The 97,667-nt window shown below is 67.3% G+C and carries 79 protein-coding genes, 2 rRNA genes, 1 pseudogene and 1 riboswitch; of the genes and pseudogenes, 43 read left to right on the forward strand and 39 right to left on the reverse strand.

Features of this window, described 5'->3' with window-relative positions; all coding sequences use genetic code 11:
• The 6 genes from BT264_RS30875 to BT264_RS30900 form a co-directional block, all read left to right on the forward strand.
• Positions 1–1,872, forward strand: a 1,872-nt coding sequence (locus tag BT264_RS30875) for a YadA family autotransporter adhesin (protein ID WP_177318998.1), incomplete at its 5' end; no start/stop codon positions are given.
• Positions 1,873–1,996: 124 nt separating this feature from the next.
• A complete protein-coding gene (locus tag BT264_RS30880; RefSeq protein ID WP_072443683.1) occupies positions 1,997–2,665 on the forward strand; it encodes an OmpA family protein in 669 nt (222 codons plus the stop codon).
• A 392-nt stretch (positions 2,666–3,057) separates the two neighbouring features.
• On the forward strand, positions 3,058–4,203 hold the full coding sequence (locus tag BT264_RS30885; protein WP_072443685.1) for a DUF2827 domain-containing protein: 1,146 nt from the start codon (positions 3,058–3,060) through the stop codon (positions 4,201–4,203).
• 14 nt (positions 4,204–4,217) lie between these two features.
• Positions 4,218–5,372: a DUF2827 domain-containing protein gene (locus BT264_RS30890; RefSeq protein WP_072443686.1), complete on the forward strand. Its 1,155-nt coding sequence runs from the start codon at positions 4,218–4,220 to the stop codon at positions 5,370–5,372.
• Between the two features lie 25 nt (positions 5,373–5,397).
• Positions 5,398–5,865, forward strand: a complete 468-nt coding sequence (locus BT264_RS30895; RefSeq protein WP_072443687.1) for a DUF4019 domain-containing protein — start codon at positions 5,398–5,400, stop codon at positions 5,863–5,865.
• A gap of 30 nt (positions 5,866–5,895) precedes the next feature.
• Positions 5,896–7,032: a DUF2827 family protein gene (locus tag BT264_RS30900; protein ID WP_072443689.1), complete on the forward strand. Its 1,137-nt coding sequence runs from the start codon at positions 5,896–5,898 to the stop codon at positions 7,030–7,032.
• 172 nt (positions 7,033–7,204) lie between these two features.
• Here the strand turns inward: BT264_RS30900 and BT264_RS30905 are convergent, their stop codons facing one another.
• The 3 genes from BT264_RS30905 to BT264_RS30915 all read right to left on the reverse strand — a co-directional run bounded on the left by BT264_RS30905 (position 7,205) and on the right by BT264_RS30915 (position 10,446).
• On the reverse strand, positions 7,205–7,621 hold the full coding sequence (locus tag BT264_RS30905) for a hypothetical protein (RefSeq protein WP_072443691.1): 417 nt from the start codon (positions 7,619–7,621) through the stop codon (positions 7,205–7,207).
• Between the two features lie 93 nt (positions 7,622–7,714).
• Positions 7,715–8,518 (reverse strand): EAL domain-containing protein, encoded by an 804-nt coding sequence (locus tag BT264_RS30910; protein WP_034180853.1) that lies wholly within the window; start codon positions 8,516–8,518, stop codon positions 7,715–7,717.
• A 785-nt stretch (positions 8,519–9,303) separates the two neighbouring features.
• Positions 9,304–10,446: a DUF2827 domain-containing protein gene (locus BT264_RS30915; protein WP_072443693.1), complete on the reverse strand. Its 1,143-nt coding sequence runs from the start codon at positions 10,444–10,446 to the stop codon at positions 9,304–9,306.
• Positions 10,447–10,884: 438 nt separating this feature from the next.
• Between BT264_RS30915 and BT264_RS30920 the strand changes: the two genes are divergently transcribed.
• A complete protein-coding gene (locus BT264_RS30920) occupies positions 10,885–12,207 on the forward strand; it encodes a glycosyltransferase family protein (protein WP_072443805.1) in 1,323 nt (440 codons plus the stop codon).
• A gap of 78 nt (positions 12,208–12,285) precedes the next feature.
• Here BT264_RS30920 and BT264_RS30925 read toward each other — a convergent pair whose 3' ends face one another.
• The 6 genes from BT264_RS30925 to BT264_RS30950 form a co-directional block, all read right to left on the reverse strand.
• Positions 12,286–14,400: a phosphocholine-specific phospholipase C gene (locus BT264_RS30925; RefSeq protein ID WP_072443695.1), complete on the reverse strand. Its 2,115-nt coding sequence runs from the start codon at positions 14,398–14,400 to the stop codon at positions 12,286–12,288.
• A 42-nt stretch (positions 14,401–14,442) separates the two neighbouring features.
• Complete coding sequence (locus tag BT264_RS30930; protein WP_072443697.1) at positions 14,443–14,646, reverse strand: hypothetical protein; 204 nt, start codon at positions 14,644–14,646, stop codon at positions 14,443–14,445.
• A gap of 322 nt (positions 14,647–14,968) precedes the next feature.
• Positions 14,969–16,966 (reverse strand): acetyl-CoA carboxylase biotin carboxylase subunit, encoded by a 1,998-nt coding sequence (locus BT264_RS30935; RefSeq protein WP_072443699.1) that lies wholly within the window; start codon positions 16,964–16,966, stop codon positions 14,969–14,971.
• Between the two features lie 39 nt (positions 16,967–17,005).
• Complete coding sequence (locus BT264_RS30940; protein ID WP_072443700.1) at positions 17,006–17,791, reverse strand: enoyl-CoA hydratase/isomerase family protein; 786 nt, start codon at positions 17,789–17,791, stop codon at positions 17,006–17,008.
• Between the two features lie 15 nt (positions 17,792–17,806).
• Positions 17,807–19,414 (reverse strand): carboxyl transferase domain-containing protein, encoded by a 1,608-nt coding sequence (locus BT264_RS30945; RefSeq protein ID WP_072443701.1) that lies wholly within the window; start codon positions 19,412–19,414, stop codon positions 17,807–17,809.
• A 31-nt stretch (positions 19,415–19,445) separates the two neighbouring features.
• Positions 19,446–20,627, reverse strand: coding sequence for an isovaleryl-CoA dehydrogenase (locus BT264_RS30950; protein ID WP_034180867.1), 1,182 nt, complete (start codon positions 20,625–20,627; stop codon positions 19,446–19,448).
• Between the two features lie 170 nt (positions 20,628–20,797).
• On the opposite strand from BT264_RS30950, the gene BT264_RS30955 reads away from it, so the two are divergent.
• Positions 20,798–21,544 carry a TetR/AcrR family transcriptional regulator gene (locus tag BT264_RS30955; RefSeq protein WP_072443702.1) on the forward strand — a complete coding sequence of 249 codons (747 nt, stop codon included), beginning with the start codon at positions 20,798–20,800 and terminating at the stop codon, positions 21,542–21,544.
• A gap of 69 nt (positions 21,545–21,613) precedes the next feature.
• On the opposite strand, the gene BT264_RS30960 is transcribed toward BT264_RS30955, so the two are convergent.
• Entirely contained in the window at positions 21,614–22,102 is a 489-nt protein-coding gene (locus tag BT264_RS30960) for a MarR family winged helix-turn-helix transcriptional regulator (protein WP_072443703.1), read from the reverse strand.
• 198 nt (positions 22,103–22,300) lie between these two features.
• Between BT264_RS30960 and BT264_RS30965 the strand changes: the two genes are divergently transcribed.
• The 5 genes from BT264_RS30965 (at position 22,301) to BT264_RS30985 (ending at position 28,150) form a co-directional block, all read left to right on the forward strand.
• Positions 22,301–23,380: an aromatic ring-hydroxylating oxygenase subunit alpha gene (locus BT264_RS30965; RefSeq protein ID WP_072443807.1), complete on the forward strand. Its 1,080-nt coding sequence runs from the start codon at positions 22,301–22,303 to the stop codon at positions 23,378–23,380.
• Positions 23,377–24,342 carry a PDR/VanB family oxidoreductase gene (locus BT264_RS30970; RefSeq protein WP_072443704.1) on the forward strand — a complete coding sequence of 322 codons (966 nt, stop codon included), beginning with the start codon at positions 23,377–23,379 and terminating at the stop codon, positions 24,340–24,342. The genes BT264_RS30965 and BT264_RS30970 overlap by 4 nt, the downstream gene beginning before the upstream one ends.
• Positions 24,343–24,390: 48 nt before the next feature.
• Positions 24,391–25,452 carry an aromatic ring-hydroxylating oxygenase subunit alpha gene (locus BT264_RS30975; RefSeq protein ID WP_072443705.1) on the forward strand — a complete coding sequence of 354 codons (1,062 nt, stop codon included), beginning with the start codon at positions 24,391–24,393 and terminating at the stop codon, positions 25,450–25,452.
• Between the two features lie 157 nt (positions 25,453–25,609).
• Positions 25,610–26,953 carry an MFS transporter gene (locus BT264_RS30980; RefSeq protein WP_083534270.1) on the forward strand — a complete coding sequence of 448 codons (1,344 nt, stop codon included), beginning with the start codon at positions 25,610–25,612 and terminating at the stop codon, positions 26,951–26,953.
• Between the two features lie 102 nt (positions 26,954–27,055).
• On the forward strand, positions 27,056–28,150 hold the full coding sequence (locus BT264_RS30985; RefSeq protein WP_072443706.1) for a porin: 1,095 nt from the start codon (positions 27,056–27,058) through the stop codon (positions 28,148–28,150).
• 20 nt (positions 28,151–28,170) lie between these two features.
• Here the strand turns inward: BT264_RS30985 and BT264_RS30990 are convergent, their stop codons facing one another.
• Positions 28,171–28,617 carry a hypothetical protein gene (locus tag BT264_RS30990; protein ID WP_072443708.1) on the reverse strand — a complete coding sequence of 149 codons (447 nt, stop codon included), beginning with the start codon at positions 28,615–28,617 and terminating at the stop codon, positions 28,171–28,173.
• A 412-nt stretch (positions 28,618–29,029) separates the two neighbouring features.
• Between BT264_RS30990 and BT264_RS30995 the strand changes: the two genes are divergently transcribed.
• Positions 29,030–31,231, forward strand: coding sequence for a TonB-dependent siderophore receptor (locus BT264_RS30995; RefSeq protein ID WP_072443709.1), 2,202 nt, complete (start codon positions 29,030–29,032; stop codon positions 31,229–31,231).
• Between the two features lie 63 nt (positions 31,232–31,294).
• Here BT264_RS30995 and BT264_RS31000 read toward each other — a convergent pair whose 3' ends face one another.
• From BT264_RS31000 to BT264_RS31010, 3 genes are read right to left on the reverse strand one after another with little or no spacing between them, the layout of a single operon-like run.
• A complete protein-coding gene (locus BT264_RS31000; protein WP_072443811.1) occupies positions 31,295–32,326 on the reverse strand; it encodes a Zn-dependent oxidoreductase in 1,032 nt (343 codons plus the stop codon).
• A gap of 29 nt (positions 32,327–32,355) precedes the next feature.
• Entirely contained in the window at positions 32,356–33,564 is a 1,209-nt protein-coding gene (gene manD, locus BT264_RS31005; RefSeq protein ID WP_072443711.1) for a D-mannonate dehydratase ManD, read from the reverse strand.
• A 21-nt stretch (positions 33,565–33,585) separates the two neighbouring features.
• Positions 33,586–34,314: a GntR family transcriptional regulator gene (locus BT264_RS31010; RefSeq protein ID WP_072443713.1), complete on the reverse strand. Its 729-nt coding sequence runs from the start codon at positions 34,312–34,314 to the stop codon at positions 33,586–33,588.
• 158 nt (positions 34,315–34,472) lie between these two features.
• Here BT264_RS31010 and BT264_RS31015 point away from each other — a divergent pair, with 158 nt between their 5' ends.
• From BT264_RS31015 to BT264_RS31040, 6 genes are all read left to right on the forward strand, one after another.
• On the forward strand, positions 34,473–35,939 hold the full coding sequence (locus tag BT264_RS31015) for a mannitol dehydrogenase family protein (protein ID WP_072443813.1): 1,467 nt from the start codon (positions 34,473–34,475) through the stop codon (positions 35,937–35,939).
• Positions 35,940–36,065: 126 nt separating this feature from the next.
• Complete coding sequence (locus tag BT264_RS31020; RefSeq protein WP_072443715.1) at positions 36,066–37,340, forward strand: MFS transporter; 1,275 nt, start codon at positions 36,066–36,068, stop codon at positions 37,338–37,340.
• A 212-nt stretch (positions 37,341–37,552) separates the two neighbouring features.
• Positions 37,553–38,344: a thiosulfate dehydrogenase gene (locus BT264_RS31025; protein WP_072443716.1), complete on the forward strand. Its 792-nt coding sequence runs from the start codon at positions 37,553–37,555 to the stop codon at positions 38,342–38,344.
• Between the two features lie 8 nt (positions 38,345–38,352).
• Complete coding sequence (locus tag BT264_RS31030) at positions 38,353–39,396, forward strand: molybdate ABC transporter substrate-binding protein (RefSeq protein ID WP_072443718.1); 1,044 nt, start codon at positions 38,353–38,355, stop codon at positions 39,394–39,396.
• Between the two features lie 60 nt (positions 39,397–39,456).
• Complete coding sequence (locus BT264_RS31035) at positions 39,457–40,143, forward strand: c-type cytochrome (protein WP_072443719.1); 687 nt, start codon at positions 39,457–39,459, stop codon at positions 40,141–40,143.
• Complete coding sequence (locus tag BT264_RS31040; protein ID WP_072443721.1) at positions 40,140–41,087, forward strand: c-type cytochrome; 948 nt, start codon at positions 40,140–40,142, stop codon at positions 41,085–41,087. Before BT264_RS31035 ends, BT264_RS31040 begins: the two co-directional genes overlap by 4 nt.
• Positions 41,088–41,112: 25 nt before the next feature.
• Here the strand turns inward: BT264_RS31040 and BT264_RS31045 are convergent, their stop codons facing one another.
• From BT264_RS31045 to BT264_RS31055, 3 genes and pseudogenes are all read right to left on the reverse strand, one after another.
• Positions 41,113–43,038 (reverse strand): NHL repeat-containing protein, encoded by a 1,926-nt coding sequence (locus tag BT264_RS31045; protein ID WP_072443722.1) that lies wholly within the window; start codon positions 43,036–43,038, stop codon positions 41,113–41,115.
• Positions 43,039–43,497: 459 nt separating this feature from the next.
• Positions 43,498–43,716: pseudogene (locus BT264_RS31050) on the reverse strand (hypothetical protein); the annotation flags it as partial.
• Positions 43,717–43,730: 14 nt separating this feature from the next.
• A complete protein-coding gene (locus BT264_RS31055) occupies positions 43,731–44,924 on the reverse strand; it encodes a porin (RefSeq protein ID WP_072443723.1) in 1,194 nt (397 codons plus the stop codon).
• A gap of 303 nt (positions 44,925–45,227) precedes the next feature.
• Between BT264_RS31055 and BT264_RS31065 the strand changes: the two genes are divergently transcribed.
• The 4 genes from BT264_RS31065 to BT264_RS31080 all read left to right on the forward strand — a co-directional run bounded on the left by BT264_RS31065 (position 45,228) and on the right by BT264_RS31080 (position 47,918).
• Positions 45,228–45,860: a LysE family translocator gene (locus BT264_RS31065; RefSeq protein ID WP_072443725.1), complete on the forward strand. Its 633-nt coding sequence runs from the start codon at positions 45,228–45,230 to the stop codon at positions 45,858–45,860.
• A 12-nt stretch (positions 45,861–45,872) separates the two neighbouring features.
• The gene (locus tag BT264_RS31070) at positions 45,873–46,409 is read left to right on the forward strand and encodes a GNAT family N-acetyltransferase (RefSeq protein ID WP_072443727.1); all 537 of its coding nucleotides are present in this window, start codon (positions 45,873–45,875) and stop codon (positions 46,407–46,409) included.
• Positions 46,410–46,497: 88 nt separating this feature from the next.
• The gene (locus BT264_RS31075) at positions 46,498–47,232 is read left to right on the forward strand and encodes a metallophosphoesterase family protein (protein ID WP_072443729.1); all 735 of its coding nucleotides are present in this window, start codon (positions 46,498–46,500) and stop codon (positions 47,230–47,232) included.
• Between the two features lie 53 nt (positions 47,233–47,285).
• Positions 47,286–47,918, forward strand: coding sequence for an alpha/beta fold hydrolase (locus BT264_RS31080; RefSeq protein ID WP_072443731.1), 633 nt, complete (start codon positions 47,286–47,288; stop codon positions 47,916–47,918).
• Between the two features lie 45 nt (positions 47,919–47,963).
• Here BT264_RS31080 and BT264_RS31085 read toward each other — a convergent pair whose 3' ends face one another.
• Entirely contained in the window at positions 47,964–49,286 is a 1,323-nt protein-coding gene (locus BT264_RS31085) for an ATP-binding protein (protein ID WP_072443732.1), read from the reverse strand.
• Positions 49,283–50,023 (reverse strand): response regulator, encoded by a 741-nt coding sequence (locus BT264_RS31090; RefSeq protein WP_072443734.1) that lies wholly within the window; start codon positions 50,021–50,023, stop codon positions 49,283–49,285. Before BT264_RS31090 ends, BT264_RS31085 begins: the two co-directional genes overlap by 4 nt.
• A 233-nt stretch (positions 50,024–50,256) precedes the next feature.
• Here BT264_RS31090 and BT264_RS31095 point away from each other — a divergent pair, with 233 nt between their 5' ends.
• Complete coding sequence (locus BT264_RS31095; RefSeq protein WP_072443736.1) at positions 50,257–50,838, forward strand: thioredoxin family protein; 582 nt, start codon at positions 50,257–50,259, stop codon at positions 50,836–50,838.
• 48 nt (positions 50,839–50,886) lie between these two features.
• Here the strand turns inward: BT264_RS31095 and BT264_RS31100 are convergent, their stop codons facing one another.
• Positions 50,887–51,525 (reverse strand): FMN-binding negative transcriptional regulator, encoded by a 639-nt coding sequence (locus BT264_RS31100; protein WP_072443738.1) that lies wholly within the window; start codon positions 51,523–51,525, stop codon positions 50,887–50,889.
• Between the two features lie 123 nt (positions 51,526–51,648).
• On the opposite strand from BT264_RS31100, the gene BT264_RS31105 reads away from it, so the two are divergent.
• Complete coding sequence (locus BT264_RS31105; RefSeq protein ID WP_072443740.1) at positions 51,649–53,184, forward strand: MocR-like pyridoxine biosynthesis transcription factor PdxR; 1,536 nt, start codon at positions 51,649–51,651, stop codon at positions 53,182–53,184.
• 97 nt (positions 53,185–53,281) lie between these two features.
• Entirely contained in the window at positions 53,282–55,507 is a 2,226-nt protein-coding gene (locus BT264_RS31110; protein WP_072443742.1) for a penicillin-binding protein 1A, read from the forward strand.
• 36 nt (positions 55,508–55,543) lie between these two features.
• Here the strand turns inward: BT264_RS31110 and add are convergent, their stop codons facing one another.
• Together add and BT264_RS31120 are read right to left on the reverse strand one after the other, a co-directional pair.
• Positions 55,544–56,644, reverse strand: coding sequence for an adenosine deaminase (gene add / locus BT264_RS31115; RefSeq protein ID WP_072443744.1), 1,101 nt, complete (start codon positions 56,642–56,644; stop codon positions 55,544–55,546).
• A gap of 44 nt (positions 56,645–56,688) precedes the next feature.
• The gene (locus BT264_RS31120; protein WP_072443745.1) at positions 56,689–58,038 is read right to left on the reverse strand and encodes an NCS2 family permease; all 1,350 of its coding nucleotides are present in this window, start codon (positions 58,036–58,038) and stop codon (positions 56,689–56,691) included.
• Positions 58,039–58,132: 94 nt separating this feature from the next.
• Between BT264_RS31120 and BT264_RS31125 the strand changes: the two genes are divergently transcribed.
• The gene (locus tag BT264_RS31125) at positions 58,133–59,044 is read left to right on the forward strand and encodes a LysR family transcriptional regulator (RefSeq protein WP_072443746.1); all 912 of its coding nucleotides are present in this window, start codon (positions 58,133–58,135) and stop codon (positions 59,042–59,044) included.
• Positions 59,045–59,071: 27 nt separating this feature from the next.
• On the opposite strand, the gene BT264_RS31130 is transcribed toward BT264_RS31125, so the two are convergent.
• The 4 genes from BT264_RS31130 to BT264_RS31145 all read right to left on the reverse strand — a co-directional run bounded on the left by BT264_RS31130 (position 59,072) and on the right by BT264_RS31145 (position 64,517).
• The gene (locus BT264_RS31130) at positions 59,072–60,124 is read right to left on the reverse strand and encodes a nucleoside hydrolase (protein WP_072443747.1); all 1,053 of its coding nucleotides are present in this window, start codon (positions 60,122–60,124) and stop codon (positions 59,072–59,074) included.
• A gap of 8 nt (positions 60,125–60,132) precedes the next feature.
• Positions 60,133–61,245 carry a porin gene (locus BT264_RS31135; RefSeq protein WP_072443748.1) on the reverse strand — a complete coding sequence of 371 codons (1,113 nt, stop codon included), beginning with the start codon at positions 61,243–61,245 and terminating at the stop codon, positions 60,133–60,135.
• Positions 61,246–61,406: 161 nt separating this feature from the next.
• On the reverse strand, positions 61,407–62,708 hold the full coding sequence (locus BT264_RS31140; protein WP_083534272.1) for a hypothetical protein: 1,302 nt from the start codon (positions 62,706–62,708) through the stop codon (positions 61,407–61,409).
• A gap of 390 nt (positions 62,709–63,098) precedes the next feature.
• Positions 63,099–64,517 carry an MFS transporter gene (locus BT264_RS31145; protein WP_072443750.1) on the reverse strand — a complete coding sequence of 473 codons (1,419 nt, stop codon included), beginning with the start codon at positions 64,515–64,517 and terminating at the stop codon, positions 63,099–63,101.
• Between the two features lie 430 nt (positions 64,518–64,947).
• Between BT264_RS31145 and BT264_RS31150 the strand changes: the two genes are divergently transcribed.
• Entirely contained in the window at positions 64,948–67,392 is a 2,445-nt protein-coding gene (locus tag BT264_RS31150; protein ID WP_072443751.1) for a DUF3772 domain-containing protein, read from the forward strand.
• Between the two features lie 229 nt (positions 67,393–67,621).
• On the opposite strand, the gene BT264_RS31155 is transcribed toward BT264_RS31150, so the two are convergent.
• The gene (locus BT264_RS31155) at positions 67,622–69,133 is read right to left on the reverse strand and encodes an L-piperidine-6-carboxylate dehydrogenase (RefSeq protein WP_072443752.1); all 1,512 of its coding nucleotides are present in this window, start codon (positions 69,131–69,133) and stop codon (positions 67,622–67,624) included.
• 628 nt (positions 69,134–69,761) lie between these two features.
• Here BT264_RS31155 and BT264_RS31165 point away from each other — a divergent pair.
• The 3 genes from BT264_RS31165 (at position 69,762) to BT264_RS31175 (ending at position 73,536) form a co-directional block, all read left to right on the forward strand.
• Positions 69,762–71,342 (forward strand): amino acid permease, encoded by a 1,581-nt coding sequence (locus BT264_RS31165; RefSeq protein ID WP_072443754.1) that lies wholly within the window; start codon positions 69,762–69,764, stop codon positions 71,340–71,342.
• A gap of 135 nt (positions 71,343–71,477) precedes the next feature.
• Positions 71,478–72,746, forward strand: a complete 1,269-nt coding sequence (locus BT264_RS31170) for an NAD(P)/FAD-dependent oxidoreductase (protein WP_072443755.1) — start codon at positions 71,478–71,480, stop codon at positions 72,744–72,746.
• A 115-nt stretch (positions 72,747–72,861) separates the two neighbouring features.
• A complete protein-coding gene (locus tag BT264_RS31175) occupies positions 72,862–73,536 on the forward strand; it encodes a TetR/AcrR family transcriptional regulator (protein WP_072443757.1) in 675 nt (224 codons plus the stop codon).
• Between the two features lie 57 nt (positions 73,537–73,593).
• Here the strand turns inward: BT264_RS31175 and BT264_RS31180 are convergent, their stop codons facing one another.
• Both BT264_RS31180 and BT264_RS31185 read right to left on the reverse strand, forming a co-directional pair.
• Positions 73,594–75,387, reverse strand: a complete 1,794-nt coding sequence (locus BT264_RS31180) for a phospholipase D-like domain-containing protein (RefSeq protein ID WP_072443759.1) — start codon at positions 75,385–75,387, stop codon at positions 73,594–73,596.
• 105 nt (positions 75,388–75,492) lie between these two features.
• The gene (locus tag BT264_RS31185) at positions 75,493–76,251 is read right to left on the reverse strand and encodes a DeoR/GlpR family DNA-binding transcription regulator (RefSeq protein WP_072443761.1); all 759 of its coding nucleotides are present in this window, start codon (positions 76,249–76,251) and stop codon (positions 75,493–75,495) included.
• Positions 76,252–76,467: 216 nt separating this feature from the next.
• On the opposite strand from BT264_RS31185, the gene BT264_RS31190 reads away from it, so the two are divergent.
• The 3 genes from BT264_RS31190 (at position 76,468) to nadE (ending at position 78,912) form a co-directional block, all read left to right on the forward strand.
• The gene (locus BT264_RS31190) at positions 76,468–76,653 is read left to right on the forward strand and encodes a hypothetical protein (RefSeq protein ID WP_006480515.1); all 186 of its coding nucleotides are present in this window, start codon (positions 76,468–76,470) and stop codon (positions 76,651–76,653) included.
• A 236-nt stretch (positions 76,654–76,889) separates the two neighbouring features.
• Positions 76,890–77,759, forward strand: a complete 870-nt coding sequence (locus BT264_RS31195) for a DMT family transporter (protein ID WP_072443763.1) — start codon at positions 76,890–76,892, stop codon at positions 77,757–77,759.
• A 247-nt stretch (positions 77,760–78,006) separates the two neighbouring features.
• Positions 78,007–78,912, forward strand: coding sequence for an ammonia-dependent NAD(+) synthetase (gene nadE, locus BT264_RS31200; protein WP_072443765.1), 906 nt, complete (start codon positions 78,007–78,009; stop codon positions 78,910–78,912).
• 75 nt (positions 78,913–78,987) lie between these two features.
• Here nadE and BT264_RS31205 read toward each other — a convergent pair whose 3' ends face one another.
• The 3 genes from BT264_RS31205 to BT264_RS31215 all read right to left on the reverse strand — a co-directional run bounded on the left by BT264_RS31205 (position 78,988) and on the right by BT264_RS31215 (position 83,209).
• Positions 78,988–80,664 carry a S10 family peptidase gene (locus BT264_RS31205; protein WP_072443767.1) on the reverse strand — a complete coding sequence of 559 codons (1,677 nt, stop codon included), beginning with the start codon at positions 80,662–80,664 and terminating at the stop codon, positions 78,988–78,990.
• A gap of 72 nt (positions 80,665–80,736) precedes the next feature.
• Positions 80,737–82,329 (reverse strand): S53 family peptidase, encoded by a 1,593-nt coding sequence (locus tag BT264_RS31210; RefSeq protein ID WP_072443769.1) that lies wholly within the window; start codon positions 82,327–82,329, stop codon positions 80,737–80,739.
• A gap of 259 nt (positions 82,330–82,588) precedes the next feature.
• Positions 82,589–83,209 carry a LysE family translocator gene (locus tag BT264_RS31215; RefSeq protein ID WP_072443771.1) on the reverse strand — a complete coding sequence of 207 codons (621 nt, stop codon included), beginning with the start codon at positions 83,207–83,209 and terminating at the stop codon, positions 82,589–82,591.
• Between the two features lie 134 nt (positions 83,210–83,343).
• On the opposite strand from BT264_RS31215, the gene BT264_RS31220 reads away from it, so the two are divergent.
• Positions 83,344–83,808 (forward strand): Lrp/AsnC family transcriptional regulator, encoded by a 465-nt coding sequence (locus tag BT264_RS31220; RefSeq protein WP_072443817.1) that lies wholly within the window; start codon positions 83,344–83,346, stop codon positions 83,806–83,808.
• 57 nt (positions 83,809–83,865) lie between these two features.
• Here the strand turns inward: BT264_RS31220 and BT264_RS31225 are convergent, their stop codons facing one another.
• Entirely contained in the window at positions 83,866–84,777 is a 912-nt protein-coding gene (locus tag BT264_RS31225) for a LysR family transcriptional regulator (RefSeq protein WP_072443774.1), read from the reverse strand.
• A gap of 139 nt (positions 84,778–84,916) precedes the next feature.
• On the opposite strand from BT264_RS31225, the gene speB reads away from it, so the two are divergent.
• Positions 84,917–85,873, forward strand: coding sequence for an agmatinase (gene speB / locus BT264_RS31230; RefSeq protein WP_072443776.1), 957 nt, complete (start codon positions 84,917–84,919; stop codon positions 85,871–85,873).
• A gap of 54 nt (positions 85,874–85,927) precedes the next feature.
• Entirely contained in the window at positions 85,928–87,253 is a 1,326-nt protein-coding gene (locus tag BT264_RS31235; protein WP_072443778.1) for an MFS transporter, read from the forward strand.
• 195 nt (positions 87,254–87,448) lie between these two features.
• Here BT264_RS31235 and metE read toward each other — a convergent pair whose 3' ends face one another.
• A complete protein-coding gene (gene metE / locus BT264_RS31240) occupies positions 87,449–89,743 on the reverse strand; it encodes a 5-methyltetrahydropteroyltriglutamate--homocysteine S-methyltransferase (protein ID WP_072443779.1) in 2,295 nt (764 codons plus the stop codon).
• Positions 89,744–89,869: 126 nt separating this feature from the next.
• On the opposite strand from metE, the gene BT264_RS31245 reads away from it, so the two are divergent.
• Positions 89,870–90,778, forward strand: coding sequence for a LysR family transcriptional regulator (locus BT264_RS31245; protein WP_072443781.1), 909 nt, complete (start codon positions 89,870–89,872; stop codon positions 90,776–90,778).
• Between the two features lie 21 nt (positions 90,779–90,799).
• On the opposite strand, the gene BT264_RS31250 is transcribed toward BT264_RS31245, so the two are convergent.
• Positions 90,800–91,528, reverse strand: coding sequence for a CbtA family protein (locus BT264_RS31250; protein WP_072443793.1), 729 nt, complete (start codon positions 91,526–91,528; stop codon positions 90,800–90,802).
• 13 nt (positions 91,529–91,541) lie between these two features.
• Positions 91,542–91,751: a CbtB domain-containing protein gene (locus BT264_RS31255; RefSeq protein WP_072443795.1), complete on the reverse strand. Its 210-nt coding sequence runs from the start codon at positions 91,749–91,751 to the stop codon at positions 91,542–91,544.
• A gap of 32 nt (positions 91,752–91,783) precedes the next feature.
• Positions 91,784–91,926, reverse strand: a riboswitch (cobalamin riboswitch).
• Between the two features lie 50 nt (positions 91,927–91,976).
• On the opposite strand from BT264_RS31255, the gene BT264_RS31260 reads away from it, so the two are divergent.
• From BT264_RS31260 to BT264_RS31270, 3 genes are all read left to right on the forward strand, one after another.
• Positions 91,977–92,564 (forward strand): histidine phosphatase family protein, encoded by a 588-nt coding sequence (locus tag BT264_RS31260; protein WP_072443797.1) that lies wholly within the window; start codon positions 91,977–91,979, stop codon positions 92,562–92,564.
• Between the two features lie 180 nt (positions 92,565–92,744).
• A complete protein-coding gene (locus BT264_RS31265; RefSeq protein WP_072443799.1) occupies positions 92,745–94,337 on the forward strand; it encodes an inorganic phosphate transporter in 1,593 nt (530 codons plus the stop codon).
• Positions 94,338–94,622: 285 nt separating this feature from the next.
• Positions 94,623–95,366, forward strand: a complete 744-nt coding sequence (locus tag BT264_RS31270; protein ID WP_072443801.1) for a 2OG-Fe(II) oxygenase — start codon at positions 94,623–94,625, stop codon at positions 95,364–95,366.
• A gap of 243 nt (positions 95,367–95,609) precedes the next feature.
• Here the strand turns inward: BT264_RS31270 and BT264_RS31275 are convergent, their stop codons facing one another.
• Positions 95,610–97,034 carry a DHA2 family efflux MFS transporter permease subunit gene (locus BT264_RS31275; protein ID WP_072443803.1) on the reverse strand — a complete coding sequence of 475 codons (1,425 nt, stop codon included), beginning with the start codon at positions 97,032–97,034 and terminating at the stop codon, positions 95,610–95,612.
• Between the two features lie 16 nt (positions 97,035–97,050).
• Between BT264_RS31275 and BT264_RS38690 the strand changes: the two genes are divergently transcribed.
• A complete protein-coding gene (locus BT264_RS38690; protein ID WP_143155785.1) occupies positions 97,051–97,314 on the forward strand; it encodes a hypothetical protein in 264 nt (87 codons plus the stop codon).
• Between the two features lie 23 nt (positions 97,315–97,337).
• On the opposite strand, the gene rrf is transcribed toward BT264_RS38690, so the two are convergent.
• Positions 97,338–97,450: ribosomal RNA gene (gene rrf, locus BT264_RS31280) — 5S ribosomal RNA — on the reverse strand.
• Positions 97,451–97,563: 113 nt separating this feature from the next.
• A 23S ribosomal RNA gene (locus BT264_RS31285) occupies positions 97,564–97,667 on the reverse strand; the annotation flags it as partial.

Raw genomic sequence — 97,667 nt, forward strand, 5'->3', positions numbered from 1 at the left:
TCGCTGTCGACCTCGACCTCGACCGGTCTGTCGTCGGCTAACAGCTCCATCACTTCGCTGTCGACTTCGACCTCGACCGGCATCAACTCGCTGTCGACCGGCCTGAGCTCGACCGACAGCACGATCCTGTCGCTGTCGACCTCGACCTCGACCGGCATCAACTCGCTGTCCACCGGCCTGAGCTCGACGAACAGCTCGGTGTCGTCGCTGTCGACTTCCACCTCGACCGCGATCAACGCCGCGAAGACGCACTACTACAGCGTCAACGACAACGGCACGCAGCAAAGCAACTACGCCAACGACGGCGCAACGGGCGCCAACGCCCTCGCGGCAGGCGTCAACGCAAGTGCGGCAGGCGCAAGCAGCGTCGCGGTCGGCGACGGCTCGAACGCGCAGTCGGCAGGCGCGGTCGCGATCGGCCAGAACGCATCGGCAACGGGCGGCAAGGCCGTGTCGATCGGCTCCGGCAACACCGCGAGCGGCGACGGCGCGGTAGCGATCGGCGATCCGAGCGTCGCGACGGGTACCGGCGCGGTAGCGATGGGCGCGAACGACACGGCGACCGGCAACGGCGCAGTGGCGCTCGGCAACGCAAACACGGCAAACGGCGCCAGCGCGCTCGCCCTCGGCAGCTCGAACCAAGCCACCGCGGACAACACGATCGCGCTGGGCAGCCAGTCCACGGCCAGCGCCACCGGCGCACAAGCCTACGGCTCGGCAGCCAAAGCCACGGCCGCCGACGCGCTCGCCTTCGGCACGAACGCGCAAGCCAACGTCGCCAACTCGATCGCGCTCGGTGCGAACTCGGTCACGAGTGCCGCGAACCCGACGTCGAGCGCCACGATCGGCGGTGTCACGTACCTCTTCGCGGGCAGCTCGCCGGCAGGCGTGGTGAGCGTCGGCGCGCCGGGCCAGGAACGCCAGATCACGAACGTCGCCGCCGGCCGGATCTCGGCCAGCAGCACGGACGCGATCAACGGCAGCCAGCTCAACGCGACGAACAACGCGGTCACCGCGCTGTCGACGTCCACCGCGTCGAACGTCGCGTCGCTGTCGACCGGCATCAACTCGCTGTCCACGGGTCTCAGCTCGACGAACAGCAACCTCACGTCGCTGTCCACGTCGACCTCGACCGCGATCAGCTCGCTGTCGACGGGCCTCAGCGCGACGAACAGCAACGTGTCGTCGCTGTCCACGTCGACCTCGACCGGCATCGGTTCGCTGTCCACCGGACTGAGCTCGACGAACAGCACGGTCGCCTCGCTGTCGACCGGCGTGACGAACATCAACAACACGCTGAACCAGTTGTCGACGACGCTCAACAACAACACGACGCGCGCGATCAATACCAACGGCGTCGCCGCCGACATGAACGGCACCGGCAGCGATCACCCGACCGTCACCGCCGGCTCGAACTCGGTGGCGATCGGCGCGAATTCGACGGATGGCGGCCGCCAGAACGTCGTCTCGGTCGGCAGCGACACGCAGCAGCGCCAGATCGTGAACGTCGCGCCGGGTACGCAAGGCACCGACGCAGTGAACGTGAACCAGCTGACGCAGGTGCAGACGACGCTGTCGACGGCACTGTCGGGCCAGCAGGCGCAGATCAACTCGCTGGGTTCGCAACTGCAGCAGACCGACCAGATGGCGAAGCAGGGTATCGCGGCCGTCGGCGCGATGGCGTCGATCCCGCAGCTCGATCGCGACGCCAACTTCGGCATGGGTATCGGCACGTCGACCTTCCTCGGCCAGAAGGCGATGGCGGTCAACATGCAGGCCCGCATCACGGAGAACCTGAAGGCGTCGATCAACGGCGGCTTCAGCGGCGGTCAGAAGGTGATCGGCGCCGGCATGCTGTACCAGTGGAAGTAACGCGTCGCGCCGCCAGGTCGCCCGGCTCGCCAGCCGGCCGGCCCGCGGCGGCCCCGACGGCAGGACGAGCCGGCCGCGCAGCCCGCGGCCGGCTTCTGTCAACCCAAGCTTTGAGGACGTAACCGTGAACAAACTCGCTTTTGCGCTCGCGCTTTCCGCAATGGCCCTCGCCGCGTGCTCGACCGCATCCGGCCCGACCTTCAGCGCCTCCGAACTGCAACCGCGCGACGGCATGCGCACGTTCCAGGTGGACTGCCACGGCCTGCTGTCCGGCCCGCAGACCTGCATGAAGGCCGCCCGCAAGATCTGCGGCGACCAGCCGGTGCGTGCCGTCGACTCGGCCCGCGCGCTGCGCGACAAATCCGATCCTGCGACGCTGGTCTTCCAGTGCGGCGCCGCGCCGGCCGAAGCGGCTGCGGCCTCGGCCGCCGAACCGGCGCCTGCCACCGTCGAACACGTGAACCTGTCGGGCGACGCGCTGTTCGCGACCGACCACGCGACGCTCGCACCGACCGCACGCGAATCGCTCGACCGGCTGCTGAGCGAGCGCGCGGACCGCACGTACTCGCAGGTGACGATCACCGGCTTTACGGATACGGTGGGCAGCGACGACTACAACCTTGCGCTGTCGAAGCGCCGTGCCGAATCCGTCGCCGCCTATCTGAAGGCGCACGGGCTGAAGGCCGACACGCTGACGGTCACGGGCCGCGGCAAGGCCGATCCGGTCGCGTCCAACGCGACGCCCGAAGGCCGTGCCAGCAACCGCCGCGTCGAAATCACGCTGCAGCACTGAGCGGGCGACCGCCGCGCCCGGCGGCCGATCCGGCAGGCCGCCAGCGCCGCGCCGGACATCCGCCGATCGACGCGGGTGCCGCTGCGTCGGCGCCCCGTTTCCGCTGGCCGCCGGCTATGTCAAAGTTCGTCACGTCCCTCCACAAACCGGCGATTTCCGTGCCACAATCGCCGCAGACAGTCGCAGGGGCAGCCTGCCCGAATCGCACGCCGTGCCAGGCGTGCCCGACGACACGCCGGAATCCGGCTGCCGCCCTCGCGAACCACGTCGCCCGATTCGCGTGCCGCGGCGCACCGGCGCGAATGCAACCATGACAATCCACGGCGCGCCGCTTCCGGGCCAGACGCTCGACGCCATGCCCGGACGCACGACGCCGCAGAGGAAACCAACCGGTGACGGACATCAATGAAGCCGCCTCGGGCGGCACCCGCAAGCAACGGCCGGCGGTCGGCATCTCGCTGTTTGCGAGGGACGGCCAGGCGATCTGGGAAAACGGCATTCACCAGAACATCGCGTTCCTCGCGACGATGCTCAAGCGCTCGGATCGCGTCGGCCCCGTCTATTTCCTGAACGGCGGCGACGCCAACGCACTGCCGGCCGGCCTCGAACTCGACGGCCTCGACATCCCGCTCGTGAATCCCGCCGACGTCACGCACGAACTCGACGTCGTGATCGAAATGGGCGCGCAGTTGCCGGTCGAATGGATCAGGCACATGAAGGCGCTCGGCAAGAAAATCGCCGCGTTCTTCTGCGGGCATGTGTATGCCGGCCTGTGCGAAACCCCGATCTTCGAAAAACCGTCGGGGCATATCTTCAACGGCGCGCCGTTCGACGAAGTGTGGCTGCTGCCGCAATACGACAAGACCGCGGCGCCGATGCTGCAGACCATCCTGCGCGCGCCGGTGCACCTGATGCCGCACATCTGGTCGCCGTACTTCCTCGATCGCCGCATCGCCGCGCTGGCGAGCGAAGGCGCGACGTTCGGCTATCGGCCCGGCAGCCGCCCGTGGCGCCTGGCGATGCTCGAGCCGAACATCTCGGTCGTCAAGTCCTGCCACTACCCGATGCTCGCGTGCGACGAGTTCTATCGCGCGCGGCCGGACGCGGTGCAACACATGTTCGTCGTCAATGCGATGCACATGAAGGAGCATCCGACCTTCGTGCACTTCGCGAACAGCCTCGATCTCGTGCGCCAGCACAAGGCGACCTTCGAACCGCGCATCGACCTGCCGGGCTTCATGGCGCGCCATGCAGACGCGGTCGTGTCGCACCACTGGGAAAACGGGCAGAACTACCTGTACTACGACGTGCTGCACGGCGGTTATCCGCTGATCCACAACTCGACGCTGCTCGGCGACGCCGGCTATTACTACCCGGACTTCGACTCGGCCGCGGGCGGCCGCGCGCTGCTCGAAGCGTGGCTGCATCACGACGAACGCCTCGACGACTACCGTGCGAAGGCCGACCGGCTGCTGCAGTCGGTCTCGATCGACAACCCCGCGAACCTCGACGCGTTCGTCTCGCGTCTGGTCGCCTGAACCGGAGCATACGCATGTCGGACTCCAATGCCCGTCAAGCGCCCGGCGAGGGCAAGCGTCTCGTCGTCGGCGTGTCGCTGTTCGTCCGCGGCGCCGGCCAGTCGCTGTGGGAAAACGGCATCTTCCAGAACTGCCTGCTGCTGATCCTGCTGCTGCGCCAGTCGCCGCTCGTCGCGGAAGCCGTGATGGTAAACGGCGGCGAACAGGTCGCCGATCCGCAGATGATGCTCGGCGAATGGGACGTGCCGCTGCTGTCGATGGACGAAGCGCTGCAACGCTGCGACGTGCTGATCGAAATGAGCGCGCAGTTCGGCGCGGACTACCTGCGCGCGTTCCGCGAGCGCGGCGGCAAGGTCGTCACGATGCGGGTCGGCAACGACTACGTGATCGACATCGAACGCGCGATGTTCAACAAGCCGTCGGGCTTCCTGTTCTCGGGCGCGCCGTACGACGCGGTGTGGACGATTCCCGAATTCGAGCGCTCGTGCCTGCACTATTACCAGACGGGGCTGCGTGCACCGGTCACGATCGTCCCGCACATCTGGCACCCGATGCTGTTCGACAAGGCGCGCGCGACGCTCGGCGCCGGTTTGTCGTACGGCTATCGGCCCGGCAAGCCGCGCTGGCGCGTGACGATGTTCGAGCCGAACATCTGCATGGTGAAGACGAGCATCATCCCAATGCTGGTCACGGAAGAGGCATACCGCGCCGATCCGAAATTCCTTGAATTCGTGCGCGTGTGCAACACGATCCACATCAAGGAGCACGCAACCTTCGTCCACTTCGCGAAGAGCCTCGACATCGTGAATCATGGCATCACGACGTTCGAAAGCCGCTATGCGGTGTACGAGTTCATGGCCGCGTACGGCGATGCGGTGGTGTCGCACACGTGGGAAAACGCGCAGAACTACCTGTATTACGAGCTGCTGTACGGCGACTATCCGCTGATCCACAACTCGCCGTTCCTCGGCAAGGCCGGGTATTTCTATCCGGACTTCGACTGCCAGGCCGGCGGTCGCGCGCTGCTGCAGGCGTTCGCCGAACACGACGCGAACCTGGAAGCGTACCGCGAGCAGTCGAAGCACGTGCTCAGCTCGGTCAGCATCTACAACCCCGCGAACGTCGCCGCCTATACGGACGCGATCGCCACCCTCTATCGCGACGCGTGACGCGCCGCCCTTTCCGGACCCCGACATGAACGCACGCACGCCCCTCACCCGGGCCAAATGGATGATCGGCTGCGCCGTCGCTTCGATCGCGATCGGCGCGCACGCGCAATCCGCCGGCGAATCGGCCGACACGCTGCTTCGAGATTCGGATGCAGTGTTCAAGCAGCTCGACGCCGGCCAGTACGGCGCGGTGTGGAGCGACGCCGCCGCGTTCGTGAAGGCGCGCATCAAGCAGGACCAGTTCGCGGCCGACATGCAGCATGCGCGCCAGTCCGTCGGTACGGTCAGCCATCGCGGCTGGGCGCAGATCACGCGCATCCGTTACACGAACGCATCGGCGATGCCCGACGGGCTCTACGCGAACGTCGACTATGCAACCACGCTGACGAACGGCGCGACCGTGTTCGAGAAGCTGAGCTTTCGCCTCGACGACGACGGCCGCTGGCGTCTGACGGGCTACGTGCCGCGCCAGTCGCAAGGCGCCGTGCAGTAAGCCGCGCACCGCCCGCCTCACGGAGCCGCCATGAAACTCAATGTCGCGATAACGATGAACGTGCAGCGCGACGCGACGCAGTCGATCTGGTACAACGGCGCGAACCAGCATTGCGTGTACCTGTACATGCTGCTGAAGCAGTCGCCACTGATCGGCGAGGTGTGGCTCGCGCACGACGACGGCGTCACCGACTATCCGCAGGCGCTGATGATGGATGCGTTCGGCGACGCGCTGCGGCCGCTGTCGTCAGTCGTCCACCAGACCGACCTGTTGATCGAGATGAACGCGTTCGTCGACCCGTCGCACACGGACGTCGTGCGCCGTCGCGGCGGCAAGTGCGTGTCGTACCGCTTCGGCAACGACTACGTGATCGCGGTCGAGACGATCAACTTCGAGAAGAACGACTGGCGGCCGAACCCGCACCGCGTGCAGTTCGACGAGATCTGGACCAACCCGCAGCACATGCATACTTGCGCGGCCTATTTCCAGGCCGTGTATCGCGCGCCGGTGATCGAGCTGCCGCATATCTGGTCTCCGTATTTCATCGAGCGCAGCCTCGACGCCGACCCCGAACTGAAGGCCCGCTTCGGCTACCGGAATCACGGCCCGGCAAAGCGCATCGCGTTCTTCGAGCCGAACCTGAACGTCGTGAAGAGTTCGATCGTGCCGATGCTCGCCGCGAACGCGTGCTACGTCGAGCATCCGGAGCTCGTCGAGCACGTGTACATGACCAACACGTTCGACAAGAAGGAGAACGTCGCCTTCAAGCATCTCGCGCTCGGGCTCGAGATGGTGCGCGACGGCAAGGCGACGGCCGACGTGCGCGCGCCGTTCGTCGCGTGGGCCGCGCATCACACCGACATCGTCGTGTCGCACCACTGGGAAAACGGCCTCAACTACCTGCTGTACGACGCGCTGTACGGCAACTACCCGCTCGTGCACAACTCGCCGTTCCTGCGCGACGTCGGCTACTACTACCCGGACTTCGAGATCTTCGACGCGGCGCGCGCGATCGCGACCGCCGCGCAAACGCACGACGCGCGGCTCGACGACTATGCGGCGGCCGCTCGCCGCTGCCTGCACCAGGTCGACACGCTCGCCGAACACAACGTCCGCGCGTATTCCGCGCAGATCCAGCAGCTGTTCGCCGGCCGCGCGCTCGGCTGACCGCATTCGCACACGCCCCTGCCCATATGACGCGATCGACCGCGCGATGGCGCTCGTGCTCGGCGGCGTCGGAATGGATCGATCGATTTGTTGAGCGTCCGGGCGGCAGGCTGATCGCGCCCGGACGAAGTCGAAGCCGGCCGCATGCCGGCCCGTACGCACTCCGGATGCGCTACACCAGCATCCGGTCGCCGCTTTGCGCGGCGAATGCGCGGCCATGCCGCCGCCCCGTGCGCGCGAGCATGGCGAAGCAACGAGCCGCCGGCCGGCTTGCGCCGCCGGATTGCTTCACGAGGCTGTCGGACACGCCGCGCGCGATCGCCGAATCGTCGCCGCACGCGCCCGCGATGACGCCGGCGTAATAGTGCCACGCCGCCAGCTCGCGGCCGTTGGCGTCGAGCGGCGTCATCCGCTGAATGCGGCGCGCGACGGCCTTCAGGCCGTCGAGATACGGTGCAACGTCGATCGGCACATCGGTCGATTCGGCACCCAGTTGCCACAGCATGTCGGCCAGCTCGGCGAGCGCGACCAGGTCGCACGCATCGGTCGCCTGCGTGCCCGTTCCGCCTCCGGTCTTCGTCTCCGCCATGCCCACGCCCCTTTTGCGATTCATCCCGGCCACGCGCCGGCCCCAACCGACTCCGGCGCGCATCACGCATGCCGCCCGCCTGTTCCCGCGCCGTCACGCGGCGGCCGGCGGCCGCCATGTAAAACGGATGCCCTGCGCCCATGCGACGCCGGCATCCACGATGATCTGCCGGTCGATCTCGTTCTCCACGCCTTCGACGACGACGTGCCGCGCGCCTTCATGGGCAAACGCGATCAGCCTGCGGAACTGGTAGCGCCCGATCGCGTTGCGCTTGATCATCGACAGGACCGACCGGTCGAGCTTCACGATGTCGGGATTGCCGACCACCAGATTGTTCAAGGCGCTGAAGCCGACGCCGAAATCGTCGATCGCGATCCGGCATCCGGCCTGCCGGAAGCGGTTCACGAACGACCGGCCCGCGACGGGATTCAGCGGCCCCGTCTCCGTGATCTCGACCACCAGACGCGCCGCGACCGACGGTTCGCGCTCGAGCCGCCTGAAAATCGCGAGCCACGCATCGTCGACGACCGCACTCGCCGCCGCGACGTTGCACCCGTAGACGGCGCCCGGATCGGCGCGCAGCCCGTCGATCGTCCGGCTCACCACGAGCCGGTCGAACCAGCGCATCAGCCCGAGCGCCTCGAGGCGCGGCAGGAACGCGACCGGCGGCAGCACGTCGCGCTCGCCCCAGCGCAACCGCGCCAGGCATTCCTGGTACAGCACGCCGCCCGACAGGTCGGATCGGCACACCGGCTCGTGCGCGAACCCGAGCCGGCTCTCCACGAAACTGCGTACCGACGCGAGGTCGGGATGATCGTCGGGGGCACCGAACACGAGATCGATTTCGTCACGATTCGCTTCCCGATTCGCCTCCAGGCGAGCTTCGACCGCATTCATCCGGCGCTCCGGCAAATGGCGAGCCGCCGAAGACGGCTCGACCTCAACAAACATGCGGAGCGAACCGACCATGACGCGCTCCGCCGCCTACCCGGCCCATCCTGTTATGTCGATCTTTTCCGGGAGCGTACTTATCGCTTCGGCGCGCCGTCAAATTCGATATTTTCGACGATATTCAACTACTGGGAATACACCATGCACGCACGACACCGACAGTGCGACAGGTTACACAACGCGAATTACGGAAACCCAATCCGGAAACCGTTTGTCTTTTTCGTCTAAACAACTTCATCCGAATCGGTTTTCCGCGATATGCCAGCATCCAAAATCGGGAATTTCTCAATTGATCAGATAAATGCCGGTGCATGAAGCGCCGCCCGCACTCGATGCCAAGCCCACCGCCGTGGCCGGTTGCCCGGGCCATTATCCGCAGAAAACCTGCCGCCGCGCGATCATTCGATCGCCGCAGCATGCAATTTCCCGTTTTCAAACGAAATTATTTAACCTCAAAATATAATAAAACCACCTCGAATCAATAATATCAACTTTAATTATATGATGATCATCGATCGAACCTAATTTAACAATCTTTCCGACTTGTTAATCTATAAACTTGTTTTCGACGGACTTCCCTCGGAGCCGTCAAATTCGTGCCTTCAAAAACCGTCGACCCGAACGGGTTCGACGGTTTCTTTTTTAACGGCATCAATTCGTCAGACATTAGGGTGGGACAACCCCGATGGCGGCCGCCGGCGCAGCGGGCAAGCGCCTCGAAAAAACGGGCGTTATGCGGCCGTCGCCCCGATCAGGTTCGCGAGCAGCACGTCGTATTCGGCGACGAGCGCGGGATTCGCCGACGTGTAGCGGCCGAGGATGTCGCGCTGGCGCCGCGTGTACGCTTCCCAGTCGTCGTCATGCGTATGCAGCGCGCGCAGCAGCGCATCGGCGCCCTGCTGTACGTCGTTGTCCGGATAGTAGTAGCCGAGATCGGGCGCGAGGCTCGCATTGTGCACGAGCGGATAGCCCTGCCAGCACACGTCGAAATAGAAATAGTTGAGCGGGTTCGACCATTGATGCGACACGACGATATCGGTCAGGTCGGCCAGGAACAGCGGCGTATCGAAGCGCCCGACGAAGCTTGCCTTGCCCGCGCGCACGATGTCCAGGTAGTTCATCAGCATCACGAACTCGGGGCTGTCGTGCGCGAGGCGATCGGCGTTCGTCACGTGCGTGAAGCAGATCGCATCGGGGTCGCGGCGATACGCCTCGTCGATGATCAGCATCGGATACACGCAGAACTTCACGACGTTGTGGTTCGGCTCCATTACCGTCAGTCGCTTGCCTGGCTCGCTGCGCGGCCGGTATTCGCCGTGCTCCGGCAGCGATTGCGCGCGTGCGCTCAGGAACATCGGATCCCACACGAACGGCACGACGCGCCCCGGGCAGCGGCGCAGCGACTGCAGGAACGGCAGCGACGACGGCGCGATCTGCGGAATCGCCCACACCTCGTCGTAGCCGCGATTGATGAAGAGCGAATCCCACAGCCGGCGGCCGAACAGCATCGACTCCATCGCGTTGATGTACTCGACGCCGCAGCAATAGCTGACGAGCTTCGCACCGCGCGCTTTCAGGTAGGCCGTCTGCTCGCCGTCGATCTGCCCGCCGAGCTCGATCACCACGTCGAGCGAATCCTTCATGTCGGCGAACGCGCGGGTATCGTACACGGCGCGATCCCACGGCAGCGCGTCGGTAAGCGGCACGTCGGTCGTGTTGACCAGCGTCACGCGGTAGCCGTGCGGCGACGCCATCAGCAGCTTCGCGAGAAACAGCGCGTTCTGCTTGATGCCGTTGATCCACAGGCTTTCGTCGGGGGCACGCAATCCGATCGTGATACCGATGCGCAGGCCGTTCAGGACAGGAGACGTCATCGTCGGCGGGATGGGAGGTTGGATGGGAATGGAATGAACGCAGTGTAGCGCGCGAAGCGCCGCCCGCGTCAAGCGGCGGCGGCAATCGGGCATTCTAGCGAATCGCCGGCAGGCACACTGTCATGGACGGTTAGACCGGTTTTGGAAAGTACTGGGAACACGCAAATCCGCGAAACGGTTATGCGATACTCCGGCGACCAGCCGCACCACCGGAGTTGTCGGGGGTACCGGCACTCAAACGGACAAGACACGACCTCGCCGCAACGCTATTGGAAAAGAGGCTGACAGAATGGAACGCGACGCCGCGCAAGCCTTCCGGGCAATCCATGACGAACCGAGGCGGCACGCACGGAAAAGCGTGCCCGGCCGCGATTCGGCGCTGAAAAACACCCCGTGTATCACGCGTCGTCGCCCACGTCCCGAGCGTCGGAGCGCACGATGATCGTCCTCAGCCATTTCAGTCACGACGCGCCCGCCAGCCTCGAGAATCACCGGCAGTACGCGCACACGCACGGGTATCGTCACGAGTTCGTCGACGCGTCCGCGATGCCGCAGGCGCTGCCATTGCGGCCGCTGCATCGCTACGAATCGCTGCTCCATGTGCTGCGCGGCGCGCAGCCCGACGAACTCGTGCTGCTGCTCAGCGAAGACGCGGCGATCATCGAACCCGTCGCGCTGGATCGCCTGATGACCGGGCGCGACATGCTGTTCGTCGACGCGTTCGCACCGCCGCTGCCGCAAGTCGACGTGCAGATCTGGCGCAACACGGCAGCCGTGCGCGCGATCGCAATGGGGCTCGTGCAGCGGTGCAAGCTCGGCAGCGAGCCGCGGCTGACGTCGGAGGCCGCGCTGTTCGCGGATCTCGACACGCATCGCTACATGACGCAGATCGACGGGCTGTATCCGGTCATGCCGGCCAGCCCCAACCTCGATCCGATGTGGAGCCGCGAACCGACGTTCGCGATCAGCATCGACGACACGCCGCACGATCCCGAACGGAAAGGCGCGACGCCCCGTTTCCGCGATACGCTCGTCGCATACGTCAATCGATGCCGTGCCGCCGGCCGGCCGATGTTCTCGTTCGATCACGACGCAGCAGATGCACCTGACGAATCTGCCGAGCGCAGCACCTACAATCCCGGCCACCCGATTGCGTTGATGACGCTCTACACACCGAACATCGGCAGCTATGCGCGCATCGCCGAACGGAATTTCCGGCGCTACTGCGACGCGCACGGCTACACGCTCTACGTGCATCGCGACATCCCCGCCGAGATCGGACTGAACGCGACCGGTAACTGGTTCAAGCCCTGGCTGCTGCATGCGTACCTGCAGCACCATGAATGGGTCGTGTGGCTCGACGCCGACGTGCTGATCGCGGACCAGCAGAAGGCGCTGGAGCCGCTGCTCGAAGGGCGCGACTGGCTGCTCGCGCAGGATATCGGCCAGTGGGCGTTCAACTCGGGCGTGATGGCGTTCCGCCGCACCGAACGCAACGACGCGATGCTGCGCGACATGATGGCTACGATAGCCGCGCTGCAGGACAGGTCGAGCGTCTACGCCAGCGATGGCGACCAGCTGCATTTCATTCGCGCGATGGAGCGTGACGGGCAGTTGCACGGCGAAGGCGTGGCCGACTTCGTCAGCTTCAACACGCCCTGGTTGTTTCGCCGCGCGGACAGCCATATCGTGCATTACTACGGGATGTGGTCCGCGATGCGCGCGCTGATGATGGCGCATGACGACGGGCTGCTGCCCTGACGCCACCACCTCGACATCGACATCGCAAGTGCATGCGCCGGCCGGCTCCAACCAGCCGACGGCGCGCGCCGGTTGCCGTCAGATCGCCGAAATCGTCGGCGCCACAGCAGCCGGATCGGTGATGCTGGCCTTGCCGGTCTCGACGTGCCCCGCGATGCGGCGCATCCAGCCCGCATTTCCCGCAACCGCGAACTGCAGGTCGTACCAGTGGCTGCTGCACGACAGATCCCAGTGCGCCTCGACGCGCTGCCCCGCTGGAATCGTCAGCGTGCGCGCCGCCCCGCCGTACGCGACATCGGTCGCCGTGACCGTCAGCGCGCTGCTGCCCGCATTCGCGAACGTCACGTAGACGTCGCCGTTCGCGGCGTCGTAGCACGCGGTGATTTCAGGCTTCGCGGCGGCGTCCGCGGCTGCGGACCCCGCAAAGCGCCGGAAATAGCCGTTCGGCCCCCAGACGCTCACCAGGTAGCTGCCGTTCGCGTCGAGCGCCCACGTATCGGTCAACTGCTTGCCCGCTTCGACCGTGTAGCGGCGCGGCATCGCGGTGGCGTCGCCCGTATAGACCCAGAAGTGCGCGCCTTGCGTGCCGGTATTCGCGAACGTCAGCGCGTAGCCTTGCGCGCCGAGCTGGCCGGTGACGTGCAGTTCGTACGGCAGCGCGCGCGCCGGCCGCGTGCCGGGCTCCTGCGCGGTCACGACCTGCTGCGCGGTGCTGGCCGGCGCGGTCTGCGACGACGCACGCGAACATTGCAGATCCGCCTGCGCGACATACGCCTGCGTGCTCGGCAAGGTCGGCAGCGTCGCATCCGGTTTCGAGAAATCGAGCGCCGACGTCAGGTCGCCGCAGATCGCGCGGCGCCACGGCGAGATGTTCGTTTCCATCACGCCGAAGCGCTTCTCGATGAATTGCAGCACCGACGTGTGATCGAAGACCTGCGAGCAGACGAAGCCGCCCTTCGACCACGGCGACACGACGAACATCGGCACGCGCGGACCGAGGCCGTACGGCAGGTTGTCGGCGGTATACGTGCCGGTCTGCGTCGAGGTCACGACGTTGTGCCGCTCGAGCGACACGTCCACGGTGCTCATGCCGGATCCCGGCAGCGTCGGCGCCTGCGGCGGCACGACATGGTCGAAGAAGCCGTCGTTCTCGTCGTACATGACGAGCAGGACGGTCTTGCTCCACACGTCCGGATTGGACGTCAGCGCGTCGAGGATCGTCGACAGGTAGTAGGCGCCGTACAGCGGCGTGAACTTCGGATGTTCCGAATACGCGGCGGGCGGCAGCAGCCACGATACCTGCGGCAGCGCATTCGCCTGCACGTCGGCTTTCAGTTGCGTGATCGGGCGCGTGCTCATCCCGCGCGTCTGCAGCGACGAACCGGCCGGCGCATTCACGAAGTTGTCGAAGCACGCCAGCATGTTCGTGCCGTAGTTGCCGGTGAAGTTGTCGAACCCGGTGCCCTGCTGGTAGACCTGCCACGAGATGCCGGCCTGTTCGAGCCGCTCCGGGTAGGTCGCCCAGCTGAAGGGCGGCAACTTGATCTTGTCGAACTGGTTGTCGATGTAGTCGGTGTTGTCGAGCAGCGGGCCACCGCCCGTGCCCAGCGGATCGACCATGCCCGTCATCAGGTACATGCGGTTCGGGTGCGTGTTGCCCGGGATCGAGCAGAAGTAGTTGTCGCACACCGTGAACGCATCCGCGAGCGCGTAGTGGAACGGGATGTCGTCGCGGACGTGGTAACCCATCGTCATGTTGGACTTCTGCACCGCCCATTGGTCCGCGCGGCCGTTGTCGATCGCGCCGTGCGTCGTCGCCCACGTATGCGGCAGGCCGCCGATGCACTGCGCGTTCACGCCCGGGTTGGTCGTGTCGTAGCGGAACGGCGCGATCACGCTCGCCTTGTCCTCCTGCCGCGGCTGGAACCAGACCGGCTTGCCGTTCGGCAGCGTGACCGGGAAGCGGTCGTTGTAGCCGCGCACGCCGCTCAGGTGCCCGAGATAGTGGTCGAACGAGCGGTTTTCCTGCATGAACACGACGATGTGCTGGACATCCTGGATCGTGCCCGTCACGGTATTCGGCTCGATCGCGAGCGCCTTGCGGATCGATTCGGGAAGCAGTGCGGTGGCGGCGGTCGCGCCGGCGAGGCCGGCGGAGAACTTCAGAAAATCGCGTCGCGAATGAGTGGCCATGCTGGTTGCTCTCGATTGGATTTCTGGTTGGAACGACCGGTATCAGGAAGCGGGCGACGATGCGGGCGCGGTGAAACCCGGCGGGCAGCGCATCTGCGCGGTGGCGACGGCGCCGCCGCCGCAGGCGGCCTTCTGCTGTGCGACGGGCGCAGGGTCTGCATTCAGGTCGTCGCCGCAGGCGCTGAGGAGTGCTATCAGCGCGACCAGGCCGGCGGCCGCGAAAGGCCGTAGGGCCGACGTTCGCATAACGTATCTCCGTGGACGTGATGAAGTGACACGGACGCGAGCCCGCGCCGGTCATATCGACGGCGAGATGCTATGTTCGACTTGTTACACGACGGTGTCGAGTGGAGATGGACGTGCGGCGGGAGGGTGTGGCGCAACGGGCCACGCGTTCGACGGAAGTATGGATTTCGCCGGCAAAACGTAATTCGATCGAAAGATTCGTGCGGCGCCGGCGTGTCGACGCAATCGAAGCAGTACCTGTCGCAACCACCTGCGTGCGGTGATTCGCGAAGCGGTTTTCACGGGCCGGCAGCCGCCGGCCCGCGCACGGCGAAAGCGTCGATCAGCCTTCCGCCATCATCAGCAACTGCGCGCCATCCGCGACCTGGTCGCCGACGCCGTACAGCACTTCCGCGACAATGCCCGCACCCGGCGCGCCGATCGTGTGCTCCATCTTCATCGCTTCCATCACGATCAGCGGCGTGCCGGCTTCGACCTTCTGGCCCGGTTCGACCAGCACCGCGATCACCTTGCCGGGCATCGGCGCGGTCAAACGCCCGCCGCCCTGTTCGGTATCGCCCGCATGCGCGAGCAGGTTGCGCCATTCGAACGTCTCGGCCGCGCCCTGCGTGAACACATGGAACGTGTCGCCGTCCGCATACACGCGGCCGCTGCCGCGCACGCCGCCGAGCGTCACATCGAAATCGAGCGGCGTTGCGCCGCGCGTCCACGCGAACGGCTGTGGGGCCGCGTCGCCGGCCGCGATGCGCGCAACGGCGCCGTCGTCTTCGTACGCGACGGTCACGTCAGCGTCGCGATCGACCGCATGCCATTCGAGCGTGCGACGATAACCGCCGTTCAGTCGCCAGTCCGGCAGCGCGCCCCATGGCGATGCACCCGGTGCGGCCGCGCCGCGTTCGCGCGCGAGCAGCGCCGCGCAAGCGAGCGCGAGCGTCGCGCGCGGCGGCTGTTGCGGTGCGAACAGCGCGTCGTGGTTGCGCTCGATCAGGCCCGTATCGAGATCGGCCGTCGCGAACGGCTCGCACGCGACGATCCGCTGCAGGAACGCGGCGTTCGTGTGCAGGCCGACCACCTCGCACGCGCGCAGCGCGCGCAGCATCAGGCCCAGCGCTGCCGTGCGGTCCGCGCCATGGACGATCAGCTTCGCGATCATCGGATCGTAGAACGGTGTGATCGCATCGCCTTCGCGCACGCCGCTGTCGATACGCACCGCTGCGCCGATGTCGAACTCGACGCCCTCCGGCAGCCGCAGGTGCTTCAGCGTACCCGTGGACGGCAGGAAGCCGCGCGCGGGGTTCTCCGCGTAAAGGCGCGCCTCGAGTGCGTGACCCTGCACGCGCAGTTCATCCTGCACCAACGGCAGCGGCTCGCCGGACGCGACGCGCAGTTGCCATTCGACGAGATCGAGCCCGGTGACCATCTCGGTGACCGGATGCTCGACCTGCAGGCGCGTGTTCATTTCCATGAAGTAGAACGCGTCGCCCGTCATGATGAATTCGACGGTGCCCGCGCCGACATAACCGACCGCGCGCGCGGCCGCGACGGCCGCCTCGCCCATCGCGCGGCGCACGTCGTCGTGCAGGCCCGGTGCCGGCGCTTCCTCGAGCACCTTCTGGTGACGGCGCTGCACCGAGCAGTCGCGGTCGAACAGGTAGACGGTATTGCCGTGCGTGTCGCCGAACACCTGCACCTCGACGTGGCGCGGGCGCGTCAGGTATTTCTCGATCAGCACGCGGTCGTTGCCGAAGCTGCTCGCGGCCTCGCGCTGGCACGACGCTAGCGCCGCCGGGAAATCGTCGGAGCGCTCGACCACGCGCATCCCCTTGCCGCCGCCGCCCGCGCTGGCCTTCAGCAGCACCGGATAGCCGATCTCGTCGGCTTCGCGATGCAGGTTGCCCGCGTCCTGGTCGTCGCCGTGATAGCCGGGCACGAGCGGCACGGCGGCCGCGTGCATCAGCGCCTTCGCGGCGGCCTTCGACCCCATCGCCGCGATCGCGTCGACCGGCGGCCCGATGAACGCGATGCCGGCCGCTTCGCACGCATGCGCGAAATCTTCGTTCTCCGACAGGAAGCCGTAGCCGGGGTGGATCGCCTGCGCGCCGGTCGCGCGCGCGGCTTCGATGATGCGCTCGATGCGCAGATAGCTGTCCGCGGCCGCCGAGCCGCCGATATGCACGGCTTCGTCGCATGCGGCAACGTGCTTCGCGTTCGCATCGGCGTCGGAATAGACGGCGACGCTCGCGATCCCGAGACGTTTGCACGTCGCGGCGACGCGGCACGCGATTTCGCCGCGGTTGGCGATCAGAATCTTGTCGAACATGGCTTCGGTTTCGTCCGGAAAGGGTGGATCACGACGACGTCATTCACGCCACGACGGCGTGCGTTTCTCGAGGAAGGCCGCGATCCCTTCGCGCGCTTCCGCACCCGCGCGGGTCCGCGCGATCCAGTCGGCGGTCTGCTCGATCAGCGTCGCGTCGAGTGCGCGGCCGGCCACATCGGCGACGAGCCGCTTGCACGCGCGCACCGCGTCGGGGCCGTTCGCGACGAGCGTCGCGGCCAGCTTCGCGATCGTTTCGTCGAGCGCGTCGGCCGGCACCGCGTCGTGAATGAAGCCGAGCGATGCGGCGCGCGCGCTGTCGAATACCTCGGCCGTCGTGAAGTAGCGGCGCGCCGCACGCTCGCCCATCGCGCGCACGACGTACGGTGCGATCGTCGCGGGAATCAGTCCGAGCCGCGCTTCCGACAGGCAGAACTTCACGCCGTCGGCGGCGATCGCGATATCGGCCGCCGCGACGAGGCCCACGCCGCCCGCATACGCGTCGCCATGCACGCGTGCGATCACCGGCTTGCCGCAGCGATGGATCGCCTCGAGCATCCGCGCGAGCTTGCGCGCATCGGCACGGTTCTCGTCGTCCGAGTACCCGGCCATCTTCTTCATCCAGTTCAGGTCCGCGCCCGCGCAGAACGCGGTGCCTTCCGCCGCGAGCACGATCGCGCGCACGCCTTCGTGCGCGTCGAGCCATTCGAACGCGGTGGTCAGCTCGGCGATCGTCGTCTCGTTGAACGCGTTGCGCACGTCGGGACGCGCGAGCGTGACGGTCGCGACGCGGTTTGCTTCGTTAACCTTGATGGTTTCGTATCGCATCGTCCGCTCTCCTCGTTACATCCGGAACACGCCGAAGCGCGTATCGTCGATCGGCGCGTTCATCGAGGCGGCAAGACCGAGCCCGAGCACGTCGCGCGTCTGCGCGGGATCGATCACGCCGTCGTCCCACAGCCGCGCGCTCGCGTAGTACGGATGGCCCTGGCGCTCGTACTGGTCGCGGATCGGCTGCTTGAACGCTTCCTCTTCGTCGGTCGACCACTCGCCGCCCTTCGCCTCGATGCCGTCGCGGCGAACGGTCGCGAGCACCGACGCGGCCTGCTCGCCGCCCATCACCGAGATGCGCGCGTTCGGCCACATCCACAGGAAACGCGGCCCGAATGCGCGGCCGCACATCCCGTAATTGCCGGCACCGAACGAGCCGCCGATGATCACCGTGAACTTCGGCACCTTCGCGTTCGACACGGCCGTGACCATCTTCGCGCCATGCCGCGCGATGCCTTCGTTCTCGTACTTGCGCCCGACCATGAAGCCCGTGATGTTCTGCAGGAACACGAGCGGGATCTTGCGCTGGCAGCACAGCTCGATGAAATGCGCGCCCTTCACTGCCGATTCGGAAAACAGGATGCCGTTGTTCGCGACGATCCCGACCGGATGGCCCCAGATGTGCGCGAAGCCCGTGACGAGCGTCGTGCCGAAGCGCGCCTTGAATTCGTCGAACTCGGAATCGTCGACGATGCGCGCGATCACCTCGCGCACGTCGAACGGCTTGCGCGTATCGACGGGGATCACGCCGTACAGGCTCTTCGCGTCGTAACGCGGCGGCTTCGGCTCGCGCAGCGCCACTGGCGGCGCGATCTTCGGTGCGAGATGATCGACGATGTTGCGCGCGATCGACAGCGCATGCGCGTCGTTCTGCGCGAGGTGGTCGGCCACGCCCGACAGGCGCGTGTGCACGTCGCCGCCGCCGAGATCCTCGGCACTCACTTCCTCGCCGGTCGCGGCCTTCACGAGCGGCGGCCCGCCGAGGAAAATCGTGCCTTGGTCCTTCACGATGATCGACTCGTCGCTCATCGCGGGTACATACGCGCCGCCCGCCGTGCACGAGCCCATCACGACGGCGATCTGCGCGATGCCCGCGGCCGACATCGTCGCCTGGTTGAAGAAGATGCGGCCGAAGTGGTCGCGATCGGGAAACACGTCGTCCTGGTTGGGCAGGTTCGCGCCGCCCGAATCGACGAGGTACACGCACGGCAGCCGGTTTTCCGCGGCGATTTCCTGCGCGCGCACGTGCTTCTTCACGGTCATCGGGTAGTAGGTGCCGCCCTTGACCGTCGCGTCGTTGCACACGATCACGCACTCGCGGCCCGCGATCCGGCCGATCCCGGTGATGACGCCCGCGCCCGGCGCGTCGTCGTTGTACATGCCGTTCGCCGCGAGCTGCGACAGCTCGAGGAACGGTGCACCCGGATCGAGCAGTTGCGCGATGCGGTCGCGCGGCAGCAGCTTGCCGCGCGACAGGTGCTTGTCGCACGCGGCCTGGCCGCCGCCCTGCGCGAGCTGTTCGATCTTCGCTCGCAGGTCGGCGACGACCGCCTCGAGCGCCGCGGTGTTCGCGCGGAAGTCTTCCGAACGCGGGTTCAGTCTGGATTCGATGATCGGCATCGACGGGGCTCCGTTCGCGTGACGTGGGGCGTTACATCGTTTCCGCGAACAGCTCGCGGCCGATCAGCATCCGGCGGATCTCGCTCGTGCCGGCGCCGATTTCATACAGCTTCGCATCGCGCCACAGCCGGCCGACCGGGTATTCGTTGATGTAGCCGTTGCCGCCGAGGATCTGAATCGCCTCGCCGGCCATCCACGTCGCCTTCTCGGCCGTATAGAGGATCACGCCCGCGCAGTCCTTGCGCACCTGGCGAATGTGGTCGCTGCCCGCCGAGTCGAGATGACGGCCGACCGCGTACAGATACGCGCGGCACGCCTGGAACGTGGTGTACATGTCGGCGACCTTGCCCTGGATCAGCTGGAATTCGCCGATCGCCTGGCCGAACTGCTTGCGGTCGTGGATATACGGCACGACCGCGTCGAGACATGCGGCCATGATGCCCGTCGGGCCGCCCGACAGCACCGCGCGCTCGTAGTCGAGGCCGCTCATCAGCACCTTCACGCCGCCGTTGAGCTGGCCGAGGATATTCTCTTCCGGCACCTCGACGTCCTGGAATACCAGCTCGCCCGTGTGCGAGCCGCGCATGCCGAGCTTGTCGAGCTTCTGCGCGACCGAGAAGCCCTTCATCCCCTTCTCGACGATGAACGCAGTGATGCCGCGCGCATTCGCTTCGACGTCCGTCTTCGCGTAGACGACGAGCGTGTCGCAATCGGGGCCGTTGGTGATCCACATCTTCGTGCCGTTCAGCACGTAGCGGTCGCCGCGCTTGTCGGCGCGCAGCTTCATGCTGACGACGTCGGAGCCGGCATTCGGTTCGCTCATCGCGAGCGCGCCGATGTGTTCGCCCGACACGAGCTTCGGCAGGTATTTCTGCTTTTGCGCTTCGGTGCCGTTGCGGTGAATCTGGTTCACGCACAGGTTCGAATGCGCGCCGTACGACAGGCCGATCGACGCCGATGCGCGCGAAATCTCTTCCATCGCGACCATGTGCGCGGTGTAGCCCATGTTCGCGCCGCCGTACTCCTCGGCGACCGTCATGCCGAGCACGCCGAGATCGCCGAACTTCTTCCACAGATCCATCGGAAACTGGTCGGTGCGGTCGACCTCCGCCGCGCGCGGCGTGATTTCCTTCGCCGCGAACGTCGCGACGGCATCGCGCAGCATCTCGATGTCTTCACCGAGCATGAATTGCACGCCGGGCAGGTTGATCATGTCTCCTCCGTCTCCAGAAAGTGTGTCGCACGCACCGATTTCTGAGTTTCGCTCAAATCGAATGAATGCGTCGATTCATTGACCAATACAGCGTAAATTTTGCACAGTTTCGCGCCTCGCCCGGTTCGGCGTCAATAGTTTTTTGAGTGACACTCAGATATCATGCCGACATGACAGCCGCTACCGCCGACACCATGACCACCACCGTCAAAGCCGACCGCGCCGACACGCCGCGCGCGCCCGCCGGGCGCAAATCCCAGCAGCGCGTGCAGGACATCCTGCGCGCCGGTCGTGAAGTGTTTGCCGAAAAAGGCTACGAGCATGCGACGGCCGCCGAGATCGCGCAGCGCGTGGGGGTATCCGAGGCGACGGTGTTCAGCTACTTCCGCGGCAAGCGTGAACTGTGCGCGCGCGTCATCGCGGATTGGTACGACGAAATCATCGCCGCGTTCGAGCACGGGATGCCGCAGGATGCGTCGGTGCAGCAGCAGTTCGCGTTCATCGTGCGCACCCACCTGCGGCTGATGCTCGTGAACGGCACGGGGCTGTGCGCGCTGGTGCTGTCGGAAGGCCGCGCGAAGCAGCATGCGCTGAGCGACGAGCTCACCGCGCTGCAGCGCCGCTATACGGCGCCGCTGATGGACGTGCTCGCGCGCGGCCAGGCGGCCGGGCAGGTTCGCGCGGACCTGCCGCTGAGCCTGCTGCGCTCGATGGTGTTCGGGCCGATCGAGCACGTGCTGTGGGATGCGATCCTCGGGCACCGCAAGCTCGATACGGAAACGATGGCCACGCAGCTGGTCGACATGCTGTGGGCCGCCGTGCAGCCGCCCGCGCCGGAACAGGCGGCGCTCGTGCGCTTCAGGAACGAGGTCGCGGAGGCGGTGCGGCGGCTGGAAGGGGAAGCGTCACGCCCGTAATGCAGGCAGGCGGCGCGAAGCTGCTGCCGCCTTGCCGCATCTGCTCTTCCATCGCGCGGAAATCAGCCGCTACGACTCCTCGCCAACCCGCAGCGGCGCGCGGCTCTGCTCGTTGTTCAAATGGACGAACTTGCGCAACAGGCGCATCAGTTCCTGCGAATCGTCCTCGCCCATGCCGTCGAACAGGCCGGCACGCAGCTCCTGCACCGACGGAATCAGGTGCGTGAGCAGTTCGACGCCCGCCGGCGTCAGCAGCAAGCGCCGCTGACGCCGCGGCAGCACTTCGCGGACGATCAATCCCTTCGCTTCGAGCCGGACCGCGAGATCCGCGGTCGTCGACGTGTCGAGCGCCACCCGCTGCGCGAGCGTCACCTGATCGAGCCCCGGACACTCGTACAGCATCCGCAGGACCGCGTACTGCACCGGTGTCACGTCCCGGCCCAGCTTCTCGTAGAACATCGCAACCGCGATCTGATGTGCACGCCGGATCAGGTGCCCGGGTTCGTCGTACAGATCGAGCGGGAAAACCGGTGCGTCGGCGGGATTCGTTTTTTCCATGAATGAGTCGATGACGTAGGCGGCGCACGCTGTTGCGTGCGCTCACGGCATGGCGCTGCCTCGCGCCATTTCCCGGGAAAACCAGTATACCGCTCGCCTTGCCCCGGCCAATCTCGATGAGTACACTGAATCTCATTCAGCACACTGAATGAAGAATTGCCGCGTACCAGCGGCACCGCCCCGAAGGAGACGATGAACGTGTTTCTCAAGAACGCTTGGTATGTGGCGTGCACGCCCGATGAAATCGACGGCAAGCCGCTGGGCCGCAGGATTTGCAACGAATCGATGGTGTTTTACCGCGCGGCGAACGGCCAGGTCGCCGCGCTCGAGGACTTCTGCCCGCACCGCGGCGCGCCGCTGTCGCTGGGATTCGTGCGCGACGGCGTGCTCGTGTGCGGCTATCACGGGCTGGAAATGGGTTGCAACGGCAAGGCAACCGGCATGCCGGGCCAGCGCGTCGGCGGATTCCCGTCGATCCGCAGCTTCCCGGTAGTCGAGCGGTACGGATTCGTCTGGGTCTGGCCGGGCGATGCGTCCGAAGCCGATCCCGGCAAGCTGCCCGAGCTGTCGTGGGCCGAAGATCCGGCCTGGGCGCACGGCGGCGGCCTGTATCACATCCGTTGCGACTACCGGCTGATGATCGACAACCTGATGGACCTCACGCACGAGACCTACGTGCATGCGACGAGCATCGGCCAGAAGGAAATCGACGAAGCGCCGCCAAAGACGACCAGCCATGGCGACGAAGTCGTCACGAGCCGCTTCATGGAGAACGTGATGCCGCCGCCGTTCTGGCGGATGGCGCTGCGCGGCAACGGCCTCGCCGACGACGTGCCGGTCGACCGCTGGCAGATCTGCCGCTTCACGCCGCCGAGCCACGTGATGATCGAAGTGGGCGTCGCGCATGCGGGCCACGGCGGCTACGACGCGCCGGCCGACCTGAAGGCGTCGTCGATCGTGGTCGACTTCATCACGCCCGAGACGGACACCTCGATCTGGTACTTCTGGGGGATGGCGCGCAACTTCCGGCCCGACGATCACGCGCTGACCGCCGAGATCCGCGAAGGCCAGGGCAAGATCTTCGCCGAGGATCTCGAGATGCTCGAGCGCCAGCAGCTCAACCTCGAGAAGTGGCCGGACCGCAAGCTGCTCAAGCTCAACATCGACGCCGGCGGCGTGCTGTCGCGCAAGGTGATCGAACGGCTGCTCGCCGCTGAAAGCGCGTCGAACCCGCAGCGGCCCGCGATTCCGCTCGCGCACATCAAGGACGCGTCATGAGCGCCGCGACGCTGACGGTCCGGGTGGCCCGCAAGTGGCAGGAAGCGCGCGACATCTGCGGCTTCGAATTCGTCAGCGACGACGGTTCGCCACTGCCGCGCTTCGACGCCGGCGCTCATATCGACGTGCATTTGCCGGGCGGGCTCGTGCGCCAGTACTCGCTGTGCAATCACCCGGAGCACGGCGATCGCTATCAGATCGCCGTGCTGCGCGATGCCGGGGGCCGCGGCGGGTCGCGCGCCATTCACGACGAAGTCCGGCAAGGCGATACCGTGCGGATCGGCATGCCGCGCAATCAATTCCCGCTCGCCCCCGACGCACCGCACCACCTGTTGCTCGCGGGCGGGATCGGCGTCACGCCGATTCTCTGCATGGCGGAACGGCTGTTCTCGTCCGGCATGCCATTCGACATGCACTACTGCGCGCGCTCGACCGATCGCATGGCCTTCGTCGAGCGGATCAACGCAGCCGGGTTCAATGACCGCGCCCGCTTCCATGTCGACGACGGCGCCCCCGCGCAACGCTTCGACCTGGCCTCCGTGCTCGCCGCCGCGCCTGACGGCACGCACCTGTACGTATGCGGCCCGCGCGGCTTCATGGATGCGGTGCTGAACGCTGCGCGCGAGCGCAACTGGGCCGACGAGCGGCTGCACTACGAGTTCTTCGGCGGCGCGGTTGCGACGTCCGGCGCGGATCGCGCGTTCCAGGTCCGGATCGCGAGCAGCGGCAAGGTGATCGACGTGCCGGCCGAATGCACGGTCATCGCGGCGCTGGCGGCCAACGGCGTCGACGTGCTGACGTCGTGCGAGCAAGGCGTATGCGGGACCTGCGTGACGCGCGTGCTGCAAGGCGAGCCCGATCACCGCGATTCGTATCTGACGGAAGCGGAACAAGCGGCCGGCGACCAGTTCATGCCGTGCTGTTCGCGATCCCGAACCGACCTGCTGGTACTCGATCTGTAGACGGACCGCCCGACACGCGGCGGCCAACAACAATACCGGAGACGATCAATGGAGCAAGATGCCCGACCACCGATCAATACTGCCAAGTTCCCTATCGACCGATGGTGGGTCGCCGCGCTGTCATCCGAACTGACGGACAAACCCGTCGCCCGCACCCTGCTCGGCCGCCCGGTCGTCCTGTTCCGGTTGCCGTCCGGGGAAGTCGGCGCGCTGGAGGATCGCTGCTGCCACAAGTCGCTGCCGCTGTCGTGCGGCTCGCTCGAAGCGCGCGGCCTGCGCTGCGGCTACCACGGGCTGCTGTTCGACCGCGGCGGCACATGCGTGGAGATTCCCGGCCAGGACCGGATTCCGGCGAAAGCGTGCGTAACGTCGTATCCGGTGCAGGAACAGGACGCCATCGTGTGGATCTGGATCGGTGCCGACGCGCACGCCCAGCCGACCTGCGCGCCGCCGCGCTACGCGTTCCACACGGATCCGCAGTACCGGTTCGGCGGCGGCAACTACCATTACGACGCACCGTATCAGCTGATTCACGACAACCTGATGGACCTGAGCCACCTCGGCTATGTCCATCTGAAAACGATCGGCGGCAACGCGCCGCTGCACATGGGCGCGGAAACCCGCGTCAGCACCGACGGCGACACGGTGACGCTGGTCCGCCGGATGCCGGATTCCGCCCCGCCACCGACCTACACCGCCGCCTGGCCGTTCGCGGGCCGCGTCGATCGCTGGCAGGAAATCGAATTCCACGTGTCGCACATCCGGATCTGGACCGGCGCGATGGACGCCGGCACCGGCGACCTGCTCGATCCGGCGCGCGGCGGCTTTCACATGCGCGGCTTCCACGGCATCACGCCCGAGACGGACACCACGACGCACTACTTCTGGACCGTCGCGACCAATCCGCAACACGATGTCGAACGCGTCGCGCAAACGGTCATCGAGCAATCCGCGGCGACGTTCGATGAGGACAAGACCGTGATCGAAGCGCAATACCGGAATCAGATGCGGTTTCCGGGCCGCCACCAGATCGACATTCACGTCGACGCGGGGCCCAATCGCGCACGGCGCGTGATCGAGCGGCTGCTGCTGCAACCCGAACCCGCGTAACCATCGCGCCGGCGCGCGAGCGACGCCTGCCGGTCGCGGCGGGCGTTCCCTGGTTGCCCGTCAACCCACGCCTTCGCTTTCGTCCCATTCGCTACTGCCGGCTTCGATTTCATCCTATTCAATTAGTCATACTATTTTTTTATGAAGGATCTCTGACGTGAGCGCAAATATCCGCAATACGCTCGACGAATCGCCGATGAGCGCGTTCCAGACGACGGCTGTCGCAGCCTGCGTCGTGCTGAACATGCTCGACGGGTTCGACGTGCTGGCCATCGCGTTTGCCGCGCCGCACCTGGCGGCCGAATGGAAACTGAGCGGCAAGGAAATCGGCCTGCTGCTGAGTGCCGGTCTGGCCGGCATGGGCATCGGCTCGGTGCTGATCGCGCCGCTGGCCGACCGGGTCGGCCGCCGCCGCATCATCCTGCTCTGCCTCGCCGTGATCTCGACCGGGATGCTCGCCTGCGCGGCCACGCACAGCACGCTGCAACTCGCGGTCGCGCGTGCCTATACGGGGCTCGGCATCGGCGGCATGCTGGCGAGCCTGACCGTCATCAGCGGCGAGTATGCATCGAACAAATGGCGCAGCGCCGCGATCGGCATGCAGTCGACCGGCTACGCGATCGGCGCCACCGCCGGCGGAGTCATCGCCGGCTATCTGCTGTCGGTGTGGGGATGGCGCAGCGTGTTCGCGTTCGGCGGCATCCTGACCTTGATGGCGATCCCGATGGTGCTCGCGCTGCTGCCGGAATCGCTCGACTTCCTGCTGGCGAGGCGTCCGGACAACGCGCTGCAGAAAATCAACCGCATCCTCGCGAGAATGAAGCACGCGCCGATCGACACGCTGCCGGCTGCGACTGCGTCCATCGACACGGCGAACCCCGCGTCGAGCTGGACGGCCGTGCTGCGCGCACCGCTCACGCGCCGCACGATCGCGCTGTGGATCGCGTTCTTTCTCGTGATGGGCAGCTTCTACTTCGTCGTGAGCTGGACGCCGAAGCTGCTGGTCCAGACCGGACTGTCGGCGTCGCAGGGCGTGACCGGCGGCGTGCTGCTCAATCTCGGCGGCATTGCGGGCGCCTCGCTCTTCAGCCTGCTGTCGACGCGGTTCGGCCTGCGCAACCTGCTGGGCGCGACGCTGCTGCTGGGCGGCGCACTGATGGTCGTGTTCGGTGCGAACACGGGCTCCCTCGGCATCGGGATGACCGTCGCGGTGCTCCTCGGTGCCGTGATCAATGCGTGCGTGGCCGGCATGTATGCGCTGTCGCCGACGCCGTATCCCGCCGAAATCCGCACGACCGGCATCGGCCTCGCGGTCGGCATCGGCCGCCTCGGCGCGATCCTGTCGCCGATGACGGTCGGTGCGCTGCTGGACGACGGCTGGACCGTGCCTCATCTCTATCTCGCGTTCCTCGTGCCGATGGTCGGCGCAGCGATCGCCGTCGCCGTGGCGGGCGCGCGTGCCGCGGCACCGCACCGGCAACGCGATCCGGCGATGTCGTAACGCGCGACGCCCGCAGTCTTGCCGACACCCGTCGGTATCCCGGACATGTCCTGGGCACTAAAAAAATCGATAAGCATATCTACATACTGTTTGGAGACAGTCATGAAAACGAAACTGGGCGCCGCACTCGCGACGGCGATGGCGCTGGCCGGACCGGCCTGCGCACAAAGCAGCGTCACGCTGTACGGGATCATCGATACCGGCGTGTCCTACTACAACAACGCCGCGCACGGCGGGTCGTTCACCGGGATGCCGACGCTGACCGGCGAGGTGCCGTCACGCTGGGGCCTGAAAGGCACGGAGGATCTCGGCGGCGGCTACCAGGCCTTCTTCGTGCTCGAAAACGGCTTCCAGCCCGGCACCGGCGCGCTGAACTACGGCGGGCGCCTGTTCGGGCGGCAGGCGAACGTGGGCGTGAACAGCCCCTTCGGCGCGCTGACCCTCGGCCGCCAGATGAACATGTCGATGATCGTGCTGACCAATGCCGACGTGATCGGTCCGTCTATTCATTCGATGGCGGATTTCGACTCCTATCTGCCGAACGCGCGCAGCGACAATGCAATCGGCTACAAGGGCACGTTCCACGGCGTGACGCTCGGCGCCACCTACAGTTTCGGCCGCGACGCGGCCGGGCCGGCAGGACCGTCGGCGACGGGCTGCACCGGACAGGTGCCCGGCGACATCGTCGCCTGTCGTCAATACACGGCGATGCTCGCCTACGACGCGAGCAATTTCGGGCTGGCCGCATCGCACGACGTGATGCGCGGCGGCGGCGGCGCGCTCGCGCCGCTGAACAATCCGGCGTACACCGACACGCGCGACATCGTCGCCGGCTACGTGAAGTTCGGTCCCGCGAAACTGGGCGCCGGGTGGATCCGCCGCAACCTCGCGGCGGCCGAACACCTGCAGGCCGACATCGTGTTCGCCGGCGGCACGTACTACGCGACGCCCTACCTCGCACTCGACCTGCAGGGCGTACGTTACCTGCAGCGTCGCGAAAACAGCGAAGGCGGCACGAACGCCACGCTGCTCGTCGGCCGCGCGAGCTATTTCCTGTCGAAGCGGACGACCGTCTATACGTCGGCGGGCTACATGTTCAACAGCACGCTGGCCGCGAACGCGGTCGCCGCCGGCGGGACGGTCGGCACCGGGATGAATCAGCTCGGCGTGATGGCCGGCATCCAGCAGAAGTTCTGAACGCCGCCCCCCGCACTACCTCAATCGGCGAGCCGGCAATGCAAGAGCTTCAACCCCGGCAGCACCGGCGCGTCGATATAGCCTTCGTTCACGCAGCTGAAGCGGAAATTCGCGGACGCCGTGAACGGCTTGATCTCGCCGCCGGGAAATTTCGGCTTCAGCGCGGCCTGGTCGGCCACATCGAAATGCGTGTCGAACTGCCCGCCGTCGGTCGTCAGCGCGCCGAAGTACGTGCCGCCCGGATCGCTGCCCATCCGGATCACGGCGCCGACGAACGCGAGGCGCTTGCCGTCGTATTTCGTCTTCGCGGCGGCCATGTCCTGCGTATAGGCCTCGATCACGGCACTGTAATGCGCGTCGATCGCGGGCTCGTCCGCCGGTGCGGCGCAGGCGTTCCGGTGAACGCCCGCCAGCATCGCGCACGCCGCAAGCGCGGCCGCCGCGAACGGCGCGGAAATCTTTTTCATTGGGTGGTCTCCCGTCAGGCTTGGCGGTTGAAGTGATTGAAAGCGGCGCGGTGCCGGCTGCCCGGCATAACGCCAGATGAATTCGCTTCCGTTTTAATCGTTCGAATGGCGGAACACGGCTGCGATCACTTCACCACCCGCAAGGTCGAGTGCGGTACGTTGCGTCGCGCCGAACGCGACGTGACAGGAAGAAGACATGGTGCGGCCCCCGGCTCTCATTGAATTTCACTGCGTTTGATTTTGGCCGCTACGGTAACAGACGGCCGACGGCCCGGCAACCAAGGCCCGCCCGCCGCCGACCGCGTCATTACAATTGCAAATAATTCTCATTACATATATCATCCGCATCCCGGTTGCGGCGCAGTGCTGCGGCCCGCGACACGACCCTTAGCACGCCGTCCCGTATCGATTCATGCCATCCCGTCGAACAACCCGCCGCGCCCGGACCCTTCGTCCGTGGCGCACGAGCCTGCCTGCCCTGATCACGCTTTGCGTCGCAAGCGGCGCGCATGCCGACGCCGCCGAACCCGCCAACGCCAAACCCGTTGCGTCCGCATCCGCCTCCACACCCGCATCGACGCCCTCGACGCCCGCCGAACACGAACTGCCGGCCATCAGCGTCAACGCATCGGCGGCCGTCGATCCGACGCTCGGCTATCAGCCGCGCACCAGCAGCATCGCGGGCGGCAGCGACCGCCCGCTCAAGGAGATTCCGCAATCGGTCGCGGTGGTCAGCAGCAGCGTGATGCAGGACCAGCAGGCGCGCTCGCTCGACGACGTGCTCGGCAACATCAGCGGCGTCACGCAGACGAACACGCTCGGCGGCACGCGCGACGCGTTCACCAAGCGCGGCTTCGGATCGAACAACGACGGCTCCGTGCTCGTCGACGGCGTGCGCACGCCGGTGCTGCACAGCTATCTCGCGACGATCGACCGCGTCGAAGTGCTGAAGGGCCCTGCTTCGCTGCTCTACGGAATGCAGGATCCGGGCGGCGTGATCAACCTCGTCACGCGCAAGCCGGAAGACACGTTCGGCGGCTCGATCTCCGCGTCGCGCACGAGCCACGGCGGCAGCAGCGCGCTGTTCGATCTCACGGGCCCGCTCGGCAAGCCGGGCCAGGTCGCCGGCGGCACGCTCGCGTTCCGGCTGACCGGCGAATACGACACGAGCCGCTACTGGCGCAGCTTCGGCCGCCAGCGCGACGCGCTGATCGCGCCCGCGCTGTCGTGGCACGACGCGAACACGTCGGTCGACGTCAGCTACCAGTACGTCGACTACACGACGCCGTTCGATCGCGGCACCGTGCTCGTGAACGGCCAGCTCGACGATGCGCTGCGCTATCGCCGCTACGAGGAAGCGTGGTCGCAGAGCAGCGGCATCCAGGAAACGCTGCGTGCGCGCATCGAGCACCGCTTCTCCGACGCGTGGCGCGTGCGCGCGACCTACGGCTGGGGTCGCGACCGCTACGACCAGTACATTACCCGCGGCAACTCGTTCAACAGCACGACGGGCGCAATGACGCGCTCGTCCGATGCAAACCTCGGGCGCAACGATTCCGACCAGATCGCGACGCTCGGCCTGCTCGGCAACGTGACGCTTGCCGGGATGAACCACGCGATCTACATCGGCGGCGAATACGAGCGGCAGCGCAGCTTCCGCGGCGACACGATCCGCGGCAAGGCAACGACGGGCTTCAATCTCTACGATCCCGTGTACGGCCTGCTCGCACCGGGCGGCATGCCCAACCCGAAGCAAAGCGATTCGCGTTCGGTGGTGCATGCGTATTCGATGGTCGTGCAGGACTCGGTGAAGCTCACCGAGCGTCTCACCGCGGTCGGCGGGCTGCGCTGGGAAAACTGGCAGCAGGAATCGGGGATGGGGCGGCCGTTCGTGTTCGCCGACCGCTCGCGCGGCAATGTCTGGCTGCCGCAGTTCGGGCTCGCGTATGCGCTCACGCCGGCGCTGACCGCGTATGCGAACGTGAGCCGTTCGTTCAAGCCGAACGTCGCAACGAACGTCGCCGCGCCGCTCGCGCCTGAATACGGCCGCGTGCTCGAGGCCGGGCTGAAGTTCAGCGTGAAGCCCGCGATCACGGGCACGCTCGCGGTCTACCAGATCGACAAGCGCAACGTCGCGGTCACGAACGGCGACATCACGTCGACGATCGGCACCGCGCGCTCGCGCGGGATCGAACTCGACGTCGCGGGGCAGATCACGCGCCACCTGAGCGTGATCGGCAGCTATGCGTATACGAACGCGACCGATCGCGACAGCAATACGCCGCTCGTCAACGTCGCGCGCCACACGGGCAGCCTGTTCGCGGTGTACGACACGGCGATCGCGAACCTGCCCGGCCGCTGGCGCTTCGGCGGCGGCGCGCGCCTTGTCGGCGCACGCTCCGGCGACACCGCGAACAGTTTCACGCTGCCCGGCTACGTGACCGTCGACGCGTTCGCGGCCTACGAAACGACGATCGGCAAGTTCCCGACGCGCTTCCAGCTCAACGTGAAGAACCTGCTCGACAAGACCTACTACCCGTCGAGCAACAACAACCTGATCGTTGCGGTCGGCGAGCCGCGGCTCGTCACGCTGACGACGACGGTGTCGTTCTGACGCACGACACGACGCGCGCGACACGCACGCCGGGCACCGGCCGCCCGGCGGCGCGAACCGGTATCAGCCGCCCGCGAAATCGAGCAGGATCTTGCAGCTCTCGGCAGGCCGCTGCTCGGCCATCTCGAACGCCTGCGCAACGTCGCGGAAACCCACCTTGTGGGTGACGATATGCTCCGGCTGGATCAGCCCGCGGCCGATCCAGTCGATCACCTGCGGGAACATTGCGCAATTCAGCCGCGACGCGGCGAGCGTGAGTTCCTTCTTCGTCAGTTCCGCCTGCACGATCGCCGACGGTTCCGACGAGAAGCCGAGCACGCCGATCCGGCCCGCCGGCGCGGCGATCCGCACCGCCTCCTCGAGAATCGACGGATGGCAGACCGCGTCGAAGATCAGCGTCGGGCCACCGTCGACGCCGCGCTGCGCCAGCGCGTCCGGTAACGACTCGACGCTCGTGTTGATGATCTCGTCCTCCGCCGCGCCGCACTTTCGCGCGAGCTGCAAGCGCGCGTCGAGCCGGTCGGTGATGAACGCGCGGATGCCGTACACGCGCTTGAGCACCTGCAGGATCGTCAGCCCGACGGTGCCGGCGCCGTAGATCAGCGCGACATCGCCCGGCAGCACCCCGGTGCGCGACGTCGCGTTCGCGGCCACCGCGAACGGCTCGACGATCGCCGCGCAGGTGTCGGCGATCTCCGCCGGAATCCGGTATGCGTTGCCGGCCGGCACGCAGGTGTACTGGCTGAAGCCGCCGTCGCGATGCACGCCGAGCACGGTCAGGTGCCGGCAGACATTGCGCCGGCCGATCGTGCACGCATGGCAATGCCCGCAACTGATCACGGGATCGACCGCGACGGTCTCGCCGAGCCGCGCTGCGTCGACGCCCTCGCCGACCGACTCGATCGTCCCGACGAATTCGTGGCCGATGATGCGCGGATACGACACGAACGGATTCTTGCCGTGAAAGATGTGCAGGTCAGACCCGCAGATGCCCGCATAGCGGACCTTCACGCGCACTTCGCCGGCGGCGGGCACGGGCAGCGGCACCTCGCGCACACCCATGCTGTTCGGACGATCGACAACGACGCTCAACATTTCGGTTCTCTCCTTCGGTTCTTCGCCGCTCACCAGTTCCACATCGACCCATCGCGCAGCCGCGCGACCGGCAGGTACGCGCGCTCGTACGGGTACTTCGCGGCCAGCGTCTCGTCGATGTCGACGCCGAGGCCCGGCACGTCGTCCATCACGAGATAACCGTCCTCGAAACGGTAGCTGTGCGGAAACACTTCATCGGTCAGCGGGCTGTGCGGCATCAGTTCCTGGATGCCGAAGTTCGGCGCCCACAGCCCGAAGTTCACGGCCGCCGCCATGCAGACCGGCGACAGGTCGGTCGCACCATGAAAGCCCGTGCGCACCTGGTACATCGCCGCGTAGTCGGCGATCCGGCGCACGTGCGTGATCCCGCCCGCGTGCACGATCGTCGCGCGGATGTAGTCGATCAGCTGATCGCGAATCAGGTCCTTGCAATCCCAGATCGAGTTGAACACTTCGCCGACCGCGAGCGGCGTCGTCGTGTGCTGGCGGATCAGGCGGAATGCGTCCTGGTTCTCGGCGGGCGTCGCGTCTTCCAGCCAGAAGAGGCGATGCGGCTCGAGATCGCGGCCGAGCCGCGCGGCCTCGATCGGCGTGAGCCGGTGATGCGCGTCGTGCAGCAGGTGCGGCGCATCGCCGACCGCGTCGCGCACCTTGCGAAACAGGTCCGGCGTATGGCGCAGATAAAGCGCGGTATCCCACGGCTCTTCAGGCGGCAGGCCCTTTTCGGCGGGTTCGTACGCGCCCGCGGTCTTGCCGACGCCGTACACCTTGTCGAGCCCCGGCACGCCCGACTGCACGCGGATCGCACGGAAGCCTGCCTCGATATGCGCGCGCACCGCGTCGACCGCTTCCTCGTGGTCGCGCCCATTCGCGTGGCCGTACACCATCAGGCCGTCGCGGCTCTTGCCGCCGAGCAGCTGGTAAACCGGCATGCCCGCGAGCTTGCCCAAGATGTCCCACAACGCCATGTCGATCGCGGCAATCGCCGTCATCGTCACGGGCCCGCGCCGCCAGTACGCGCCGCGATACAGGTATTGCCAGATGTCCTCGATGTTGCGCGGGTCGCGGCCGACGAGGCAGGGAAATACATGGTCTTCCAGGTACGCGCGCACGGCGAGCTCGCGCCCGTTGAGCGTCGCGTCGCCGAGACCGTAGACGCCTTCGTCGGTCACGATCTTCACCGTCACGAAGTTCCGGCCCGGACACGTGACGATGGTCTGCAAGCGTTCGATTTTCACTGCGCTCCTCCAGCGGGCGATTCAGTCGACAAAGTAATGAGGTGCGCGGCTGCGCACGTCCGGCAGATGCGAGCCGATCCGGTCGACGTGCGTCGCGACCGATGCGCCGAGCAGCGCCATGTTGCGCGACGCGATATGCGCGAGGATCTGCTCGTGCTCCTGCAGCGCGCGGCGTGCATGATCCTCGACGCGATCGAGCAGCAGCCAGCGCACGCGGTCGAACTGGCGCTTCATCGGCTGCAGCATTTCCCACACGTGCGGCCGGCCCGCGAACGCGAACATCCGGCCGTGCATCGCTTCGTCCAGTTCGAAGAACGCCTCGACATCGTGCGCGGCCACCGCAGCGCGCTGCGCGTCGATGATCCGCGACAGCTCCGCGAGTTGTTCCGCCGTGATTTTCTGCGCGAGCTCGACGTGGTTCGCGCATTCGAGCGTGCTGCGCGCGAACCGCCCTTCCTCGAGGATCGATACCGGAATCGGCGCGACGAACGTGCCGACCTTCCGGTGGATCTGCACGAGCCGCTCGTCGGCCAGTTGCGCGAATGCCTCGCGCACGGGCGTGCGGCTGACCTTGATCGTCGTCGAGATCACGGCCTCCGACAGCGCGGTGTGCGGCGGCAGCGCGCCCCGCACGATCGCGTGGCGCAGCAGCACGTGCACCTGCTCCGTATAAGACCGGCTCTCGTCCAGCGAGAACCCCTGCAACGCCGTGACGACGACGTCTTCCTCAAATGCTGCCGTTTCGCTCATGTTTGCCGATGCATCTGACTCGATTTCGATAACTACCATGGTACACAACCCAAGGAAATTGATCTAACTGGCGTTTACACCAATAACATCCGGTAAAAACCCGCAATAACCTTCACTCATCCCGACATCTACCATGGTACAACCCGTTGCCGATCGACATGCCACCCGCACCCGACTTCCTGCGCACCGCGCCGCCCGGCACGCGCCGCCCCCGCTATGACCGGCGCGCGGTCCGCACGGGCATCGTCCACCTCGGCCTCGGCGCGTTCCATCGCGCGCATCAGGCGCTCCATACGGAAACGGTGCTCGAACAGGGCGATCTCCGCTGGGGGATCGTCGGCGTCGAGTTGCGGCGGCGCCATACCGTCGACCTGCTCGCCGCGCAGGACCACCTGTACACGGTGACCGAACGCGACGGCGGCGGCGTGCGCACCCGGATCGTCGGCGCCGTGCACGGCGCGCTGTTCGCACCGGAATCGCTGCCCGCGCTGCTCGCGCTGATCGCCGATCCGCGCGTGTCGATCGTCAGCCTGACCGTGACCGAGAAGGGCTATTGCCGCCGACCCGGCGGCGGCCTCGATGACGACGATCCCGCGATCCGCGCAGACCTCGCCGCGCCCGACACGCCGCGCACCGCGCTCGGCGTAATCGCCGCCGGCCTCCGGCAGCGGCCGGCCGGCGCGCCGCTCACCGTCGTCTGCTGCGACAACATGACGTCGAACGGCGACACGCTGCGCGCGCTGCTGCTCGACTACGCGGCGTGCGTCGACGACGGCGCGCTCGCGCGGCGCATCCGCGACGACGTCGCATTCCCGAACAGCATGGTCGACCGGATCGTGCCGGCCGCGACGCCCGAATCGCTCGACTGGGCGCAAGCGCATCTCGGCGCGCGCGACGCGGCCGCGATCGTCTGCGAACCGTTCTCGCAATGGGTGATCGAGGATCGCTTCGCCGGCCCGCGCCCGCGCTGGGAAGACGCCGGCGCGCGCCTCGTCGCGGACGTGCGGCCATACGAAACGATGAAGCTGCGGCTGCTGAACGGCTCGCATTCGGCGATCGCGTATGCAGGGCAGTTGCGCGGCCGCGCGACGGTGTCGGACGCAATGGCCGATCCGGCGATCGCGACATTCGTCGACGGCGTGATGACGCACGACCTGCTCGCGAGCGTCGACGTGCCGTCCGGCTTCGACGCGCACGACTATTGCGCGACGCTCGTGCAGCGCTTCCGTAATCCGACGCTCGCGCACCGCACCGAACAGATCGCGATGGACGGCACGCAGAAGGTGCCGCTGCGCTGGCTGCCCGCGCTCGCCGAAAGCGCTGCGGCGGGCGTCGAGCGCCCGTATCTTGAGCGTGCGCTTGCGCTATGGCTGTACTACCTGACCACCGCGCACGACGCTTGCGGCCGACCGTTGACGATCAGCGACCCGGGCGCGGCCGCGCTCGCCGAGACGCTCGGCGCGGCCAACGACGCGAACGGCGCGGTGCGCGCGGCGCTCGCCAGTGCCGCGCTCGCCGGCCCGGCCGCGTGGCCCGACGCGCTGGTCGCGCGCGTCGGCGCGCATCTGTCGACGCTGCGTGCGCACGGCGCCGATGCGCTGCTCGCGCCGCTGCACGTGCGCTGAACGCCCGCACGGCCGGTTGGCCGCCGCCGCGAACCGCGTGACGCCCCTGCCCGTCGATGTCCGTGTCGACGCGGCGAACGATGGAAAAGACATGACGGCCGGCCCACCGGCACGAAGGAGACAGACATGAAGCAGAAGTCGCAGGCATGGTTCACGGTATTCCTGCTGTTCATCGTGTATGGCATCAACTATCTCGACCGCGTCGCGCTGTCGATCGTCGCGCCGATCGTGCAGACCGATCTCGGCATCAACGCCACGCAGATGGGTATCGTATTCAGCACGTTCTTCGTCGGCTACGCGCTGTTCAATTTCATCGGCGGGCTCGCGTCCGACCGGCTCGGGCCGAAGCTCGTGTACGTGCTGGCGGTCGGCCTCTGGTCGATCTTCTGCGGGATGACCGCGCTGACCGTCGGCTTCGTGAGCCTGCTGATCGTGCGGCTGCTGTTCGGCATGGCCGAAGGCCCGCTGTGCTCGGCCGCGAACAAGATGGTCAACAACTGGCTGCCGCGCGACGGCGCCGCGACCGCGATGGGGCTGCTCAGTGCGGGCTCGCCGCTCGGCGGCGCGATCGCCGGGCCGATCGTCGGCCTGCTGGCCGCGCAGTTCGGCTGGCGGCCGGCATTCTGGATCGTCTGCGCGATCGGGCTCGCGTGGGTCGTGCTGTGGATGGTGTCGACGTCGGACCGTCCGGCCACGCCGGTGAACGAGGCACCGAACGTGCCTGCCGCCGCCCGCGCGGATGACGACGACGCATCGGCACCCGCGCGTACGCTGTCGCACTATGTGCGCCAGCCGCGCATCCTCGCGACGGCGGTCGCGTTCTTCAGCTACAACTACGTGCTGTTCTTCTTCCTGAGCTGGTTCCCGAGCTATCTCGTGCGCGCGCATCATCTGAACATCAAGGAGATGAGCATCGCCACCGTCGTGCCCTGGCTCGTCGGCACGGTCGGCCTCGCATGCGGCGGCGCGATCTCGGACGCGCTCTACCGGCTCACCGGCAACCTGCTGCTGTCGCGCCGGATCGTGCTCGTCACCTGCCTGCTCGGCGCGGGCGCATGCGTGGCGATCGCGGGCACCGTGCAGTCGACGCAAGGCGCGGTCGCGCTGATGTCCGTGTCGCTGTTCTTCCTGTACGTCACCGGCGCGATCTACTGGGCGATCGTGCAGGATGTCGTGCACCCGGCGCGCGTCGGCGGCGTGAGCGGCTTCCTGCACTGCATGGGCAGCCTGTCGGGCGTGATCGGGCCGGCCGTGACCGGCTTCATCGTCGAACGCAGCGGTTCGTTCGCGTCGGCGTTCGTGCTGGCAGGCGCGATTGCGCTGGTGGGCGCCGTGCTGGCAGGCGTATTCGTGCGCAACGGCCGGCCGTCTGCAGTCTTGCGCGAACGCACGGCGCACTGACGCTGCCGCGCGACGATTCACAACGCGACGCCGCGCACCGCGGCGTCGCCCTCCCGCCTCCCGCCCGATCATCAGCCCCCCGAATATCTCCCATCCGATATCGCGATTTCCGGTATCGATCGTGCGCCTCTAGACTGGCTACGCGATGGCGACACCGCGCCGCCTCACGGCACGCGACACGCCCCCACAAAAACGATCCTGGGAGTCAAGCCATGTCCGACGGGCATGCGCGCCGAGGCGCGCTCAAGACACTCGGCCTCGCGGCCGGCTCCGCACTGCTCGCCGCCACGCGCCGCGCTCACGCGGCGGCGCCCGAAACCGGCGCGCTGCTGCCCGGCGGCGCCGCGCGCCTCGCCGACCTCACGCGCCGCCTCGCGGCCGTGCCGAGGCGGCGCGACTTCAAGACGGTGCCGATGATCCTCGAACGTCCCGACCAGTGGGATCACGCGGCGCTCGCCGAAGTGATCGGCTATCGCGGCGGCCCGAAGCAGGTGTGGGACAACACCGAGCTCGGCGGCCCGTGGCTGAACCTGATGCGCAATTCGCTGAACGCGCAGATCTGGTCGTACGGTCATCCGGATTTCCTCGTCGTGTCGGCCACGCACGGCAGCGCGCATCTCGCGCTGTTCGACCAGATCGCGTGGGACAAATACGGCCTCGCGAAACTGGCCGGCGCCGCATTCCCGACCAACACGCTGCTCGACGCGAAGCCTGCGCAATCGAAAGGCGCGCAGGATCACGCGTTGCCCGACGGCGCATTCTCGTCGCACGACAACAGCATCGCCGCGCTGCGGCAGCGCGGCGTCGTGTTCCTGTCGTGCCACAACGCGATCTGGGAGCTCGCGGAACGGCTCGACGGCGCGAACGCGAATCCCGACAAGCTGCCGCTCGACGCACTCGCGGCCGACCTGACCAACCACGTGATCCCGTCGGCGATCGTCACGCCGGGCGCGGTCGGCACGCTGCCCGAGCTGCAGCAGGCCGGTTTCACGTACGCGAAATGAGGCTCTCGATGACCTCGATCCCCCCGCAATCGCCGTCGCGCCGCCGGCGGCGCACGCTGCGCGCCGCGCTGGCCGCCTGTCTGTGCTGCGCGTCCGCACTGTCGCTCGCCGACACCGCCACGACCATCTTTCCGCCCTGGCAGGACGGCCGCAACAACGACGCGCTTCATCGTGGCCTCGAATTCACGGTGCCGCAGGTCGACGTGCTCGCCGATTTCCACGGCGACCTCGCCGCACCGAAGCTCGTGCTGTTCGTCGGCGGCAACTATTTCTTCGCGATGGCGCCGCTCGTCGCGAAGTTCGAGGAAGATCATCCCGAATACCGCGGCCGCATCTACTGGGAAACGATCCCGCCCGGCCTGCTCGTGAAGCAGATCCACGCGGGCGGCACGATCACGGTCGGCAACATGACGTGGACGGTCAAGCCCGACGCGTATTTCGCGGGGCTCGGCAAGATCGACGGGCTGATCGCGGACGGCACGCTCGCGGGCCCCGCGGTGCCGTACGTGACGAACCAGTTGACGATCATGGTGCGCGCCGGCAATCCGAAGCGCATCGCGTCGCTGAACGATCTCGCGCGGCCCGACGTGAAGCTCGCGATGCCGAACCCGGAATTCGAAGGCGTCGCGCGGCAGATCCGCGCGTCGCTCGTGAAGGCCGGCGGCGACGCGCTTGCGCGCACCGTCTACGACGACAAGGTGCGCGCCGGCACGACCGAACTCACGCACATCCACCATCGGGAAACCGCGCTGTTCCTGATGCAGGGGCGCGCGGACGCCGGCGTGCTGTGGCAATCCGAAGCGGCATTCCAGGAACAGGTCGGGCATCCGCTGATGCACATCGACATTCCGGCCGCGCAGAATACGACGGCGATCTATGCGGGTGCGATGGTGAAGGACGCGCCGCATCCGGAAGCAGCGCGCGCGTGGCTCGCGTTCATCCGGTCGCCGGAAGCGTTCCGGATTTTCCAGCGCTACGGCTTCGGCCGCTACGATGCGACGACACCGGTGCAGCACCTCGCGCCGGCGGATGACCGGCCCGACGCAGGCTGACCGCGTGCCCGCGCCGGCCATACGGCGGCGCGCACGCGACATACGACAAGGAGGGGACACGTGAACGATACGGTCGACACACGGCGACGCCGGCTCACACCGCTGCTGCTTGCCGCAGCGGCACTGCTGGCCGGCCGTGCGCACGCGGACGACGCGACGCTCGGCAAGACGCTCGCGACACAGGGCTCGGCGACGGGCGTCGCCGCCTGCATCGGCTGCCACGGCAGCCACGGCGAAGGCAATGCGGCGGCCGGCTTCCCGCGCCTCGCGGGCACCAACGCCGCGTATCTGTCCGCGCAGCTTGCCGCGTTCGCGGACGGCAGCCGCCAGAACCCGGTCATGCAACCGCTCTCGAAACTGCTGACGCCGCACGAACGCGACGCGATATCCGCGTACTTCGCGAGCCTGCCCGCGCCGGCCGGTGTCTTCACCGCCGACGACGCGTCGATCGATCCCGCGAACACCGGCGCGTGGCTTGCGACGCGCGGGCGCTGGTCGCAGGGCCTGCCCGCGTGCGCGCAATGCCACGGCCCCGGCGGCCTCGGCGTCGGCACCGCGTTTCCGCCGCTCGCGGGACAGCCTGCCGCGTATATCGCCGGCCAGTTGAACGGCTGGAAACACGGCACGCGCCCGCCCGGGCCGATGGCGCTGATGCCGATGATCGCCGGCAAGCTGTCCGATGCTGACATCGACGCGGTGGCCGCCTACTATGCGCACGGCGGCGCCGCTCAAGGAGACAAGCGATGATCGACCGCACGACGCTGATCCGCCGCGCCCGCGCCACGCTGCTCGGCGCGGCCTGGATACCCGCGCTCGCGTTCGCGGCGGCGCCGCAGGATGCACCGGCCGCCGCTTCCGCACCCGTGACCGCACCGGCACCGGCCGCAACCGCGGCAGCGGTCAAGCCGTTCACACCGCCCGCCGAATCCGCGATGCCCGCCGACGACTTCGGCAAGACCGTGAAGCTCGGCGAGCAGATCTTCCTGCACACGCCCGAGTTCGCGGGCAAGTACGTCGGCAACAAGCTGACCTGCGCGAGCTGCCACCTCGACGCGGGCCGCCGGCCCGATTCGAGCCCGATGTGGGCGGCGTACCTGTTGTATCCGGCCTACCGCAGCAAGAACGGACACGTGAACACGTTCGCCGAGCGCCTGCAGGGCTGCTTCCGTTACAGCATGAACGGCAAGGCGCCGCCGGCCGGCGACCCGATCCTCGTCGCGCTCGAAACCTATTCGTACTGGCTAGCGAAGGGCGCGCCGGTCGGCACGAAGCTGCCGGGGCAAGGCTTCCTGAAACTGCCGCCGCCCGCGCAAAAAGCCGACTACGCGCGCGGCGCCGCCGTCTACACGCAGCACTGCGCGCTGTGCCACGGCGCGGACGGCCAGGGGCAGTCGAGCGGCGGCAAGCCGGCCTTCCCGGCGCTGTGGGGCGCGCGCTCGTTCAACTGGGGAGCGGGGATGGGCGACATCCGCAATGCGGCCGGGTTCATCAAGGCCAACATGCCGCTCGGGCTCGGCGGCACGCTGACCGATCAGGAAGCGTGGGATGTCGCAACCTTCATGGACAGCCACGAACGTCCGCAGGACCCGCGCTTCACCGGCTCCGTGCAGGACACGCGCGCGAAGTTCCACGATTCGCCCGACTCGATGTACGGGCTCGGCGTGAACGGCCGCGTGCTCGGCGCGCCATGACGCCGCGCCGCACCGGCCGGCGCGGTCACGGACGCCAGCGATACACGACGATGCTCGACCCGTTGTAGTTGTCCTTGGTAATCACGTACTCGCCGGTCGAGCGCAGGTATGCACGCACGCCGTACATCGAGTCGACGTCGTTGCCGACGTCCATCGCCGACGTGTTCGAATTCGTCAGCGTGGTGACGAGCGCACCGGTGTTCAGGTCGAACACGTCGATGTTCGGCACCGTGTGCACGTAGCCGACGAACAGGTAGTGGCCGGCCGCCGCGATCGATTTCGGATTCGCGCTCGTCAGGTTGATTACCGGATTCGGCGCGCTCGTGTTGCCGTTCTTCCAGCCGTGATAGACCTCGATGTGCCCGTTCATCGCGGTCCAGTCCCAGTTGCCCGCGAGGCCCTGCGCGAGGATCATCGTGTCGCTGTCCGCCTGGTAGATGATTCGCGTGACAGGCGACACGGTGCTCGGCACGGGCGTCGTCGTCGGCTTGCCCCAGGATGGCTTGCCGGTCGCGTCGAAACCCGTCATCGGGTAGCGGGAAATCGCGTTGGATCCGTCCAGCCCTGCCCACACGTCGCCGTTGTCGTCGATCGCGAAACCGGCCGTCACCTGCAGCGTCGTGTTGAACGGCTTGCCGGGCAGCGAGCCGGCCGGAATCGCGATATAGCCGCTCGCCGTGTTGAAGTAATAGAAGTTGAAGTTGCCCGGGTTCTGGCCCGACGCGACGAGAATCCGTTTGCCGCCGACCATCACGAGCTGGCCGAAGTGCTGGCCGCGCTGATAGTCTTTCATGTCGAGGCGCGGGTCCTTCGGATAGGTGAACGGGTCGACCGTGTTCGCGACGAACGTGCCGCCCGCCGAACCCGTGTACACGTTGTTGCCGCTGTAGAAGAACGCACCGTCCGTCACCGGATCGGGCGCGGCGATCCCCTCGAAGTTCAGCGCCTGCAGCTTCCATTGCAGCGCGCCCGTCGGGCTGTACGAATGCAGGTCGGTGCTGCCGTTGCGGCCGAGATCCCAGCCGCCGCCCCATGCGTTGTTCAGCACGTACAGGTTGCCGGCCGAATCCTTGCCGAGCGCGGCGACGCGCGTGAAGCGCTTGTCGCCGACCTGCCCCTTGATGCCCGTCGTCGTGTCGAGATAACCGCCCTGCACGCCGAACGTGCCGACCTGGACCGGCAGGCCGAGGAGCCCGCTGTAGACCTTGATGTTCATGTCGGGCCCTTCGTCGCCCACCATCAGCTGGCCCATCGACGCATCGAAGTACAGCGACGCCGGCCGCGCGCCGGCCGCCATCTGGATCGTGTTCATCGCCGTGCCGGTCGCGCTGAACTGCGCGACGACGCCCGCGCTCTTGCGCGCGACCCACAGGTTGCCGGCGGCGTCGAGTGCCAGCGCGCCCGGCCCCGATACGCCGATGTCGCGCTGCCAGACGCCGTCCGTCGTATAGACGCGCACGCGGTTGCCGTAGAAGTCGCTCACGTACAGCAGGTTGCCGGCCGTCGCGAGGCCCGTGATCACGTCCGCGTACTGGACGCCCGTCCACACACTGACCGGGATGCGCAGGTCGCGCTGGTTCGTGCCGCGGTTGTAGCGGCCCACCGAGCCGCTGCCGAACGTGCGGTTGTAGCCGAGCGCGACGAACAGCGACGACGCATTGCCGGTGATCGCGCCGCCCTGGAATTCGTCGTGGATGCCGATCGTGCCGAGCGGCTGGCCGTTCTGGTAAATCGCGACGCCGCCCGCGTTCTCGTCCCAGCGCGACGCCGTGTAGATCACGCCCTCGGGCGCAACCCACATCGAGCGCGCGCCGTTGCCCACGTGGGCGGCCAGCGTACCGAACGTGTTCGCGAGCCAGTCCGTCGAGTATTGCGCCTGCGCGTGACTCGCGGGCGCCAGCACGGCGATGCACATTCCCAGCAATGCCGCGCGAATTTGTTTCATTGACATGAATAATGCTCCCGGACGATCGTGTGTCGACACTGTAAATCGCGACGCATGAAATCTTGGTGATTCGGACAAAAGCGCATTCGCCGTCATCCCGAATTATTCACCGCGTGCTTTATGCCGTCCGGCGCTTTTTCGTCAATGATGGTCAAACCCGCTCGCCACACCGCAACGGCCCGCCGGCAGCGCGATTTCGGCGCTTTTCCCCGGCATTTTCTTCCGGGTCGCTCAATGCGAATGCGTCATTTTTTCTGACATGCCCGCATTGCCTTTTCATTCCGCCGGAAAGAGGCTCGATGATTACAAATCGAAATTAAAATGAAAGAGAAAAAATATTATCCGGCGCAATCGGCGTTTCGCAAACTGGCGCATCGGGCGTGCCGCGAACGCGGCGGGCGGAAGAAAGAAGGATGCGGCGGAACAAGCCGCGCGCCGACCGTGCCGGCACGCGGTCGCGATCGTTCAGTTCGCGTTGTCGAGCGTCGGGCCGTCCCAACCGTCGAGGTATTTCGGCAGCGCATCGACGACGTCGATCACGCGCTGCCGGTAGAACAGATGCATCGTCGGCTGCAGGTCGCCCGGCAGTTGCCCGCCGTGCGCACGCGCGGTCAGGCTGTTCGGCTCGCCGCGCAGCGTGACGGTGACGGCACCGCACCGGCTGCGAACGACGTTGCGGCCGCAACGACTGCTGCGCGTCAGAACTTCTGGCGCAACCCGAGGCTGACGATCGCCTGCGACCGCGAGTCCGACGAATGGCCGTTCGCCTTGTCGGACACCGACGCGGTCGCGGCCACCGGCCGGCCGAGCGCGTCGAGCGTCATGCCCGACGCATGCTGGTACGCGCCGAGCAGGTACACGCTGGTGCGCTTCGACAGGTCGTAGACGGCACCGAGCGTCACGTTGTGATACTGCGCGCGGCCGTCGACACCATCGACATCGCTGCCGCGCGTGTAGCTGTAGCCGGCGAACAGTTGCGTCTGCGGCCGCACGTTCCAGCGCGTGAACACGCCCGCGACGTTGAACGTCGCGTGGCCGGCGAACAGCGAACGGTCGCCGCCGCGGTACTGCACGTTGCTGTAGTTCACGCCGACGACGGCCGGGCCGAAGTCATACGTCGCGCCCGTCGCGATGACCTGCTGCGACTGCGCGCTCGCATAGCCTTCGTTGATCGACGAGTTGAACAGGCCGTCGTCGGTACTCTGCCACTTGCCCGTCGTCGGGTCGGTCGCGCCCGTCTTGCTGTTGTCCGAGCGCTCGTAGCCGACGCCGACGCGCAGCGGGCCCGCCGCGTATGCCGCGCCGACGCTCCACGTGTTGCGCTGCTTCATGCTGCCCGGCTGGCCGCCGAAGCCGTACAGCGCACCGAACGTGAAGCCCGCGTAGTTGGCGCTCGTGTACTTGATCGAGCTGTCGACGCGCGCGGTCTGGTCGAGATCGTCGATGTCGCCCGGGTGCGCGCCGAACCCGCCGATGAACGACGACGGGCCGACCGGGCTCACGAAGTCGTCGAGCGACGTGTACTGGCGACCGAGCGTGACCGCGCCGTAGCGGTCGCTGCCGATGCCGACGAATGCCTGCCGGCCGAACTGCCGGCCGCCCTGGCCCGACGTGCCGTTGGCGATGTCGAAGCCGTTCTCGAGGACGAACAGCGCGCGCATCCCGCCGCCGAGATCCTCGAACCCCTTGATGCCCCAGCGGCTGCCGGACAGGTTGCCGGTCGTGAGACCGACGCTCGAATGCCCGGTGTATGCGCCCGCCGAGCCGACCCGTTCGTTGCTGCGATAGGTCACGCCCGCATCGACGATGCCGTACAGCGTGACGGAGCTTTGTGCGAAAACGCTGCCCGCGAGCGAGAGCAGCAGCGGTGCTGCGATCAGTTGCTTGTTCATGGTTTTGTGTCTCCGGGCGGTGAACCCGTTGTTCTGGCTTGATGTTGCGAGTCGCGCGCGGGCGGCGAGATCCGCCGGCAGTGCGAGGCCGGCGGCGTCCGCGCGCGGCGTCGCGGCGACCAGGCCCGCTGCGGTCGCCATGGTAGATGGAACCGGTCCCAGACTAAAGCGCAATAGTGAAAACAGTTTCTTGCCAAAGTCGAGATAGTCGAAAGCGCGGCCACGCGCACGACCGCCGTGCCTGTACAGCGGTCGTGCGCGCACCCGATAATCGAACGCGCGCCATCCATCGGGAGTTCCTTCATGAATGAAACGACCCTGCTGATCTTCGCCGCCGTCGCGTTCGTCGGCATCGCGACACCCGGCCCGACCGTGCTGCTCGCGCTGACCAACGGCTCTCGCTACGGCGTGCGCCGCGCCGCGTACGGTTTCGCCGGCGCGATGCTGTCCGACTTCGTGCTGATCGTCGCAGTCGCGCTCGGCCTCGGTGCGCTGCTGATGGCGTCGGCGTTCTGGTTCTCGGTGGTGAAGTGGCTCGGCGCCGCGTACCTCGCGTATGTCGGCATCCGGCTGCTGACGTCGAAGGGTTCGCTCGACGTCGCCGCCGCGCATGGCGGCGCGGCGCCCGGGCGCAACGCGTCGATCTTCGCGAAGAGCTTCCTGACAGCGGTGACGAACCCGAAGGGCTATCTGTTCTTCTCCGCGTTCCTGCCGCAGTTCCTCGATCCGTCCGCGCCGCTCGCGCCGCAATACGTCGCGCTCGCGGTCACGTTCGCGCTGCTCGACGGCGCGGTGATGTTCGGCTATGCGCTGCTCGGCGCACGCGCGGTGCGGCTGCTGAAGCGCTCGGGCGCGCTGTGGCTCGAGCGCACGTGCGGCGCGATGCTGCTCGCGCTTGCCGGGTCGCTGGCGCTTTACCGGCGTCATGCCGCGTAGGGGCGGGTTCCGATGAGGGTCGATGCACCGCCTCGCTCCGGCTTTCCGGGCCTGTCGCTCAGGCAGCTCGAACGCGCGGATCTCGACGCGTGGTACGCGTACCTGTCGAACCCCGACGTGATCCGCCACACGAGCTGGAACCTGCGCTCGCGCGACGATCTGCTGCCGCTGTTCGACGACATCGAATCGGCCGGCCCCGATTCGATCCGGCGTCTTGCGATCGTCGACACCGCATCGGGCGCGCTCGCCGGGACGATCGGGCTGCATACGGTGTCCACCGCGAACCGCTCGGCGGAAATCGCGTACGACCTTGCGCCGGCGCACTGGGGGCGCGGAATCGCGAGTGCAGTGTGTGAAGCCGTCACAGCGTGGGCATTCTCCGACGGCGGTTTCATGCGCGTCCAGGGCGTCGTGCTGACCAGCAACGCCGGCTCCGCGCGCGTGCTGCAGAAGTGCGGCTACCGCTACGAAGGGCTGCTGCGCGCGTACCGGATGGTGCGCGGCACGCCGGGCGATTTCGCGATGTACGCGCGGCTCGCGACCGACTGACGCGCCGCACCGGGCTACACCGCGGGCGCGATTGGACGGCCCGCGCCGAATTGGCGACAATCGCCGTTCCCTGCCTCGACGGTCCGCCATGAAAATCGCTGCGCTCTCCGACATCCACGGCAATCTCGCCGCGCTCGACGCTGTGCTCGACGACGTCCGCCGCCGCGGCGCCGACGTGATCGTCAATCTCGGCGACATCGTGTCGGGCGCGCTCCATCCGGCCGAAACGGCCGACCGCCTGATCGCACTCGACCTGCCGACCGTCAAGGGCAATCACGAACGGCAACTGCTCAGCGGCGATCGCGCGTCGATGGGGCTGTCGGATCGCTGGGCGCGCGACACGCTGCGCGCCGACCATCTCGACTGGATTGCCGCGCTGCCCGAACGCGTGACGCTCGACGACGACGTGCTGATGGTGCACGGCACGCCGGCCAGCGACCTCGTCTATTTCCTCGAAACGGTCACGCCCGACGGCTGCCGCGCGGCCACGCCCGACGAAATCGCGCAGCGCGCGGGCGACGCGCCGGCATCGCTGATCCTGTGCGGCCACACGCACGTGCCGCGCACCGCGAAGCTCGCCGACGGCCGGCTGATCGTCAACCCGGGCAGCGTCGGGCTGCAGGCGTACGCGGACGACCTGCCGCATCCGCACCGGATCGAAACCGGCTCGCCGCATGCGCGCTACGCGATGGTGTCGCGCACGCCGGCCGGCTGGAACGTCGAATTCCATGCGGTCGAGTACGACTGGCACACGGCCGCCGCCACCGCGGCATCGCGCGGGCGCGACGACTGGACCGTCGCGCTGCGCACCGGCCGGTGCTGACGCGACCGCGCCTCCCCGTCACCCCGCTTCGTTCATCGGAAAACCGACTCGCCATGCCCGTTCCATCGCAACTGCTCTTCCTGCCCGGCGCATCGGGCAGCACCGCTTTCTGGCAACCGCTGGCTGGCCTGCTGACGTATCCGGCCGAGCGGCGGATCGTCGGTTATCCGGGCTTCGGCGATACGCCGCGCGATCCGTCCGTCGACGATTTCGACAGCCTCGTGCGTCATGTGCTTGAAACGATCGACCGGCCGACCGCCGTGATCGCGCAATCGATGGGCGGCGTGATCGCGATGCGTGCGGCGCTCGACAAACCCGAACTCGTCACGCACCTGGTGCTGACGGTCACGTCCGGCGGCCTCGACATGGAAGGGCTCGGCGCGCAGGACTGGCGTGCCGGCTTCGCCGAAGCGAACCCGCGGTTGCCCGACTGGTTCATGACGTTGCGCGCCGACCTGTCGCAGCACATCGGCCGCATCGCACAACCGACGCTGCTGCTGTGGGGCGACGACGATCCGATCAGCCCCGTCGCGGCCGGCCGGCGCCTGCTCGAACGGTTGCCCGATGCGCAGTTGCACGTCGTGCCGGGCGGCCGGCACGATCTCGCGGCCGTGCATGCGCATGCGCTCGCACCGCTCGTCGACGCGCATCTGCAGCGCGTGCGACGTCGCGTGCTTCAGCCGTAACCCAAACCGGAACCTGAAGACGCGCCGCTCGCGCGCCGCCTCCCGTCACCCCGCATTCCTCAGCGTCAGCCTCGCCTCCAGCCCGCCGCCGTCCGGCCGGTTGTTCAGCGTGAGCGTGCCGCCCATCGCGAGCGCCAGTTGCCGTGCGATCGCAAGACCGAGCCCCGTGCCGCCCGTCTCGCGGTTGCGCGACGTCTCCACACGCCGGAACGGCTCGAACACCGCGTCGAGCTGATCGTCCGGAATGCCGGGCCCGCGGTCGAGCACGGCGATGACCGCCCCACCGTCCGACGCGGCGTGCACGTCGATTTCGGCCGCGCCCGCGAACTTCAGCGCGTTGTCGACGAGGTTGCCGACGATGCGTCGCAGCGCCTTCGGCCGCGTGACGAGCGCGAGCGGCGCGCGGCTGTGCAGCGCGACGTCCTGCCCCGCATCCGTGTAGTCGCACACGATGCTGTCGAGCAGCGCATCGAGATCGATGCGGCGCGCGGCTTCCTCGGTGCCGTGCAGCGTCCGTGCATACGCGACGCCTTCCTTCACCAGATGCTCCATCTCGATCAGGTCCTGGCGCAGCTTCGTGCCCTGCACGTCGTCGTCCATCACGTCGACGCGCAGCCGCATCCGCGTGATCGGCGTCTGCAGGTCGTGCGAGATCGACGCGAGGATCTGCATGCGTTCGGCCATGTACTGCGCGATGCGATCCTGCATCGCGTTGAACGCACGCGCGGCGCGTGCGACCTCGGACGGCCCGCCTTCGTCCAGGCGTTCGCCCTTCAGGTCGGGGCCGAGCGCGTCGGCGGCCTGCGCGAGCTGCTTGAGCGGGCGCGTCGCGAGCCGCACCGCGAGCCAGCAGCATGCGGCCAGCACCGCGAGCTGCAGCACGAGCACGACCGGCAGCCAGCCCGACAGCGGCACCGTCGACATCGGATGAATGTCGATCGTCAGCGGCGACCCGTCGGTCAAGCGCAGATGCACCTGCAGATGTTCGCGGTCGCCGGGGATCGCGTTCGCGGTCAGCGGGTAGTCGCCGCCGATGCCGTCGGAAATCGACCGCTCGACGCGCGCCGACAGCCGCGCTTCCGGCGGGGTGCCCGTTTCGCCGGGCCCGAGGATGAACGTATAGCTGCGCCGCGCGAGGCGCGGCAGCCACGCGGTGCGCTCGGCGGGCGGCAGGTGGTCGAGCAGCGCGACCGAGCTCGCGACCTCGCGCTCGATGTAGCCCATCATCAGGTTGGTGGTCGCCTGGTCGCGCTCGGTCACCGTGAGCCAGAACGACAGCGTCTGCGCGAGCGCGAGGCCCACGCACAGGATCAGCGCGAGCCGCGCGAACAGCGAGCGCGGCCAGTGCCACAGCGTGCGCGCGCTCATGACGTACCGTCGACGGCGGTCACGGCCGACGAGAACACATAGCCCTCGTTGCGCAGGGTCTTGATGTAGCGCGGCTCGCGCGCGCCGTCGCGCAGCCGCTGGCGCAGCCGGCTCACGAGCAGGTCGATCGACCGGTCGAACGGATCGGACTGCCGGCCCTGCGTGAGGTTGAGCAACTGGTCGCGCGTCAGCACGCGCTGCGGATTGTCGAGAAACACGCGCAGCAGCCGGTATTCGGCGCCGCTCAGCGCGACCAGCGTGCCTTCGGCGTCGAGCAGGTGACGCCCCGTCGTGTCGAGCCGCCATTCGCCGAACGCGAGCAGCTCGGCCGTTTCCGTCACCTGCATGCCGGGCGGCAGCATGCGCGCGCGGCGCAGCACCGAGCGAATCCGCGCGAGCAGCTCGCGCACCGCGAACGGCTTGGCCAGGTAGTCGTCGGCGCCCATCTCGAGGCCGATGATGCGGTCGGTTTCCTCGCCGCGCGCGGTCAGCATCAGCACGGGCACCGTGCGAAACTTGCCGGCGCGCAGGTCGCGGCACAGCGTGAGGCCGTCCTCGCCCGGCAGCATCAGGTCGAGCACGATCAGGTCGGGCGCGCCGTCGTCCAGCGCGTTGCGCATCTCGCGGCCGTTCGCGGCCAGCGACACGCGCATGCCGTTCTTCTCCAGGTAGCCCGCGATCAGTTCGCGGATCGCGCGATCGTCGTCGACGATCAGCACGTGGTCGATCTTGTCCATGAGTCGGTGTCGCTGTCGGTGTCGGGTGGTTCGGGCTGGCGATGTCCGCATTTATACCGCACGGCGGACACGCGTTTGTATCCCAATGTATCGCGCGGCCGCGACGACACACAACATTGCACACGCGCGGCTCGCCGGACACATCCCGGATACGTCGGCGCAGCCTAATGGGGCCTGTCGAAACACGTCCGGCCGCCGCGCCCGAGCGGCGGCCTCCCGATCAGGAGAACGCCATGCTGCCCCGCCTCAAGACCGCCGCCCTCGTCATCGCCCTCGCCGCCACGGCCGGGCTCGCCGCCTTCGCCGGCACTCGCGCCGACGCGGGCATGACGACCTCGCTGGCCGGCACGCCGGCACCCGATTTCACCGGCATCGACCGCTGGCACAACAGCGCGCCGCTCAAGCTCGACCAGTTGCGCGGCAAGGTCGTGCTGGTCGATTTCTGGACGTACTCGTGCATCAACTGCATTCATACGATTCCGTACGTGAACGACTGGTACCGGAAGTATCGCGACCAGGGGCTCGTGGTGGTCGGCGTGCATACGCCCGAATATCCGTTCGAGCGCGACGCGGGCAACGTCGCCGATGCGATCAAGCGCTTCGGCATCCGGTATCCGGTCGCGCAGGACAACCGCTACGACACGTGGCGCGCGTACGGGAATCAGTACTGGCCCGCGCTGTACCTGATCGATGCGAACGGGAAGGTCGTCTATACGCGTTATGGCGAAGGCGGGTACGACAAGACCGAGGCGGCGATTCGCGAAGCGCTCGCGCAGGCGGGAGAGGGCATGAAGGGCGCGACGCGCACGCAGTAACCCGCCGGTGCGCGGGCAACGCACTCGCCCGCGCGTATCTCGATGTGCTCACTCCCGCTTCGCGTCGGCCGCCGCCAGCATCGCTTCCCCGATCGCGAGCTTCCCGTCTGCCATCAGTGCGTCGCCGGCGCCGCGGATATCGGCTTCGGCCTTGTTCTGCCCGAGCTTGCGCTTGCCGACGAACCGCGTGATCTCGATCTGCAGCCCGACGATCGCCTGCAGCATCGTGTCGAGATAATCGGCCGGCGCGTCGCCCATCTTCCACGGCACCGGCTGCGACGCTTCGTGCGTGCGCGTCAGCCGCGCGACCACGCCGCGCACGAACTTCTCGTCGTCGCGCACCGTGATGCGGCCGTGCGCATGCACGACCACGTAGTTCCAGGTCGGCACCTGCCGGTGCGCGACGTGCTTGCTTGGGTACCAGTTCGGCGAGATGTACGCGTCGCCAGCGCGGAAGATCACGAGCACCTCGTCGCCGTTCGCGACGTCCTGCCAGACCGGATTCGCGCGCGCGACGTGCGCGTGCAGCTCGCCGAGCCCGCCGTCGCCGGGCAGCAGCTCGAACGGGAGGTGGTTCGCGTCGAGCCCGTTCTTCCCGTGCGTGATCAGGCTGCCGAACGGATGCTGCACGATCAGCTCGCGCAGCGCATCGGGGTTGGGCTCGTTGAAATCGGCGGGGACGTACATGTCGGCTCCACGGTCATGCGGCGGTTGAAATGGCTCGGGCGCGGGCCCGTCATGCGCAGATTGTTACCCCAAACTGGTTTATGCTGTAGAGCCGGTTTGGAACATTTTCAGAAGACCAGAATCATGGCAAGAACGGCCCGGAACGTCGAAATCCCGTCGCTCGGCGCGCTCGATCGCGCGGCCGGCGACCTGAGCCGCCAGCTCGCGCAGGCGCTGCGCGACGCCGTGCGCCGCGGCGACGTCCGTCCGGGCGATACGCTGCCGTCCACGCGGCTGCTGGCGGCCGCGCTGCAAGTCGCGCGCGGCACCGTCGTCGACGCGTATGCGCAGCTCGTCGCCGAAGGCTTCCTCGAATCGCGCGGCGGCGCGGGCACGCGCGTCGCGCATGCGCTCGCCGGGCCGCCGCCCGTCGACGAACCCGAACCGCCCGCCCAACGCAGGCGCCAGACCCACGTCGGGCTGCCGGAGCCGGCCGCGACCTTCGCGCGGATCGCCCGCGAATTCCTTCCGCTGCCGGCCATGCCGTTCGCGATCTCGGTACCGATCGGCCTCACCGCGCCCGACGACATCTGGCGCCGGCTCGGCAACCGCCTGCGCGCACGCGGCGCCGGCGCGCCGTCCGGCTATGCCGATCCGCAAGGCGCGCTGCCGCTGCGCGAAGCGATCGCCGACTACGTGCGCCGGTCGCGCTCGGTGCGCTGCACGGCCGACCAGGTCGTGATCACGAGCGGCACGCAGCAGGGTCTGCATCTCGCGAGCCAGGTGCTGCTCGGCGAGAACGACCAGGCGTGGGTCGAGAATCCGGCCTATCGCGGCATCACCGCGCTGCTCGAAAGCACCGGGCGGCGCGACGCGATGGTCCGCGTGCCGGTCGACGCCGACGGCATCGACGTCGACGCGGGCATCCGCCTGGCACCGCATGCGCGTGCCGCATTCGTCACGCCGTCGCACCAGTACCCGCTCGGCATGCCGCTGAGCATGGCGCGGCGCAACGCGCTGCTTGCATGGGCACGCGCGCAGCGCGCGTGGGTGGTCGAGGACGACTACGACAGCGAACTGCGCTACGAAGGCTATCCGTTCCCGTCGCTGCAGGGGCTCGCGCCCGACCGCGTGATCTATCTCGGCACGTTCAGCAAGATCCTGTTTCCGTCGCTGCGGCTCGGCTACGTGATCGCCCCCGACGATCTCGTGCCCGCGTTCTGCGGCGCGCGCGTGCTGATGGATCGCCATGCGCCGACCGCCGACCAGCACGTGCTGGCCGCGTTCATCGCGGAAGGCCATCTCGACCGCCACATCCGCCGCGTGCGCGGCGTGTACGCGGAGCAGCGCGCGCTGCTGATCGACACGCTCGGCGCGCGGCTGCCGCGCGAACGCGCATGGGTGCAGCCGGGCGACCAGGGGATGCACGTCGTGCTGTGGCTCGCCGAAGGGATCGACGATCTCGACGTGGTCGCGCGCGCCGCGCAGGCCGGCGTCGCGGTGCGCGCGGTGTCGCCGATGTTCGCGCCGGGCACGGCCCGCCCTGGGCTCGTGCTCGGCTTCGGCGGTTTCGGCCGCGCGCAGATGGAGGCGGCCGCGCAGCGGCTCGCGGACGTGGTTTCGTCGGAAGAATCGCGGCCGAGCACGCCGCAAAAGGTTGTCCGCGGGCAACAAACGTAATCGTCTGTAACTCCTGCAAGCAAAAGGCCGTTTCGGCCGCCGGCACGCGTGCGCCATTTGCTAGGATCGCGCCTCTTCCGTCCACGCCCCTGCCGCCGTGAACCGCTTCGTGCCGTTTCTTCGAGACGCGTGGCTCCGTTGCCGCGCCCGCGTCGCGCCGCTTGCCGCCGCCTGCCGTGCGCGCACCCGCGTGCTGTGCGCAGGCGCCTTGCATCGCCTGCGTCATCCGACGCGGCGCGGCGTGGCGCTGACGCTCGCCGCGATACCGGTGCTGGGCCTGCTGGTCCTGCTTGCGTTCGTCCCGTTCACGCCGAGCATCGGCGACATCCGCAAGGCGCGCATCGACCGCCCCGCGCGCGTGCTGTCGGCCGACGGCGAGCTGATCGCCGAGTTCCGGCCCGTCAACCGCGAATGGGTGCCGCTCAAGCAGATCTCGCCGCACATGGTCGACGCGCTGATCGCGACCGAGGATCACCGCTTCTACGCGCATCACGGCATCGACTGGCGCCGCACGATCGCGGCCGGGCTGCATACGTTCTCGGGCGCGCGCCAGGGCGGCTCGACGATCACCCAACAGCTCGCGCGCAACCTGTATCCGGACGAAGTCGGCCGTTCGCTGACGCTCACGCGCAAGGTGAAAGAGCTGATCACCGCGTTCAAGATCGAGACGGTGTACAGCAAGGATCAGATCCTCGAAACCTACCTGAATACCGTGCCGTTCCTGTACAACGCGTTCGGTGTCGAAATGGCCGCGCGTACGTACTTCGGCAAATCGGCGAACCAGCTCGACATCGCCGAAAGCGCAACGCTCGTCGGAATGCTGAAGGGCAACAGCTACTACAACCCGGTGCTGAATCCGGAACGCGCGGTTCAGCGGCGCAACATCGTGCTCGACCGGATGGCGACGATGGGCATGCTGTCGCCGCGGCAGCTCGCGAAATTGCAGCGCCAGCCGCTGCGCGTCGACTTCGAGCCGCAGACGGCGCAGCCCGGCCTCGCGCCGCACTTCGCGGTGCAGCTTCGCAAGTGGCTGATCGCGTGGGCCGACCGCAACAACTACGACCTCTACTCGGACGGCCTCGTCGTGCGCACGACGCTCGATGCGCGGCTGCAGGACATGGCGACGCAGGCGCTGACGCAGCAGACCGAGCGGCTGCAGGCGATCGCCGACAACGCATGGCGCGGCCCGTCCGGCTGCGGGCTGCGCAACGACCTGTTTCGCGGCTTCATCCGCCAGACACCCGACTATCGCAGCGCCCGCGACGCGGGGCTCGCCGATGCGGCGGCGCTGAAGCAGCTCGGCGCGAATCGCGCGTTCATGCATGCGCTGTGCGAACGCAAGACGCAGGTACAGGCCGGCTTCGTCGCGATCGATCCGCGCAACGGTGCGATCAGGGCATGGGTCGGCAGTCCCGATTTCGGCAGCGAGCCGTTCGATCACGTCGCGCAGGCGCGGCGCCAGCCGGGCTCGACGTTCAAGCCGTTCGTCTATGGCGCCGCGTTCGCGGACGGCATGCGGCCGGGCGATACGTTCATCGACCGCCCGGTCGCGATTCCCGTGGACGGCCGCGCGGTGTGGCGCCCGACCGACGAGGAGCCGCCGACGGGCGAGCCGATGACGCTGCGCGACGCGCTCGCGCTGTCGCGCAATCGCATTACCGCGCAGGTGATGCAGCAGGAAGGCGCCGCGAAGGTCGCGCAGCTCGCGCGCGCGATGGGCGTGCGCGACAGTCCGCTCGACGCGGTGCCGTCGCTCGCGCTCGGCACGAGCCCGGTCACGCTGAAGGAGATGGTGTCCGCGTACGGCACGATCGCGAACCGCGGCGTGTACGTCGCGCCGCAGACGATCACGCGCATCGAGGATCGCGACGGCAAGGTGCTCGCCGCATTCGGCAGCGCACCGCCCGAACGCGCGTTGCCGGCGCCTGCCGCGCAGACGCTCGTCGACGTGATGCGCGATGTCGTCGACCGCGGCACCGGCGCCGACATCCGCTCGCGCTACGGGATTCGCGTGGATGTCGCCGGCAAAACGGGCACGACTCAGGACAACACGGACGGCTGGTTCATCCTGATGCATCCGCAACTGGTGGCCGGCGCATGGGTCGGCTTCGACGACGGCAGCGTGACGCTTCGCAGCGACTACTGGGGCGCGGGCGCGCACAGCGCGCTGCCGATCGTCGGCAGTTTCTACGATGCGGCGCTGCACGCGCGTGCGATCGATCCGCGTGCGCAGTTCTCGCCCGACTTCCGGCCGCGCAGCGCGCCGGCGCCGAGGCGGCGCCCGCATCCCGGCCTGTTCGACTGGCTGAAGTTGTTCCGCTGAGCGTGCCATCGGCGGAACATATACATACAACTGCGCTTAGCCCGCCGCGAGCGTGGCCGCCAGTGCATCGAACTCCGGCGCCCACGCCGCACGCCACGTGGCCTTCGTCGCGTCGTCCACCCACGCGCCGTCGATCCCGTTCAGCATGAACTGCTTCAGCTCGGCAACGGTGAAGCCGAAATGGCTGAACATCAGCTCCCACGCCTCGCTTGGATCGACCTTGTGCAGCGTCGGATCATCGGTGTTCGGATGGATCTTCAGCCCGAGGCCCGGCATCTTGCGCATCGGATGCCGTTCCGCCCATTGCTCCGGCGGCAGCGTGCGCAGATAGTACGAATTCGTCGGCACGACGGTGAAGACGATCCCGCGTTCCGCATAGCGCGCACACAGCTCGGGGTTGTCGACGATCGTATAGCCGTGATCGACACGATCGACCTGCAGCAGGTCGACGGCCGTCTCGACGTTGCGCCACGGCATCCCGAACTCGCCCGCATGCGCGGTCGTGCGGAAACCGGCCGCACGCGCGTTGCGGTACGCCTTCCAGAACAGTTCCGGCGGCCGGTCGTTCTCGCGATAGTCGATCCCGAGCCCCGCCACTTCGTCCGCACGATTCGCCTTCATCCATTCGACGATCGCCACTGCCTCGTCGGGATCCTGCTCGCGGTCGATGCTCGGGATCAGGCGTGCGCCGATCCCGAAATCACGCGCGGCATCGCGGATCGCCGTCACGATCGCGGCCTGCGCGTCCGCATACGCGATGCCCGATACGCGCACCGTGCCGGTCGGATTCCAGAAGAATTCCGCATGCCGCACGTTGTGTGCGGCCGCATCCTCCAGATACTCGTATGCAATCCTTCGCAGATCGTCAGGTTGCGTGAGCAGATACTTGTCGAGCGCGCGCAGCACGTGCAGCACGCCGACCGGCTTGTCGCCGCGCGCATAGAACGCGTCGATCTCCGCGCGCTCGATCGGCGCGCCGCTGCGTTCCGCGAGCGCGACGAACGTGTCGTGCCGCACCGCGCCGAGCAGGTGACAATGCAGCTCGACCTTCGGCAGCGCGTGGAAGAAGGCCCGATGGGCCGGCGTGATCTCGATGCCCGTGCGCGCGGCCGGGACGTTGCCTGGTGTTCCCTTCATGTCTTTCTCTTTGGGTATTGCGATTGCGTCGCGAAAGCCGTCTCTCAGTGCGGCTTCACGACGGTCCAGAAGTAATAACCGAGCGGAATCGCGAGCACGACGAGCCCCAACGACACGTCGCGCCGGCGGCCGGCCAGCAGCTTGACGAGCACGTAGCACAGCAGCCCGCCCGCGATGCCGGTGCCGAAGCTGTTCGACATCAGCGTGAGCAGCACCATCGACATCACGGGCAGCGCATCGGTGAAGTCGTCGAAATGCGTATGGCGGATCGTCGCAAACATCGACAGCCCGATCAGGATCAGCGCCGGTGCGGTCGCCTCTTTCGGGATCGCGAGCGCCACCGGCACGAACAGCAGCATCGCGGCGAACAGCACGGCCGCTGCCAGCGACGACAGCCCGCTGCGGCCGCCGGCCTCGACGCCCGCCGCCGATTCGATCAGCGCGGTCAGCGCGGGGATGCCGAACACGGGCCCGATCGTCGCGGCGAGCGAATCGACGAGGAACGGCCGGTTGATGTCCGGCAGGTTGCCGTGTTCGTCGAGCAGGTTCGCCTTCGCGCCGACCGCGAGCGCGGTGCCGAGCGTCGAGAAGAATTCCGCCGCGAAGAACGCGAACAGATACGGCGCGGCCGCGAGGCTCAACGCGCTGCCGATATCGAGCTTGAACGCGACCGGCGCGATGCTGTGCGGCAGCGACACGAACGACGCGGGCAGGTGCGTGACGCCGAGCGGCACGCCGGCCGCAGCCGCGGCGAGGATCGCGATCAGGATCGCGCCGGGCACCTTGCGCGCCTGCAGCACGACCGCAATCGCCAGGCCGATCAGCGCGACGAGCGCGCCCGGCCGCGAGAAGTCGCCGAGCGCAAACGCATTGGTCTTCGCATTCGCGACGACCATTCCCGCATTGCGCAGCCCGAGCATCGTCACGAACAACCCGATCGACGCGCCGAGCCCGAGCTTGATCTGCACCGGAATCAGCCGCACCACGACGCCGCGCGCACCGAGGATCGTCAGCAGGAAGAACAGCACGCCCGACACGCACGCGATGCCGAGGCCCGTCTGCCAGCCGACGTGTTCCGTCGTCGCGAGCGTCACGCCGACGATCACCGAGCCGCCGATGCCGGGGCCGACGAGGAACGGCAGGTTCGCGTAGAGCCCCATCAGCGTCGTGAACAGCACGAACACGACGATCGTCGCGGTCGTCGCCGCGCCGCGCTCCATGCCGCCCGTGGCGAGCAGCGACGGGATCACGACGAGCAGATACGCGGCCGCGAGAAACGACGTAACGCCCGCGATCGTCTCGGTGCGCACGCTCGTGCCGCGCGCGGCGAGCGCGAAGCGGCGTTCGAGCCAGTTGGCCGGCGCTCGCGCCGGCATCGTGTCAGTCGCTGACATGGTGGTTCTCCTGTGATTCAGAATATTGTCCTGTGCCGATTCATGCAGCGCGGTCTTATACTGCCGCGTACCGCATCCCGACCGTTATTGCCCGATGTCGTCCGACCGCTCGTCGCTGCTGCCCGCGCTCACGCTGCGGCAGGTCCAGCACTTCGTCGTGCTCGCCCATGCACGCAGCTTCACGCAGGCCGCGCAGGCGCTGTCGCTCACGCAGCCCGCGCTCACCGCGTCGATCCGCCAGATCGAGTTCCTGCTCGGCGGACGCCTGTTCGCGCGTTCCGCGCACCGGCTCACGCTGACGTCCGCGGGCGTTGCCGTGCTGCCGCTCGCCGAACGCCTGCTCAACCAGGCGCGCGGCACCTTCGACGACATGACGCGGCTCATCGGCGAACGCATCCAGACCGTGCGGATCGCGTTCATCCCGTCGGTCGCGGGTCGCCTGCTGCCCGCGCTCAACGCATTGCGCGGCACGCATCCGACGCTGCGCTTCACGCTAACCGACCTGCCGAACAGCGCACTCGTCGAAGCCGTGCGCGACGGCGTCGCCGATCTCGGCATCGGCGTGCGCGAACCGGACAGCGACGACGGCACGCTGCGCTACCGGCTACTGTTCGAGGACGAGATCGTGATCGTCGTGCGGCACGACGATCCGCTTGCCCGCGCGAAAAGCGTCACGTGGGCGAAGCTCGTCGATCGCGAGCTGGCCGTGTTCGTACGCGGCAGCGTCAGCGAATCGCTGCACCGCACCGGCGGCGCCGAGAAGCTGCGCCTGAACGTCACGTACCGGATGGAATACACCGAGCCGCTCTACGCGCTCGCGCGCAACGGCCTCGCGACCGCCGTGCTGCCGAGCCTCTACACGATGCATCTGCACGATCCCGATCTCGTCGCGCTGCGCGTCGACAAACCGCGCGTCACGCGCGCGATCTCGCTGATCTCGCTCGCCGCCGACGATCGCGGCCCGCACGTGCGCGCGTGCCGCGAGTGGATTGCGAAGCACATCTGATTCCGTTCGTCGCGCGACGTCACGCGCTCAGGGCAGCTTCGCGATGCGCTCGACGAGCGCTGCGTAGAAGCGGTCCGCGTCGACCTCGTTGATCCACGTCGCGTTCGCCGCACGGCCGCTGCGCCCGTTCCAGTCGACGATCGTCTCGCCGAGCGTCCACTGCCCGGTCGTCTCGATCGCGACATTCACCTTGCGTCCGTTGAACATCGTCGGATCGACGAGATAGCCGACCGCGGTCGGGTCGTACATCGGCGCGTCGTCGATACCGCGCCGTTTCTTGTTGTACGCGAGCTCGGCCGTCATGATGTCCGCGACGATCGCGCCGCAGCGGTTGCCGAGCGCGCGGAACGGCGCGACGCGCGCCGGCGTGATCGGCGCCTTCACCGCGACGTCGCGCGGCAGCACGACGATCGGCACGCCGCTGCCGAACACCACTTCCGCCGCCTGCGGATCGACGTAGATATTGAACTCGGCGGCCGGCGTGATGTTGCCGCGCTCGAGGAACGCGCCGCCCATCAGCACGATTTCGCGCAGTGCACCGCGAATCTGCGGCGCTTCGACCAGCGCGGTCGCGATGTTCGTCAGCGGGCCGAGCGCGCACAGCGTCACGCTGTTGGGCGCCGCGCGGCTCAGCGTATCGACGAGGTACGACACCGCGTGACCGGTCGCAAGCGGCGCGCGCGGCTCGTGCAGTTCGACGCCTTCGAGCCCCGTCTTGCCGTGCACGTTCGCGGCCGTCACGAGCTCGCGCACGAGCGGGCGCGGGCAGCCCGCATAGACGGGCAGCGTCTTCGTGCGGCCGGCCCAGTCGCGGATGATCCGCGCATTGCGTTCGGTCAGGTCGAGCGGCACGTTGCCCGCGACGGCGGTCAGCGCGCGCACGTCGAGCCGATCCTGCGCGCCGAGCGCGAACAGGATCGCGATGGCGTCGTCCTGCCCCGGGTCGGTATCGATGATCACCGTGCGGCGCGCGGCGTCGCCGCCGGCGGCGAACGCCCCCGTTTCGGGCAGCAGCGCGGTGCCGGCCAGCGCGGCGGACAGTTTCAGGAAGGTGCGGCGCGATGCGATCGGATGGGTCATGGTCGGATTCAGAAAACGTGCCGGACGCCGAGCGTCGCCATCATCTGGCGCGTGCCGGTCGAGCGCGCGTACGCGAAGATCTGCGCATGGTCCGCGTCGCCGGCCGCCTGCTGCGCGATCACCGTCAGCGCGACGTCGGTGCGTTTCGACAGGAAGTAGTCGGCCTGCAGGTTCACCTGGTGCCACTTCGGACGCTTGTCGATCACGTCGTACCTGCCGTTCGTGAACGCATACGCGGCGCCGAGAAAAAGCTGCGGCGTCATCGTGTAGACGATGTTCACGCCGAGGTTCTGCAGGTGCAGGTGCGAATTGTCGAGGTAATCGTAGCGCACGTCGGTAAACATCGCCGCGAATTGCGCGCGGCCGATCGTGTAGAAGCCGCCCGTGCCCGCGATCCGCTGCCGGCTCGCGTACGCCGCCGGCGTCATCGCGCTTTTGCTGAAGATCAGCAGCGGCGACGCATAGTCGTTCGCGATCGCGCCGTCCTGGTTCGTGCTGCTGTACGGATGGTTGTACTGCGCGTAGACCGCGCTCCAGCGCAGCGGGCCGCGCTCGTAGCCGAGCCCGAAGCTGTATGCGCTGTTGTTCGCGAAGCCCGTCGCGTTGCTGAAGCCGTACAGCGCGGTGAATTTCAGGCCGTAGTAGACGGGGCTCACGTACTTCACCGAGTTCTGCACGCGGATGTCGTTGTAGCCGTTGTCGTTGTCGCCGATGTTCACGCCGTTGCTCGCGATGATCACGGGCCCGATGTAGTCGTGGATCGCGTCGTACTGGCGGCCGAACGTCAGCGAGCCGTACGTGCGGTCGGCAAGGCCGACGTAGGCCATGCGCCCGAACTCGCGGCCGTTTTGCGCGGCCGTGCCCGTCATCACGTTGAAGCCGTTCTCGAGCTGGAAGATCGCGGACAGCCCCTGCCCGAGATCCTCCTTGCCCTTCAGCCCCCAGCGCGGGTTCTGGTTCGTGCCGGACAGCGCCTGCCAGGCGTTCTTGCCGCCCTGGTTCGTCGCGAACCCGACGCCGGCCGAGATCAGACCGTACAGCGTGATGCTGCTTTGCGCACCGGCATGGGTCGCGAAGGCGCCGAGCATCGCGAGCGGAGCGAGCTTGTAGAGAGTTTTCATGCGGGTCGTGTGATCGGTGGTGGTCCAGGCGCGGCAGGGTTCCGCGAAACTGGCCTCGACTATACGAACCCGGATCGGATAATAAAAGTTTGCTTTTCTTATGTATCAATAAAACGGATTTATTCTCATCGTCGCACCTCCCGCGCCCGCCGGAGCGGTTGTCAATCGGCGGTATCGCCGCCCTTCGGCAGCTTCGACCACGCGTTGCGCCCCGGCAGCGGCGACCACACCGGGCGCGTCTTGCGTGCGCTGTCGATCACGACCAGGTAGCGGCCCGCGATCGGCGTGATGTCGCGATCGCGCCGCAACACCCACAGCGACCTGCCGGCCTCGACGCGCGCCTGGTAGTCGTCGTCGAGCAGGCCGTGCCGGTCGAAGAACAGGTTCAGCGACGCGGGAATCCGCACGCATCCCTTCGAGTGCCGGATGCCGAGCAGCGGTTCGAGGCGGTCGGGGTCGGTCGCATGCATCTGGAAGCGCATCGGCGACACGCCGCCCTTGCCCCAGCCGCGCTCGCCGTCCTCCCATCCGAAGTCGTAGATGCGCATGTCGCGACGGCCGTAGCCGCGAATGCCGTTGTCGTTCGTCGTGCCTTCCGCACGGAAATCCATGTTGTCGGGCGAGTGATGGAACACGCCGAGCGGCGTCACGAAATGATCGTACTTGCCAGGCAGCCCGGTGCCGACCGGCGATGCGCCGATCATCAGCCACGCATTGGCCGGCGTCGCGCGGAAGTAAATGAAAAGCGCCTGCACGTTCGGCGCGCGGTCGACCATCGCGACGTATTCGCCGGCCAGGTCGCCGAGGTCCGCATCGGCGAGCGCCTTCTGGAGCCGCTCGGCGTATGCGCGCTGCTCGCTTACGGGTAGGTTCAGGCGCCGCGTGACTTCCTGCGTGAAGCGCTTGCGCATGTCGATTGCACGTGCCGTCGCGTTTTTCGCCTCGTCGGCCGACAGCGGCGGATGCCGGCGCGGCGGGGTCGGCACGGGCGGCTCGGCCTCGCTGGCCGGTACGTCGGACGCGTCCGACGCAGGTTCGGCAGTGGACGCCGCGGAAGCCGCCGATGCGCCCGATGCCGCGCCGGCAGGCTCCACATGATGCACATGCGATGCCGCAGTCGCGGGCTGCGCGGCCGACGCACTCGACGACGCATGCGCGGACGAAGCCGGATGCGCATGGGAAGCCGCCGACGCCGGCGACGCAACCGATGAGGATGACGTAACAGCGGACGACGGGACGCCGGATGCCGCAAAGGCAGGCCGCCAGGCAAGAACGGCAATCGGCAGCATGGCAGCGAGCCACGCATACGCGGCGACTGTGCGGGTACGGCAACGCGGCTTCGCAAATCGCCGCGTCAGGATGGAAAGCATCATATGTTCGAAGCCATCGGCCGATCCGGCCGCCGCATATTGCTGTTGCGAGCGGCGCATCGTCCGCGCGAGGCATCGACACGTCCGGCGCATCGTGTGCGTCCGGCGCCGACGCCTCTTCGCGGTGGAGCCGTTCGCTGATGCAACGCCTGCGGTCCGATGGCGGCTAATGAGTCGTCAGGCCCTTCATTCTACGCGCCAGCGCAGGAATCGGCAGCGGCGAAAGTCGCGGTTTCGCGGCGGATTTGCGCTTCGTCACGCTTTGTTTCAACTCGTTGCCGCTTGCGGCGTCGTCGCGTGGCAACCTTGTAAGTTGGACGTTTCAAAGCATGCACCCGGCGGGGTTTTGCGCTCCGCCCGCAACGATGTTTTCCGCCAAACAAATTCGCATGCCAAATCATTTCGGCGACGCCGTTTTCCTCCGGGAAAACCGCATCGCACGCATGCCGCACGAACCATGCGACACGCGTGCGCAACCACCGACTACTTCGAAATGGTTTCGAGCGCGATGCCCTTCGTGCGCGGCCCCATGAGTCCGATCGCGGCCATCACGATCGCCATCGCGCCCGCAATGAACGCGAACACGCCGAAGGTGCCGAAGCCCTTCAGCACGGCCGCGATCACGAACGACGAGAAGATCGCAGAGAAGCGGCTCCACGAATAGACGAAACCGACGGCCCGTGCGCGGATCGACGTCGGAAACAACTCGGCCTGATACGCGTGGAAGCTGTACGACATGATGTTGCTCGCGAGCGTGAGGCCGATGCCGAGCACGATCAGGAACGCACCTACCGTCGTCTGGCTGAACAGCAGCCCGCAGACGACGATCGCCGCCGCCATCGCGACGATCACCGACTTGCGCTCGAAGCGGTCGGCGATCACGAGGCCGATCAGCGGGCCGATCGGCGCCGCGAGCGCGATCACGCTCGAATACATCAGGCTCGACGTGATCGTGATGCCCTGCTTGATCAGCAGCGTCGGCACCCAGTTCGCGAAGCCGTAGAAGCCGACCGTCTGGAACACGTTGAAGATCGTCATCATGATCGTGCGGCTGCGATACGGCGGCACCCACATGTCGCGAAAGCTGCCGCGCGGCGGCACCGGCTCGGCCGGCGCGGGCGGCGGCAGCGGCCGCCCGTATTCGGCTTCGACCTTCGCCTCGAGCGCGCGCATGATGCGGTCGGCTTCGTCGACCCGGCCCTGCTGCGCGAGCCAGCGCGGGCTTTCCGGCAGTTCGCGGCGAATCCACCAGACGAAGAGCGCGCCGTGCGCGCCGATCAGCACGACCCAGCGCCAGCCGTCGAGGCCGAACGGCGCATGCGGCACGAGCAGATACGCGAGGAACGCGACCACCGGCACCGCGACGAACCCGACCGCCTGCTCGCACGCGAATGCGCGGCCGCGGATCTGCTTCGGCACGAGTTCGGAGATGTACGTGCCGATCGTCACCATCTCGACGCCGAGCCCGAGACCGACGACGAACCGCCAGAAGTTCAGCCCGGCCGCGGTGTCCTGGAACGCCATCACGACGTTGGCGGCCGTGTACCACAGCAGCGACCACGTGAAGATCGCGCGGCGGCCGAAGCGGTCGGCGAGAAAGCCGCACGCGATCGTGCCGATGAACAGCCCGGAGAACAGCGCGGCGATGAAGCTCGCGACGCCGGTGGTGCCGAACAGGCCGTGTGTCGTCGCGGAAAGGATGCCGCTTTTCACGAGGCCGGGCGCAACGTAGCCGCTGTAGAGCAGATCGTAGAGTTCGAAGAAGAAGCCGAGGCTCAGCAGTACGACGAGTTTCCAGACGCTGCGGGTCGGCGGCAGGCGGTCCAGGCGGGCCGAGATGGAGCCGGGGTCGATGGATGGGGAATGGGAAGATGCCTGCGAAAGGCTGTCCGTTGAGGCCATCTTGGGCGCGTCTCCTGATCGTGTCGTGTTGTGTGTTGTTGTCCGGCGACCGTCGAGCCGCCGTCGGGCGAATCGCTGCATTGTACTGGCACGCCCGCCTGCGGTCCGGCCGCGCCGCGTGCACCGAGCCGATTCGGACACCCCGATTTCGCGCCGGACAATGTGTAAATTGCGTAACCGTCTGTCGGGTATGGAAAAAGCGTCGGAACGACGATCCGGCGCCGCCCGTGCCGAGCCTCGGCGGTGCCGGCCCGACGGTACGGGCCTGCCGCACCGTTTCGCGCGGGCGCGCACCGCCGGGATCGCCGAAAACGGGGTACGCAATCGGGACAACCACGCGTTCCGCGCCCCGGTAACATGCTACCGGGCCAACTACCGGCTTCCGGGTGCCTTTCGGCGACCGGCATTGTCGGCAAATCGTAAGCATTCCATGTTCATACAACGACTATCCACGTACGCCCGCCGGATCGCACTGATTGCGTTGCTGCAGTTCGCGGCGATCGCGACCGCATCGGCGTTTCCGGCGGCTGCTTCCGCCCCGGGCGCGAGCGGCACCGACGCGTTCGTGCCGACCATCTCGCTGAACGACGCCGTCGCGCAGCTCAAGCAGATGCAGGCCGAACAGGATCGCATCAAGCAGCAGACCTCGACCGCGTCCAACAGCAAGGAGCTGGACGCGCTCGGCGATGCGACGCAGGAGCTGAGCACCGATGTCGCGAAGCTGCAGAGCGAGCTCGTTCCGCAGCGCGCGCAGGTCCAGGCGCAACTCGATGTGCTCGGCCCGGCGCCGGCCGAAGGCGCCGCGCCGGAAACGCCGGCTGTCGTGAAGCAGCGCGCGACGCTGGACGCGCGCAAGACGCAGCTCGATGCGGCGCTGAAACAGGCCGCCGATCAGAAGACCAACCTCGCGAACCTGACCGAACAGTTCGCGAAGCTGCATCGCGGCCTGCTGAAGAACCAGCTCGCGTTCCGTTCGGGCGGCATCTTCAGCGCGCAATTCTGGCTGCCGCTGTTCCAGCGTTCGCCGGACGACGTCCAGCGGCTCGAGGATTTCAACGACGAACTGCGCGACATGCTGCGCTCGTCGTGGGTACCCGGACAACGGGCGATCACCGCGCTGCTGCTGCTCGCCTCGTTCGCGATGTGGCTCGGCGGCCGCCGGCTCATCGAGCGCGGGCTCGCGTGGATCTGCCTGAACCGCCTGCCGCCCACCCGCTTGCGCCGCAGCGCGCTGGCGCTGTCGACCGCGCTGTCGACATTCCTGGCAACCGCCTTCGCCGTTCAGATCCTCTACCTCGCCGTCGCGCGCCACTATGAACTCACGCCGTCGCTGACCGATCTGTGGGACCAGTTCGCGAAGCTCGCGGCGACCTGCGCACTGATCGCCGGGCTCGGCCGCGCGCTGCTCTGCACGAAGCATCCGTCGTGGCGCCTGCCGGCGCTCGCCGATTCCGTCGCGCTCGCGATGAAGCCGTTCCCCGGCATCCTGGCCGCGCTGCTGCTGATGTCCGGCACGCTCGAATCGATCAACCGGATCGTCGACACCAGCCTGTCCGTCACGCTGTTCGGCCGCGGCATCGTATCGCTCGTCGTCGCGCTGACGGTCGGCGCGTCGCTGCTGCGCTCGAACCGCGCGCGCAGCACGCTTGCGGCGGCCGGCGAGGCGCCCGAGCAGCGCTCGACGCTCGCCGGGCTGATCCACGCCGGCGTCACGCTGGCGATCGTCGTGTCGCTGATCGCACTCCTGATCGGCTACGTCACGGTCGCGCGCTTCATCACCTACGAGCTCGTATGGTTCGAGATCGTGCTGTGCGCCACCTATATCCTGATCCAGTTGACGCGCGACGCGGGCGAAAGCCTGTTCTCCGCGAGCCTGTCGACGGGCCAGCAGATCAAGAACCTGTTCGCGCTCGAAGACCGGCACCTCGACCAGGCCCGCACGGTCCTGTCCGGTTTCGGCACGAGCCTGCTGATGCTGATCGCGGCCATCGCGCTGCTGACGGGCGGCTTCGGCACGACGCCGGGCGACCTGCTCGACAGCGCGGTCGCGATGATCGGCAGCCAGCGGCTGCAGAGCCTGAACATCATGCCCGACCGGATCCTGAATGCCGTAATCGGCTTCGCGATCGGCTTCTACCTGCTGCGTTCGCTGCGCCGCTGGCTCGACGGCGAGTTCATGCCCGCGCTCGGCATGGATACGGGGATGCGCGTGTCGCTGATCACGCTGTTCACCAACGTCGGCTACGTGCTGCTCGTGCTGATGACGCTCGGGCTGCTCGGCGTCAGATGGAACAACCTCGCGTGGATCGTCAGTGCGCTGTCGGTGGGTATCGGCTTCGGCCTGCAGGAGATCGTGAAGAATTTCGTGTCGGGGCTGATCCTGCTGACCGAGCGGCCGGTGAAAGTGGGCGACATGATCAGCATCGCGGGCGTCGAAGGCGACATCCGCCGCATCAACGTGCGCGCGACCGAGATCCAGCTCAGCGATCGCTCGACGGTGATCGTGCCGAATTCCCAACTGATCTCGCAGAACCTGCGCAACGTGACGATGGGCAACAGCACGCAGGGCGTCGCGACGCTGGTGCTGACGTTCCCGCTGAACACCGATCCCGAGCAGGTGCGCGACCTGCTGCTCGATGCGTACCGCACGCATGAGGCGATTCTCGAAAAACCGGCGCCGTCGGTGACGTTCAGCCAGCTCACGCCCGACGGGATCACGCTGAGCGTGACGGGCTACGTGTCGAGCCCGCGGATCGCGAGTTCGACGAAGAGCGATCTGCTGTTCGAGATCCTGAAGCAGTTGCGCGCGGCAGGGATCACGCTGTCGAGCCCGCAGATGCTGGTGGTGCAGAACATGCCGGCGGCGGAGAAGTAACGGACGTTGCGCGCCAGCGGGTATTCGACTGGAACAGGCCGCACGCGCTCGATGCAATGGTTCGCGGCATCGTCCCCGGACACCACTCATTCGTCGCCGGCCCGCGTCAGGAATCCCGATTGACGCCAATGCGCACGATACTCCACCGCCCGAAACACGACGGGCCGGCACCGCATCGCGGCAACCGGCCCGTTTCATTCACACGCGGCGCCGAAACCGGCGCCCCGCATCACACATCAAACTTCACCCCCTGCGCCAGCGGCAACTGCCGGCTGTAGTTGATCGTATTCGTCGCGCGCCGCATATACGCCTTCCACGCATCCGAACCCGACTCGCGCCCGCCGCCCGTTTCCTTCTCGCCGCCGAACGCGCCGCCGATCTCCGCGCCGCTCGTGCCGATGTTCACGTTGACGATCCCGCAATCGCTGCCCGCCGACGACATGAACTGCTCGGCCTCGCGCATGTCGTTCGTGAAGATCGCCGACGACAGGCCCTGCGGCACCGCGTTGTGCAAGTCGATCGCGTCTTCGAAGTTGTCGTACACCATCACGTACAGGATCGGCGCGAACGTCTCGCGCTCGACCACCGCCGATTGCTTCGGCATCCGCACGATTGCCGGGCGCACGTAGTACGCATCCGCGTGACCGACGTCGACGCGCTCGCCGCCCTTCACTTTGCCGCCCTGCTCGCGTGCATCGGCCAGCGCCTTCTGCATCGCGTCGAACGACGCGCGGTCGACCAGCGGGCCGACGAGCGTGCCTTCCTCGAGCGGGTTGCCGACCTTCACCGACGCATAGGCCTTCTCGATGCGCGGCAGCAGTTGCTCGACCAGGCTGCGATGCACGATCAGGCGGCGCAGCGTCGTGCAGCGCTGGCCGGCCGTGCCGACCGCCGCGAACGTGACCGCGCGCACCACGAGGTCGAGATCGGCGCTCGGCGCGACGATCATCCCGTTGTTGCCGCCGAGCTCGAGGATGCCGCGCGCAAGACGCTGGCTCAGCACCTTCGCGACTTCCTGGCCCATCCGCACGCTGCCCGTCGCGCTGACGACCGGCACCTTCTTCGATGCCGTCAGCACCTCGCCCACATCGCGCATGCCGAGCACCAGCTGGCTCAGGCCCTGCGGCGCGACGCCCGGATGGGTCTTCTCGAATTCGCGGATCGCCTTCTCGAGCAGCACGTGGCACGCAATCGCGGTGAGCGGCGTCTTCTCCGACGGCTTCCACACAACCGAATCGCCGCACACGAACGCGAGCGCCGCATTCCACGCCCACACCGCGACCGGGAAGTTGAACGCCGAAATCACGCCGCATACGCCGATCGGGTGCCACGTTTCCATCATCCGGTGGCCCGGGCGCTCCGACGCGATCGTCAGGCCGTAGAGCTGGCGCGACAGGCCGACCGCGAAATCGCAGATGTCGATCATTTCCTGCACTTCGCCGAGGCCTTCCGACGTGATCTTGCCGGCCTCGAGCGTGACGAGATGGCCAAGCGCGGCCTTGTGCTCGCGCAGCACGTTGCCGAACACGCGCACGAGCTCGCCGCGCACCGGCGCCGGCACCGTGCGCCACTTGAGGAATGCGTCGTGCGCGGCGTCGATCTTGCGCTCGGCGTCGGCGGGCGTGTCGACAGCCAGCGTCGCGAGCGTCGCGCCGTCGAGCGGCGAACGCGCGGTCAGCGCAGTGCCTTTCCACCGGGCGAGATCGATGTCGAGCGCAGCAAGAATGTCGTTGAATTGCATCACTTCCTCTTCAGGGACAGATTGATCGGTGCGGCGGCGACGCCGCCCGCGTGATTCGATTGGAGCGCGTTCGCGCGCCCTGTGCAAGCGGATACGCAGCTCGGCGGGCCCGGTGCGCCGCATGGCGCATCGCGCTGCGCCGCCGCCGAAAAGCCCGGCTGGACGGCGCGCCCCAGCCTCGCGAGGCACGATCCATGAAACACATTGTCGGCGGCCACAAGTCGGGCCGCTATTGATATTAACTCACGACTTCATTCCCAAAACGCAACACCTCAGCGAGCCAGACCGATGCATTCTTGCGCCGATATGGGACGTTTCCAAAGCCCGTAGCCGGGCCGCCGGACGCGTCTCGACCTGACGCAAGTTGATGACAAAGCCGCATCACCCTGTTCGGAAATATCGTTTGCCGCTCGTGCGTCGGGCACACACAATCGGTGCGACGTCGAGGTGCAACGCACCCGGCGCGCCGCCGGCCGCCACTACGGCAGCCGGACGACAGACGAACGCGACACGCATCGCGGCCCGGCTCATCCGGCCCGTTCCCGCGAAGCACCACCGCTGCCCGGCCGGCAACGCGTCGCGCTTCGTCGCCGAAAAACAATCCCGGAGACAGCGCCCAGCACCCGCCATGCATTCAGATGCCCGCCCCGATTCGCCCCATCCGTCCGGCTCGCCGCCCGCGAAGCCGTCCCTCCACCGCGCGCTGCAGGCCCGCCATCTGCGGATGATCGCGATCGGCGGCTCGATCGGCACGGGCTTGTTCGTCGCATCCGGCGCGTCGATCTCGCAGGCCGGCCCCGGCGGCGCGATGCTCGCGTACATGGTGATCGGCCTGATGGTCTATTTCCTGATGACGAGCCTCGGCGAGATGGCCGCGTTCATGCCCGTGTCGGGTTCGTTCGCGACCTACGGCGCGAAGTTCGTCGACGAAGGCTTCGGCTTCGCGCTCGGCTGGAACTACTGGTACAGCTGGGCCGTGACGCTGGCGGTGGAACTCGTCGCCGCGCAGCTCGTGATGCACTACTGGTTTCCGCATGTGCCGGGCGTCTGGTGGAGCGCGCTGTTCCTCACGCTGATCTTCGCGCTCAACGCGCTGTCGGTTCGCGGATTCGGCGAAGCCGAATACTGGTTCGCGCTGATCAAGGTGCTGACGGTGCTCGCGTTCGTCGGCGTCGGCCTGCTGATGATCTTCGGGATCATGCAGGGCGGCCCGAGCGCGGGCTGGGGCAACTTCACGATCGGCGACGCGCCGTTCGCCGGCGGCTGGGCGACGATGCTCGGCGTCGCGATGATCGCGGGCTTCTCGTTCCAGGGCACCGAAATGATCGGCGTCGCGGCCGGCGAATCGGAGAACCCGCGCACGACGATCCCGCGCGCGGTGAAGCAGATCTTCTGGCGGATCCTGCTGTTCTACGTGTTCGCGATCTTCGTGATCGGCGTGCTGATTCCCTATACCGACCCGAGCCTGCTGAAGAGCGACGTGACCGACATCGGCGTGAGCCCGTTTACGCTGGTGTTCCGCCACGCGGGCCTCGCATTCGCGGCCGGCGTGATGAACGCGGTGATCCTGACGGCCGTGCTGTCGGCCGGCAACTCGGGCATGTATGCGTCGACGCGGATGCTCTACAACCTCGCGGTAGAAGGCCGCGCGCCGAAGCTGTTCGCGAAGCTGTCGCCGGGCGGCGTGCCGCGCAACGCGCTGTATGCGACGACCGCCGTCGGCGCACTGTGTTTCCTCACGTCGCTGTATGGCGACAAGACGGTGTACCTGTGGCTGCTGAACACGTCGGGCATGGCCGGCTTCATCACGTGGCTCGGCATCGCGGTCAGCCACTACCGGTTCCGCAAGGGTTTCCTCAAGCAGGGCTACCGGCTCGACCAGCTGCCGTACCGGTCGAAGTGGTTCCCGTTCGGCCCGCTGTTCGCGTTCGCGCTGTGCGCGGTCGTCGCGCTCGGCCAGGATTACCAGGCGTTCCTCGCCGACAAGGTCGACTGGGCGAGTATCGCCGCGACCTATATCGGCCTGCCGTTCTTCCTCGCGATCTGGCTCGGCTACGCGCTCGTGCGCAAATGCCGCCTGGTGCGCTACGAGGACATGGAGATCGCGCCGTGGATCGAACGCAACGCGATACCCGAAACGGCACCGCAGGCCGAAACCGGCTACGCGGGCTACGTCGCCCGCCCGGCCAACCCGGCGCAGGGCGCCTGACGGCCCGCCTCGTGCCGGCCGCCGGCCCGGCCGCGGCAGCCGGCGCCTCGCGCCCCCATTCGACGCGGCGCGCGCGTTCAGGCAAGATCGACGCGCGCCGTCCGTTTTTCCGCCGTTACGAGTCAACGAAATCGCATGCAGAACTTCTACGAAGCCACCGTTACCCGCCAGCCCTACCCGCAACTGACCGGCACGACCGACACGCAGGTCTGCATCGTCGGCGGCGGCCTCGCCGGCCTGTGCACGGCTCTCGGCCTCGTCGAGCGCGGCGTGCGCGACGTCGTCGTGCTCGACAGCGAACGGGTCGGCTTCGGCGCATCGGGCCGCAACGGCGGCTTCGTATTCGGCGGCTACAGCCTCGACAACGCCGACCTGCTGCGCACGCTCGGCCGCGACGAAGGGCGCCGGCTGTACCGGCTCACCGTCGATGCGGTCGACCTGATCCGCGCGCGGATCGCGCGCTACGGGATCGACTGCGACATCGTCGATGAGGGCGTGATGCTCGCGAACTGGTTCGACGATCCTTCCCGGCTCGACAGCGTGCGTACGCTGATGAAGCGCGAACTCGGCGTCGACTGGGAACCCGTGTCGACGGACGCGCTGCGCACGCGGCTGAAGACGCAGCGCTACTACGGCGGCCTGTTCGAGCCGAACGCATTCCACTTCCATCCGCTCAAGTACGTGCTCGGCGTCGCGGCGGCCGCATCGCGCGGCGGTGCGCGCGTGTACGAGCGCTCGGCCGCGCTCGGCATCGCGCGCGAAGGCGCCGGGTACGTCGTGCGCACGGCGCAGGGCGCGGTACGCGCGAAGGACGTCGTGTTCGCCGGCGGCGGCTACGCGCGCGGCGTGTCGCCGCGCATCGAACGCGCAGTGCTGCCGATCGCCACCTACGTGATCGCGACCGAACCGCTCGGCGCGCGGCTGCCGGACGCGATCGACGCGCCGTACGCGATCTACGACACGCGTTTCGCGTTCGACTATTACCGCCCGCTGAAGGACACGCGCATCCTGTGGGGCGGCCGGATCTCGGTGCTCGACCGCGGCCCGGACGCGATCGCACGCCTGCTGCGGCGCGACCTGCTGCGCGTGTATCCGCAACTCGAAGACGTGAAGGTCGACTACGCGTGGGGCGGGCTGATGAGCTACGCGCGGCACAAGATGCCGCAGATCGGCCGCGACGCGGACGGCGTGTGGCACGCGATCGCGTTCGGCGGCCACGGGATGGCGCCGACCACGGTCGCCGGCGAAGCGCTCGCGGCCGCGCTGGCCGAAGGCCGGCCGGTGCCGGACGGCTTCGGCGCATTCGGGCTCACGCGCACGTTCGGGCTGGCGGGCCTCGCCGCCGCGCAGCTCACGTACACGGCATATCAGGCCCGCGACGCGCTCGCGTCCTGCCGCCGCTGAGCGGCCGCGGCGGCCGAAACACCCCTGCCGATTAGAGCGGAGGGTCGGCCGGGCGGGGATTTCCCACATGCTAGAATGCCTGTTCCAAGCCGCCGCGAACCCACAACAAAGTCACATGAAAGCAGGAAGCAAAGCCGCCACGTCCGAAAGCCGCGCGCTTGCGTCCGACGCGCGGCGCAAATACGATCCCGAGCAAACCAAGCGCAACATCCTCGATGTCGCCACGCAGGAATTTTCCGCGATGGGCCTCGCCGGTGCGCGCGTCGACGCGATCGCCGAGCGCACGAACACGACGAAACGGATGCTCTATTACTACTTCGACAGCAAGGAAGGCCTGTACGAGGCCGTGCTGGAGAAGGTGTACGGCGACATCCGCGCGCTCGAGCAGGAACTGCACGTCGGTGACATGGAGCCGCGCGAAGGCATGCGCCGCCTCGTCGAATTCACGTTCGACTATCACGACAAGCATCGCGACTTCGTCCGCCTCGTGTCGATCGAGAACATCCACGGCGCGAAGTATCTCGAACAGCTCAAGTCGTTCAAGAACCGCAACGTCAGCATCATCAAGACGCTCGAGGAACTGGTCGAGCGCGGCGCGGCAAGCGGCGCGTTCCGCAAGGACATCGACGCGTTCGACCTGCACCTGCTGATCAGCTCGTTCTGCTTCCACCGCGTGTCGAACCGCTACACGTTCGGCGCCGCGTTCGGCCGCGATCCGTCGGCGCCGCGCCTGCGCGCGCGGCATCGCGACACGATCGCCGACGCCGTGCTGCGCTACGTCGCCGCGTAAGCGGCGGCCGTAGCAGCCGAGGGCACGAAACGTCCGTGCCCTTCGCGCGTCGGCACTTCAATCCGTCGGCGCGGTCGACGCCAGTGCGATCCGCGCCTTCTCTTCCGGGCTCCCCGCCACGTAGTACTTCTTCGCCCAGCTCGAATCGGGCGCGAGCGCGAGCCGCGCATGCGTGCCCGTGCCGGTACTCGTGCCGCGCTGCTTCGCACTGATCGCCAGCGCCCGTGCGCGATAGTGCTCGTAGAGCCGCAGGAATTCCGCGAGATAGATCGCCGCGATCCGCTTGTCGCGGATCTCGAGCAGATTCTCGTCGTTGTACTGCTCCGAATTGCGGCTCATGTTCGCCGAACCCGTATAGACGACCGGATTCGCGCCTTCCGCATCGATCACGATGAACTTGTGGTGGATCACGACGGGCGGATAGGCCGGCGCCGGTTCGCCCGGAAACTGCCGCAATTCCGGCTCGAAACCCTGCGGCACCGTCGCCGGCGAGAAGTACTCGGCGTCGATCACGTCGTGGTTGTCGCGGCTGCGGTGATACAGCTCGAGGTTCGCGAGCGTCGCCGCATCGAGCGTCTGGCCGCCCTGCCGCGCGGCATCGGCCTTCGTCGCGCTGCCGATGTTGATCTTGTTCACCAGCCCGAACATCATCAGCCCGCGGTCGCCGGCCGCGAAGCACGCGTCGCGCAAGGCCGCGTCGGTCGGCATGAACAAGCAGAACGACACCGAATGCTTCGCGGCCGCGATCGCGGCGACGATCGTGTCGATCTCGGTGCGCTGCCCCGGCGGTTCGGGCGAAAACGCCAGCCGCACCTGTGCGCTGCCGATCGTCATCGGCGCCGACCAGCCCGGCGACAGCCGCGCCGTGTCCGCGATCGACGGATTGCCGGCCAGCGCATGCGCGCGATCGTTGTACAGCGCGGCGAGCGCGGGCGAGTCGAATGCGTGCAGCACGTTGGCCTGCTCCGTCAGCCCCTCGGTCGTGAAGTTCGCGGAGCCGGTCAGCACCCGCGCGGGTGCCGGATTCGACGGCGCGTCGGTCACGATGAACTTGTCGTGCATGATGTGCGTCTTGCCGCGCGGCGCGAGCGTCGCGAGCCCCTGCAACGCGTCGACGGCCGGCTGGTTCGGCGAAGGCAGCGGCGGCTTGCCCTTGCGCGCCGTCGTGTGCGCGTCGTAGACGATCGCGAGCGACGCGCCGCCGTGCTTGCGCCCGAACGCTTCGAACGCGGGCAGCGCCCACAGCGTGTCGGTCAGGTGATAGACGGCCGACGCCGCGCGCGACGCGCGGTCGAGCATCTCCGCGAACACCTGTTCCATGTCGTTCGCGAGCCACGTGCGCAGCTTCAGCGCCTGCGCGTCGCTCGGTGCCGCATTCGGCGCGAGGCCCAGCGCCGCGACCTGCTTCGCGAACGCCTGCGAGCTCACCACCGCGCGGTTGAACCACGTGCCGATGCCGTCCTCGATATGCGCGGGCAGCACGACGTCGCACACGCCGGCTTGCGCGTCGAGCACGTGCAGGTCGTCGGGTGTGCCGACGACCGGATAGACGTCGTAGCGGAACGACGCGTCGCGATCCTGTGGATCGATGCGTGCGTCCCACCACATGAATTTCTGGATGGGCGCCTGGTCGGTCGGCGCGTCGCCCTGCGTGTCGGCGGCCGGACCGTCGAACGTCAGCCGGTTCGGCAGCCAGCTGTTCGGCGCGCGCGTCTTGCCGTCGGCCGACCAGAAGCCCGGCGTGCGCCGGATCGCGAAGCCGAGGAAATCGTTGCGCGACTGCGCATCGGACCAGTCGAAGGCCAGCAGGACGAGAGTGGGGGAAAGATAGCTGCGCACGCTGACGGTCATTCGTTGCTCCCTGGCCGCGAGGCCGGTCGAAATGAATGGGTCAGTGTCGGTAGAGGTTCTTCCCGCGGAATGACGGTTCGATGAACCTTGTATGTCGGACGCGCGTCAGTCGCACACGAGCAGCTCGATCCCGCGCGCGGTCAGCGCGCGGCGCACGGCCTTGTCGGGTGCGCGTTCGGTCACGAGATAGCGCGCGGCCGCCGCGCCGTTGATCCGTACCGGCGTCACGCGGCCGAATTTCGAATGGTCGGCGACGATGATCGCCGTGCCGGCCGCCGCGATCATCCGGCTGCGCACTTCGGCCGCGATCCGCGAGTAGTCGGTGCACTCGCCGTCGGCCGTGATGCCGCCGGCGCCGACGAACGCGAAATCGACATGGTATTGCGCGAGCTGGTGGATCGTGTCGAGCCCGAAGGTTGCGTCCTCGTCGTCGGACAGTTCGCCGCCGAGCAGCGTCACGCGGTTGCCGTTGCGCCGCGCGAGCACGAACGCGGTGCGCCAGTCGTTCGTGTAGATCGACAGCCGGTGCCGGTCGGCGAGCGCGAGCGCAACCGCATGCGGCGTGCTGCCCGAATCGATCAGCACCGATGCGTCGTCGGGCACGAATTCGGCCGCGCGCCGCCCGATCGTGCGCTTCGCTTCGGCGTTCGCGGCTTCGCGCTCGGACAGGCTCGGTTCGCGGCGGTCGGCGGCCAGCGCGCCGCCGTGCGTCATCACGAGCAGGCCGCGCGCGGCAAGCGCGTTCAGGTCGCGCCGCACGGTCTCGCGCGACACGTCGAGCGAGCGCACGAGTTCCGCGACCGACAACGCGCCCGACCGTCCGAGTTCCGACAGGATGTATTGATGACGTTGTTCCGCCAGCATCGCGTGTGCGCCCGGGGCGACTGGTAATGGGTAAGCCGGCCATTGTATTACGGCCGCTTTACCGGTATTTGACTGCGGCGCGAAACGCGGCCGGGCGGCCGGCCGCATTCCCCGAAAGCGAAATTCTGTATTGCCTGACGCGCGCGAATCGGCGCGGTGCCGGTTGCTACACTTTGCGCTTCGTCAAACGACAGACTAGGCAAAGGGGCCCGCACAATGTATCGCAAAGGCAGCGTGATCGAAATCCAGTTTCCGCCCGAACGACTCAACGATGCGGCCGGCGATCCGTACTGGATCGACCTGACGCTCGACGAGGCGCGTCGGCTCTACGAGCAGCTCGCCGCGCGCTTCGCGACCGACGCGCGCGCCAACCAGCCGCTCGACACGTTCTCGATCGACTGATCTTCGCAGCTTCGCGCTTGCCCGCACCGCTCGTGGTGCGGGGCCCTTCCCGTCCGGGCGCTTGCACCGATCGATCACCGGCCCGCGCCGGAAGCCGGATGCGCGGCACGCAACGAGCGCCGGCGCATTCATACGATGCGCGGCACGAGTGCAGGATTCGACAAGACGCCGGTGCCGCTTCCCGCGATACTGGCCGACTTTACGATTCCGTCCGGCCGCATCGCGGCCCGCCTCGCATGCTTACCTCGATCGTCGCCGCCGCTTTCGTCGCGCTGTGGTCCACCGGCTTCATCGTTGCACGGGCAATCAAGCCCTACGCCGATCCCAACCTGTTCCTGCTCGCCCGTTTCGCGGGCACGGCCGCGCTGTTCGGCGCGGTTGCGCTCGTCGCGCGCGCGCCGTGGCCGGCCCGCCGCGAATGGCCGCGCCACCTGATCGCGGGCGCGCTATTGCAGGGCGTCTATCTCGGCGCGAGCTACTGGGCCGTCGCGCAAGGGCTGAACGCGGGCGTGATGGCGCTGCTCGGCGCGCTGCAGCCGCTCGCCACCGCCGTGCTCGCCGTCCCGCTGTTCAACGAGCGGCTGCCCGCGCGCGGCTGGTTCGGGATGGCGCTCGGGCTCGCCGGCGTCGCGCTCGTGCTGGCGCCGAAGGTCGCGGGCGGCGTCGCGCCGCCGCCAGGTGCGGCGCCTGCGTGGTTCGTGGTCGCCGTATCGGTGCTCGCGGTCGGGTCGATCACCGCCGGCTCGCTGTACCAGAAGGGCAAGCTCGCGCAGAGCGACCTGCGCACCGCGGTCGCCGTGCAGAACTTCGGCGCGGCGATCGTCGCGGCGATCTTCGTCGCGCTGCTGCATGAAACGCGCTGGATCGGCGCGCCGGCACTGTGGGTATCGCTCGTGTGGGGCGTCGTGTTCCTGTCCGGCGGCGCGGTCACGATGCTGATGTGGATGCTGCGGCGCGGCAACGCGGCGCGCGCGACGTCGCTGCTGTTCCTCGCGCCGCCGCTTGCCGCGCTGCAGGGCTACCTGCTGTTCGGCGAGACGCTCGCGGCGATCCAGCTATTCGGCTTCGCACTCGCGCTGGCGGGCGTCGTGCTCGCGCGGCGCTGACGCGGGCGCACATGTACGCGGTTGTACGGCCGCGCCGACGCTTGCCGACAAGCTCGAGCTCATCGAGGCTGGCCTCACGGATGCCGTTCCCGCGGCATCCCGCACCCGCCCGGCGCACCGTGCACCACAGCGACGCAGCGCGTCTCGCAGAAGCAACGCAAGGCGGCCGGATCGCACGCCCGGCGCGGCGCCCCGCCGCGATTGCGCTTATGATGGGCGCCTTGCATTTCGTTCCGGAACCTTCTTCATGACATCCGCCGATTACGCCAGCCGCCAACGCGCGATCATTGCCGAACTGAACGTCGCCCCGCATTTCGACGCCGAGGCCGAGATCGCCCGCCGCGTCGATTTCCTCGCGCAATACCTTCGCTCGACCGGCCTGCGGACCTACGTGCTCGGCATCAGCGGCGGCGTCGATTCGTCGACGGCCGGGCGGCTCGCGCAACTGGCGGTCGAACGCCTGCGCGCCGACGACTACGATGCGCGCTTCATCGCGATGCGTTTGCCGAACGGCGTGCAGAACGACGAAGCCGATGCGCAGCGCGCGCTCGCGTTCGTGCGCGCGGACGAGGAACTGACCGTCGACGTGAAGCCGGCCGCCGATGCGATGCTCGCGTCGCTGGTCGCATCCGGTCATGCGTTCGACACGCCCGCGCAACAGGATTTCGTGCACGGCAACATCAAGGCGCGCGAGCGCATGATCGCGCAGTACGCGGTGGCCGGCGCACGGCGCGGCATCGTGATCGGCACCGATCACGCGGCCGAATCCCTGATGGGTTTCTTCACGAAGTTCGGCGACGGCGGCGCGGACATCCTGCCGCTCGCGGGCCTGAGCAAGCGCCGCGTGCGCGCGGTGGCCCGCGCGCTCGGCGGCGACGAAGCGACCGTGATGAAGGTGCCGACGGCCGATCTCGAGGAACTGCGCCCGCTGCGTCCCGATGAGCACGCATACGGCGTCAGCTACGACGAGATCGACGATTTCCTCGAAGGCAAGCCGGTCAGCGACCATGTGTACGAAACGGTGCTGCGCTTCTACGACGGTTCGCGCCACAAGCGCGCGCTGCCGTACACGCCGTTCGACTGGCCGATCGCGCAAGCCGGCCACCAGCGCGAAAATACCGCCGCGTCGCAATCCGGCGCTGCGGCCGCGTGACCGGCCGGCCGCGCCGGAACCCGACCGCCGCGCGCACCGTAGCGGCAACGCGCAGCAACCAAACGACGGGCAACGCTACGCGTGCCCACCCGTCTTCTTCGCCTGCAGCGCGCGAATCCGCATCCGTGCGCCCGTATCGCTGACCGTCGTGTCGTACATCGTCGCGAGATCGCGCTTGAGCGCGGTGCGCGAGCCGCCGTCGAGATACACCATGTGCCCCGACGGATAGAAACGCGCGGACAGGTTCTGCCGCACCTTCTGATCCTCGAGCGGCATCTGCTGCAGGTCGATCACGGTCTGGTAGAACGGCGTGACGAAATCGTACAAGCCGTTCGCCGACAGCACCTTCAGGTCGACATTCAACGCCATCACCGCGGCGAGATCGCCGGCCGTATACAGGATCACATTCCCCTGCGCATCGATGCCCTGCTGTGCGCCGGTCGGGTCGATATGGCTGAAATCCCAGTTCCGGAACGCCTGGTCGTTCAGGTCCGTGAACGCGGAATTCGACGTGAACTTCAACTGCTCGTTCAGGTAGCTGTTCCACATCGCCGTATAGACGCCCGTCACGGCCGTCATCGTCGGATCGTTGCCGCCCGAGTTCGGGTCGATCTTGCCGGCGATGCCCGTCGAGATCGCGGTCACGCGGCCGTCGTACGAACCGAGCGAAAGCCCCTGCGCATGCAGCAGCGTCGTCAGGAACAGCGAATTGCCGCGCGCGTCGTAGCCGGCGATGTCGAGGCGCCACGATTGCAGCGTCGCCGTGTCGATGCCCGTGTATTGCGACAGTTTCTGCACGGCCGCCGGGTCTGCATGCGGGGCCTTGCGCAGCGCGTTCAGGTAGTCGGTGCGCGAGAACTGCGCGACTTCCTCGACGAACGCGCCGAGATCGGCCGGCGCCGGCGTGACGCCGAGTTTCTTGTGATACCACGCGTCGGCCGCGGCGGTCGGCAGCGCGCCGACCGGGTTGCCGGCCTGCCGGTAGTCGAGGATCGACGATTGCAGCGTGACGCCGTTCAGGTCGACGCCGTCCTCGTGCAGCTTGTACGCGAGCACGCAGCTGCGCGCGGTGCCGTACGATTCGCCGAACAGGTATTTCGGCGAATTCCAGCGGTTGTTCTTCGTCAGGTAGCGCTTGATGAACTGCTTCAGCGAATCCGCATCCTGGTCGACACCCCAGAAGTTGCGGTTCTTGTTCGGCGCGACGGCCGCCGAATAGCCGGTGCCGACCGGGTTGATGAACACCAGGTCGCTGTGGTCGATCATGCTGTCCGGGTTGTCTTCCATCTGGTACGGCGCGGGCGGCGTGAAACCCGGCATCGACGTCTTGATCCGCTTCGGCGCGAACGAGCCGAGCAGCACGAACACCGACGACGAACCGGGCCCGCCGTTGTAGAAGAACGTCACGGGCCGCGTTTCCTCCTTCGCGCCGTCGGCCGTGAACGCAACGTAGAAGATCTTCGCGGCCGGCAGCGAACTGCTCGGGTCGACCGTCACGAGGTGGCCGACCGTCGCCGTGTACGCGATGCGCTTCCCGTCGATCAGGATCGTGTGATGCGTGATCGCGGCCGCTTCGGTCGTGTCGGTCACCGAATCGTCGGGGCCGTTGCCGTACGCAACCGGATCGAAGAACGGCTGGTCGCGGCCGTGGCTCAGCGCGACCGGGTTGACGGTCGGCGGCACGCCATGCGAATTGTGGTCGCCGTGATGCAGCGGATAAACGCCGCCGGAAGATGCGGAATCGATGCCCATCGTGCTGCTCCTGGAGGTGAAAAAGACGCGGGCAGGAAACCCGCGTCGAACGGAAAGGCGTGTGCCGACGCGTCAGCTCGACGGCTTGCGCGCGAGGATCGCGGCGAGCTGCGCGCCGTCCGGGCTGCCGAGGCCCGTGCATGCGTCCCAGCCCGACGCGGCCGCATACGTGCCGTTCGATCCTTTCGTGATATCGCGCAGCGCGCCCGGATTCTTGTACAGCACCGGATTGACCCAGCCGGCCGATGCGCCGGCCGCCGCATTGATCCGCGCGATCAGCGCGGCCCACAGCGGCGCGACCGCGCTCGTGCCGCCCATCACGGTAGCCGTGCCGGCGACCGATACCTCATAGCCCGTCTGCGGCGACGCATCGCCGGCGACGTCCGGCACGCCGCGCTTCGCGAGCGGCGTGCGGCTGCCGTCGGCGCGCGTGACGGCGAGCCCCTGCTGCCACGCCGGCAGGTCGAACAGCGTACTGACGCCGCCGCCGCCCGCGCCGCCGCCCGACGCCTCGTCGTTCCACGTGACCTCGCTGCGGATGCCCTGCCCGGGCAGCGCGTCGAGCTGCGTGCCGCCGCAGCCGAGCACGTACGGGCTCGATGCGGGGAAGTCGACGTGATCGGCGCCGTCCTGCAGCCCGTCGCCCGAGCCGCTGTCGCCCGACGCCGCGCACACGGTGATCCCCTGCGCAGCCGCCGCCTGCAGCACGCGGTTGAACGCCTGCGCCGACTGCGCCTGCCAGACCGCTTCCGCGCCGCCCCAGCTGATGGAGATCACCGACGGCTTGTTGGTCTTGTCGTTGACGGCCGCGTTGACGGCCTGGATGAAGCCCGCGTCGCTGTTCGGTGCGAAGTAGACCGCGATCTTCGCGGCCGGCGCGATCGCACCGGCGATCTCGATGTCGAGCGCGACTTCGCCGTCCGGACCGTTCGGGTCGCCGGACGGCGCGTTGCGGCCGGTGCCGACGTTCACGTCGACGAGCGTCGGCGGCGTCTTGATGCCGAGCCCGCTGAAATACTGCCGGATGTCGGCCGCGCGGTAGCCGCCGCCGAGTTCGACGATCGCGATGCACTGCCCGGCGCCGTCGCCGGCCGGGAAGCCGTACAGCGACGCGAGCTGGATCGGCGTGAACGTGACGCCCGCCATGCCGCCGCGCGCCGGCCTGAATGGCGGGCGCAGCCGGAAGTGCGGCCGCGCCTGCGGGCGGCTGTCGAGGCCGAGCACGGCCGTGACGGCGTCGCCGAGATCGTCGGGCAGCGTGATCGGGCCCGAGCGGCCGCGATACTGGCCGATCGAACGATGCTCGAAACGCTCGAGCTTCACGCCGAACGCCGCTTCGAACTGCTGGATCATGCCGGACAGCACGACGACGCTTTCGACGGGGTCGACGCGATCGACCGTCAGCTGGTGACGGCGCGCGAAGTCCTCGGTCTTGCGGATGTCGTCGGGATTGGCGGAGAAACGCTGCGCGAACGCGTCGCGCGACAGCGGTTTCGCCTGTGCGTCGCCGGTGGCGAGCTGCTGGACCAACGTATCGAGTTGCCCTTCTTCCTGCCGCCGCAACATGATCGTGACGTGGATGCGTTCTGCCGGATCGCACGGGCCGAGGCACTTGGACTCGGCGACGATTCGGGGTTCACGGTCGGCGTGAAGATGCCTTGCCATGTTCAGACCCTCCTTGGTACCGCGTTGCACGGAACAGCCAGGAAATCGGACATAGCCGGCGGAAGTCGGTTCCGTTCGGTCAGTCGGTTCGCAGCAGCGCGAAGTTAAAAGGAGTTTAGAACAGTCAGATGATTTGCGCGCGCGCCCTGCGGCGGCGGGGGATGCGCACGAAGGCCGGCATTGCGAGCGGCCTGCGCCGAACGGCGCAGCGGCACCGCACGGCCCGTCGACCTGCGCGGCGGCAAGGCAGCGGCGGCGCTCAGTCCATCGACAGGCGCAGCGCGAAACCGATCAGCGCCGCGGAAAACGTCCAGCGCTGCACCGTCTGCGCGAGCGGATGCGCGCGCATCCACGCCGCGATGCGCGCCGCGCCGAACACGCAAGCGAGGTCGAAGCACACGCCGGCCGCAACCAGCAGCGCGCCGAGTTCGAACATCTGCACGACGACCGGCCCGGCCTCGGGCCGCACGAACTGCGGCAGCAGCACCGAGCAGAACAGCAGCGCCTTCGGGTTCAGCAGGTTCGTCAGCAGCCCCTTCACGAACGACTGCCGCAGCTCGCCCGCCGCCGCGTCGCCGTCGCCGAGCGCGAACACCGGCGAGCGGAACACCTGGATCGCGACATACGCGAGATAGAGCGCGCCGCCGTAGCGAATCACCTCGTACAGCCACGGCGCGCTGCGGATCAGCGCCGCGACGCCGCATGCGGACAGCGTCACGTGCGCGGTGCGCGCGAACGACAGGCCGGCCGCCGCCGCCATTCCCGGCCGCACGCCGCGGCCGATGCTGGTCTGCAGCACGAGCGCCATGTCGGGCCCCGGCACCGCATAAATGGCCGCCAGCGCGGCGAGATAGATCAACAGCAAATGCGTGGAAATCATGTTCTGCCCCCGTCCTTCAATGACGATATGTTGCCGCTGAAGAAGGAGGGATTATTGGCCATCTTTATCCCGGAATTGGCGATCCATAGCGGAATCCGCCACAATCTCCAAATCAGAACATGGATTCCGCCAACATGACCGAACTCGACAAAACCGATCGCGCGATCCTCGCTGCGGTGCAGCGCGACGGCCGCCTGCCGATCGCGCGTCTCGCCGAATCCGTCGGCCTGTCCGAGACGCCTTGCGCGCGGCGCCTCAAACGTCTCGAAAGCGACGGCTACATCGAGTGCTACCGCGCGCAACTGTCGCGCCAGGCGCTCGGCTTCGGCGTCGTCGCGTTCGTGCTGGTGCGGTTCGCGACGCACGACCGCAAGGTCGCCGACCGGTTCGAACGGGAAGTGCTGGGCATCGAGCGGATCCTCGCGTGCCACAACGTCGCGGGCACGGCCGACTACCTGCTGCAGGTGGTCGCGCGCGATCTCGACGACTACGGCACGTTCCTGCGCGACTCGCTGCGGATGCTGCCGGGCGTGACGTCGATCGAATCGGCGCTGTCGCTGCGCGAGGTGAAGCACGACGCGGGGTTGCCGGTGCCGTGACGCGCGCGGCGGCCCGCGCCGATGTAACGCTCGTTCACATTGCCGGCGGCGCCGGCGTCACGCGATGTCCGGCGCCTGGTGCGCGCGCTCGAGATCCTCGAGAAACGCCTCCACGAGCGGATTACCGCGCCCGTTGCGCGCGACGACCATGTGAAACGTCACGTCGTAGCGCAGTTGCTCCGGATTGAGCGGCGCGAGCAGCCCCTGCGCGACGTACGGCGCCGCGAAGTGCTGCGGCAGGTAGCCGAGGTGGTGACCGGACAGGATCAGCAGCGCGACGGCCTCCATGTTGTCGGCGGTCGCGGTCACGCGGTCGGGCGTCGTCGACATCTGCGCTTCCGGCAGCGGATACGAGCGCCACGCCCATTCGAAGCCCGCGACGTCGGCCGGCGTCAGCGTGCCGGCGCCGTCGAACAGCGGATGGCCGCGGCCGCAGTACGCGACCTGGCGCTCGACGAACAGCGGCGTGTAGTGCAGCGACGGCACGCGGTGCCAGAAATAGCCGACCGCGATCTGGATCTCGTCGCTCAGCAGCTTCTCCTCGAGATCGCCCGGCGCGCGCACGGAGATCGAGAAGCGCACGGCCTCGTCGCGCGTGCGAAACGCGGCGATCGCCTCGGCGATCCGCGCGTTCTGGCTCACCGGCGTATGGCCGATCAGGCCGATATTCAGCGTGCCGACCAGCTGGCGGTCCATGTGCCGCGCGGCCACCCCGAATTCGTCGAGCGCCGCGAGCAGCTTGCGGCTCATCGCATGGAACCGTTCGCCCTTCGGCGTGAGCCGGAAACCGCTGCGGCCGCGCTCGCAGAGCCGGTAGCCGAGCCGCGTCTCGAGCGACGCCAACTGCGCGCTGATCGTCGACTGCCCGACGTTCAGCACGGCCTGCGCGGCCGATACGCCGCCCGCGTCCGTGACCGCGAGAAACACGCGGATCAACCGCAGATCGAGGGTCGACAGATTCCCCAGCACGCTCTTCCCCTTCCATACATCGATGAAAATCGATGTTAACGTCGATATCTTCGCATTCTTCTTTCCCGGCGGAGCGCGTAAAACTGTGCGCCAAGCCGCGTCGAATGATACGGCAACCCCACATCGGAAGAGGCGCCCCATGAACGACCACACCCATTTCCAGCCGCTCGGCGGCAACGAGATGCCGCGCTGCGGCGGCATCGCGACGATGATGCGCCTGCCGCACGTGGCGAGCGCCGAAGGCCTCGACGCATGCTTCGTCGGCGTGCCGTTCGACCTCGGTACGTCCAACCGCACCGGCGCGCGCTTCGGCCCGCGCCAGATCCGCACCGAATCCGTGCTGCTGCGCCCGTACAACATGGCCACGCGCGCCGCGCCGTTCGATTCGCTGCAGGTCGCCGACATCGGCGACGTCGCGATCAATCCCTACAACCTGCACGATTCCATCGCGCGTATCGAAGCCGCATACGACGCGATCCTCGAGCACGACTGCAAGCCGGTCACGCTCGGCGGCGACCATACGATCGCGCTGCCGATCCTGCGCGCGATCCACCGCAAGCACGGCAAGGTTGCATTGATCCACGTCGATGCACACGCCGACGTGAACGACACGATGATGGGCGAAAAGATCGCGCACGGCACGCCGTTCCGCCGCGCCGTCGAGGAAGGCCTGCTGCACGGCGACAAGGTCACGCAGATCGGCCTGCGCGGCACGGGTTACGCCGCCGAGGATTTCGACTGGTGCCGCGAGCAGGGCTTCCGCGTCGTCCAGGCCGAGGAATGCTGGAACAAGTCGCTCGCGCCGCTGATGGAAGAAGTGCGCGAGCGCGTCGGCGACACGCCCGTCTACATCAGCTTCGACATCGACGGCATCGATCCGGCCTACGCGCCGGGCACGGGCACGCCGGAAATCGCGGGCCTCACGGTGCCGCAGGCGCTCGAGATCATCCGCGGCGCGAAGGGGCTGAACATCGTCGGCTGCGATCTCGTCGAGGTCGCGCCGCCGTACGACCCGTTCGGCACCACGGCGCTGCTCGGCGCGAACCTCGCATACGAGCTGCTGTGCGTGCTGCCGGGCGTCAAGTACCGCGACTGATCCCGCGCCGCCATCTATTCCAAATCAGAGGATTCCAGAGGAGCACACATAAAGATGGGGACTTCCGTCAAGCAACCGAAGCGGGCGGCGCTCGCTTCGTTCGTCGGCACCACGATCGAGTGGTACGACTTCTATAGCTACGCGACCGCCGCCGCCATCGTGTTCGGGCCGCTGTTCTTTCCCGGCGAAAACCGCTTCGTCAGCCTGCTCGCATCGTTCGGCTCGTTCGCGGTCGGCTTCTTCGCGCGGCCGCTCGGCGGCGTGATGTTCGGCTATCTCGGCGACCGCTTCGGCCGCAAGCGTTCGCTGCTCGCGACGCTGATGCTGATGGCCGTATCGACGGTCGCGATCGGCCTGCTGCCGACCCATGCGCAAGCCGGTGTGATCGCACCGATCCTCCTCGTGCTGATGCGCGTGCTGCAAGGCATCGCGGTCGGCGGCGAATGGGGCGGCGCGGTGCTGCTCGCCGGCGAGCATGCGCCCGAAGGCAAGCGCACGTTCTTCGCGTCGTTCGCGCAGCTCGGCAGCGCGAGCGGCCTGATCCTGTCGATGCTCGCGTTCGGCGCGATCAGCACGCTGTCGAAGGACGACATGATGAGCTGGGGCTGGCGCGTGCCGTTCCTCGCGAGCGCCGTGCTGCTGGTGGTCGGCTTCGTGATCCGCGCGAGCGTGTCCGAGTCGCCCGAGTTCGAGGAAGTCAGGAAGAGCGGCAACACCGCGCAAAACCCTGTGCGCGAAGCGCTCAAGTACTGGCCGCTGCTGCTGCTCGCGATCGGCGCGAACGTGTACGGCATCGCCGGCGTGTATTTCAGCAACATCTTCATGATCAGCTACGCGACCCAGTTCCTGTCGCTCGACCGGTCGATGGTGCTGCATTGCATGACGATCGTCGCGGTGCTGCAGTTCGTCGTACAGCTCGCGGCCGCGTTCCTCGCGCAGCGCTTCGGCACCACGCGCGTGCTGCTGATCACCGGCGCATGGGCCGCGATCGTCCCGTTCGCGATGCTGCCGCTCGTGCACATGGGCACGCCGCTGTCGATCACGGTCGGCGTCGGCCTCGCCACGCTCGCGGAATCGGGCTACTACTCGGTGGTCGCGGGCTTCGTCAGCGGCATCTTCGTCGCGCGGATCCGCTATACGGCGATCTCGATCGCATACCAGGTGTGCGGCGCGCTCGCCGGCGGCCTCACGCCGCTCGTCGCGACCATCATCGCGCAGAACACCGCACCGCAATGGTGGCCGCTCGCGATCCAGTATACGAGTGCCGCGATCCTGTCTTCGCTGTGCGTGTGGCTGATCTCGCGCCGCGTCGGCATCGACGATGCCGGGGCGCCCGGCAAGGTGAACGAGCCGTTGCCGCACGGCGCGCGCACCGCGTAACGTCCGCAACGGGCAGGTTGCTTCACTCGCCTGCCCGGTCATCGCATGCAAGGGGCGGCACAACCACGCCGCCCTTTTTCATTTCCCCGCCGAAAGGCCGGGCGCACGGCGAGCATCGCGTTGCGCTTGGCGCCGAACACGCTGCAGAACCGGCCGTGCGGGCGGGTGCAGTCGTCGCGACAGGCGCGGTGCTTGCTATTGCACCTGGCTGCGCAGCGCCTTCGCCGCCGCGACCATGTTCGTCAGCGCCGGAATCACTTCCGTCCACTGGCGCGTCTTCAGGCCGCAATCCGGGTTCACCCACAGACGCTCCGCCGGAATCCGCTCGGCCGCCTTCTTCATCAGGCCGACGATGTGATCCTGCGTCGGAATGTTCGGCGAATGGATGTCGTACACGCCCGGCCCGATCTCGTTCGGATACCTGAAGCTGTCGAACGCGTCGAGCAGCTCCATGTCCGAGCGCGACGTCTCGATCGTGATCACGTCCGCGTCCATGTCGGCGATCGACGCGATGATGTCGTTGAACTCCGAATAGCACATGTGCGTATGGATCTGCGTATCGTCCTGCACGCCGTTCGCGGTGATGCGGAACGACTCGACCGCCCACTTCAGGTACTCGCTCCATTGCGCGCGGCGCAGCGGCAGCCCTTCGCGCAGCGCGGCCTCGTCGATCTGGATCACGCGCACGCCGGCCTTCTCGAGATCGAGCACTTCCTCGCGAATCGCGAGCGCGAGCTGGTAGCACGACACCGAGCGCGGCTGGTCGTCGCGCACGAACGACCAGTTCAGGATCGTCACGGGGCCGGTCAGCATGCCCTTCATCGGCTTGTTCGTCAGCGACTGCGCATACGCGATCCATTCGACCGTCATCGCCTTCGGACGGCTGATGTCGCCGAACAGGATCGGCGGCTTCACGCAGCGCGAACCGTACGACTGCACCCAGCCGAACTGGCTGAACGCGTAGCCGTCGAGCTGCTCGCCGAAGTATTCGACCATGTCGTTGCGCTCGGCTTCGCCGTGCACGAGCACGTCGAGCTCGAGCGACTCCTGTTCGCGAACGCTGCGTTCGATTTCAGCCTTCATCGCCGTGCGGTAGCCGGCTTCATCGAGCGCACCTGCCTTGAACCGGCTGCGCGCCTGGCGGATTTCGGCGGTCTGCGGGAACGAGCCGATCGTCGTCGTCGGGAAGGCCGGCAGGTTCAGTCGCGCCGACTGCTTCGGTGCACGCTGCGTATACGGGCTCACGCGGTTGCCGAGCTGCGCGTCGATGCGCGCGATCGCCGCCTTCACCGCCGGGTTGTTCACGCGCGGCGAGCGGCGGCGCGAGTCGATCGCGGCGGCGTTCGCGGCAAGCGCATCGGCCACCTTGTCGCGGCCTTCGTTCAGCGCGATCGCGAGCACCTTCAGCTCGTCGAGCTTCTGCAGCGCGAACGCGAGCCACGAACGGATCTCCGCGTCGAGCTTCTCCTCGCTCGCGAGATCGACCGGCACGTGCAACAGCGAGCACGACGGCGCGAGCCACAGGCGATCGCCCAGTTGCTTCGCGAGCGGTTCGAGCCAGTCGAGCGTCGCGCTCAGGTCCGTCTTCCAGATGTTGCGGCCGTTGATCGCGCCGACCGACAGCACGCGCTCGGCCGGCAGCTCGCGCACCAGAGCGTCGATTTCGTCGCGCGCATTGATCGCGTCGACATGCAGCCCGTCGACCGGCAGCGAGCTCGCGAGCGTCAGGTTGTCCTGAAGCTGGCCGAAGTACGTAGCAAGCAGCAGCTTGATGCGACGCGTCTCCAGCACCGCATACGCGGTGCGGAACGCCTGCCGCCATTCGGCGTCGAGCTCGGTGACGAGAATCGGTTCGTCGATCTGCACCCATTCGACGCCCTGCGCGGTCAGCGTGTCGAGCAGCGCGCCGTACACGGGCAGCAGCTTCGGCAGCAGCGCGAGACGATCGGAATCGTCCTTCGCCTTGCCGAGCCACAGATACGTGACGGGGCCGATGATCACGGGCTTGGCATTCACGCCCTGCGCCTTCGCCTCGGCCAGTTGCTGCAGCAGGCGCGACGGGTCGAGCGAGAAGTTCGTGTCCGCGTGGAATTCCGGCACGATGTAGTGATAGTTCGTGTCGAACCACTTCGTCATTTCACCGGCCGAGACACCACCGCAGCACGCCGCATGCTCTTGCGCCGACTGCGCCGAACGGCCGCGCGCAACACGGAAATAGTTGTCGAGCACGTCGCCGTGGAAACCGTGCACGCGCTTAGGCAGGTTGCCGAGCATGAAGCTCATGTCGAGTACCTGGTCGTAGAACGCGAAATCGCCGATCGGCGCGAGATCGAGATCGCGCTGTTCGTTCCAGTGGCGCTGGCGCAGCTCGGCGCCGAGCGCCTTCAGCGCGTCGCGCGACGATTCGCCCTTCCAGTAGCGTTCGAGACCGAACTTGAGTTCGCGCTTCGCGCCGATGCGCGGAAAACCGAGGTTGTGTGTCCTGACCATGAAGCTGCCGTCCAGATGTAGTGAATGTCCGGCAGTCATGATAGGGATTTCAAACCATGAAATAAAATGGCATTATTTCATTCATCCATTAAATTTGTTCATGCATCTGTTGGGCGAGCGATATCCATGCTGGAACGATTCCATCTCGTCGTCATTCGTGAAGTCGAGCGCCAGGGCTCGCTGACCGCGGCCGCCAATGCGCTGCATCTCACGCAGTCGGCGCTCAGCCATACCGTCCGCAAAATCGAACAGCAGCTCGGCACGCCGATCTGGGATCGGGAAGGCCGCGGCCTGCGGCTCACGCAGGGCGGGCACTTTCTGCTGAAGCTCGCGAACCGGCTGCTGCCGCAGTTCGAACTCGCCGAGGAGCGGATGAGGCAGTACGCGAAGGGCGAGCGCGGCACGCTGCGCATCGGGATGGAGTGCCACCCGTGCTACCAGTGGCTGCTGAAGGTCGTGTCGCCGTATCTGTCGCGCTGGCCCGACGTCGACGTGGACGTGAAGCAGCGCTTCCAGTTCGGCGGCATCGGTGCGCTGTTCGGCTACGACATCGATGTGCTCGTCACGCCCGATCCGCTGAACAAGCCGGGCCTGCGCTTCGATCCCGTGTTCGACTACGAGCAGGTGCTGGTGGTCGCCGACTCGCATCGGTTCGCCAACGCCGACTACGTGACGCCCGAGCAACTGACCGACGAGATCCTGATCACGTACCCGGTCGAAACCGACCGGCTCGACATCTACAACCAGTTCCTGACGCCGGCCGGCATCGTGCCGAGGCGCCACAAGTCGATCGAGACGACCGACATCATGCTGCAGATGGTCGCGAGCGGGCGCGGCGTGGCCGCGCTGCCGAGATGGCTCGCCGACGAATACGCGGACCGGATGCCGGTCGTGCCGGTCAAGCTCGGCAAGCAGGGGATCGCGAAGCAGATCTTCCTCGGCATCCGCGAAGCGGATGCATCGATCGACTATCTGGCCGCGTTCGTCGCGCTGGCGCGCGAATCGACGTGGAGCGCGCCGCACATGCTGCGCTAGGCGCGCCCGTTGCAATGCGCGTCAGGCGGCACGCATGCCGATGCGTTCGTCGCGTTCCACCCATGCGCCGAACAGCAGGCCGATCGTCGTCCACATGATCGCCTGCATGCCGATGGCCGCGATGCGGAACTTCCACAGCACGGCGGCCGGGAACGCGGCCGGCACTTCGTTGATCGACGGCAGCCCGAACTGCACCGCCGCGATGATCGCGATGAATACGAGCCCCGCGACAATCGACGCATTCCATTGGCCGAGCGTCGCCAGCAGATGGCGGCGCACGCTGACCGAGAACGCCATCGTCGCGATCGAGATCGCGATCATCAGGAAGAACAGGCCCGTGCGATAGCCGATCGTGTCGGGATCGCCGACCGACGGCGGATTGGCCGGGTACTTGATGTTCGGCACGATCACGAGCGCGACGAATGCCGCCAGCGCAAGCCACGCGGCCAGCGGTCGTGCCGGAAGGCGGCCGCCTCGCCCGTATGCATACGCAAAGACCAGCGAGAACAGCCCGCCGAATGCCGCGCCGTAGGTCACGACACCCGTCAACAGGCCGAGGCCGGCCTGCGTGTCGCGGCTGACCAGTTCGTGCTCGTGCTCCGGCGCGTCGCCTTTGGCGGCCTCGAGCTTTTCTTCAAAGGAAATCGCCTGATCGACTTGCGGTTCGCCGACGATTTTCGCGAAACCGAACGTGAGGAGGCCCGCGGCGATGCCTGCGAGCATCCCGCGCATGAGCAGCTTTCCGACCATCGTGTACTCCGCGTCAGTGGCAGGGAAAGCCGAGCAGGTGGCGGCCGTCGTGGACGAATTCATGAACGACCATGCCCGGCACGAGCGACGTCGCGCCTTGTTCCGCGCCGACGAAATAGAGTGCGAGCAGCAGGATCAGGCCGGCGAACACGGCCCACGGCAGCAGTTCACGGACGGGGATGGGTGCCGGCACGACAACCGGCTTCAGCACTGCTTCGCTCATGGATGCACCTCAGGGGAATCGCGCCCCGGCAAATGTTGGATGGGTACGAAGGCAGGTCTGGCTTCCGGGATCGGGATTCCCCGGTTACAGTGGCGCGACCGCGCCGGGATTGCACCGGCTTCCGCGTTTCGTATCGGGCGAATTGTACGCGCGAACGTCCACGTCTTGAAGGAGTGAAAGCCCGCGGACGACCGCACGCCCGCCCCGGCCCATCCGAAAACCGACATGAACATGCATGCCTCGCTGCGCCTGATCGCACACGCATCGACCCGAGCGATGCGCACCGGCACGTTTCCCGACGACGATCCGCTCGATGCACGCGGGCTCGCAGGCGCCGCTGCGCTGCGCGACCGGTGGGCAGGCGTCGCCGGCTCGCTCGTGCTGTGCAGCCCCGCATGCTGCGCGCGGCAGACCGCCGATGCGCTCGGGCTGCATGCCGACATCGATGATGCGCTGCGCGACATCGACTACGAAAACTGGCGCGGCAAGCGGCTGCACGACCTCGCGCGCGATCTGCCGGACGAACTGGGTGCATGGATCGCCGATCCGTCAGCGTCGCCGCACGGCGGCGAATCGTTCGAAGCCGCCGCTCGCCGTGTCGGAATATGGTTGAACGCACTGCCGCCCGGCCGCGACATCGTCGCGATCACGCATGCGGCGATCGTTCGCGCGGCCGTCGCACACGCACTGCGGATGGATCCCGACGCTGCAACCCGCATCGACGTCGCGCCGCTGTCGTGCATGACCTTCATTGCATCGCCGCACGGCTGGACGTTGATGACGAACGACGATCGACGCGACACCGATGCGTAAGTCCCTGCGGTGTCGTGTTCACTATGTGGACAGAGATGCGAGCCGACGTGTCGCGTCTCTGTCGCATGCCGACGTTCACCTTACATCGCTGCAAGACATACCGTTCGTCGTCCCGATTGTCATCAAACTGACTGCTGGACGCAGCTAGGATCGGACGCGGTTCCCTTACGAGATGCCGTCATGAATCAACCCGCTTCGTCCACCGCGAACAATCGCGGCTCCGTCGAGCGCAACCGGCAGGTCGGCTATGCCTTCTTCCTGCTGGTGCTCGCGATCGGCGCCGTCTATATCGCCACGCACCTGATCGCCGATCTGTCGCCGGTCCGCGAAGGATCGCTGTTCCCGTACCTGATGCTCGGCGCCGCGCTGCTGATCGCGCTCGGCTTCGAATTCGTCAACGGCTTCCACGACACCGCGAACGCGGTCGCCACCGTGATCTATACGCACTCGCTGACGCCGAACGTCGCGGTGATCTGGTCCGGCATGTGGAACTTCCTCGGCGTGATGGTCTCGAGCGGCGCTGTCGCGTTCGGCATCCTGCAGTTGCTGCCTGTCGAGCTGATCCTGCAGGTCGGCAGCGGCGCGGGCTTCGCGATGGTGTTCGCGCTGCTGATCGCCGCAATCGTCTGGAACCTCGCGACCTGGTATTTCGGGTTGCCTTCGTCGAGCTCGCATACGCTGATCGGCTCGATCATCGGCGTCGGGCTGATGAACCAGTTGATGCACGGGCCGTCGGGCACGAGCGGCGTCGACTGGGGCCAGGCGCTCGGCGTCGGCAAGTCGCTGCTGCTCTCGCCGATCGTCGGCTTCCTGTGCGCGTCGCTGCTGCTGCTCGTGCTGAAGGCCGTCGTGCGGATTCCCGAGCTGTACAAGGAGCCGCCGAAGGACCAGCCGCCGCCGTTCTGGATTCGCTGCCTGCTGATCCTGACCTGCACGGGCGTGTCGTTCGCGCACGGTTCGAACGACGGGCAGAAAGGGATGGGCCTCATCATGCTGATCCTGATCGGCACGGTGCCGACCGCGTATGCGCTGAACAAGGCCGTTACGCCTGCCGAATCGCAGACCTTCGTTGCGGTCGCGAACCAGGCCGCCGCGACCTTCGGGAAATACACGAACGGCGTCGCGCCGTCCGCGAACCCGCGCGCCGACGTCGAGCACTACGTGCAGCGTCGCGAGCTGACGCCCGCCGTGCTGCCGGCCGTACAGCAGTTGTCGACGTCGCTCGCGACTGAGGTTGGTGCGTCGGGCTCGATGGCGGCGGTGCCGCAGCGCGACGTCGACAACGTACGCAACACGATGTATCTGGTGTCCGAAGCAATTCGTCTGATCGAGAAGTCGGGCCAGCCCGCGCTTGCCGCTGACGACAAGCTCGCGATCGACAACTATCGCAAGCAGCTCGACCACGCGACCAAGTTCATTCCGACCTGGGTGAAGGTCGCCGTTGCGATCGCATTGGGTCTCGGCACGATGGTCGGCTGGAAACGGATCGTCGTGACCGTCGGCGAGAAAATCGGCAAGCAGCATTTGACGTACGGACAGGGCGCGTCGGCGGAACTCGTCGCGATGCTGACGATCGGCGCAGCCGACGTGTACGGGCTGCCCGTTTCGACGACACACGTGCTGTCGTCGGGCGTCGCGGGCACGATGGCGGCGAACGGGTCCGGGTTGCAATGGAGCACGGTGCGCAGCCTCGTACTCGCGTGGGTGCTGACGCTGCCGGCGTCGATCGCACTTGCGGGCGGGCTCTACTGGTTGTTCCGGTCGCTGGCCTGATCGGGGACGCAGCGGGTGGCCGGCCGAAGCCGGCCGCCTGCTGTTGGAGACTCGACCTTCGCTTCTTCGCTCCGACGTCGACGCATCCGGTGCGCCCATCCCACATCGCGAGCTGTCCCCTCTTCCTTTTCCGAATTGGAGCGCAAGATCTGGAACGCGCCGGCGCACGGATGTCGCTAGACTGGGTTCATCAACTTCCATCGTGGACTCAGCCGTGCGTGCAACGTTTCCTGAGCATTCCGAGCGACCGCACGGCGCCACACTGCTGACGAACGAGGTACGCCCGTGAACATCGCCGACCTGCAACCTGCCGTCGAATCGCTGGATATCGCGCAACGCGTCGACACGGTCGACTGGACGACCGTCGATGCCGAGCTCGATCGCTACGGATGCGCGCGCGTGCCGGGCCTGATTTCGGCAAGCGAGTGCGATGCGCTCGCATCGCTTTATCCGCGGGATGCGCTCTGTCGTTCACGCGTCGTGATGGCGCGACACGGATTCGGGCGCGGCGAATACAAGTATTTCGCCTATCCGCTGCCTGCGACCGTCGCCGAGTTGCGTACCACGATCTACCCGCATCTCACGCCGATCGCGAATCGCTGGAACCAGGCACTCGGGATCGACGTCCGCTATCCGAAAGACCATGCGACCTTCCTCGATCGCTGCCACGCGGCGGGACAGACACGACCGACGCCGCTGATCCTGCAATACTGCGCCGACGACTTCAACTGCCTTCATCAGGACCTGTATGGCGAGAACGTGTTTCCGCTGCAGGTCGCGATCCTGCTGTCGGCGCCGGGACGCGATTTCACGGGAGGAGAGTTCGTGTTGACGGAACAGCGGCCACGCATGCAGTCGCGTGCGGAAGTGGTGCCGCTGACGCAAGGCGACGCGGTGATCTTTGCCGTGCACGGCAGGCCCGTGCAAGGAACGCGCGGCGTCTATCGCGTCAACCTGCGCCACGGCGTAAGCCGGATCAGAAGCGGCCACCGCCACACGGTCGGCATCATCTTCCATGACGCGCAGTAACGGTAATCGGGACGAGCGCGATACGGTCGTGCGGTTGATCACGCGGATGGGTTCGCGCGGTAAACATCGCACGTCTGTCGCGCCAGTCGCGTGTAATCGTTCCGAGGACGTTACGGCCACGCATCGCCGCACGATCTGCCCGCCCGTCAGGTCATCACAGCCATGACGATTCGACGTTGCTTGCGAGCGACAGGAAACCAAAACACTCACCTGTCGCGGCACAAACGCGATTAGCAGTCCGTCCTACCCTCGAGCCACATTCGCCCGCAGCCGATCGCCTGCATCGGAGGCCAATCGCGCGTAGCCCGGCAACGTCAGCAGTGCGAGCACGCCCGCCGCAACGAATGCCCAGCGGAAATCGTCGAGCACGTAATGCATGCCGGCCGCATCGCCACGCACCAACGCCGCGAGCCGCAGCGACAACGCGCCGAACGCGATCCCCATCCCGATCGTCATTTGCTGCGCAGCGCTCCACAACGTGCTGGCCGCGCTCGTCTGGTGAGCCGGGATATCCGCATAGGCCAGCGTCGCGAGCGTCGTGAACTGCATCGACCGCGTCAGCCCGTAGACGAATACGACGAACAGCGTGATCGTCAGCGGCGTCGATGCGGTCAGCCAGCCGCATACGATCGTGAAGATGCCGACGAGCGTCACGTCGACGAGCGCGACGCGCCGGAAACCATAGCGGTCGAGGATCCACGACGTTCCCGCCTTCATGCCGAGATTGCCGAGCGCACTCGCGAGCAGCAGCAAACCGGACTGGAACGGCGACAGTCCGAAACCGATCTGGAACAGCAGCGGCAGCAGGTACGGCACGGCGTTGATCGCCATCCGCGTGATCGAGCCGGTGATCACCGTCACCGAGAACGTCGGTACCTTCAGCGTCGTGAAATCGAGCAGCGGATGCACGCAACGTTGCGCATGCAACCATGCGGCCATGCCGAACAATACGCTCGCGCCCACCAGGACGGCCGCGCGCGTGAAGTGGACATCCTGCTGGCCGGCCGCCTCGGTGCCGATCAACAGACAGGTCAGTGCTCCGCCGGCCAGCACGAAGCCGACCCAATCGAGCGGCCGCTGCTCGTCGGCCCGCGTGTTCCGGACGATCAGCCAGGTACAGACGAGCGCGGCGATGCCGAACGGGACGTTCAACAGGAAGATCCATCGCCAGGACGCATAGGTCGTGATGAAACCGCCGATCGGCGGCCCGACGACGGGCGCGACGATGCCCGGCCACGTGATCGTCGCGATCGCACGCATCAGCCTTGCTTTCTCGGTGCTGCGCACGACGATCATCCGCCCGACCGGCACCATCATCGCTCCGCCGACACCCTGCAGCAGCCGCGCAGCCGTGAACGTCACCACGCCATCGGACAGCCCGCACAGCACCGACGCGCCGGTAAAGACGACGATCGCGCTGGCGAACACCGTGCGCGATCCATATCGATCCGCGATCCAGCCGCTGATCGGGATGAACACCGCAAGCGCAAGCATGTAGGCCGTCATCCCGAGGCTCAGCGCGTTCGGCCCGACGCCGAACGAATGCGCCATTTGCGGCAGCGCGGTCGCGATCACGGTCGTGTCGAGGTACTCCATGAAGAACGTTGCGGCGACGAGATACGGCAAGAAGTCGGTCGTCCGACCACCTTGGGCAGGGCTGTCAGTCATGAATGCAGGAGATGGAATGCGAAAAACACCGACCGCCAATAGGTGTAGACAAGCACCGGGATCGGGGGCGAATGGCGATATTACCCTGAAGGGCTTTGCATTCGCTTCGCCGACTCATGTCGCACGAATGCACTTTATGCGCATAGATTTCGGGGACGGTTTCGTGCTGCGCTCGCCGAGTGACGTCCTCGGACAGCTCGAGGCAAAGCCCGACTGCGGTGCCGTTGCCCGGCGCGCCCCGCATTTCCGGCGCGCCAATGCAAAAACCCCCGCCTTTTGAGCGGGGGTTTCTGGCTTAGGGGAGCCTGACGATTACCTACTTTCACACGGGAATCCGCACTATCATCGGCGTAGAGTCGTTTCACGGTCCTGTTCGGGATGGGAAGGGGTGGGACCGACTCGCTATGGTCATCAGGCAAAGAGGGTTGTCGCAACGCTTCGCGTTACGACCAATCGGGAAGAAGCAGTAATCTTGGGTTGTGTGTATCACACACGAGAATCAACAAGTTCTGTAAGACAGACTTGTTATAGGATCAAGCCTTACGGGCAATTAGTATCAGTTAGCTGAACGCATTACTGCGCTTACACACCTGACCTATCAACGTCCTGGTCTCGAACGACCCTTCAAGGGGA

It is taken from the genome of Burkholderia sp. NFPP32 (genome assembly GCF_900119325.1).
Lineage (GTDB): Bacteria > Pseudomonadota > Gammaproteobacteria > Burkholderiales > Burkholderiaceae > Burkholderia > Burkholderia pyrrocinia_C.

What these genes read in the sequence shown, in the direction of transcription:
- BT264_RS31080 (WP_072443731.1), top strand. Translation starts at nt 47,286, where the DNA reads ATGCCCGTTCCATCGCAACTGCTCTTCCTGCCCGGCGCATCGGGCAGC.
- BT264_RS31065 (WP_072443725.1), top strand. Translation starts at nt 45,228, where the DNA reads ATGAATGAAACGACCCTGCTGATCTTCGCCGCCGTCGCGTTCGTCGGC.
- BT264_RS31100 (WP_072443738.1), bottom strand. Translation starts at nt 51,525, where the DNA reads ATGTACGTCCCCGCCGATTTCAACGAGCCCAACCCCGATGCGCTGCGC.
- BT264_RS30940 (WP_072443700.1), bottom strand. Translation starts at nt 17,791, where the DNA reads ATGCGATACGAAACCATCAAGGTTAACGAAGCAAACCGCGTCGCGACC.
- BT264_RS30895 (WP_072443687.1), top strand. Translation starts at nt 5,398, where the DNA reads ATGAACGCACGCACGCCCCTCACCCGGGCCAAATGGATGATCGGCTGC.
- BT264_RS31045 (WP_072443722.1), bottom strand. Translation starts at nt 43,038, where the DNA reads ATGTCAATGAAACAAATTCGCGCGGCATTGCTGGGAATGTGCATCGCC.
- BT264_RS31015 (WP_072443813.1), top strand. Translation starts at nt 34,473, where the DNA reads ATGCCACCCGCACCCGACTTCCTGCGCACCGCGCCGCCCGGCACGCGC.
- BT264_RS31195 (WP_072443763.1), top strand. Translation starts at nt 76,890, where the DNA reads ATGCTTACCTCGATCGTCGCCGCCGCTTTCGTCGCGCTGTGGTCCACC.
- BT264_RS30935 (WP_072443699.1), bottom strand. Translation starts at nt 16,966, where the DNA reads ATGTTCGACAAGATTCTGATCGCCAACCGCGGCGAAATCGCGTGCCGC.
- BT264_RS31210 (WP_072443769.1), bottom strand. Translation starts at nt 82,329, where the DNA reads ATGGCAAGGCATCTTCACGCCGACCGTGAACCCCGAATCGTCGCCGAG.
- BT264_RS30945 (WP_072443701.1), bottom strand. Translation starts at nt 19,414, where the DNA reads ATGCCGATCATCGAATCCAGACTGAACCCGCGTTCGGAAGACTTCCGC.
- BT264_RS30910 (WP_034180853.1), bottom strand. Translation starts at nt 8,518, where the DNA reads ATGAATGCGGTCGAAGCTCGCCTGGAGGCGAATCGGGAAGCGAATCGT.
- BT264_RS31255 (WP_072443795.1), bottom strand. Translation starts at nt 91,751, where the DNA reads ATGAGCGAAGCAGTGCTGAAGCCGGTTGTCGTGCCGGCACCCATCCCC.
- BT264_RS31025 (WP_072443716.1), top strand. Translation starts at nt 37,553, where the DNA reads ATGTCCGACGGGCATGCGCGCCGAGGCGCGCTCAAGACACTCGGCCTC.
- BT264_RS30890 (WP_072443686.1), top strand. Translation starts at nt 4,218, where the DNA reads ATGTCGGACTCCAATGCCCGTCAAGCGCCCGGCGAGGGCAAGCGTCTC.
- BT264_RS30925 (WP_072443695.1), bottom strand. Translation starts at nt 14,400, where the DNA reads ATGGCCACTCATTCGCGACGCGATTTTCTGAAGTTCTCCGCCGGCCTC.
- BT264_RS31120 (WP_072443745.1), bottom strand. Translation starts at nt 58,038, where the DNA reads ATGTCAGCGACTGACACGATGCCGGCGCGAGCGCCGGCCAACTGGCTC.
- BT264_RS31000 (WP_072443811.1), bottom strand. Translation starts at nt 32,326, where the DNA reads ATGTTGAGCGTCGTTGTCGATCGTCCGAACAGCATGGGTGTGCGCGAG.
- BT264_RS31170 (WP_072443755.1), top strand. Translation starts at nt 71,478, where the DNA reads ATGCAGAACTTCTACGAAGCCACCGTTACCCGCCAGCCCTACCCGCAA.
- BT264_RS31085 (WP_072443732.1), bottom strand. Translation starts at nt 49,286, where the DNA reads ATGAGCGCGCGCACGCTGTGGCACTGGCCGCGCTCGCTGTTCGCGCGG.
- BT264_RS31155 (WP_072443752.1), bottom strand. Translation starts at nt 69,133, where the DNA reads ATGCAATTCAACGACATTCTTGCTGCGCTCGACATCGATCTCGCCCGG.
- BT264_RS31215 (WP_072443771.1), bottom strand. Translation starts at nt 83,209, where the DNA reads ATGATTTCCACGCATTTGCTGTTGATCTATCTCGCCGCGCTGGCGGCC.
- BT264_RS31265 (WP_072443799.1), top strand. Translation starts at nt 92,745, where the DNA reads ATGAATCAACCCGCTTCGTCCACCGCGAACAATCGCGGCTCCGTCGAG.
- BT264_RS31175 (WP_072443757.1), top strand. Translation starts at nt 72,862, where the DNA reads ATGAAAGCAGGAAGCAAAGCCGCCACGTCCGAAAGCCGCGCGCTTGCG.
- BT264_RS30920 (WP_072443805.1), top strand. Translation starts at nt 10,885, where the DNA reads ATGATCGTCCTCAGCCATTTCAGTCACGACGCGCCCGCCAGCCTCGAG.
- BT264_RS30955 (WP_072443702.1), top strand. Translation starts at nt 20,798, where the DNA reads ATGACAGCCGCTACCGCCGACACCATGACCACCACCGTCAAAGCCGAC.
- BT264_RS31105 (WP_072443740.1), top strand. Translation starts at nt 51,649, where the DNA reads ATGGCAAGAACGGCCCGGAACGTCGAAATCCCGTCGCTCGGCGCGCTC.
- BT264_RS31235 (WP_072443778.1), top strand. Translation starts at nt 85,928, where the DNA reads ATGGGGACTTCCGTCAAGCAACCGAAGCGGGCGGCGCTCGCTTCGTTC.
- BT264_RS31055 (WP_072443723.1), bottom strand. Translation starts at nt 44,924, where the DNA reads ATGAACAAGCAACTGATCGCAGCACCGCTGCTGCTCTCGCTCGCGGGC.
- BT264_RS31165 (WP_072443754.1), top strand. Translation starts at nt 69,762, where the DNA reads ATGCATTCAGATGCCCGCCCCGATTCGCCCCATCCGTCCGGCTCGCCG.
- BT264_RS31010 (WP_072443713.1), bottom strand. Translation starts at nt 34,314, where the DNA reads ATGAGCGAAACGGCAGCATTTGAGGAAGACGTCGTCGTCACGGCGTTG.
- speB (WP_072443776.1), top strand. Translation starts at nt 84,917, where the DNA reads ATGAACGACCACACCCATTTCCAGCCGCTCGGCGGCAACGAGATGCCG.
- BT264_RS30915 (WP_072443693.1), bottom strand. Translation starts at nt 10,446, where the DNA reads ATGACGTCTCCTGTCCTGAACGGCCTGCGCATCGGTATCACGATCGGA.
- BT264_RS31090 (WP_072443734.1), bottom strand. Translation starts at nt 50,023, where the DNA reads ATGGACAAGATCGACCACGTGCTGATCGTCGACGACGATCGCGCGATC.
- BT264_RS31245 (WP_072443781.1), top strand. Translation starts at nt 89,870, where the DNA reads ATGCTGGAACGATTCCATCTCGTCGTCATTCGTGAAGTCGAGCGCCAG.
- add (WP_072443744.1), bottom strand. Translation starts at nt 56,644, where the DNA reads ATGAAGGGAACACCAGGCAACGTCCCGGCCGCGCGCACGGGCATCGAG.
- nadE (WP_072443765.1), top strand. Translation starts at nt 78,007, where the DNA reads ATGACATCCGCCGATTACGCCAGCCGCCAACGCGCGATCATTGCCGAA.
- BT264_RS31150 (WP_072443751.1), top strand. Translation starts at nt 64,948, where the DNA reads ATGTTCATACAACGACTATCCACGTACGCCCGCCGGATCGCACTGATT.
- BT264_RS31140 (WP_083534272.1), bottom strand. Translation starts at nt 62,708, where the DNA reads ATGCGCCGGACGTGTCGATGCCTCGCGCGGACGATGCGCCGCTCGCAA.
- BT264_RS31135 (WP_072443748.1), bottom strand. Translation starts at nt 61,245, where the DNA reads ATGAAAACTCTCTACAAGCTCGCTCCGCTCGCGATGCTCGGCGCCTTC.
- BT264_RS31125 (WP_072443746.1), top strand. Translation starts at nt 58,133, where the DNA reads ATGTCGTCCGACCGCTCGTCGCTGCTGCCCGCGCTCACGCTGCGGCAG.
- BT264_RS30995 (WP_072443709.1), top strand. Translation starts at nt 29,030, where the DNA reads ATGCCATCCCGTCGAACAACCCGCCGCGCCCGGACCCTTCGTCCGTGG.
- BT264_RS31130 (WP_072443747.1), bottom strand. Translation starts at nt 60,124, where the DNA reads ATGACCCATCCGATCGCATCGCGCCGCACCTTCCTGAAACTGTCCGCC.
- BT264_RS31040 (WP_072443721.1), top strand. Translation starts at nt 40,140, where the DNA reads ATGATCGACCGCACGACGCTGATCCGCCGCGCCCGCGCCACGCTGCTC.
- BT264_RS31205 (WP_072443767.1), bottom strand. Translation starts at nt 80,664, where the DNA reads ATGGGCATCGATTCCGCATCTTCCGGCGGCGTTTATCCGCTGCATCAC.
- BT264_RS31030 (WP_072443718.1), top strand. Translation starts at nt 38,353, where the DNA reads ATGACCTCGATCCCCCCGCAATCGCCGTCGCGCCGCCGGCGGCGCACG.
- BT264_RS31190 (WP_006480515.1), top strand. Translation starts at nt 76,468, where the DNA reads ATGTATCGCAAAGGCAGCGTGATCGAAATCCAGTTTCCGCCCGAACGA.
- BT264_RS31250 (WP_072443793.1), bottom strand. Translation starts at nt 91,528, where the DNA reads ATGGTCGGAAAGCTGCTCATGCGCGGGATGCTCGCAGGCATCGCCGCG.
- BT264_RS31275 (WP_072443803.1), bottom strand. Translation starts at nt 97,034, where the DNA reads ATGACTGACAGCCCTGCCCAAGGTGGTCGGACGACCGACTTCTTGCCG.
- BT264_RS31145 (WP_072443750.1), bottom strand. Translation starts at nt 64,517, where the DNA reads ATGGCCTCAACGGACAGCCTTTCGCAGGCATCTTCCCATTCCCCATCC.
- BT264_RS31220 (WP_072443817.1), top strand. Translation starts at nt 83,344, where the DNA reads ATGACCGAACTCGACAAAACCGATCGCGCGATCCTCGCTGCGGTGCAG.
- BT264_RS30905 (WP_072443691.1), bottom strand. Translation starts at nt 7,621, where the DNA reads ATGGCGGAGACGAAGACCGGAGGCGGAACGGGCACGCAGGCGACCGAT.
- BT264_RS31020 (WP_072443715.1), top strand. Translation starts at nt 36,066, where the DNA reads ATGAAGCAGAAGTCGCAGGCATGGTTCACGGTATTCCTGCTGTTCATC.
- BT264_RS31095 (WP_072443736.1), top strand. Translation starts at nt 50,257, where the DNA reads ATGCTGCCCCGCCTCAAGACCGCCGCCCTCGTCATCGCCCTCGCCGCC.
- BT264_RS30900 (WP_072443689.1), top strand. Translation starts at nt 5,896, where the DNA reads ATGAAACTCAATGTCGCGATAACGATGAACGTGCAGCGCGACGCGACG.
- metE (WP_072443779.1), bottom strand. Translation starts at nt 89,743, where the DNA reads ATGGTCAGGACACACAACCTCGGTTTTCCGCGCATCGGCGCGAAGCGC.
- BT264_RS31180 (WP_072443759.1), bottom strand. Translation starts at nt 75,387, where the DNA reads ATGACCGTCAGCGTGCGCAGCTATCTTTCCCCCACTCTCGTCCTGCTG.
- BT264_RS30960 (WP_072443703.1), bottom strand. Translation starts at nt 22,102, where the DNA reads ATGGAAAAAACGAATCCCGCCGACGCACCGGTTTTCCCGCTCGATCTG.
- BT264_RS30990 (WP_072443708.1), bottom strand. Translation starts at nt 28,617, where the DNA reads ATGAAAAAGATTTCCGCGCCGTTCGCGGCGGCCGCGCTTGCGGCGTGC.
- BT264_RS30930 (WP_072443697.1), bottom strand. Translation starts at nt 14,646, where the DNA reads ATGCGAACGTCGGCCCTACGGCCTTTCGCGGCCGCCGGCCTGGTCGCG.
- BT264_RS38690 (WP_143155785.1), top strand. Translation starts at nt 97,051, where the DNA reads ATGCGAAAAACACCGACCGCCAATAGGTGTAGACAAGCACCGGGATCG.
- BT264_RS31075 (WP_072443729.1), top strand. Translation starts at nt 46,498, where the DNA reads ATGAAAATCGCTGCGCTCTCCGACATCCACGGCAATCTCGCCGCGCTC.
- BT264_RS30950 (WP_034180867.1), bottom strand. Translation starts at nt 20,627, where the DNA reads ATGATCAACCTGCCCGGCGTGCAATTCATGCTCGGTGAAGACATCGAG.
- BT264_RS31185 (WP_072443761.1), bottom strand. Translation starts at nt 76,251, where the DNA reads ATGCTGGCGGAACAACGTCATCAATACATCCTGTCGGAACTCGGACGG.
- BT264_RS31070 (WP_072443727.1), top strand. Translation starts at nt 45,873, where the DNA reads ATGAGGGTCGATGCACCGCCTCGCTCCGGCTTTCCGGGCCTGTCGCTC.
- BT264_RS30985 (WP_072443706.1), top strand. Translation starts at nt 27,056, where the DNA reads ATGAAAACGAAACTGGGCGCCGCACTCGCGACGGCGATGGCGCTGGCC.
- BT264_RS31260 (WP_072443797.1), top strand. Translation starts at nt 91,977, where the DNA reads ATGAACATGCATGCCTCGCTGCGCCTGATCGCACACGCATCGACCCGA.
- BT264_RS30970 (WP_072443704.1), top strand. Translation starts at nt 23,377, where the DNA reads ATGAGCGCCGCGACGCTGACGGTCCGGGTGGCCCGCAAGTGGCAGGAA.
- BT264_RS30975 (WP_072443705.1), top strand. Translation starts at nt 24,391, where the DNA reads ATGGAGCAAGATGCCCGACCACCGATCAATACTGCCAAGTTCCCTATC.